The sequence below is a fragment of the Bradyrhizobium sp. CCBAU 45321 genome, from assembly GCF_028128975.1.
GTDB classification, from domain to species: Bacteria; Pseudomonadota; Alphaproteobacteria; order Rhizobiales; family Xanthobacteraceae; genus Bradyrhizobium; species Bradyrhizobium yuanmingense.
Genome location: NZ_LFKZ01000015.1, coordinates 57,378 through 170,354, shown reverse-complemented (window position 1 = coordinate 170,354; position 112,977 = coordinate 57,378). Strand labels below are relative to the sequence as shown.

At 64.2% G+C, this 112,977-nt stretch carries 106 protein-coding genes, 4 tRNA genes and 1 pseudogene (2 of these 111 running past the window's edge); 71 read left to right on the top strand and 40 right to left on the bottom strand.

Annotated elements, in window-relative coordinates; genetic code table 11:
- Positions 1-375, bottom strand: the 5' portion of a protein-coding gene (gene hemB, locus ACM43_RS03620) for a porphobilinogen synthase (protein WP_271538085.1). It extends 687 nt beyond the left edge of the window; the window shows 375 of its 1,062 coding nt (coding positions 1-375); it begins with the start codon at positions 373-375; the stop codon falls past the left edge of the window.
- A gap of 138 nt (positions 376-513) precedes the next feature.
- On the opposite strand from hemB, the gene ACM43_RS03615 reads away from it, so the two are divergent.
- The 16 genes from ACM43_RS03615 to ACM43_RS03540 all read left to right on the top strand — a co-directional run bounded on the left by ACM43_RS03615 (position 514) and on the right by ACM43_RS03540 (position 16,521).
- On the top strand, positions 514-1,017 hold the full coding sequence (locus tag ACM43_RS03615; protein ID WP_271538084.1) for a DUF6163 family protein: 504 nt from the start codon (positions 514-516) through the stop codon (positions 1,015-1,017).
- Between the two features lie 504 nt (positions 1,018-1,521).
- On the top strand, positions 1,522-2,040 hold the full coding sequence (ldtR, locus tag ACM43_RS03610; RefSeq protein ID WP_025036696.1) for a transcriptional regulator LdtR: 519 nt from the start codon (positions 1,522-1,524) through the stop codon (positions 2,038-2,040).
- 202 nt (positions 2,041-2,242) lie between these two features.
- Positions 2,243-2,479, top strand: a complete 237-nt coding sequence (locus tag ACM43_RS03605) for a hypothetical protein (RefSeq protein WP_157283491.1) — start codon at positions 2,243-2,245, stop codon at positions 2,477-2,479.
- Between the two features lie 37 nt (positions 2,480-2,516).
- Entirely contained in the window at positions 2,517-2,738 is a 222-nt protein-coding gene (locus ACM43_RS03600; protein ID WP_128265268.1) for a hypothetical protein, read from the top strand.
- 239 nt (positions 2,739-2,977) lie between these two features.
- Complete coding sequence (glyA, locus tag ACM43_RS03595) at positions 2,978-4,276, top strand: serine hydroxymethyltransferase (protein WP_036010474.1); 1,299 nt, start codon at positions 2,978-2,980, stop codon at positions 4,274-4,276.
- A gap of 70 nt (positions 4,277-4,346) precedes the next feature.
- Positions 4,347-4,829 carry a transcriptional regulator NrdR gene (nrdR, locus tag ACM43_RS03590; protein ID WP_011087793.1) on the top strand — a complete coding sequence of 161 codons (483 nt, stop codon included), beginning with the start codon at positions 4,347-4,349 and terminating at the stop codon, positions 4,827-4,829.
- Positions 4,826-5,974, top strand: coding sequence for a bifunctional diaminohydroxyphosphoribosylaminopyrimidine deaminase/5-amino-6-(5-phosphoribosylamino)uracil reductase RibD (gene ribD / locus ACM43_RS03585; RefSeq protein ID WP_271538083.1), 1,149 nt, complete (start codon positions 4,826-4,828; stop codon positions 5,972-5,974). Before nrdR ends, ribD begins: the two co-directional genes overlap by 4 nt.
- Positions 5,974-6,603: a riboflavin synthase gene (locus ACM43_RS03580; RefSeq protein WP_271538082.1), complete on the top strand. Its 630-nt coding sequence runs from the start codon at positions 5,974-5,976 to the stop codon at positions 6,601-6,603. The genes ribD and ACM43_RS03580 overlap by 1 nt, the downstream gene beginning before the upstream one ends.
- Before the next feature lie 62 nt (positions 6,604-6,665).
- Positions 6,666-7,157 (top strand): 6,7-dimethyl-8-ribityllumazine synthase, encoded by a 492-nt coding sequence (ribH, locus tag ACM43_RS03575; RefSeq protein ID WP_271538081.1) that lies wholly within the window; start codon positions 6,666-6,668, stop codon positions 7,155-7,157.
- A gap of 4 nt (positions 7,158-7,161) precedes the next feature.
- Positions 7,162-7,659, top strand: a complete 498-nt coding sequence (nusB, locus tag ACM43_RS03570) for a transcription antitermination factor NusB (RefSeq protein ID WP_036010453.1) — start codon at positions 7,162-7,164, stop codon at positions 7,657-7,659.
- A 175-nt stretch (positions 7,660-7,834) separates the two neighbouring features.
- Complete coding sequence (gene thiL / locus ACM43_RS03565) at positions 7,835-8,833, top strand: thiamine-phosphate kinase (protein ID WP_271538080.1); 999 nt, start codon at positions 7,835-7,837, stop codon at positions 8,831-8,833.
- 236 nt (positions 8,834-9,069) lie between these two features.
- On the top strand, positions 9,070-11,190 hold the full coding sequence (locus ACM43_RS03560; protein WP_271538079.1) for a sodium-translocating pyrophosphatase: 2,121 nt from the start codon (positions 9,070-9,072) through the stop codon (positions 11,188-11,190).
- A 306-nt stretch (positions 11,191-11,496) separates the two neighbouring features.
- Complete coding sequence (locus tag ACM43_RS03555; protein WP_271538078.1) at positions 11,497-12,384, top strand: AraC family transcriptional regulator; 888 nt, start codon at positions 11,497-11,499, stop codon at positions 12,382-12,384.
- 134 nt (positions 12,385-12,518) lie between these two features.
- Positions 12,519-14,168: a flavin-containing monooxygenase gene (locus ACM43_RS03550; protein ID WP_271538077.1), complete on the top strand. Its 1,650-nt coding sequence runs from the start codon at positions 12,519-12,521 to the stop codon at positions 14,166-14,168.
- Between the two features lie 26 nt (positions 14,169-14,194).
- Entirely contained in the window at positions 14,195-15,247 is a 1,053-nt protein-coding gene (locus ACM43_RS03545; protein ID WP_271538076.1) for an alpha/beta fold hydrolase, read from the top strand.
- A gap of 68 nt (positions 15,248-15,315) precedes the next feature.
- Positions 15,316-16,521, top strand: a complete 1,206-nt coding sequence (locus tag ACM43_RS03540) for an FIST signal transduction protein (RefSeq protein ID WP_271538250.1) — start codon at positions 15,316-15,318, stop codon at positions 16,519-16,521.
- Between the two features lie 305 nt (positions 16,522-16,826).
- On the opposite strand, the gene ACM43_RS03535 is transcribed toward ACM43_RS03540, so the two are convergent.
- Entirely contained in the window at positions 16,827-17,828 is a 1,002-nt protein-coding gene (locus ACM43_RS03535; RefSeq protein ID WP_271538075.1) for a Bug family tripartite tricarboxylate transporter substrate binding protein, read from the bottom strand.
- Between the two features lie 215 nt (positions 17,829-18,043).
- Positions 18,044-18,529 carry an outer membrane protein assembly factor BamE gene (locus tag ACM43_RS03530; protein ID WP_271538074.1) on the bottom strand — a complete coding sequence of 162 codons (486 nt, stop codon included), beginning with the start codon at positions 18,527-18,529 and terminating at the stop codon, positions 18,044-18,046.
- A gap of 98 nt (positions 18,530-18,627) precedes the next feature.
- On the opposite strand from ACM43_RS03530, the gene ACM43_RS03525 reads away from it, so the two are divergent.
- The 10 genes from ACM43_RS03525 to ACM43_RS03480 all read left to right on the top strand — a co-directional run bounded on the left by ACM43_RS03525 (position 18,628) and on the right by ACM43_RS03480 (position 26,285).
- Entirely contained in the window at positions 18,628-19,179 is a 552-nt protein-coding gene (locus tag ACM43_RS03525; protein ID WP_036025467.1) for a ubiquinol-cytochrome C chaperone family protein, read from the top strand.
- Positions 19,176-19,739 carry a YceD family protein gene (locus ACM43_RS03520; protein ID WP_271538073.1) on the top strand — a complete coding sequence of 188 codons (564 nt, stop codon included), beginning with the start codon at positions 19,176-19,178 and terminating at the stop codon, positions 19,737-19,739. Before ACM43_RS03525 ends, ACM43_RS03520 begins: the two co-directional genes overlap by 4 nt.
- A 299-nt stretch (positions 19,740-20,038) precedes the next feature.
- Positions 20,039-21,100 (top strand): phosphate acyltransferase PlsX, encoded by a 1,062-nt coding sequence (plsX, locus tag ACM43_RS03515; protein WP_271538072.1) that lies wholly within the window; start codon positions 20,039-20,041, stop codon positions 21,098-21,100.
- A complete protein-coding gene (locus tag ACM43_RS03510) occupies positions 21,097-22,077 on the top strand; it encodes a beta-ketoacyl-ACP synthase III (RefSeq protein ID WP_036025462.1) in 981 nt (326 codons plus the stop codon). Before plsX ends, ACM43_RS03510 begins: the two co-directional genes overlap by 4 nt.
- A 132-nt stretch (positions 22,078-22,209) precedes the next feature.
- Complete coding sequence (locus ACM43_RS03505) at positions 22,210-22,551, top strand: integration host factor subunit alpha (RefSeq protein ID WP_036010431.1); 342 nt, start codon at positions 22,210-22,212, stop codon at positions 22,549-22,551.
- A 24-nt stretch (positions 22,552-22,575) separates the two neighbouring features.
- A complete protein-coding gene (locus ACM43_RS03500) occupies positions 22,576-23,151 on the top strand; it encodes a MerR family transcriptional regulator (protein ID WP_271538071.1) in 576 nt (191 codons plus the stop codon).
- Between the two features lie 110 nt (positions 23,152-23,261).
- Positions 23,262-23,339: transfer RNA gene (locus tag ACM43_RS03495), tRNA-Pro, on the top strand.
- Positions 23,340-23,669: 330 nt separating this feature from the next.
- Positions 23,670-24,161 carry a DUF421 domain-containing protein gene (locus ACM43_RS03490; protein WP_157283499.1) on the top strand — a complete coding sequence of 164 codons (492 nt, stop codon included), beginning with the start codon at positions 23,670-23,672 and terminating at the stop codon, positions 24,159-24,161.
- Between the two features lie 571 nt (positions 24,162-24,732).
- A complete protein-coding gene (locus tag ACM43_RS03485) occupies positions 24,733-25,986 on the top strand; it encodes an OpgC domain-containing protein (protein ID WP_271538070.1) in 1,254 nt (417 codons plus the stop codon).
- A gap of 146 nt (positions 25,987-26,132) precedes the next feature.
- Positions 26,133-26,285 carry a hypothetical protein gene (locus tag ACM43_RS03480; RefSeq protein WP_271538069.1) on the top strand — a complete coding sequence of 51 codons (153 nt, stop codon included), beginning with the start codon at positions 26,133-26,135 and terminating at the stop codon, positions 26,283-26,285.
- An 87-nt stretch (positions 26,286-26,372) separates the two neighbouring features.
- On the opposite strand, the gene ACM43_RS03475 is transcribed toward ACM43_RS03480, so the two are convergent.
- A complete protein-coding gene (locus ACM43_RS03475) occupies positions 26,373-26,879 on the bottom strand; it encodes a septal ring lytic transglycosylase RlpA family protein (protein WP_271538068.1) in 507 nt (168 codons plus the stop codon).
- A gap of 366 nt (positions 26,880-27,245) precedes the next feature.
- Complete coding sequence (locus tag ACM43_RS03470; RefSeq protein ID WP_271538067.1) at positions 27,246-27,866, bottom strand: TetR/AcrR family transcriptional regulator; 621 nt, start codon at positions 27,864-27,866, stop codon at positions 27,246-27,248.
- 121 nt (positions 27,867-27,987) lie between these two features.
- On the opposite strand from ACM43_RS03470, the gene ACM43_RS03465 reads away from it, so the two are divergent.
- The gene (locus ACM43_RS03465) at positions 27,988-28,962 is read left to right on the top strand and encodes an alpha/beta hydrolase fold domain-containing protein (RefSeq protein WP_271538066.1); all 975 of its coding nucleotides are present in this window, start codon (positions 27,988-27,990) and stop codon (positions 28,960-28,962) included.
- A 147-nt stretch (positions 28,963-29,109) separates the two neighbouring features.
- On the opposite strand, the gene ACM43_RS03460 is transcribed toward ACM43_RS03465, so the two are convergent.
- Positions 29,110-29,349 (bottom strand): hypothetical protein, encoded by a 240-nt coding sequence (locus tag ACM43_RS03460; RefSeq protein WP_025036674.1) that lies wholly within the window; start codon positions 29,347-29,349, stop codon positions 29,110-29,112.
- Between the two features lie 410 nt (positions 29,350-29,759).
- Between ACM43_RS03460 and ACM43_RS03455 the strand changes: the two genes are divergently transcribed.
- Entirely contained in the window at positions 29,760-30,731 is a 972-nt protein-coding gene (locus tag ACM43_RS03455; RefSeq protein ID WP_271538065.1) for an SDR family NAD(P)-dependent oxidoreductase, read from the top strand.
- A 374-nt stretch (positions 30,732-31,105) separates the two neighbouring features.
- Positions 31,106-32,218 (top strand): alpha/beta hydrolase family protein, encoded by a 1,113-nt coding sequence (locus ACM43_RS03450; RefSeq protein ID WP_271538064.1) that lies wholly within the window; start codon positions 31,106-31,108, stop codon positions 32,216-32,218.
- 15 nt (positions 32,219-32,233) lie between these two features.
- Here ACM43_RS03450 and ACM43_RS03445 read toward each other — a convergent pair whose 3' ends face one another.
- On the bottom strand, positions 32,234-32,740 hold the full coding sequence (locus tag ACM43_RS03445; protein WP_271538063.1) for a MarR family winged helix-turn-helix transcriptional regulator: 507 nt from the start codon (positions 32,738-32,740) through the stop codon (positions 32,234-32,236).
- Positions 32,741-33,148: 408 nt separating this feature from the next.
- Between ACM43_RS03445 and ACM43_RS03440 the strand changes: the two genes are divergently transcribed.
- Positions 33,149-34,636, top strand: coding sequence for a porin (locus tag ACM43_RS03440; RefSeq protein ID WP_271538062.1), 1,488 nt, complete (start codon positions 33,149-33,151; stop codon positions 34,634-34,636).
- Between the two features lie 271 nt (positions 34,637-34,907).
- Here ACM43_RS03440 and ACM43_RS03435 read toward each other — a convergent pair whose 3' ends face one another.
- From ACM43_RS03435 to ACM43_RS03425, 3 genes are all read right to left on the bottom strand, one after another.
- Positions 34,908-35,387 carry a GcrA family cell cycle regulator gene (locus ACM43_RS03435; RefSeq protein WP_271538061.1) on the bottom strand — a complete coding sequence of 160 codons (480 nt, stop codon included), beginning with the start codon at positions 35,385-35,387 and terminating at the stop codon, positions 34,908-34,910.
- A 75-nt stretch (positions 35,388-35,462) separates the two neighbouring features.
- On the bottom strand, positions 35,463-35,660 hold the full coding sequence (locus ACM43_RS03430) for a hypothetical protein (protein ID WP_024341172.1): 198 nt from the start codon (positions 35,658-35,660) through the stop codon (positions 35,463-35,465).
- A gap of 200 nt (positions 35,661-35,860) precedes the next feature.
- Positions 35,861-36,802, bottom strand: a complete 942-nt coding sequence (locus tag ACM43_RS03425) for an acetamidase/formamidase family protein (protein ID WP_271538060.1) — start codon at positions 36,800-36,802, stop codon at positions 35,861-35,863.
- 168 nt (positions 36,803-36,970) lie between these two features.
- On the opposite strand from ACM43_RS03425, the gene ACM43_RS03420 reads away from it, so the two are divergent.
- The 3 genes from ACM43_RS03420 to ACM43_RS03410 are packed head-to-tail and all read left to right on the top strand — an operon-like array spanning position 36,971 to position 39,764.
- Entirely contained in the window at positions 36,971-37,738 is a 768-nt protein-coding gene (locus ACM43_RS03420) for a YdcF family protein (RefSeq protein ID WP_036010382.1), read from the top strand.
- A gap of 55 nt (positions 37,739-37,793) precedes the next feature.
- Entirely contained in the window at positions 37,794-38,576 is a 783-nt protein-coding gene (locus ACM43_RS03415; RefSeq protein ID WP_271538059.1) for a DUF169 domain-containing protein, read from the top strand.
- A 9-nt stretch (positions 38,577-38,585) separates the two neighbouring features.
- The gene (locus ACM43_RS03410; protein ID WP_271538058.1) at positions 38,586-39,764 is read left to right on the top strand and encodes a saccharopine dehydrogenase family protein; all 1,179 of its coding nucleotides are present in this window, start codon (positions 38,586-38,588) and stop codon (positions 39,762-39,764) included.
- 99 nt (positions 39,765-39,863) lie between these two features.
- On the opposite strand, the gene ACM43_RS03405 is transcribed toward ACM43_RS03410, so the two are convergent.
- Positions 39,864-41,060 (bottom strand): FAD-dependent monooxygenase, encoded by a 1,197-nt coding sequence (locus ACM43_RS03405; RefSeq protein ID WP_271538057.1) that lies wholly within the window; start codon positions 41,058-41,060, stop codon positions 39,864-39,866.
- A 147-nt stretch (positions 41,061-41,207) separates the two neighbouring features.
- Between ACM43_RS03405 and ACM43_RS03400 the strand changes: the two genes are divergently transcribed.
- On the top strand, positions 41,208-41,684 hold the full coding sequence (locus tag ACM43_RS03400; protein ID WP_271538246.1) for a MarR family winged helix-turn-helix transcriptional regulator: 477 nt from the start codon (positions 41,208-41,210) through the stop codon (positions 41,682-41,684).
- Here ACM43_RS03400 and ACM43_RS03395 read toward each other — a convergent pair.
- The 3 genes from ACM43_RS03395 to ACM43_RS03385 form a co-directional block, all read right to left on the bottom strand.
- Complete coding sequence (locus tag ACM43_RS03395; protein WP_271538056.1) at positions 41,653-42,909, bottom strand: O-antigen ligase family protein; 1,257 nt, start codon at positions 42,907-42,909, stop codon at positions 41,653-41,655. The two genes, ACM43_RS03400 and ACM43_RS03395, sit on opposite strands and share 32 nt — an antisense overlap.
- Positions 42,910-42,986: 77 nt before the next feature.
- Positions 42,987-44,537 (bottom strand): undecaprenyl-phosphate glucose phosphotransferase, encoded by a 1,551-nt coding sequence (locus ACM43_RS03390; RefSeq protein WP_271538055.1) that lies wholly within the window; start codon positions 44,535-44,537, stop codon positions 42,987-42,989.
- Between the two features lie 114 nt (positions 44,538-44,651).
- On the bottom strand, positions 44,652-45,785 hold the full coding sequence (locus tag ACM43_RS03385) for a glycosyltransferase family 4 protein (RefSeq protein ID WP_271538054.1): 1,134 nt from the start codon (positions 45,783-45,785) through the stop codon (positions 44,652-44,654).
- A 202-nt stretch (positions 45,786-45,987) separates the two neighbouring features.
- On the opposite strand from ACM43_RS03385, the gene ACM43_RS03380 reads away from it, so the two are divergent.
- On the top strand, positions 45,988-48,333 hold the full coding sequence (locus tag ACM43_RS03380; RefSeq protein WP_271538053.1) for a GumC family protein: 2,346 nt from the start codon (positions 45,988-45,990) through the stop codon (positions 48,331-48,333).
- Positions 48,334-48,582: 249 nt separating this feature from the next.
- Here the strand turns inward: ACM43_RS03380 and ACM43_RS03375 are convergent, their stop codons facing one another.
- Entirely contained in the window at positions 48,583-49,764 is a 1,182-nt protein-coding gene (locus tag ACM43_RS03375) for a GNAT family N-acetyltransferase (RefSeq protein ID WP_271538052.1), read from the bottom strand.
- 128 nt (positions 49,765-49,892) lie between these two features.
- On the opposite strand from ACM43_RS03375, the gene ACM43_RS03370 reads away from it, so the two are divergent.
- Positions 49,893-50,939: a polysaccharide deacetylase family protein gene (locus tag ACM43_RS03370; RefSeq protein WP_271538051.1), complete on the top strand. Its 1,047-nt coding sequence runs from the start codon at positions 49,893-49,895 to the stop codon at positions 50,937-50,939.
- Here ACM43_RS03370 and ACM43_RS03365 read toward each other — a convergent pair.
- Positions 50,923-51,144 (bottom strand): DUF2842 domain-containing protein, encoded by a 222-nt coding sequence (locus tag ACM43_RS03365; RefSeq protein WP_036010340.1) that lies wholly within the window; start codon positions 51,142-51,144, stop codon positions 50,923-50,925. The genes ACM43_RS03370 and ACM43_RS03365 overlap by 17 nt on opposite strands.
- A 110-nt stretch (positions 51,145-51,254) precedes the next feature.
- Between ACM43_RS03365 and ACM43_RS03360 the strand changes: the two genes are divergently transcribed.
- Positions 51,255-52,337, top strand: coding sequence for a COX15/CtaA family protein (locus ACM43_RS03360; RefSeq protein ID WP_271538050.1), 1,083 nt, complete (start codon positions 51,255-51,257; stop codon positions 52,335-52,337).
- A gap of 19 nt (positions 52,338-52,356) precedes the next feature.
- Here ACM43_RS03360 and ACM43_RS03355 read toward each other — a convergent pair whose 3' ends face one another.
- The 4 genes from ACM43_RS03355 to ACM43_RS03340 form a co-directional block, all read right to left on the bottom strand.
- Entirely contained in the window at positions 52,357-52,701 is a 345-nt protein-coding gene (locus ACM43_RS03355; RefSeq protein ID WP_271538049.1) for a hypothetical protein, read from the bottom strand.
- Between the two features lie 107 nt (positions 52,702-52,808).
- Entirely contained in the window at positions 52,809-54,089 is a 1,281-nt protein-coding gene (locus ACM43_RS03350) for an O-acetylhomoserine aminocarboxypropyltransferase (RefSeq protein WP_157283522.1), read from the bottom strand.
- 150 nt (positions 54,090-54,239) lie between these two features.
- Positions 54,240-54,824, bottom strand: a complete 585-nt coding sequence (locus ACM43_RS03345) for a CoA-binding protein (RefSeq protein ID WP_157283523.1) — start codon at positions 54,822-54,824, stop codon at positions 54,240-54,242.
- 26 nt (positions 54,825-54,850) lie between these two features.
- A complete protein-coding gene (locus ACM43_RS03340) occupies positions 54,851-55,675 on the bottom strand; it encodes an enoyl-CoA hydratase (RefSeq protein WP_271538048.1) in 825 nt (274 codons plus the stop codon).
- Between the two features lie 85 nt (positions 55,676-55,760).
- Between ACM43_RS03340 and ACM43_RS03335 the strand changes: the two genes are divergently transcribed.
- The 6 genes from ACM43_RS03335 to ACM43_RS03310 all read left to right on the top strand — a co-directional run bounded on the left by ACM43_RS03335 (position 55,761) and on the right by ACM43_RS03310 (position 59,437).
- Positions 55,761-56,189 carry a PaaI family thioesterase gene (locus ACM43_RS03335; RefSeq protein ID WP_024341189.1) on the top strand — a complete coding sequence of 143 codons (429 nt, stop codon included), beginning with the start codon at positions 55,761-55,763 and terminating at the stop codon, positions 56,187-56,189.
- A gap of 158 nt (positions 56,190-56,347) precedes the next feature.
- On the top strand, positions 56,348-56,812 hold the full coding sequence (gene rplM, locus ACM43_RS03330; protein ID WP_018642440.1) for a 50S ribosomal protein L13: 465 nt from the start codon (positions 56,348-56,350) through the stop codon (positions 56,810-56,812).
- Position 56,813: 1 nt separating this feature from the next.
- Entirely contained in the window at positions 56,814-57,293 is a 480-nt protein-coding gene (gene rpsI, locus ACM43_RS03325) for a 30S ribosomal protein S9 (RefSeq protein ID WP_018642439.1), read from the top strand.
- Between the two features lie 229 nt (positions 57,294-57,522).
- A complete protein-coding gene (locus tag ACM43_RS03320) occupies positions 57,523-58,743 on the top strand; it encodes a GGDEF domain-containing protein (RefSeq protein WP_271538047.1) in 1,221 nt (406 codons plus the stop codon).
- Positions 58,744-58,803: 60 nt separating this feature from the next.
- Entirely contained in the window at positions 58,804-59,040 is a 237-nt protein-coding gene (locus ACM43_RS03315) for a hypothetical protein (RefSeq protein ID WP_271538046.1), read from the top strand.
- Between the two features lie 100 nt (positions 59,041-59,140).
- On the top strand, positions 59,141-59,437 hold the full coding sequence (locus tag ACM43_RS03310; protein WP_025036647.1) for an antibiotic biosynthesis monooxygenase family protein: 297 nt from the start codon (positions 59,141-59,143) through the stop codon (positions 59,435-59,437).
- 82 nt (positions 59,438-59,519) lie between these two features.
- Here ACM43_RS03310 and ACM43_RS03305 read toward each other — a convergent pair whose 3' ends face one another.
- Positions 59,520-60,671 carry an AI-2E family transporter gene (locus tag ACM43_RS03305; RefSeq protein ID WP_271538045.1) on the bottom strand — a complete coding sequence of 384 codons (1,152 nt, stop codon included), beginning with the start codon at positions 60,669-60,671 and terminating at the stop codon, positions 59,520-59,522.
- Between the two features lie 137 nt (positions 60,672-60,808).
- Between ACM43_RS03305 and ACM43_RS03300 the strand changes: the two genes are divergently transcribed.
- The 5 genes from ACM43_RS03300 to ACM43_RS03280 all read left to right on the top strand — a co-directional run bounded on the left by ACM43_RS03300 (position 60,809) and on the right by ACM43_RS03280 (position 65,454).
- The gene (locus ACM43_RS03300) at positions 60,809-61,513 is read left to right on the top strand and encodes a hypothetical protein (RefSeq protein WP_271538044.1); all 705 of its coding nucleotides are present in this window, start codon (positions 60,809-60,811) and stop codon (positions 61,511-61,513) included.
- A gap of 90 nt (positions 61,514-61,603) precedes the next feature.
- On the top strand, positions 61,604-62,377 hold the full coding sequence (locus ACM43_RS03295; RefSeq protein WP_271538043.1) for a gamma-glutamyl-gamma-aminobutyrate hydrolase family protein: 774 nt from the start codon (positions 61,604-61,606) through the stop codon (positions 62,375-62,377).
- A 152-nt stretch (positions 62,378-62,529) separates the two neighbouring features.
- Positions 62,530-62,766 (top strand): hypothetical protein, encoded by a 237-nt coding sequence (locus tag ACM43_RS03290; protein WP_271538042.1) that lies wholly within the window; start codon positions 62,530-62,532, stop codon positions 62,764-62,766.
- Positions 62,767-63,313: 547 nt separating this feature from the next.
- Positions 63,314-64,696, top strand: a complete 1,383-nt coding sequence (locus tag ACM43_RS03285) for an NfeD family protein (RefSeq protein ID WP_271538041.1) — start codon at positions 63,314-63,316, stop codon at positions 64,694-64,696.
- Positions 64,693-65,454, top strand: coding sequence for a slipin family protein (locus ACM43_RS03280; RefSeq protein ID WP_036025384.1), 762 nt, complete (start codon positions 64,693-64,695; stop codon positions 65,452-65,454). Before ACM43_RS03285 ends, ACM43_RS03280 begins: the two co-directional genes overlap by 4 nt.
- A 140-nt stretch (positions 65,455-65,594) precedes the next feature.
- Here the strand turns inward: ACM43_RS03280 and glnA are convergent, their stop codons facing one another.
- Together glnA and ACM43_RS03270 are read right to left on the bottom strand one after the other, a co-directional pair.
- The gene (glnA, locus tag ACM43_RS03275) at positions 65,595-67,004 is read right to left on the bottom strand and encodes a type I glutamate--ammonia ligase (protein ID WP_036010292.1); all 1,410 of its coding nucleotides are present in this window, start codon (positions 67,002-67,004) and stop codon (positions 65,595-65,597) included.
- 153 nt (positions 67,005-67,157) lie between these two features.
- Positions 67,158-67,496: a P-II family nitrogen regulator gene (locus ACM43_RS03270; RefSeq protein WP_007603495.1), complete on the bottom strand. Its 339-nt coding sequence runs from the start codon at positions 67,494-67,496 to the stop codon at positions 67,158-67,160.
- Positions 67,497-67,877: 381 nt separating this feature from the next.
- Between ACM43_RS03270 and ACM43_RS03265 the strand changes: the two are divergent.
- Positions 67,878-69,370, top strand: a pseudogene (locus ACM43_RS03265) (NAD(P)H-hydrate dehydratase).
- A gap of 4 nt (positions 69,371-69,374) precedes the next feature.
- Here the strand turns inward: ACM43_RS03265 and ACM43_RS03260 are convergent.
- Positions 69,375-70,676, bottom strand: a complete 1,302-nt coding sequence (locus ACM43_RS03260; protein ID WP_271538040.1) for a multicopper oxidase family protein — start codon at positions 70,674-70,676, stop codon at positions 69,375-69,377.
- Between the two features lie 154 nt (positions 70,677-70,830).
- Between ACM43_RS03260 and ACM43_RS03255 the strand changes: the two genes are divergently transcribed.
- The 3 genes from ACM43_RS03255 to ACM43_RS03245 all read left to right on the top strand — a co-directional run bounded on the left by ACM43_RS03255 (position 70,831) and on the right by ACM43_RS03245 (position 73,369).
- Positions 70,831-70,915: transfer RNA gene (locus tag ACM43_RS03255), tRNA-Leu, on the top strand.
- A 174-nt stretch (positions 70,916-71,089) separates the two neighbouring features.
- On the top strand, positions 71,090-72,451 hold the full coding sequence (tig, locus tag ACM43_RS03250) for a trigger factor (protein ID WP_271538039.1): 1,362 nt from the start codon (positions 71,090-71,092) through the stop codon (positions 72,449-72,451).
- Between the two features lie 282 nt (positions 72,452-72,733).
- The gene (locus ACM43_RS03245; RefSeq protein WP_025036638.1) at positions 72,734-73,369 is read left to right on the top strand and encodes an ATP-dependent Clp protease proteolytic subunit; all 636 of its coding nucleotides are present in this window, start codon (positions 72,734-72,736) and stop codon (positions 73,367-73,369) included.
- A gap of 62 nt (positions 73,370-73,431) precedes the next feature.
- On the opposite strand, the gene ACM43_RS03240 is transcribed toward ACM43_RS03245, so the two are convergent.
- Entirely contained in the window at positions 73,432-73,638 is a 207-nt protein-coding gene (locus tag ACM43_RS03240) for a hypothetical protein (protein ID WP_225150083.1), read from the bottom strand.
- A 182-nt stretch (positions 73,639-73,820) separates the two neighbouring features.
- Here ACM43_RS03240 and clpX point away from each other — a divergent pair, with 182 nt between their 5' ends.
- From clpX to ACM43_RS03225, 3 genes are all read left to right on the top strand, one after another.
- A complete protein-coding gene (clpX, locus tag ACM43_RS03235; RefSeq protein WP_157283535.1) occupies positions 73,821-75,092 on the top strand; it encodes an ATP-dependent Clp protease ATP-binding subunit ClpX in 1,272 nt (423 codons plus the stop codon).
- 320 nt (positions 75,093-75,412) lie between these two features.
- The gene (gene lon / locus ACM43_RS03230) at positions 75,413-77,836 is read left to right on the top strand and encodes an endopeptidase La (protein WP_036010279.1); all 2,424 of its coding nucleotides are present in this window, start codon (positions 75,413-75,415) and stop codon (positions 77,834-77,836) included.
- Between the two features lie 72 nt (positions 77,837-77,908).
- Positions 77,909-78,313 carry a GFA family protein gene (locus ACM43_RS03225; protein ID WP_271538038.1) on the top strand — a complete coding sequence of 135 codons (405 nt, stop codon included), beginning with the start codon at positions 77,909-77,911 and terminating at the stop codon, positions 78,311-78,313.
- A gap of 142 nt (positions 78,314-78,455) precedes the next feature.
- On the opposite strand, the gene ACM43_RS03220 is transcribed toward ACM43_RS03225, so the two are convergent.
- The 3 genes from ACM43_RS03220 to ACM43_RS03210 all read right to left on the bottom strand — a co-directional run bounded on the left by ACM43_RS03220 (position 78,456) and on the right by ACM43_RS03210 (position 80,857).
- Positions 78,456-78,532: transfer RNA gene (locus ACM43_RS03220), tRNA-Val, on the bottom strand.
- Between the two features lie 216 nt (positions 78,533-78,748).
- Entirely contained in the window at positions 78,749-79,111 is a 363-nt protein-coding gene (locus tag ACM43_RS03215) for a hypothetical protein (RefSeq protein WP_271538037.1), read from the bottom strand.
- Between the two features lie 231 nt (positions 79,112-79,342).
- Positions 79,343-80,857: an outer membrane protein gene (locus ACM43_RS03210; protein ID WP_271538036.1), complete on the bottom strand. Its 1,515-nt coding sequence runs from the start codon at positions 80,855-80,857 to the stop codon at positions 79,343-79,345.
- 481 nt (positions 80,858-81,338) lie between these two features.
- Between ACM43_RS03210 and ACM43_RS03205 the strand changes: the two genes are divergently transcribed.
- A complete protein-coding gene (locus ACM43_RS03205) occupies positions 81,339-83,294 on the top strand; it encodes an acyltransferase family protein (RefSeq protein WP_271538035.1) in 1,956 nt (651 codons plus the stop codon).
- A 111-nt stretch (positions 83,295-83,405) separates the two neighbouring features.
- Complete coding sequence (locus ACM43_RS03200; protein WP_271538034.1) at positions 83,406-84,266, top strand: class I SAM-dependent methyltransferase; 861 nt, start codon at positions 83,406-83,408, stop codon at positions 84,264-84,266.
- 147 nt (positions 84,267-84,413) lie between these two features.
- Here ACM43_RS03200 and ACM43_RS03195 read toward each other — a convergent pair whose 3' ends face one another.
- The 6 genes from ACM43_RS03195 to ACM43_RS03170 form a co-directional block, all read right to left on the bottom strand.
- A complete protein-coding gene (locus ACM43_RS03195; RefSeq protein WP_157283541.1) occupies positions 84,414-85,394 on the bottom strand; it encodes a cation diffusion facilitator family transporter in 981 nt (326 codons plus the stop codon).
- 2 nt (positions 85,395-85,396) lie between these two features.
- Positions 85,397-88,615: an efflux RND transporter permease subunit gene (locus ACM43_RS03190; RefSeq protein ID WP_271538033.1), complete on the bottom strand. Its 3,219-nt coding sequence runs from the start codon at positions 88,613-88,615 to the stop codon at positions 85,397-85,399.
- Positions 88,608-89,594 (bottom strand): divalent metal ion exporter adaptor subunit IhpB, encoded by a 987-nt coding sequence (gene ihpB / locus ACM43_RS03185; protein ID WP_271538032.1) that lies wholly within the window; start codon positions 89,592-89,594, stop codon positions 88,608-88,610. Before ihpB ends, ACM43_RS03190 begins: the two co-directional genes overlap by 8 nt.
- The gene (ihpA, locus tag ACM43_RS03180; RefSeq protein WP_271538031.1) at positions 89,591-90,865 is read right to left on the bottom strand and encodes a divalent metal ion exporter subunit IhpA; all 1,275 of its coding nucleotides are present in this window, start codon (positions 90,863-90,865) and stop codon (positions 89,591-89,593) included. Before ihpA ends, ihpB begins: the two co-directional genes overlap by 4 nt.
- Positions 90,866-90,920: 55 nt before the next feature.
- Positions 90,921-91,283 (bottom strand): hypothetical protein, encoded by a 363-nt coding sequence (locus ACM43_RS03175; RefSeq protein ID WP_271538030.1) that lies wholly within the window; start codon positions 91,281-91,283, stop codon positions 90,921-90,923.
- Between the two features lie 120 nt (positions 91,284-91,403).
- Positions 91,404-91,634 carry a hypothetical protein gene (locus tag ACM43_RS03170; protein ID WP_271538029.1) on the bottom strand — a complete coding sequence of 77 codons (231 nt, stop codon included), beginning with the start codon at positions 91,632-91,634 and terminating at the stop codon, positions 91,404-91,406.
- Between the two features lie 361 nt (positions 91,635-91,995).
- Here ACM43_RS03170 and ACM43_RS03165 point away from each other — a divergent pair, with 361 nt between their 5' ends.
- A complete protein-coding gene (locus ACM43_RS03165) occupies positions 91,996-92,886 on the top strand; it encodes a hypothetical protein (protein ID WP_271538028.1) in 891 nt (296 codons plus the stop codon).
- An 18-nt stretch (positions 92,887-92,904) separates the two neighbouring features.
- Here ACM43_RS03165 and ACM43_RS03160 read toward each other — a convergent pair whose 3' ends face one another.
- The 3 genes from ACM43_RS03160 to ACM43_RS03150 all read right to left on the bottom strand — a co-directional run bounded on the left by ACM43_RS03160 (position 92,905) and on the right by ACM43_RS03150 (position 95,448).
- Positions 92,905-93,762: an alpha/beta fold hydrolase gene (locus ACM43_RS03160; RefSeq protein ID WP_271538027.1), complete on the bottom strand. Its 858-nt coding sequence runs from the start codon at positions 93,760-93,762 to the stop codon at positions 92,905-92,907.
- On the bottom strand, positions 93,759-95,009 hold the full coding sequence (gene pepT / locus ACM43_RS03155) for a peptidase T (protein WP_271538026.1): 1,251 nt from the start codon (positions 95,007-95,009) through the stop codon (positions 93,759-93,761). The genes ACM43_RS03160 and pepT overlap by 4 nt, the downstream gene beginning before the upstream one ends.
- 97 nt (positions 95,010-95,106) lie before the next feature.
- Positions 95,107-95,448, bottom strand: coding sequence for an HU family DNA-binding protein (locus ACM43_RS03150; RefSeq protein WP_271538025.1), 342 nt, complete (start codon positions 95,446-95,448; stop codon positions 95,107-95,109).
- 233 nt (positions 95,449-95,681) lie between these two features.
- Between ACM43_RS03150 and ACM43_RS03145 the strand changes: the two genes are divergently transcribed.
- A tRNA-Asp gene (locus tag ACM43_RS03145) sits at positions 95,682-95,758 on the top strand.
- Between the two features lie 98 nt (positions 95,759-95,856).
- On the opposite strand, the gene ACM43_RS03140 is transcribed toward ACM43_RS03145, so the two are convergent.
- Positions 95,857-97,356 (bottom strand): caspase family protein, encoded by a 1,500-nt coding sequence (locus ACM43_RS03140; RefSeq protein WP_271538024.1) that lies wholly within the window; start codon positions 97,354-97,356, stop codon positions 95,857-95,859.
- 16 nt (positions 97,357-97,372) lie between these two features.
- The gene (locus ACM43_RS03135) at positions 97,373-99,568 is read right to left on the bottom strand and encodes a caspase family protein (RefSeq protein WP_271538023.1); all 2,196 of its coding nucleotides are present in this window, start codon (positions 99,566-99,568) and stop codon (positions 97,373-97,375) included.
- Between the two features lie 238 nt (positions 99,569-99,806).
- Here ACM43_RS03135 and ACM43_RS03130 point away from each other — a divergent pair, with 238 nt between their 5' ends.
- Positions 99,807-100,058, top strand: coding sequence for a hypothetical protein (locus ACM43_RS03130; protein ID WP_271538022.1), 252 nt, complete (start codon positions 99,807-99,809; stop codon positions 100,056-100,058).
- 206 nt (positions 100,059-100,264) lie between these two features.
- The gene (locus ACM43_RS03125; protein ID WP_271538021.1) at positions 100,265-101,371 is read left to right on the top strand and encodes a hypothetical protein; all 1,107 of its coding nucleotides are present in this window, start codon (positions 100,265-100,267) and stop codon (positions 101,369-101,371) included.
- Positions 101,372-101,537: 166 nt separating this feature from the next.
- On the opposite strand, the gene ACM43_RS03120 is transcribed toward ACM43_RS03125, so the two are convergent.
- A complete protein-coding gene (locus tag ACM43_RS03120; RefSeq protein ID WP_036010204.1) occupies positions 101,538-101,741 on the bottom strand; it encodes a hypothetical protein in 204 nt (67 codons plus the stop codon).
- Positions 101,742-102,103: 362 nt separating this feature from the next.
- Here ACM43_RS03120 and ACM43_RS03115 point away from each other — a divergent pair, with 362 nt between their 5' ends.
- The 10 genes from ACM43_RS03115 to nuoG all read left to right on the top strand — a co-directional run.
- Entirely contained in the window at positions 102,104-104,359 is a 2,256-nt protein-coding gene (locus tag ACM43_RS03115) for a TonB-dependent siderophore receptor (RefSeq protein WP_271538020.1), read from the top strand.
- A gap of 679 nt (positions 104,360-105,038) precedes the next feature.
- A complete protein-coding gene (locus tag ACM43_RS03110) occupies positions 105,039-105,404 on the top strand; it encodes an NADH-quinone oxidoreductase subunit A (RefSeq protein ID WP_008136158.1) in 366 nt (121 codons plus the stop codon).
- On the top strand, positions 105,401-105,985 hold the full coding sequence (locus tag ACM43_RS03105) for a NuoB/complex I 20 kDa subunit family protein (RefSeq protein ID WP_193760674.1): 585 nt from the start codon (positions 105,401-105,403) through the stop codon (positions 105,983-105,985). The genes ACM43_RS03110 and ACM43_RS03105 overlap by 4 nt, the downstream gene beginning before the upstream one ends.
- 11 nt (positions 105,986-105,996) lie before the next feature.
- Positions 105,997-106,611, top strand: a complete 615-nt coding sequence (locus ACM43_RS03100; RefSeq protein WP_036010195.1) for an NADH-quinone oxidoreductase subunit C — start codon at positions 105,997-105,999, stop codon at positions 106,609-106,611.
- A gap of 2 nt (positions 106,612-106,613) precedes the next feature.
- Positions 106,614-107,810 carry an NADH-quinone oxidoreductase subunit D gene (locus ACM43_RS03095; protein ID WP_036010192.1) on the top strand — a complete coding sequence of 399 codons (1,197 nt, stop codon included), beginning with the start codon at positions 106,614-106,616 and terminating at the stop codon, positions 107,808-107,810.
- Positions 107,810-108,817 (top strand): FkbM family methyltransferase, encoded by a 1,008-nt coding sequence (locus ACM43_RS03090; protein ID WP_271538243.1) that lies wholly within the window; start codon positions 107,810-107,812, stop codon positions 108,815-108,817. The genes ACM43_RS03095 and ACM43_RS03090 overlap by 1 nt, the downstream gene beginning before the upstream one ends.
- Before the next feature lie 12 nt (positions 108,818-108,829).
- Complete coding sequence (gene nuoE, locus ACM43_RS03085) at positions 108,830-109,441, top strand: NADH-quinone oxidoreductase subunit NuoE (protein ID WP_271538019.1); 612 nt, start codon at positions 108,830-108,832, stop codon at positions 109,439-109,441.
- A complete protein-coding gene (locus ACM43_RS03080; protein WP_157283554.1) occupies positions 109,441-109,641 on the top strand; it encodes a hypothetical protein in 201 nt (66 codons plus the stop codon). The genes nuoE and ACM43_RS03080 overlap by 1 nt, the downstream gene beginning before the upstream one ends.
- Before the next feature lie 15 nt (positions 109,642-109,656).
- A complete protein-coding gene (gene nuoF / locus ACM43_RS03075; RefSeq protein WP_036025343.1) occupies positions 109,657-110,982 on the top strand; it encodes an NADH-quinone oxidoreductase subunit NuoF in 1,326 nt (441 codons plus the stop codon).
- 5 nt (positions 110,983-110,987) lie between these two features.
- Positions 110,988-112,977: the 5' portion of an NADH-quinone oxidoreductase subunit NuoG gene (nuoG, locus tag ACM43_RS03070; RefSeq protein ID WP_271538018.1), read on the top strand. The gene runs 86 nt beyond the window's last position; 1,990 of the gene's 2,076 nt are visible here — the first part of the coding sequence; its start codon is at positions 110,988-110,990; the stop codon falls past the right edge of the window.

Below are 112,977 nucleotides of genomic sequence, written 5' to 3'. Positions count from 1 at the left end.
GACCAGGTTGTTCGGGTTGGTGGCTTCCGAACCTTCCTCGTCGCGCAAAGAGGGATCGGTATAGGGAAACAGCGCGATGCAGGGGATGGTCAGCTTCATCGCGCGCTCGGCCTCGCGCAGGGCCTGGTCGACGCTGAGGCGGTCGACGCCCGGCATCGAGGCGACCTGCTCGCGCTTGTTGGTGCCGTCGATCAGGAACAGCGGCCAGATCAGATCGTCGGTGGTGAGGACGTTCTCGCGCACCATGCGCCTAGCCCACTCGGCCTTGCGGTTGCGGCGCGGACGAACGGTCAGATCGAGGGCATGCGGCACCGCGGTGCTGTCCCGGCGCGAAACGTCGCGCAATTCGATCGGACGTCCGTATTTGATCGCCATTACTCTTCCTCCGGCTGGAATTATTCTTATACCAGCTCGCATGGTTCCCGTCACCGCGGCTTGACCTGCCGCAAGGCAGATCTGAACCTGACTTGGGCAGCCGATTGATTTTGCGGGCCGAAGCAGCCAGAAGGGGCCATGTCCGAGATATCCACCCGCGATGCGGCCCAGGGCGGCGCCAATGCCAGGGACGCTGCCCGTGACACTGCCCGAGAGAGCGCGCTCTCGGTGGCGGCGATCTCCTCGGAGCGCCCGGAGTCCGACGACAATGTCTGGACCCGCCGGCTGGTGCTGTTCCTGCGGGTGATGGCGCTGCTCTCGATCCTGAAAGGCCTCTATCACTGGGCGCAGGTCACGGGCTTCGTCGGCGGCGAGGACGAGGCGTTCGAGAACCAGTCGATGGCCTGGCAGGCCGCGACCGTGTACTTCGCGGTGATCGAGCTCGTCGCCGCGGTCGGCCTCTGGCTGGCGACGCCCTGGGGCGCGGTGGTGTGGCTGACGACCGTGGTGTCGATGGCCGTGATCGAGCTGATGTTCCCGGGAATCTACGGCGGCAGCCTGGTCGTGGTCGGCGTCGAGGTCTTCATGCTTGCCGCTTATCTCGCGCTCGCCTGGATGGCCGCGCGCGAGCGGCCGCCGTAGGCGCAAACGTGCCCCGGACGCAATGCAGCGCGCCGCACTTGCGGCGTGATGCGTTGCAGAGCCGGGGCCCATCTCTCCGCGATCTCGTTTCCGGCTATCTGGGTCCCGGCTCGGCGATGCATCGCTGCGCGCTGCATGTTGTCCGGGACATGAGAGTGTGCGCGTTTGGTTGACCGCTGGTTGCCTAAAATTCGCGGCAAGTTTTCATTGACCAGCCGGTTCCGCCACAGCTCTTACGCGTGCGTTTCGAAACGGAGCGGGGCTGTTCTGGAATGCGACAACAGGGGCGGACGGAGGGTGAACAGGACCTTGCGAAGGTCAACAGAGGCTTTCAAAAAGTACTTGTGGCACAGGCTTAATGCGCAATTCACTGTCTTAAATTCATGATCTCTTTATTCTCTTATTTAAGCCGATCTTCAAACGCCCCTCTTAAGTTGCACCTATCAGACGGGACAAAAGTTTCGTCGAATAAGTGTCGATAAAAACGACAACAGGGGAAGTGTCATGATGAAAGCCGTCGCAACTGCGGCAGATACCGCAGAGCGCGTCTCCGGCCAGCAGGGTTCGGTGCAGTCGCTCTATCTGGAAGCTTTGACTCTGGTGGAGCGGCTGCATCGCCGGCTCCTCGACGTGATCAAGGACGAATTCGATCGCCGCGGCCGCGCGGACATCAACTCGGTCCAGGCGCTCTTGCTCTACAACATCGGCGACAAGGAGCTGACCGCGGGCGAATTGCGCACGCGCGGTTACTATCTCGGCTCCAACGTCTCCTACAATCTGAAGAAGCTCGTCGAGCTCGGCTTCCTCGATCATCAGCGCTCGCGGGTCGATCGCCGCTCGGTGCGCATCCGCCTGACCCCGCAGGGCCAGGAAGTCCGCCGCATCGTCGATGCGCTCTACCAGAAGCACGTCAAGACGGTGGAGCAGGTCGGCGGCATCTCCGGCGACGAGTTCGCGACCCTCAACAAGTCGCTGCACCGCCTGGAGCGGTTCTGGACCGACCAGATCCTCTATCGCCTTTGAGTTCTAAAGGGATCTGGGCGAAGCCGGCCCGCAACAAGACCGGCAGCCCTCCCGAACGTGCCTGACTTCCCCAAGCGCGCTGGTCCGGAGTTGCCCCGGGCCGGTGCGTTGATATCTTTTTTGCACCTGCGAAAAAATCCCCCGGCAGCCAGGAACCAGTTCCGGGCTCGGCGCTTATCTTCTTCGGATCGGAGAAACGGCGATGCTGGTCGAGCGCGGGCTTCGGGTGATGAACGTGGAACTCGTCAGCGAGGCCTACGCCATCGCCGCGAACTACCTTCGCCGCTCCGGCGCAATCCCGGACACTCTGGTTACCGACGACCGCCTGCTTCACCTGATCGTCAAACTGCTCCAGCAGGGTGAATTCAACAAGATCAGGCTGGCCAACAAGGCGATCGGCCGGTTCCAGGCGCGGACCGAGGCCAAAGCGGTTGCCTGATCGAAACTCCCACAATCCCCCCGAACCAGAGGATGCCATGGAAGCCGCCATCGACCGCATCATGCAGACCTACGACCTGCTCGCCAACCGCACCGCGGCGGCCAGCGCCGAGGCGCGTGAAAAGGTTACGAATTACCTCAACATCCTGATGGAAGCCGGCGAGACCGACAGTCACAGGTTGACCGTCTGCGGCCTGACCTATCTGCGCCAGCTCGACGGCAGCGTCGACCCAGTGAAGGCGGGGTACACGGGGCTTTAGCACGACCTTCAGGAATGAGGCCCAAGGCGGCCCCAGCCCGGATCTTGACAGGGAGCGGTCTCGCAACCGCTCCCGGGCTGAAAACCTACAATCCCACCATATCTTGCATAAATATCAGGCCCGACCCGCAAATGCTTGGCCGCGGTCGGCCGATGTGGTAGATCGCGCGTGCTTCCGACCGCCACACCAGACCCGCCCGTAGCCCGCCAAAAGGCTGCGGCGGTGGAGATATTCGCAAGATGACCGCACCCAAGTCCGCCTCCGCGCCCGATTCGTTTTTCACCGCCTCGCTCGAGCAAGCCGATCCGGAAATCGCCGCCGCCATCAAGGGCGAGCTCGGCCGGCAGCGCCACGAGGTCGAGTTGATCGCCTCCGAGAACATCGTCAGCCGGGCCGTGCTGGAAGCGCAGGGTTCGGTCATGACCAACAAATACGCGGAAGGTTATCCGGGCGCGCGCTATTACGGCGGTTGTGAGTGGGTCGACGTCGCCGAGAACCTTGCGATTGATCGCGCCAAGAAGCTGTTCGGTGCCAGCTTTGCGAACGTGCAGCCGAACTCCGGCAGCCAGATGAACCAAGCGGTGTTCCTGGCGCTGCTGCAGCCCGGCGACACCTTCATGGGTCTCGATCTCGCCGCCGGTGGCCATCTCACCCATGGCTCGCCCGTGAACATGAGCGGCAAGTGGTTCAAGGCGGCGCACTACACCGTGCGCCGCGAGGACCAGATCATTGACATGGATGCGGTGGCCAAGCAGGCCGAAGAGGTCAAGCCGAAGCTGATCATCGCCGGCGGCTCGGCCTATTCGCGCGCCTGGGACTTCAAGCGTTTCCGCGAGATCGCCGACAGCGTCGGCGCTTACCTGCTGGTGGACATGGCGCATTTCGCCGGCCTCGTCGCCGGCGGCGTGCATGCCTCGCCGGTGCCGTATGCGCACGTCACCACCACCACGACGCACAAGTCGCTGCGCGGTCCGCGCGGCGGCCTGATGCTGTGGAATGACGAGACGCTGACCAAGAAGCTCAACTCGGCGATCTTCCCGGGCCTGCAGGGCGGTCCCTTGATGCACGTGATTGCAGCCAAGGCGGTCGCCTTCGGCGAGGCGCTGCGTCCGGACTTCAAGGTCTACGCCAAGAACATCGTCGAGAACGCCAAGGCGTTGGCCGAGACCCTGAAGGGCCATGGTCTCGATATCGTCTCCGGTGGCACCGACAATCATCTGATGCTGGTCGATCTCCGGCCGAAGGGCCTGAAGGGCAACGTCTCGGAGAAGGCGCTGGTCCGCGCCGCCATCACCTGCAACAAGAACGGCATTCCGTTCGACCCGGAATCGCCCTTTGTGACCTCGGGCATTCGGCTCGGCACGCCGGCTGCGACCAGCCGCGGGTTCGGCGTGGCCGAATTCCAGCAGGTCGGCGGCATGATCGCAGAGGTCCTCAACGCGATCGCGCAATCCTCCGACGGCAAGGCGCCGCTGGTGGAGGCTGCGATCAAGGAACGGGTCAAGGCGCTCACCGACCGGTTCCCGATCTACCAGTAAGGCGCCGCATGATCCGGAAAAGTGGGTACCGGTTTTCCGAAAAGATCATGCGAAAATAAAGGTCACACGGATGCGCTGCCCGAACTGCAACAGTCTCGATACGCAGGTAAAGGACTCGCGTCCGACCGAGGACTCGTCCGTGATCCGCAGGCGGCGCGTGTGCGTCGCCTGCAATTTCCGCTTCACCACCTTCGAGCGCGTGCAGCTGCGCGAGCTCACGGTGATCAAGCGCAACGGCCGCCGCGTGCCGTTCGACCGCGACAAGCTGATGCGCTCGGTGCAGATCTCACTTCGCAAGCGGCAGGTCGAGCCGGAGCGCGTGGAGAAGATGGTCTCCACCATCGTGCGCGAGCTCGAGACCGGTGGCGAGGCCGAGATCTCCTCGGAGGTGATCGGCGAGACCGTGATGGAGCATCTGCGCACGCTCGACGATGTCGCCTATGTGCGCTTTGCCTCGGTCTACCGCAATTTCCGCGAGGCCAAGGATTTCGCCGACGTGCTCGGCGAGCTCTCCGGCGAGGAGGAAGCGCGGCTCGCCGCGATCCGCAAATGATCTTCCGCATCCTGGAAGACCAGTTCGCGCAGAAGGCCCGCGAGGCCAAGGATGCTGATCGCCGTTTCATGGAGCTGGCGCTTGCGCTCGGTCGGCGCGGGCAGGGGCGTACCTGGCCCAATCCGGCCGTGGGCGCCGTCATCGTCAAGGACGGCGTCATCGTCGCCCGCGGCTGGACACAAGCAGGCGGACGTCCGCACGGTGAGCCCGAGGCGTTGCGGCGGGCGGGCGAAGCGGCGCGGGGGGCCACGCTCTACGTCACGCTGGAGCCATGCTCGCATTTCGGCAAGTCGCCGCCTTGCGCCGATGCGCTGATCGCGGCCGGCATCAAGCGCGTGGTGGCGGCGATCGAGGACCCCAATCCGGAAGTTGCGGGCCAGGGCCATGCGCGCCTGCGCGCAGCCGGCATCAATGTGGACGTCGGTCTGTGCGCGGCGGAGGCCGCGTTCGATCATGCCGGACATTTCCGCCGCATCCGGGACCAGCGTCCTCATGTGATCCTGAAGCTCGCGGTCTCGCCCGACGCCAAGATCGGCGCGGCCGGCGGCAAGCCGCTTGCGATCACGGGGGAGGCGGCACGCAATCGCGTGCATCTGCTCCGCGCGCAAAGCGATGCCATCCTGGTCGGCATCGGCACGGTGCTGGCGGATGATCCGCAGCTCAACTGCCGCCTGCCGGGCATGACGGCGCGCTCGCCGGTGCGTGTGGTGCTCGACCGGAGCCTGCGCATACCCGCATCGAGCCAGCTGGTTCGATCCGCGCGCGAGACGCCGCTTTGGGTGATCGCTTCCGAGCTTGCGGAAGCGGCCGCCGCGACGCGCCTTGGCGCGGCCGGTGCGCAAATCATGCGCATGCCTCCAGGGAGTGCATCCGGGCTCGATCTTTCGGCCGTGCTGCATGCGCTGGCGGAGAAGGGCATCACGCGGCTGATGGTCGAGGGCGGCAGCCGCGTTGCGGCATCGTTCGTCGCGGCCGATCTCGTCGACGAGGTCTGGCTGTTCCGCGGAGCGGAAGCAGTCGGCGAAGGCGGCGTCGATGCGCTCGATGCATTGCCCCTGTCGAAAATCACGCAGTCGCCGGCCTACAAGGTTCATGCTAGCGAGACCTGCGGCAAGGATACTCTCACCATCTACGAGCGCGCGTAATGTTCACCGGCATTGTCACCGATATCGGCGAGATCGTCAGCTTCACGCCGACGGCGCAGGGGCAGCTGCACCGGCTCCGGATCGCCTGCCGCTACGATCAGAGCACGATTGCGGACGGCGCCTCGATCGCCTGCAACGGCGTCTGCCTGACCGTGGTTGGCTCGGGCGTTGCGGATGGCATGGACTCCAAGCCAAGGACCTGGTTCGACGTCGACACCGCGGCCGAGACGCTGGCGCTGACGACGGCCAAGCGCTGGAAGGTCGGCACCAGGCTCAACCTCGAGCGCGCGCTGAAGATCGGCGACGAGCTCGGCGGCCATATCGTCGCCGGCCACGCCGATGGCATTGCAACCATCGTCAGCCGGGAGGACTTGCCGGATATGGCGCGGTTCGTGCTCTCGACGACGCGGGAGCTGGCACGGTTCATCGCCACTAAGGGCTCAATCACGCTCGACGGCGTCTCGCTGACGATCAATACGGTTGCAGACGTGACCTTTTCGGTGCTGATCATTCCGCACACGCTGGATGTCACGACAATCGGCAGCTGGAAGGCGGGGGATGAGGTTAATATCGAGGTCGACCTGATGGCCCGCTACGCGGCGCGGCTGACGGAAATGACGGTCTCTTAGAACTTGGCTTACATGCTTCCGGCTACTACATAGCGCCGACCCCTTTCGAAACGGATTGAACGATGGCAGACGCGCGGCGCGCACCCCTGAAGGACCAGACCGACATTTCCGGCGCGCGCGCGCTGATTGTCGAGGCGCGGTTCTATGACGATCTCCAGGATGCGCTGCTGGACGGCGCGGTTGCGGAGCTGAAGGTGGCCGGCCTGACCCACGACGTCATCACGGTTCCCGGTGCGCTGGAGATCCCCGCGGCAGTCGCCATCGCGGTCGATGCCGCGGCGGCGAACGGCAGGCCCTATGATGCGGTGATCGCGCTCGGCTGCGTGATCCGCGGCGACACCATTCATTTCGAGATCGTCTCGCAGGAATCCTCGCGCGCGCTGATGGACCTCGCCGTGGCGCGAAAGCTGCCGCTCGGCAACGGCATCCTCACCGTCAACACCGAGGCGCAGGCCTGGGCGCGGGCGCGTGCCAGCGAGCTCAACAAGGGCGGCGATGCCGCGCGCGCCGCGCTTGCGATGCTGCGCATAAAACGCCGCCTGGCGCAGGCCTGAAGCCATGGCCGATAACACCAAGAAGCCGACAGGCGTTGTCGAGAAGAAGGCGAACCGGCGCGGTGCGGCACGGCTCGCAGCCGTGCAGGCGCTGTACCAGATGGACATCGCCGGTGCGGGCATCAACGACATCTTTGCCGAGTTCGAAAGCCATTGGCTCGGCAACGAGGTCGAGGGCGAGACGTATCTGCCGGCGGAAGCCGCCTTTTTCCGCGACGTCGTTTCCGGCGTCGTCCGCGACCAGAAGAAGCTCGATCCCCTGATCGACGAGGCGCTGTCGAAGGGCTGGCCGCTCAAGCGGATCGAGGCGATCCTGCGGGCAGTGCTGCGGGCAGGAGCCTATGAGCTCCAGCATCGCAAGGACGTGCCGGGCCGGGTGGTGGTCTCCGAATATGTCGACGTCGCCAATGCCTTCGTCGACCGTGAGGAGACTGGCATGGTCAATGCCGTGCTCGACCAGATCGGCCGCCAGTTTCGCGGCGACGAGTTCGGGCGGGGGTAGTTTCCCGCGAGGGCGGTGAAGTGATGCGAGACGACTGCCCCATTCTCCGTCGTCATCACCCGCGAAGGCGGGTGATCCAGTACGCCGCGGCCTATCGGGCTAACACGACTGTCTCTCGAATACTGGATCGCCCGGTCAAGCCGGGCGATGACGGCGGAGGGTGGAGTTGGCGCCGATGACGAACGCACAGGACCCCTCCGGCGAAGACTCCCTCATCGCGCGCTATTTCAAGCCGCTGGCGACCGATCCGGGCGCGTTCGGGTTGGTCGACGACGCTGCGGTGCTGTCCTCGTCCGGCGAGGACATCGTCGTCACCACCGACGCCGTGGTGGAGGGCGTGCATTATCTTGCCGGCGATCCGCCCGACACCATCGCGCGCAAGGCGCTGCGGGTGAACCTGTCCGATCTCGCGGCGAAAGGAGCGACGCCGGCCGGCTTCGTGCTGACGCTGGCGCTGCGCAGCAAGGAGGATGCCTGGCTGCGTCCCTTTGCGGACGCGCTGGGCGAGGATGCGAAGACCTTCGCTTGTCCTCTGCTCGGTGGCGACACGGTGTCGACGCCGGGCCCGCAGATGATCTCGATCACCGCCTTCGGCCGCGTGCCTCGGGGGCGGATGATCGGCCGCACCGGGGCAAGGCCGGGCGACCGCGTCCTGGTGACGGGCACGATCGGCGATGCCGCGCTCGGCCTCGACGTGCTCAAAGGCGGCGCTGCCGCCAGCGCGCTGACATCCGATCCCGCGGCACGGGATTTTCTGGTCTCGCGCTATCGGGTGCCGCAGCCGCGCAACGTGCTGGCGCCGGCCGTGCGCGATCATGCCACCGCGGCGATGGACGTCTCCGACGGCCTCGCCGGCGATCTGACCAAGCTCTGCGCCGCCTCCGGGGTCTCGGCTTCGGTCGACGTGACGAGCCTGCCACTCTCGGCCGCGGCGGCCGGCCTTCGCGCCCGCAACGTCGCGTCTGTCGAGGCGCTGCTTGCGGGCGGCGATGACTACGAGGTGCTCTGCACCGTTCCGCCGGCGCAATGCGAGACGCTGATTGCCGCGGGGCGGTCCCTGGGCGTTGCCGTGACCGCAATCGGTGCGATCACCGAGGGGCAGAAGCCGCTGCGCTTCCTGGACGGGCAGGGGCAGGACCTGCTTTTGACGCGGCTGTCCTACAGCCATTTCTAGCAATTGCTCCAAACCGGCATCCTGGTTCTCAGCGCTTGGTCCTAAATACCTGCCGAGATCGGCCTTTTCGGCCTCATCCGGCGTTGCACCGTCAATTTGATTTTGGCAAGCTCGCGGCCGACTGAAGCCGCCCCTTAAGGGCAAGGGGGCGGCTTTGTTCAAAATCAAGGCGCTGCACCGCACGACGGACAACAAAAGGCGCCGGGGGTACATCAAGGATCTGAGGCAAACATCACATGACAGCATTATGGTTGATAGTGCTCTGCGGAGCGCTTTCCGTCGCCTACGCGATTTGGGCGACGTCTTCGGTCTTGGGCGCGGATGCGGGGTCGCCGCGCATGCAGGAGATCGCAGCGGCGGTGCGCGAAGGCGCACAAGCCTATCTCCGGCGCCAATACACCACCATCGGTATCGTCGGCATCGTCATCTTCGTGTTGCTTGCCTATTTCCTCGGGCTCTACGTCGCCATCGGTTTCGCCATCGGTGCGATCCTGTCCGGCGCCGCAGGCTTCATCGGCATGAACGTCTCGGTCCGCGCCAATGTGCGCACCGCCCAGGCCGCGACGACGTCGCTGGCCGGCGGCCTCGAGCTCGCCTTCAAGGCGGGCGCCATCACTGGCCTTCTGGTGGCCGGTCTCGCGCTGCTGGGCGTGACCCTCTATTTCGCCTTCCTGGTCCATTCGCTGAAGCTGGCGCCTGACAGCCGCGTCGTTGTCGACGCCCTGGTGGCGCTCGGCTTCGGCGCCTCGCTGATCTCGATCTTCGCCCGTCTCGGCGGCGGCATCTTCACCAAGGGTGCGGACGTCGGCGGCGACCTCGTCGGCAAGGTCGAGGCCGGCATTCCCGAGGACGATCCGCGCAATCCCGCGACCATCGCCGACAACGTCGGCGACAACGTCGGCGACTGCGCCGGCATGGCGGCCGACCTGTTCGAGACCTATGCGGTGACCGCGGTCGCCACCATGGTCCTGGCGGCGATCTTCTTCGCCAAGACGCCGATCCTCGCCAACATGATGACGCTGCCGCTCGCGATCGGCGGCATCTGCATCATCACCTCGATCATCGGCACCTTCTTCGTCAAGCTCGGGCCGAGCCAGTCGATCATGGGCGCGCTCTACAAGGGCCTGATCGCGACCGGCATCCTGTCGCTGATCGGCATCGCCCTGGTGATCTACTACCTGATCGGCTTCGGCAAGCTCGAGGGCGTCAACTACACCGGCATGGCGCTGTTCGAATGCGGCGTGGTCGGCCTCGTCGTCACCGCGCTGATCATCTGGATCACCGAATACTACACCGGCACCGACTATCGTCCGGTGAAGTCGATCGCCCAGGCCTCGGTCACCGGCCACGGCACCAACGTGATCCAGGGCCTCGCCATCTCGATGGAAGCGACCGCGTTGCCTGCGATCGTCATCATCGCCGGCATCCTGGTCACCTACAGCCTCGCCGGCCTGTTCGGCATCGCGATCGCGACCGCCACCATGCTGGCGCTGGCCGGCATGATCGTCGCCCTCGACGCCTTCGGCCCCGTCACCGACAATGCCGGCGGCATTGCCGAAATGGCGGGACTGCCGAAGGAGGTGCGTAAGTCGACCGACGCCCTCGACGCGGTCGGCAACACCACCAAGGCGGTCACCAAAGGCTACGCGATCGGCTCGGCCGGTCTGGGTGCCTTGGTGCTGTTCGCGGCCTACAACGAGGACCTCAAGTTCTTCGTGGCCGGCTCCGCGCAGTATCCCTACTTCGCCGGCGTCAATCCGGACTTCTCGCTGAACAATCCCTACGTCGTGGTGGGCCTGCTGTTCGGCGGTCTGTTGCCGTATCTGTTCGGCGCGATGGGCATGACCGCGGTCGGCCGTGCGGCAGGCGCGATCGTCGAGGAGGTGCGGCGGCAATTCCGCGAGAAGCCGGGCATCATGCAGGGCACCGACAAGCCTGACTACGGCAAGGCGGTCGACCTGCTCACGCGCGCGGCGATCAAGGAGATGATCATCCCCTCGCTGCTACCGGTGCTCTCGCCGATCGTCGTCTACTTCCTGATCTATGCGATCGCGGGCGGCGGCGCGGCCGGCAAGTCGGCGGCGTTCTCGGCCGTAGGCGCCATGCTGCTCGGCGTGATCGTGACGGGCCTGTTCGTCGCGATCTCCATGACCTCGGGCGGCGGCGCCTGGGACAACGCCAAGAAGTACATCGAGGACGGCCATTTCGGCGGCAAGGGCTCTGATGCCCACAAATCCGCGGTGACCGGCGACACCGTCGGCGATCCCTACAAGGACACGGCGGGACCCGCGGTGAACCCAATGATCAAGATCACCAACATCGTGGCGCTGCTGCTGCTGGCGATCCTGGCGCACTGAACTGCAAACGACGAAAGGCAAAACCCCGCGGCGTGAGCCGCGGGGTTTTTGTTTTGCATTGTCATTCCGGGATGGCCCGAAGGACCAGACCCGGGATATCGAGATTCTCAGGTGCGCAATTTGCGCACCGGAGTTCGGTTCTTCGAGCCGCCCCGGAATGACGCTGCGCGTCACCGCATGTCCATCTGTAGGGCTTGGTTCTGGCGGGCGCACGCCGCGCAATTCAGGCTCAGCTTGACACGTACAAACCTGCTGTTGACAATAGTTCGCACAGGTGCCGTCAGTCCGCGACGTTGGAAAAATCCCATGGCACTGCTCATTCGACCGGATGAACTGCCGCGCTTTGTACCGGGCGAGTTGCTGCGCTGCAGTGCCGGTCAAGGCTGGAGGGGCGTTGAGCTGCGGACCTATCGCTATCGTGGTCTCGACGTCCCAGTGCCCGCGATGGCCGACTTCATGATCGTCTCCTACAAGCGCGGCAGCACCATGATGGAGCGGCGTTTCGAGGGGCGCTGGACCCGGACCGAGTGTCATCCGGGCGATATTTCGCTATTGACCCGCTCGCAGGCATCGCACTGGCACTGGACCGAGCAGATCGACGTCTCGCATGTCTATCTCTCGGACACTGTGGTCTCCCGCGTGGCTGCCGACGTCCTTGAGCGGCCGATCGCAGCGGTGCGGCTGCACGACATATTGCGCACGCAAAGTCCGATCGTGACCGAAGCCGTCGAGGTCATATCTCGCGAAGCCGGCGGCAACGGCATCGGAGGTGCGTTATACGTCGACGCGCTGAGTACGCAGCTCGTCGTCAATCTGCTTCGCAACTTTGCATCCGTTCAGTTTGTCGACAAGTCCGGAAGGGGCGAACTGCCCCCGGCAATACGCAAACGCATTGTCGACTACATCGAAGCCCGGATCGATCAGGCGCTCTCGCTCGAAGAGCTCGCCGAAGTCGCCTCGATGGGCGTATGGACTTTCGGGAAGCGCTTTCGTGCCTCGTTTCAGACCAGCCCCCACCAGTATGTCCTCGACCGTCGGCTCGAAAAAGCTCAGCAAATGCTGGCTCTTGGCCGCCTGCCGGTGAAGGCGATCGCGTCGGAATGCGGCTTCGCGGATCAGGCCCATTTAACGCGCGTCATGCGCGCACGGCTGGGCCGGACACCGGCCGCCCTCAGGGACGATAGTCCTCGCTAGCGCTTCTTCACCCGATCCTTCAACAAGCTCACTGGTTCCTTCAAGACGACACTGCACGTCGCTTCTAACGTCCTTCCCACAGCCGAATGGCCATTCGGTCGCTCAAGCGGCCGGTACAAAAGAGGGGAAACGTTATGGGCACCTTGTTGGAGTCGACACATGCGTCGCGTGCGGATGCACCGACGACGCACTTGGACGCACTGGTCATCGGCGCCGGGATCGCCGGCCTCTATCAGTTGTATCGCCTGCGAGAGATGGGACTGAGCGTCCGCGCTTACGATACGGCATCGGGGGTGGGTGGCACCTGGTACTGGAACCGCTATCCGGGTGCGCGCTTCGACTCCCAAGTCGAGGTCTACCAGTATTGGTTCTCCGAGGAGCTGTACAAGGCCTGGAAGCCGAGCGAGCGATTTCCCGCGCAGCCGGAGACTGAGCGCTGGCTGAACTTCGTTGCGGACCACCTCGACCTGAAGAAGGACATTCAATTCAACAGCCGCATCGTCTCGGCCCACTATCGCGAGAAGGACGGCCGCTGGACGGTCACGACGGAGGCTGGCGAGACGATCGACACTCAATATGTCCTTGCTTGTTGCGGCATGCTGTCGGCTCCGCTCGTGGACCACTTTCCCGGCCAGTCGACGTTCCGCGGCGAGATCCACCATACCGGACGATGGCCGAAACAGGGCGTCGATCTCAAAGGCAAACGGGTCGCGGTGATCGGCACCGGCGCGACCGGAATCCAGGTCATCCAGACCATCGCCCCTGACGTGGCCGAAATGAAGATCTTCGTGCGGACCCCGCAATACGTGGTGCCGATGAAAAATCCGCAGTACAGCCAGGCCGAATGGGACCTTTGGGCCAGTCAATTCCACGATCTGAAGAAGCGCGTTCGTTCGACCTTCGCCGGCTTCCATTACGACTTCGAGAACCGTCCCTGGGCGGAGCTGACGCCCGGAGAGCGCACGGAAGTACTGGAAAAGTTCTGGAAAGAGGGCTCGCTGTCGATGTGGCTGGCGACCTTCCCGGAAATGTTCTTCGACGAATCGGTCAGCGCCGTCGTGTCCGATTTCGTACGGGGCAAGATGCGTGAGCGCCTGCGCAACGATCCAAAACTGTGCAGCCTCCTGATCCCGTCCGATTATGGCTTCGGCACGCACCGCGTGCCGCTCGAGAACAGCTATCTCGAGGTCTATCTGCAGAACAACGTCGAAGCAATCGACTGCCGGTCCACGCCGATCGAGCGCATCGTGCCCGAGGGTATCCAAACCTCTGACGGCAAGGTTCACGAGGTCGACGTCATCATCCTCGCTGTCGGCTTCGACGCCGGGTCCGGCGCGCTGAGCCGGATCGACTTCCGCGGCCGCGACGGTCGTTCGCTGAAAGAACAGTGGAAGCAGGAGATCCGTACCGCCATGGGCCTTCAGGTCCATGGCTATCCGAATCTGTTCACGACCGGCGCGCCGCTCGCACCTTCGGCTGCTCTCTGCAACATGACCACCTGTCTGCAGCAGCAAGTCGACTGGATCGCCGACTGCATCGACTACGCGCGGATGCAAGGCAAGCAAACGATCGAGGCCACCCGCGAGTTCGAAGACAATTGGGTGAAGCACCATGACGACACCGCTGCGGCGACGCTCGTGGTCAAAACCGACTCTTGGTACATGGGCTCTAACGTCGACGGCAAGCCGCGCCGGCTGTTGTCCTATATCGGCGGCGTCGGCAACTACAATCGACAATGCGACGAGCTCGCCGCCAGCGGCTATCCCGGTCTCGCGATGACCTGACCCTACGGCTCCAAAGGAAAAGCCAAATGAGCAACAATCCCTATTACGGGCCTGAAGGTCACGGCCCCTACGAGATGATCAACATCGGCGACCTTCTGCTCGAGGATGGCGGGGCCATTCCCGACTGCAAGCTCGCCGTCGCCACCCACGGCACGCTCAACGCTGCGAAGGACAACGCCATTCTCGTCCCCACCTGGTACTCGGGCACGAGCAAGATCATGGAGCAGGTTTATATCGGCGCGGGCCGGGCACTCGATCCCACGAAATACTTCATCATCGTGGTCAACCAAATCGGCAGTGGATTGTCGACATCGCCGCACAACGCCAGCGGAGCGATGGTCGGACCAAATTTCCCAAAGGTCCGCATCGGGGACGACGTTCGCGCCCAGCACCGGCTGTTGACCGAATACTTCGGGCTAACGAGCCTTGCTCTCGTGGTCGGGGGCTCGATGGGCGCGCAGCAAACCTACGAATGGGCTGTGCGCTATCCGGATTTCGTCAAACGCGCGGCGCCGATCGCCGGTACGGCGAAAAACACCGAGCACGACTTCCTCTTCGCGGAGACGCTGAATGAGGCCATCACGACCGATCCGGGCTTCAGCGGGGGACACTACGGCTCGCCGGCCGATGTCGCTGCGGGCCTCAAGCGACAGGCGAAGCTCTGGACCGTGATGGGTTGGAGCACCGACTTCTTCCGTGCCAACCGACACAAGGCGCTAGGTTTCGAAACCATGCAGGGCTTTGTCGACACCTTCATGACCGGATACTTCGCGCCGATGGACCCGAACAATCTGCTATCCATGGCGTGGAAGTGGCAGCGCGGCGACGTCAGCCGCAACGCCGACGGCGACCTTGCTGCCGCTCTCGGGCGGATCAAGAAGACATTCGTGATGCCGATCAGTCACGACATGTTCTTCCCGCCGGCCGACTGCGAGGCCGAGCAACGGCTCATTCCGGGGAGCGAGTTGCGCCCGCTGGCCAGCATCGACGGGCACCTGGGCTTGTTCGGCACCGATCCGCAGATGCTCGCGCAGCTCGACGCCAACCTGTCCGAGTTGCTCGCCACGCGTGTAAACTGAACGAGCTAAAGCGCGATGATGATTCAATCGGAATTCGTCGCGCTTCAGCGATCAGGTTCTTGACGCGGATGCTCGATCGATGCTCATTCGGCGTTGTAGCCGTCGAGAGCAAGGCGTCTACCCCCGCCGGTGCGGCAGCGGAGCTGGCAAGCGTTCTCCCGGCCAGCGGTGTTGCGGCGGTGCTCGTCTTTGTTTCACCGCGTTACGATCCGCAACGGTTTGCGGCCGAAATGAGGACCCGCTTTGTGGGCATCCCCGTCTTCGGCTGCACGACCGCCGGCGAGATTGCGCTCAATGGATGGGATGAAAACAGCATCGTCGCGCTCGCCTTCAGCGCTGCCGACTTCGACGTGACCGCTCACCCCATCCTGGGGCTCTCAAATTTTCGCATCGAAGACCATCGCGCGATTGGCGCAGATCTTCGACATAGCTTCTTCCGAAAGGGCCGCAATGCCGACGGTGAGCGCTGCTTCGGGCTCTTGCTCATCGATGGCATGTGCCAGCGAGAAGAAGTCGTCTTGGCGGCGATTCATGCCTCGCTTGGTCATATTCCGCTGGTCGGCGGCTCGGCCGCAGATGGTCTGCGATTTGACCGCAGCTGGGTCTATTTCGGGGGCCGCGCCCATACGGATGCGGCGGTGCTCCTTGTGTTTAAGACATCGTTGCCGTTCCTTATCTTTTCTTGCGACACTTGCGAGCCTTGCGCAGAAAAGATGGTGGTGACGGAGGCTGATCCGGATCGACGTACTGTTAGCGAGTTGAATGCCGAGCCAGCAGCAGCCGAATATTCGCGCATGGCGGGCATCACCGACAGTGTACTCGATCTCGCTGCGTTTGCATCCCATCCTGTGCTCGTACGGATCGGCGATGCGTATTTTGCACGTGCGATACGACGGGTCGATGCGGACGGCACGCTGCATTTTGCCTCCGCCATCGACAAAGGCCTCGTGTTCACTGTGGCCACTCTGCGTGACCCGGTCGACCCAACCGGCAACCTTTTCGCGCAAATCCAGCAAGAAATCGGGGAGGTCTCGCTCTATATCGGATTCGAGTCCGTTCAGAGGCGTATGGGCGTCGAGCATCAATGCGCCCGCGACATGTCACGACTGTACCGAACCCATCGCGTGTTTGGGTGCAATACCTATGGTGAGCTGTATGGTCCGATGCACATGAACGGAACGCTCACCGGTGTGGCGATCGGCACCCCCGGGCGAAGTAGGTGCGCCGATACGAAGATCTCCGAGTTTGCCCGACGCGTCCCACGGGATTCGTAAAATGCCAAATGCGCGCTGGCCGTGAGCTGCGATTCCGGAGCTATTCCTGCGCCTTGACCAATCGGCGTTGCGCGTCGATGTTTCGCGACGGACAACACGAGCTGCGTTTGCTGCGTTCCATGCTCCCTTGCCGCTGATTTGCTCGACACGGCAATAGCTTGATCGAGCGGACATCGTGCCGTCCTGCGACAGCGCCTCTACTGTGCATGGGGTTGTTTTTCACTTTTTTGCCGGAAGGGGGCGGCGTGGCCCGGCAGGGAGGGGAGGGAGCACTATCGGCTCCCCTCGCAATGACGGGGAGGGACCTACTGCACGTCCATCTGCAGGCCTTCCTTCTGGATGATGCCGGCGAACTTCTTCGTCTCGGCGTCCACGAAGGCGGCGAACTGCTCGGGCGTGCCGTAGTCGGCGCGGGCGCCCATGGCGGCGATCTGCTTCTTGACGTCCTCGCGCTCCAGCATCGCCTTGACCTGGAGATTGAGCGCGCCCAGCACCTCGGGTGAGGCGCCCTTCGGCAGGAAGACCGCGAACCAGGAGGACACGTCGAAATTCGCCAGCTCCGGCGCACTCTCACGCATGGTCGGCAGGTCTTTGGCGAGGTCGCTGCGCTCGGGCGTGGTGACGCAGAGACCGTTGAGCGTGCCGCTCTGCACCTGAGGCAGGGTCGGATAGAGATTGTCGAACAGGATCTGGATGTCGCCGGCAAGGGCGGCTTGGAGCGCGGGGCCGGCGCCGCGGAACGGGATGTGCGTCATCTTCAAGCCGGTGAGCTGGAGAAACCAGGCGCCGGTGAGGTGAGGGCTCTGGCCGACGCCGGAGGAGGCGTAGCTGAGCTTGTCCGGATTGGCCTTCAGATACGCGATCAGCTCGGGAATCGTTTTGATGCCGGTCTTCGGATGCGCCGAGACGATGTTCGGAATCCGGATCATGTTCGAGACCGGCTGAAGCTGGTCCGGCTTGTAGCTGAGGTTCTTGAAGATGCTGTAGGCGATCGCGTTCGGGCCGGGGTTGCCGACCAGGATGGTGTGACCATCCGGCTTGGCGCGCACGGCCTCGGCGGTGCCGATCGTGCCGCCGCCGCCGGAGCGGTTTTCCACGACGGCCGACTGACCCCAGGCGGTTTGCAGATGCGCGGCCAGGAGGCGGCCCATCACGTCGGTCGAGCCGCCGGCCGCGGCCGGCACGATGAGACGAACGTTTTCAGTGGGCTTCCAGTCGGCAAGGCTCGATCGCGGCAGAATCGCTGCGGCCGAAAGGCCGGCAGCACCGGCGAGCACACGACGGCGGGACAACAAAGGTTTAGGCACGAATCCACTCCTGCTTTTTGCGTTGCGGGAACCGTAGGGAACGGCACGTGCGACCGCAAGTCGCGCGCGAAGACAAGTGCCGCGCAGAGAGCGGCACGACGACGCAGGCGTAAGCCCATATACCTTGCGATGGAATTAAGCGGCTTCAGGAGTCTCGTTCGACGCGCATTTTCGACGCGAAGCGACAAGCGCTTCGATCGAATTCTTCGACGGCCTCAGTTGAAGCTGAGCAGCTTGAACAGCGGGGTGAGGTAGCTCATCTCCTGACCCGACGTCGGCGTGGTGCGGCTGATGAAGTCGAAGATCTTGCCGTCCTGGAGACCGTAATTCGCAAGCCGGCGCACGCGCCGGGTCTTGTCGAAATAGACTGCGATGACACGCTGATCGACCACCTTCTGGTTCATGAAGGCGACCGGGCGCTCCGAGCGCTGCGAGATGTAGTAGAACACTTCACCGTCGAGGGTCGCGACCGTCGAAGGCGTGCCCATCACGATCAGCACCTGATCCTGGCTCGCGCCGATCGGAATCTGCTCGAGCGCGCCGGGCGGCAGGATGTAACCCTTCTGGAACTGCTCGCCGGTGCAGGCTGCAAGGGCCACGCCGATCACGGCGGTGGCCGCGAGCATGCGCAGGCCGCGCCAGCAGGCATGAAGGCCGCGCCGCATGTCCGCGCGCAGGCTGAACTGGTTCGTTGTCGTCATAGCGGAACTGATTCCGTCCCCTTGCGTCGCGCGAGGCGCTGAAGTACCGGGCTGGGCGTCTGAATGCAACTCGCGCGCGCCCGCTTGCGGAAACCACAATGCTTTGGCCGTTCAATCACTTCAGGAAACCCCGGCGAACCCCGCCCGGCACCATTGAGGCCATCTATGGCATGATCGTGACGCAGGCGCGAGAACCCTTGTTTTACCGGGTCTTGGGTGTGCCCGATACGGTTAACGGGCGTTTCGACCTGTTGCTGCTGCATCTCTGGCTGCTGCTGCGCCGTCTGCGCGCGGTTCAGGGCGCCGCGGAGCTGTCGCAGGCGCTGTTCGACCGCTTCTGCGAGGACATGGACGACAATCTGCGCGAGATGGGGGTGGGCGACCAGACCGTGCCGAAGCGGATGCGGGCCTTCGGAGAGGCTTTCTACGGCCGCGTCCAGGCCTACGACCAGGCGATGGAAGCCGGCGGCGAGGCGCTGGCAGCGGCGATCTGCAAGAATATCTTGAATGGGACCGGCTTCGACCAGGCGGAGCGGCTCGCGGCCTATGCGAGGGCCAGCGAGGCCGATCTTGGTCGGACCGACGAGGCCGCGCTGCTGCGCGCGTCCTTCAAGTTTCCCCGGGCGCTGTCAGAGGATGTCACGCCATGAGCCGACCAGATACCGAGCGCGATCCCTGGCGGGCGCCCGTCATCGTTGCGCAAATCCCGGACGGCGGGCTGCACCGCGAGCTCGAGGCTTCGGCGGCCGAGCGGCAGGCGATGGCGGAGGTCGCGGGCTTGCGCGAGATCCTGTCCGCCGATGCCAGCTTCGATGTCGTGCCGAAAAGCGGGGGGCGGGTCCAGGTCACGGGCCTGGTTCGTGGCCGGATCGGCCAGACCTGCGTCGTCACGCTGGATCCGATCGAGAGCGAGATCGAGGAGGAGGTGGACCTGATGTTCGCCCCCGAGGCCGAGGCGCGCCGCCTGGCCGATCTGATCGAGGAGGGGCAGGACGACGAGGCGCCGCCCGAGGTTGCCGACCCGCCCGAGCCGATCACGGGCGGCATCATCGACCTCGGCCGGCTCGCCACCGACGTCCTGTTCCTGGCGATCGATCCCTATCCGCGCAAGGAGGGGGCCGTGTTCGAGGCGGAGGTCATCGCTCCCGACCCCGAAGACCATCCCTTCGCCGTGCTGAAGGCATTGCAGGACAAGAAGAAGGGCCAATGAGGGGCATTTTCGCTCGCGGCTGCCTTGCCGGGGGACGCGAGCCATTTGCCTTGATGGTTTGAGACAGCTGTTTATCTGTCTGATTTCAATGTATTTCTCGCGAAATCCGCGGACGGCGGCCGGATCGCCCCGAATGCAAAAGGCTGGGGGCAAGAGGTTGTTTCGGGGGTACAAAACGCTATTGTCGCGCCCCGGTCCGGGTGCGACGTGGCGCTTGGCCGGCCGCCGTCCCGGTGGCGAACCCATTTTGCGGCCCCGCTGATCCCAAGACCGCACCAGACCAGGTTTCCAGGACTTACATGCCAAGCAAGGTTCGCATCGCGCTGGACGCCATGGGGGGCGATGTCGGCCCCGCCGTGGTCATTCCGGGCGCCGCCATCTCGCTTGGCCGGCATCGCGACACCGAGTTCCTGCTGGTCGGCGACCGCGCCAGGATCGAGCCCGAGCTCGACCAGCACCCGAAGCTGAAGGCCGCCTCCAAGATCGTCCATACCGACGTCGCCGTCAGCATGAAGGACAAGCCGAGCCAGGCGCTGCGGCGCGGCCGCAAGACCTCCTCGATGTGGCTCGCGATCGACGCGGTCAAGAAGGGCGAGGCGGACGTCGCGATCTCCGCCGGCAATACCGGCGCGCTGATGGCGATGGCGCGCTTCCATCTGCGCACACTGCCGGGCATCGATCGGCCGGCGATCTCGGCGATCTGGCCGACCCTGCGCGGGGAGTCCGTCGTGCTCGACCTCGGCGCCACCCTCGGCGGCGATGCCCACCATCTGGTGTCGATGGCGGTGATGGGCGCGGCCAAGGCGAGCGTGCTGTTCAACAAGACCCGGCCCACGGTCGGGCTGCTCAATATCGGCGCCGAGGAGATCAAGGGGCACGAGGAGATCCGCGAGGCCAGCGAGATCCTGCGGGCGCGGAACCTGCCGGAGCTCGAATATATCGGCTTCGTCGAGGGCGACGGCATCGGCAAGGGGCTCGCCGACGTGATCGTCACTGAAGGCTTCAGCGGCAACATCGCGCTGAAGGCGGCCGAGGGAACCGCACGGCAGATGGCGGAATTGCTTCGTCACGAGATGCAGCGGAGCTGGATGTCCAAGCTCGGCTATCTCTTCGCGCGCAGCGCCTTCCAGGCCCTGCGCGACAAAATGGACCCCAACAAGTCCAATGGTGGCGTGCTGCTGGGACTGAACGGGGTGGTGGTCAAGAGCCACGGCGGAACCAACGCCGAAGGCTTTGCCTATGCGATCGATGTTGGCTATGAGATGGCTCACTACGATCTCCTGAACAAGATCAATCAGATGCTCAACCGCGAGGGTGGTGCACTCAAATTCGTGCAGCCCGCGCCGGAGGATGTTTCGTGACTCAGATTCGTTCGGTCGTGCTCGGCTGCGGCTCTTATCTGCCGGAGCAGGTGGTGACCAACGCCCAATTGGCGGCGCGCATCGATACCTCCGACGAGTGGATCGTGCAGCGCACCGGCATTCGCGAGCGGCATATCGCGGCCGAGGGCGAGTTTACCTCGCACCTCGCCATCAAGGCGGCACAGGCGGCGCTCCGCGATGCCGGCGTTGACGCGCAATCGATCGAGCTGATCGTGCTGGCGACCTCGACGCCCGACAACACCTTCCCCGCGACCGCCGTCGCCGTGCAGCACGGCCTCGGCATCAATCATGGCGCGGCGTTCGATCTGCAGGCGGTGTGCTCGGGCTTCGTGTTCGCGCTCGCCACCGCCGACAATTTCCTGCGCACCGGGGCCTACAAGCGGGCGCTGGTGATCGGCGCGGAGACCTTCTCGCGCATCCTCGACTGGAACGATCGCGGCACCTGCGTGCTGTTCGGCGACGGCGCCGGCGCCGTGGTGCTGGAGGCGCAGGAGCAGCCCGGCAATGCCGCGACCGACCGCGGCATCGTGACCACGCATCTGCGCTCCGACGGCCGCCACAAGGCAAAGCTGTTCGTGGACGGCGGGCCGTCCTCGACCCAGACCGTCGGCCATCTGCGCATGGAGGGCCGCGAGGTCTTCAAGCATGCGGTCGGCATGATCACCGACGTCATCGTCGATGCCTTTGCGGCGACAGGGCTCAATGCCGACGGCATCGACTGGTTTGTGCCGCACCAGGCCAACAAGCGAATCATCGATGCTTCCGCGCACAAGCTGCACATCGCGCCGGAGAAGGTGGTGCTGACGGTGGACCGCCACGGCAACACCTCGGCGGCCTCGATCCCGCTGGCGCTCTCGGTGGCGCGCAAGGACGGCCGCATCAAGAAGGGCGACATGGTCCTGCTGGAGGCCATGGGTGGCGGCTTTACCTGGGGCTCGGCGCTGGTGCGCTGGTAAGCCACACCGATAAAATTTTGCCGGAATCACCGCCGATTATCGCTACGTCTGCATTGATGTGCGGTGTTGACCGCCGTATCGTAAGCTCATAATTTCAGACAAGAATTGTTCGCCGTGAGGTGGGGCAGGGCGATGAGCGAGACCAGCAAAACCGTAACGCGTGTCGATCTGTGCGAAGCCGTCTACCAGAAGGTGGGCCTGTCGCGCACGGAATCGTCTGCCTTCGTGGAACTCGTGCTAAAGGAGATCACCGACTGCCTGGAGAAGGGCGAGACGGTGAAATTGTCCTCGTTCGGCTCCTTCATGGTGCGCAAGAAGGGCCAGCGCATCGGCCGCAACCCGAAGACCGGCACCGAGGTGCCGATCTCGCCGCGCCGCGTCATGGTGTTCAAGCCATCGGCGATCCTGAAGCAGCGGATCAACGCCCAGCACCGCACCAACGGCGACGCCACCCAGGCTCAAGAAGAGGCGTAACCGCCTTTCGGAAAGGACTGGCCTTTGGACAAGGCGCCGGATGCGTTCCGAACCATCAGCGAAGTAGCGCAGGAACTCGACATTCCGCAGCACGTGCTGCGGTTCTGGGAGACCCGCTTCTCCCAGATCAAGCCGATGAAGCGCAGCGGCGGCCGCCGCTATTACCGCCCCGACGACGTCGACCTGCTCAAGGGCATCCGCCGGCTGCTCTACGGCGAGGGCTACACCATCCGCGGGGTGCAGCGCATCCTGAAAGAGCACGGCGTCAAATCGGTGCAGGGCCTCGCCGACAGCGCGGCCGCGGTCTCGTTCGGCGCGATCGAGGACGCGATCGGCGCGAGCCTGATGGAGCCGGAGGACGAGGCCCCCATCAAGGGCGTCACCGACACCGACGATGACGACTATCAGGGCGATGAGGAGGAAGGCATCGACTTCCGCTTCACCGAGATCGACGACGAGGAGATCCTCACCACCTTCCGCAAAGGCGGCGCCGCCGCGCCCGCCGGCCCCAGCGCGCTCGACCGGGAGCGGCTGGAGCGGGTCCTCGGCGACCTCGTCGCCTGCCGGGAGATGCTGGATCAGGCCCTGAAGGAGGGCTAGGGCGGTCCCGCGGGCTTTCCGGGGCAGTTCCGGAAGCTTTGGACGGATCCAGCAAAATGCTGCGGCCTCGCCTTGCGCAAAGCGGCGATCCTAGCTAATGGAACGGCATTCGGAGCGTGGCGCAGCCCGGTTAGCGCACTAGTCTGGGAGACTAGGGGTCGGAGGTTCAAATCCTCTCGCTCCGACCATTTTCTCAACATCTGTCGGGTTGACCGTCGGCGCGAAGCCTGCTCCGGGCCGCGAGGGATGCCTGTGACCAGAAGCGGGGCCTGCGGCGGGCGGTACATCAAGACGCCGAAAACAACCCCATGCACAGTAGCGATGTCATTGGGACATAAGGTTTTTCTGAAACGATGTGACTCGTCGGACCGGGGTAAGGAGCGGATCGTCGGACAATGACGACCGAGCTGTCGGCGAGAGGCTCAATCTTGACCATTCTCCTCGCAATCCGAAACCGTTCGTGTCGATAAGAGTTTCGATACGCGGCATCAGGACGCTTCCATTTAGGCGAGGGCAACATGTTTCAGCTATCGTGGAGCGAGATCTTCGTCCCGACGCATTCCGTCACGGAAATAATCGTGCGGGGCACCATCATGTATCTCGGCATCTTCACGCTGATGCGCTTCATTTTGAAGCGGCAAACCGGCGGGCTCAGCATCCCTGATGTGCTTCTCGTCGTCCTGCTGGCGGACGCGGCGCAGAATGGCATGGCGGGCGAATACCGCTCGATCACAGAAGGTATCGTGCTCGTTGCCACCATCATTTTCTGGAATCTCGCCATCGACTGGGTCGGGTATCACGTGCCTTTCGTGGAGCGGCTTGCTCGCCCGGCGCCGCTCCTGCTCATCAAAAACGGGCAGGTCCTTCGCCGCCACATGCGGCAGGAACTGGTGACGATGGACGAGTTGATGAGCAAGCTGCGCGAGGAGGGCATAGCGAGCCCCTCGGACGTGGTAGAAGCATATATCGAGGGCGATGGAAATATTAGCGTGAAAAAGAAGGAAGCCTGACGGCCTTCCTCTGCCCGCCGAAATGATCGGCGTTGCGGAGCATCGACGATAGACTAATTGTTATCCTGCGAGGAGCTTCCGCCGGCTTCCATAAAGGCACACGCGCCGAGGACTGACGCCACCACCTCGAATACCCCATCGCGATCCGCGTGGTCCACCAGCGTGCGCACCATCTCCCACGACCAACCGAGGAAACGCCCATCAGGTCAGGCCCGATGACACAGCGCGCGCGTTTTGCTCGGAACCAAGATTCCCTGCCAGCTATCCGTGGGAAAATCCGAACGCCGGTTAGCCTCCGCGCGTTCGAGGTCATGCATGTACAGTACTGGGGCACTCGGCGGGTCGCTTGACTCAGGTCAATATCCGGCTGACCTCAGTGCGCCAACATTGTTCTATTGACCGCATCAAACTTCACTCGCTCTCGGCGAGACCGACGTGGTGCAATTGCCTTTGGGCGAAGTCGCTCCTCAAATGAGGCTCTCAGCCCGGCATCTAGCGTGAGCGATCTCGGCAGCTTCTCGGTGCTGGGTCGCGTACATCGATCGCGAATCGTTGCACGACGGAAAGCAGAATGAAGCTCGGGCTTGCGCTGCCGCCACCTCAACGTGATTTGCGTCTCGACCTGTTTCGCGGCCTCGCCAACTGGGCGATGTTTCTCGGCCATGTCCCCGGCACGGTGCTGGTGTGGTGTTCGTTCCGAAATTATGGATTCAGCGACGGGGCCGACCTGTTCGTATTCATCTCCGGCTACACCTCAGCGCTCGTATATACGCGAAAGATGGAGCGAGGCTTTGTGTTCGGAACCAGCAGGCTATTCAGGCGCGTATGGCAAATCTACACGGCGCATATCCTGCTATTCCTGATCTACCTGGCTTTTGTCCATTTCCTGTCGGAAAGGTTCAACGCCCCTGATCTGGTCAATCTGTTCAACGCCGGACCGGTCACCAGCGCGCCGGTAGAGATGATGACGCAGGGGCTTTTGCTGAGATACAAGCCTCTGAATTTGGACGTGCTGCCGCTCTACGTCGTTTTGATGGGGCTGTTTCCTCCCATCCTCTGGTTGATGTTGAGATTTCCCGACGCCGTCATGATCGGGTCGGTGCTGTTGTATCTGGCTGCGCGGCAATTCCATTGGAATCTGCCTTCCTACCCGTCGGGAAGCTGGTACTTCAATCCGCTGGCGTGGCAGCTTCTGTTTGTGACGGGCGCATGGCTCGCGTTGACCGGTGCGGGGCGCCTGCATTTCCTGCTACGGTCCAGGTTCGTGCTGGTCGTTGCGATTGCCTATTTGATTTTTGGGGCGCTCATGACGTTAGCTGCTCACCAGCCTCAGCTCCGGGCCTTGTTTGGGCCCGCCTTGTTCGAGCTTTTCAATCCCAACGACAAGACCAATCTGGCGCCCTACCGCTATCTTCATTTGATGGTGCTGATTATCCTGGGTGCCCGGTTCATACCGATCGATGCGCGCGGGCTACAAGCCACCATCTGGCGACCGCTGATAAAGTGCGGCCAGCAGTCCCTCGAAGTGTTTTGTGTGGGCATTCTGCTGGCCTTCATCGGGTACTTCATCCTGCAGTTGGCAGGGAACGGCATCCTCGCTCAACTGCTCGTCGGAGCGGCAGGAATCGCGATCATGACGGCGGTTGCCTACTACAGAGCCTGGTCAAAGCGAGTGGAGAAATCTTCACATGAGAGTCCGGTAGATGGAAAGAGAGCGCCGGAAAGCACCGGCTCCGTCGAGCATCTTGTCCTGCGCGGCGGCGGAAGGGTGCCGCAGGTCGCTCGCGGGACGGATTCGCGGCAGCCGCCCTTAACCGAGGTTTGACAACCGCCGCCGGCGCTGACGAAGAGTGCCTCGACAAGGTCGCCCCCGGTACGCTGTTCAATACCTCCTGTTCGTAGGCAGAGCCGGCGGCCTTTGTCGCCCAGATAAGCGGGAGGCGAAGCCTTTACTGCGAGGTCCACGCGTTGGTGCGCACCTATCTCGAAAGCCGCCGCAACGAGATGCGCAAGATCGACCTCGATCCGGCGACCTTCATCCGCGTCAGCACGATCGAGTCGGTGGCGCACAACGTGGCCATCGCGCCAGTGCGGTATTTTGCGCGACCGGCTCAATCGCGCTGATGCCGATGAAGGCGGCGAGCCACTCGAGCGGGCAGATCCACAAGCGCGTCCGGTTATTCAATGTCACGGCGCTTCAAGAGTCATCTGCTACAGCACCTCGGCACGAACCTGGGCTACGCCGCGACTCGTAATCCCCAAGCTGCGCGCGGCAGCGAGCGAGAGATCGAGGACGCGGCCACGAATGAACGGGCCTCTGTCGTTGATGGTGACGATGACGCTGCTTCCTCCATGGGTCACGCGGACCTTGGTGCCGAACGGTAGGGTGCGATGCGCCGCCGTGAGGTGATTCCGATTGAATGTCGAACCGCTCGCTGTCTTGCCTTTGGAATATGAATAATAGGAGGCCTTTCCAGTAAAGACTCGATTGAAAGATCGCATGCCCGAGCGATCAGCCGATGGCTCTTGTGCGGTTGGAGGTGGCGCCTCAATCTGATCCTTCTTCGGCTGTTCGGGTCCAGCAGGCGCCGGCTCTGCCTGAGCCTTCGGAATGATGGACCACCGGTCATGGAAATCCTGTGCTTGAGCGCCGTTCGCGTTCAACCCGATCCAAGCAGGGACTGTCGCAATCGCCGCCATTCTGACGAGAAGATGCATTGTCGACCTCATGAACGATTGAAGATCAAGCCGACAATGCAAGCTCAGAGGTCGCGTTCCTTAAGACGCGCAAAAACGGTGATGACATACCGACATCGCGGAGCAAGAGCGTGCTTGACCACGCTCCGGCTCTCCCCGGCCTCAAATAATAATGATTTAATTTGTCAAAATTAAATATATTTAAATATTTAAATTGGCGAGGCGAGTTACCGCGCGACGACTGACGCGGTCGCGTCCCGGCGGAGGATGAGTCGCGCAAATACGATCAGCTTTGGACGCAGGCAGTGCGATCGTCATCAGGCCAGATGCGAAGCTCAAGAAGGATCGTGCGGAGCTAGATCGCAAGTGCCCTGGCTTGTCGCCCACCTACCTCAAATACCCCACCACCATCCGCGTCGTCTCGTCCACCAGCACCTTCACCATCTTCTCCGACAGCATCTCGCCGTTCAGCACCGTGTTGTGCGCGATGGCTTCGATCGCGCTCACGCACATGAACGCTGCGAGCGCGGGGTCGAGCTTGCGCATCTCCTTGCGGTGACGTTCGAGATAGGCGCGCACGAGGGCGTTGACTTCGTGGCTGTAGGCTTCGACCTCGGCGAGGTGGCCGGAGCGGGGGATCTGCTCGGCGAGGACGCGATGCAGGTTCGGGTCGATTTGATGGGCCTCGATCGCGACGGTGACGAGGCGGCGCACAGCCTTCTCGATCGGCAGATCGGCGACCTCCGCGAAGGCGGCGCGGACGACATTCATGATCGCCTCGTTGTGGCGGTCGATCACGGCGGCGACGAGCGCCTCCTTGCTGGGAAAATATTGGTAGAGCGAGCCGACGCTGACGCCGGCGATCTCGGCGATGCGGTTGGTACTGGTCTTCTCGAAGCCTTCCTTGACCAGAATGCGAGCAGTTGCCTCGACCAGCGCGTCGACGGTGGCACGGGATCGCTTCTGCGAGGCATTTTTCCGGGGTGTTGTGGACGGTTTGCGGGCCACGGACTTGTGATCTGAATGCGAGTAGGAAAAGCGAGTGAATGCTCGCATTATATCGTCCAATGGCGGCGGGTCGGCAACCCTCTTCGTCGCCGGGTCGAAACAGCCGGATGGGGATGTGGCGATGAGCGTTGCGAGACTTGTGTCGGCCTTTCAATTCTGTCCGGGCGGCTGCGTATTCGGCGCGCGGACGTCGCGCGATCCTGCACCAAGCCTGCAAAGCCGGGCGTTCAACCTGCTGCTGCGCCAGCTTCCGTACAAGGCGCAGCTCGCATCCGCCGAAGCGGTGCAGGCGCGTGTGCAGAAGCTGGCGCTGGCCCCGGCCTCTCACGAGCCGATCGGGGTCGGCGGCGGCGTCGAGGTGACGCTGACCAAGATGGGCGGCTGGCCGGTCTACTACACTGCTCCGGCGTCGGGCTACGAGGGCTGCAACTACGTCATGTTCCTGCATGGCGGCGGCTACATCAACGAGATCGCGCCGGCGCATTGGCGCTTCATCGGTGAGATGACGCGCAAGGCGCGCGTCTGCTGTGTCGTGCCGATCTACCCGCTGGCGCCGCGGGCGACCGCCAAGGACGTCGTGCCGGCGACGGCCGAGCTGCTGCGCATGCTGCTGGAAGACGCGGCCGATGCAAAGGTTACAGTCGTCGGCAATTCGGCCGGCGCTGGCCTTGCGCTCGCCGCCTGCCAATGGCTGCGCGATCGCGGGCATCGGCAGCCGAGCCGGATGCTGCTGATCTCGCCCGCGGCCGATGCCTCGGTCAGCCGTCCGGAGCAGGTTGCGATCGCCGCGCGCGATCCGATCCAGGATATTCCGGGCATCGTTGAGGCCGCGCGGCTCTATGCCGGCGAGCTCGAGGTCGGCCATCCCTTCGTCAGCCCGCTCAACGGCGGTTTCCGCGGGCTCGCGCCGATGACGATCTTTTCGGGCACGCGCGATCTTCTCTATCCCGACAGCGTCGACCTTGCCGCAAGGGCGAGGGCGGTGGGCGTGCCGATCGAGCTGCATCTATTGCGCGAGCAGCCGCACAACTTCGCGCTGATGCCGACGCCGGAAGGACGGCGGGCACGCGCGATCATCTTGCGTGAAGTGGCTTAGAGGGAGGGCGTGATCATGGTCACAGAGCGCCTGCCGTGATCGGTCTGGCGCCGTGTCCGCGCGGAGGGATAAGCGGCCCCCGGGCGTTTCCTCTTGGATTGATCGTTCTGGTATCCGTGGTCTCGATACCAGTGGTTTTGCGGGGCCTTAGGCGTGGCCCTTGATCTCATAGTGACCCGGCACGCATTTGTAGCGCTCGAGGCGCCAGTTCGCGTGATAAATCGGATGCTCACCCATCCACTTCGCGAGAGGCGCTTGTGCGCCGATCGCGCACTGCATCAGCGAAATCTCGGGTGTCATGTTGCTGTCGGTCACGATTTCCTCGACACAACTGCCTGAGCTGGCTGCGCCAAGCCGGCAAAGCACGGCAACGACGGTCACGAACATTCCTATCACCTCGTTGGTTGTTTCTGACCACGAAGAGGATGCAAGCGGAGTGCCAGAGCCTGTGACACGCAAACAACACGCTGGCCTGGCCGACTCAAATCCAGCAACCACCCCCCATTTGGCGATTCGGATTGTAAAAAAATTGCCATTAACCCGAAGCCGGACAAATACGGGGAACCCGCTGGAAAACACCTGGGAATGATCGATTGTCCGGGCCGTGTCGCCTATGAGCCACTTCACAAGGCCCGCGCGCGGCATCGCGCGTAGTCCGCCCGCCGAAATTACCGAAGGCGAAGAGGGCAACGCGCGGCTTTTACCCGCGGATGTCGCGCTGCTACAGTTTTGCGCGCGCCGCGGTCAGCGGCGCCGTGACCAAGAAACACACCGACAAGGGGAGGGACCGAAGTCCCATGAAGGATTTTGCTGGAAAGATCGCGGTCATCACCGGCGGCGGCACGGGAATGGGGCGTGAGCTCGCGCGGCAGCTCGTCGCCGAAGGCTGCAACGTCGCGATGTGCGACGTCTCGGAAGCGGCGATGGCCGAGACCAAACGGCTCTGCGAAGTCGAGAAGCTGCCGCAGGGCCTGCGCGTCACGACGCACGTCGCCGACGTGGCGATCGAGGATCATCTGAAGCGGTTTCACGATGAGGTCGCCGAGCAGCAGAAGACCGAAAAGGTTCATCTCTTGTTCAACAATGCCGGCATCGGCGGCGGCGGCAGCCTGTTCACCAACACCCGCGAGCAATGGGAGCGCACCTTCAACATCTGTTGGGGCGGGGTCTATCTCGGCGTGCGCACCTTCCTGCCGATGCTGGTCGCGGCGGACGAGGCCCACATCGTCAACACCGCGAGCGTCAACGGCTTCTGGGCTTCGATCGGCATGGGGCAGGCGCACACCGCCTATAGCTCCGCGAAGTTCGCGGTGAAGGGATTTACCGAAGCGCTGATCAACGATCTTCGCCTGCACGCCCCACACGTCAAATGCTCGGTGGTGATGCCCGGCCATATCGGCACGTCGATCGTCTCCAATTCGCGCAAGGTGCAGAGCGGCGACGGCTCGGAGCGGCTCAACGCCGACGAGGTGGCACTGACCCGCAAGCGCATGGCCGCCGCCGGCGTGCCGGATGCAGACAAGATGTCGGACGAGGACATCCAGGCCGCGTTCGCCGAGCGCGCCCGCAGCTTCCTGGAGGACGCGCCGACCACGGCCGCCCAGGCGGCGAAGATCATTCTGGACGGCGTCAAGGCGGAGCGGTGGCGCATCCTCGTCGGCGAGGATGCCGAGCGCCTCGACGAGCGTGTGCGCGCCACGCCGGAGCAGGCTTACGACCGTGCCTTCTACGAAAGTTTTACGCAGGAGGTCGGCTGGCGGCTTGGTTGAGGCCGCCGGCGGGGCGCCCACCCATCGCACCCGAAAGCCCGAGGAGGCGCGTCAGCGCCGTCTCGAAGGAGAGGCGTGCGCGCACGCCGCCGCTAGGGGTCATATTCGTTAGCGCGCCAACGAGGCGCGCTAATATGGCTATGATGGTCGTCATGGCAAGAGACGCTCGGACAATTCTATGTGTCAGCTGCTGCCAATGTTCGTCGCGCACCATGAGCTGTTGGAATGTCATCCATCCGTCATGACGATGTTCAAGCGATGTTGATCTCAAATGCCTGTAATGCCGCGCGAGGCGGCTTGGTCGGCGATCTGAAATGGTTTAGTCAATCGCGTAACGCGACGATTAGAGCGTAGCTTTTAGAGCGTAGCTTTCGATGATGCCCGCATGCCTCTCCGACGACTGGACCTTTTGCCCGGAGCGAGAGGACATTTCAGCTGAGTTCACGCGGCTGCTCACGGCGGCCCAGGAGGGCGGCGCCACGATCGCGGAATGCCTGATGATCGCGCGGCAGCTGAAGCCAGACGACGACCGCTCTTGGCACCGCGAGTGGAAGAAGCTGGCGCAGACCAATCGGCAGCGCGCGGAGGCCGCGTTCGCGGAGGGCCACCGCGCCAGTGCGCAGCGCAATTGGCTGCGCGCCATGAACTATTATGGGGCCGCAGCGATGCCGCTCGACGCCGCCGACGAGCGCCGCTGGGTGGCGGTGCTGGCCACGCAGGAATGCGCGCGCAGCTACCTCACCGCGCGCAGGCCGGCCGGCGAGGTGGTGACGATACCCTGGCTCGACGGGCATTCGCTGCAGGGCTATTTCCTTCCTGCGTCGTCGGGGACGGAGCCGGCGCCGACTGTGATCTGCATCGGCGAGCCCGGCCACCGCAAGGAAGAATTTGTGTTCAAGCTCGAGCCGCACGCGCGCGAGCGCGGCTTCTCGATGCTGGCGCTCGACCTGTTCGGCGACCAGCGCGACGATTTTCTCGATACGCTCTTGCGGCGCAGGGATCTCGAGAGCGCGATCCCCGGCGTCATGGACTATCTGGAGACGCGGCAGGACGTCGATTTCGCGCGCGTCGCAATCGTCGCCGATGGCTGGGGCTCGTCCTTCGTGGCGCGCGCGGTATTGCAGGAGCCGCGGCTTGCCGCCGCCGTCTGCGACGGCGGCCTGTGGGACCTGCACGAGCGAGCCTTCTTCGCCAGCCGATTCGCGATGAGCGACGTCAGCATCGTGCCGGTGCCGCATGCGCCGCTGATGGCCTCCAGCGCCGACTGCCCGGTGCTGATCACCCTCGGCGAGGACGGCTGGCTCAAGGCCGACCGGGCGCGTCAGTTGGTCCAGAACTCCCGGCTCGGCAGCTCGGACGTCATGCTCAAAGTGTTCACTGCGGCGGAGACCGGCGCGGCACAGGCCCATGCCGACAATCCGAGCCTTGCCAACGAGTACATCTTCGACTGGCTCGAATCGCGCCTTCGCGCGCCCAGGCGGGTCTAGCCGCCGGCTTCCGCCTCAGAAGTCGAGACTCAGGCGGACGCAGGCCTTTTCCAGCCGGGTCTTCAGCGTCGCGAGCTTGGTGGTGAATTCGGCGAGCTCGGCCTCGTCGAACTCCCGGAAGACGAATTCCTTGATGGTCTTGTACTGCTCGTTGAGGCTCGCCAGGTGCTTCTGCGTCTTCTCGGTCAGGGACAGCCGGACTACGCGCGCGTCTGTCGGCGAGGGGCGGCGGCGCAACAGACCCTTCTTTTCCAGCAGCTTGGACTGGGTGGTGACGAAGGACGGATCGACGTGGAGGAGCTTGGACACGACGTTGACCGGAATGCCGTCGTCCTTGTCGAGGTCGGAGATCGCCATCAGGATCAGCCATTGCGGCCCGCTGATGCCGAGCGTCCTCGCCCAGAACTGACGCAGCTCCTCGAGATACATGTTGATCGACGATATCTCCCAGGTGAATCGCCTGATGATATCCAGGTTGCCGATGGTGCGCAGGCGCGCCCCTTCTTTCCTCGTCGCGGACACAGCGTCACTCCCGCAAGCTGATTCTCTTTTCGATCGTTCGTTTGTGGGCATAGTCCACGCAACTCTGCTCTGACGCAAGTGCAGAGCAGGCTAATTGTGTCACGAAAACTACAAATATGACCCGATCAACCTTCTCGGCCCACCCCCGGTGTTGCGCCGCGGACACACGGTTAGTGAAACTACAAAGCTGATCTAATAAACTATTTTGATTAACGGAGCTGCGCGGGCATATTGATCCGTGACGGTGGGGGGTTCTCGATCGTCCCGTTGCAGGTGGTTCGCTCACGTCCCTCGCGAATGCGGGTACGTCCGAAAACGCGAAGCGGCCGAGCGGATTTGATGAAGAGACGGGGATCTGGGGGGCCTCATGGTCCGGTCTCCGTTAAATGAGCAACTTGGAGGTTTTAAATGAAAGTGGTGAAGAGCCTTTTGCTCGGCACTGCGGCGGGATTGATCGCCGTTGGTGGAGCTCAGGCAGCTGATCTTCCGGTCAAGGCCAAGGCGGTCGAGTACGTGAAGATCTGCTCGCTCTACGGCGCAGGTTTCTACTACATGCCGGGCACCGATACCTGCATCAAGCTCGGTGGTTACGTCCGCGCCGACATGCTTCTCGGCGGCGGCGGCGACTATGGCTTCAGGAACAGCTCGAGCAGTGTGAACGGCGGGTCCAACAACCGTCTGACCAACTACTATTACACCCGCGCTCGTCTGGACTTCAACATCGATACCCGCACGGCGACCGAATACGGCGTCGTTCGTACCTACGCCGACCTCGTCGTCAGCTATGACTCCACGAACGTCACTGGCAGCAATCCCTCGGCGTTCTCGACCAGTTCGGCTTCGCTCGGTCTCTACCATGCGTTCATCCAGTTCGCCGGCTTCACCTTCGGCCGCACGGTCTCGATCTTCGACGCTCCTTGGCAGAGCTATCCGGCGGGCGGCCCCGATACCATTCCGGGCGGCTCCAACCACGTCAACGGCGTGAACCAGGTTGCCTACACGGCCGACTTCGGCCAGGGCATCACTGCTTCGTTCGCGCTGCAGGACGAGACGTCGGCGAACAATGGTCAGTCGAACCTCTGGAACGTGTCGTCGGGTACGGCGGCGCAGTTCGTGACCGGCGTCTATGGCGCCAGCGCTTGGGGCGGCACGCGCATGCCCGAGGTGATCGGTCAGGTTCGTGTCGACCAGGCCTGGGGTCTGGCGCAGATCTCGGTCGCGGCCCATGAGCTGCATTCAGCCTATTACGGCGCGACTGAAGTCTCCGGTCATCCCTCCGACAAGTGGGGCTGGGCCGTGCAGGGCGCCTTGTCGATCAAGAACATCCCGACCGGCGCGGGTGACGTCATCAACCTGCAGGCCGTCTACACGGACGGTGCGACCCGCTACAACTTCCAGAGCCTGTTCCCGCAGAGCTTCTTCATGTTCAGCGGCAGCGGCAACGGCGCCTATCAGAGCACCGGGTTCGCCGGTGTCGCCGACGGCGTGTTCGGAACCGGTACCGGTATCGACACCGTCAAGACCTGGGGCTTTCGTGGTGGCTATACCCACAACTGGAGCCCGAACTGGGCCAGCGCCATCTACGGTGGCTATGCTCAGCTGAGGTACGGCACGACGGGCAAAGGCCTGATCTGCACCAACTTCGCCGCGATCGCCGTGGCCGGTTCGACCTGTAATCCGGACTTCAACTTCGCGGTGGTCGGTGTGAACACCGTGTGGACCCCGGTCAAGGGCCTGGCGTTCACGGCCGACCTCAGCTGGTCGCGTCTGGACCAGAAGTACTCTGGCGCCATCAACAGCCCGGGCATTCCCTCGGCTGCGAAGCCGGCGGCCGTGTACGAGCTGAAGGACCAGGATTCGGTGAGCATGCTGCTGCGCGCTCAGCGCAACTTCTGATCATCGATCGCGCAAATCGATCGGAGAACCCCGGCGGTAAACCGCCGGGGTTTTTTCATGGGCATCGTTTCGGAAAATCAAATTGCTGATGCGGAACACGAAGGCGAGCCATGCGATTCGAATGCATCAAACTTATTTACTTACCTGAGTTACTAAGCTATATAGCTCTCAGCCAAATACGAAAGTTGCGGCTCTTAGCTTCATGCTAAGCCTCCAGAAACCTCCGGCGATGCCCCGCCGGAGGTTTTTTGTTGTCCAGCTGCGCGCAACGTCAGCCGCGTATCACGCGGGTGCGCGCCGGCGGCCGGTAGGCGAGGCGGCTGTGGCCGGCGCAATAGGGCTGGCCGTCCGGCGCCGTGTTGCCGCAGAAGCAGAAATCGTCTGCGCCCGGCGTCGAGATCGGCCAGCGGCAACGATTCTCCGACAGCTCCAGCAGCGAGCAGCGGTTGGCCTCGTCGATCGGGCCGGCAACCACCGGCGCATCGGTCTCGCCATAGAGCGTGGCGAGCATCTCGTATTGCAGCCGCGGCACGGCCTTGCGCATCCGCGCCGGCGCCAGGCCTCTGTCCTGGACCTTGCGGTCGTCGACCGTCCGGCCGCGCGTCAGATTGAGCCGCGACAATTTGCCGATCACCGCGTTGCGGCTGACGCCGATGTCGGCGGCGATCTCGCGACAGGAGAGGCCGGCCTCGAAGTGCTGCTTCAGGAGTTCGATTCGTTCGTCGGTCCAGGTCGGTGAGAGAACAGGCATTTGTCGGCGATCCCAGGTTGCAGATGTCGGCCATCCGCGGTCTCGAGATCCGTCCGCCTCACGTACCGAGCGCGCTCACGTCCTGCCATTGTCGCGGATCGACAGAAGACCGTCCTTGATGGCGAGACGGATGCCTTCCTCGATCAATGTCCGTGCGACGCCGGGAACGCTGGTGCCGTGGGTGCCCTGTCTCACCAGCTTCTCCAGATACGCGATGGTCGAGAGCGCCAAGGTTACGGGAATGCGGTCAGTCTCGGCTTTTTCGGTGGCCATGGCCCGAACGCTAGCCTCTTACTCGGATACATAAAAGTAACGATTAAGACTCTATTTAGGTTCGGGGGCGGAAGTCAAATGCAGGCTGTGCGTGACGCTCAGCATGTTGGAATCGCACGGGAAATTACCCACGACTCAGCGCGCCGCGCGGTAGACCGGGCGGCGGGGGTCGTCAATCGGTCGGGAAGGGGCGGCCCGGCTCAGCCGTGCACGATCGCCTTTTCGATCATGCAATGGATGCCTTTGGCGCCGTTGACGGTCTGGGTCACCCGGAGATCGGCGGCGAGGCTGCACAGCGTGTAGGCGTCCTCGCGCGACAGATTTCGCGTCTCGCCGAGCAGCGCGATCATGTCGCGCAGCGCGCGCACCACGCACTGGTCGAGATCGGGGTCCATCGCCATGGTCATGTAATGCGTCGGCGTCTCGGCGCGGGGGTAGTCGAGCTTCAGGTCCTTGCGCAGCGTCAGGCGGAAGCGGCCCTGCAGCGCGGTCTCGATTGCGGTGACGCAGACCTCGCCGTCGCCCTGCACGCCATGGCCGTCGCCGCAGGAGAACATTGCCCCTCGCACGAATACCGGCAGATATAGCGTCGCACCTGCGCCGAGCTCCTTGTTGTCGAGATTGCCGCCCATCGCGCGCGGAATCAGCGAGGAGATGCGGCCCCAGGCTGGCGGCGGCGATACGCCCATCACGCCGAAGAACGGCTTCAGCGGCAGGTCGAGGCCCCACGGCATGCGGCCGACCATCCTGGTACGGTCGAGCGGAATGTTCAGGATCCGCGTCTCGTGGAAATCGTCGGGCAGGGTGCCGGACAGCGGCTTGATCATGTTCCAGCCCCAATCCTGCCGGAGCTGCACGTCGAGGATCTCGACCGCGAGCACGTCGCCGGGCTCGGCCCCTTCGACCGCGATCGGACCGGTGAGGATGTGGCCCGGCAGCATGCGCTCGTTTCTGGCATGAACCTGGTGCATCTCGGGCGGAATGTGAAACCTGTCGCGATCAGGCAGCATGTCGGGACCGCCGCTGATGGTGTCGACCGTGACCTCGTCGCCGCTGGCCACGGTGAGGACGGGCTTGAGTGCGGCTTCGAAGAAGCCCCAATGGCAGGTTTCAGGGCTGGAATGCAGGTGATGATGGGTCATTTGCCGCGTCCGGTTGGTTTGATCGGTCCGGGCTTGACCCGGCGATCGATCCTCTTTCAAGAAGGATTTCCGAACAAGGCCGGGCCGGCCAAGCCCGCGCATGGCAGGCACGATCATTCCAGCGAGGCTCCTCTGTTTTTCGCTCTCTCAAAGACCATCGGCGTCGCGCTGCTGCCGATCAATCTTCTGGTCGAGCTCGGAATTGTGTCTGTCGTGCTGATGGCGACGCGCTTTGCCGCGTTTGGCCGCCGGCTTGCCGTGACCACGCTGGTGCTGCTGGCGCTCGCGGCGTTCTCGCCGCTCGGCAATCTCCTGATCTACCCGCTGGAGTCGCGCTTCCCGGCGTGGGACGCCTCGCGCGGCGCGCCCGACGGCATCATCGTGCTCGGCGGCTCGGTCGACACCGATCTGTCGGCGGCGCATCGCACGCCGGTCGTCGCGCACGCGGCCGATCGTCTGTTTGCGCCGGCCGAGCTTGCGCGCCGCTACCCCAATGCGCGCATCGTCTTCACCGGAGGCTCCGCGAACCTGGTGTCGAGCGAGGCCAGGGAGGCCGACTATTCCGCGCCGATCCTGGAGAATCTCGGCATCGCGAAGGACCGCCTGATCCTCGAGCGTAACTCCCGCAACACCTGGGAGAATGCGATCTTCACCAAGCAATTGGTATCACCAAAGCCCGGCGAGCGCTGGCTCCTGGTGACGTCGGCGTTCCATATGCCGCGCTCGATGGGAATCTTCCGCAAGGCCGGATTTGACGTCGAGGCCTATCCGGTGGACTGGCGGATGGGGGGACGTGAGGATCTATTCTCCTTCACCAATATGGGCGCGGACGGCTTGAGACGAACCGAAGTTGCGGTGCGCGAGTGGATCGGTCTTACCGCTTACCGTCTGATGGGCAGGATCTCCGAGTTGCTTCCGGGACCGGGCAGGGACTAGAACAAAGCCGCAAAACAAGAATACGCGGCGCACCATCGCCGGCGCGGAGGAAGCCATGCAACAGCAGAGTACGGACAGGATCGACCTTGCCGGCCTCGTCGCCGATCTCAACAGCCTGCTGCGGCTGAAGACGAATGTGATCGGCATGAAGCTGTTCGCGAGCATCGCAGCGATGGAGGCGATCCCGAAGATCCGCCGCCCGAACGCAATTCACACCACCGACCAGATCGTCAGCATGGCCGCGCGCCTGGGCTGGACCGTCGGCATCACCGCCGACGATCTCGTGGGTAGCCAATGCCGCGCGGTGATCGGTCTTGCGCCGCAGGACGAGAAATGGCTCGCCGGCGAGAACTATGTAGGGGTGTGGCATGGCACGGCGGACGACGCGCGCAAGCGCCAGGAGGCGCTGGACGTGGTTCCGTTCGGACACTATCAGGCGCTCGCCGTCAGCCCGCTCGCCAGCGGCCGGCTCGATCCGCCCGACATCTGCCTCGTCTATGCGACGCCGGGGCAGATGATCATCCTGATCAACGGGCTGCAATATACCGGCTACAAGAAGTTCGAATGGGGCGTGGTCGGCGAGACCGCCTGCGCGGATTCCTGGGGGCGGGCGCTCAAGACCGGGGAGCCCAGCCTGTCCTTGCCATGCTATGCCGAACGGCGCTATGGCGGCGTGCCGGACGAGGAGATGCTGATGGCCTTGAAGCCCTCGCATCTCGCCAGGGCGATCGAGGGCATGAAGGCGCTGGCCAAGAACGGCCTGCGCTATCCGATCCCGCCCTATGGCATTCAAAGCGACGTCCGTGCCGGCATGGGCGTGAGCTACGCGAAGAAGTAAAGGCCGATCATGAGCTCTGCGAAATTCGACATCGTCGTCTACGGCGCGACCGGCTTCACCGGCCAGCTCGTCGCCGAATATCTGGCGGCGCATTACAAGGACGACAAGGCGCTCAAATGGGCGATGGCGGGCCGCAGCCTCGACAAGCTGACATCGGTGCGTGACGCCATCGGCGCGCCGGCCGACACGCGGCTGATCGTGGCGGATGCGTCGGATGCGGCGTCGCTGAAGGCGATGGTGGCGCAGACCAAATCGGTGATCACGACCGTCGGTCCCTACCAGTTCTACGGCGAGGATCTGCTCGCTGCCTGCGTCGCTGCGGGCGTCGATTATTTCGATCTTTGCGGCGAGCCGGTGTGGATGCGGCAGATGATCGACAAGTACGAGGCGGCGGCCAAGGCGAGCGGCGCGCGCATCGTGTTCTCCTGCGGCTATGATTCCGTGCCGTTCGAGCTCGGCACCTTCTTCGTGCAGGAGGAGGCAAAGCGCGTGTTCGGCGCGCCGGCACCACGTGTGAAGGGCCGCGTGCGCGACATGCGCGGCACGTTGTCAGGCGGCACCGCGGCGAGCGCGAAGGCGACCTTCGATGCCGTCGCCAAGGACCTCAGCCTCGTCGCCATCCTCAACGACCACTTCGCGCTGACACCTGATTTCACCGGTCCGAAACAGCCCAAGGGCAACAGGGCGGTCTTCGAAGAGGACCTGCAATCCTGGGCCGCGCCGTTCATGATGGCTCTGATCAACACCCGCAACGTCCACCGCTCCAACATGCTGATGGGCTTTCCCTACGGGAAGGACTTCGTCTACGACGAGATGGTGCTGACCGGTCCCGGCGAGAAGGGCGAGGCCAACGCCAAGCGCGTGATGGCAGCCAATGCCGAGAAGACCGGGCCGAACGCGCCGAAGCCGGGCGAGGGCCCGTCGAAAGAGGAGCGGGAGAACGGCCTGTTCAACCTGCTCTATGTCGCGATCGCCCCCGACGGCCGCATGGTCCGCGCCGGCGTCACCGGCGACCGCGATCCCGGCTACGGCTCGACCTCGAAGATGATCTCCGAATGCGCGATCTGCCTGCTGCGCGATGCGAGCGACGTTCCCGCCGGCTTCTGGACGCCAGGCGCGGCGATGCAGCACAAGCTGATCAAACGGCTGCAGGACAATGCCGGGCTGACGTTTGGGGTGGAGAGCTAGGTCGGCTCTCGTAGGATGGGCAAAGGCGCAACGCTCCGTGCCCACCATCTCTCAGTGGTGGGCACGCTGCGCTTTGCCCACCCTACGGCACCGTCTCTGTCACGCCGCCCTGGCATCATACGCGTACATGAAGTCCATGCCCTTGGCGCCCAGCGGCAGCAGCCATTTCAGCATCTGATTGCGCATCCAGGCGCCGGTGGCGCTGAACTCGCGCTTGCTGTTGCCGTTGCGGCGGGCGATCGCGACGATCTTCTCGGTGCGCGGGCGGCGCTCGGCCTCGAAGGCCTGGAAGGTGGCGCCGAGCTCCTGGCCCTCCTGCATCAGCCGAGCAAATCGCATCGCGTCCTCCAGCGCCAGGGAGGCGCCCTGGCCGGCATGGGGGCTGGTCGCGTGCGCGGCATCGCCGATCAAGAGCGAACGCTTGCGCGACCAGGCCGGCAGGGTCGCGACGTCGAGCGTGTCGGTGACCACGATGTTCTCGGCCGCTTCGATGATGGCGGGGATCGGATCATGCCAGCCGCGATGGACGCCGCGCAGATGCTGCTTCAGCGTCGCATGGTCGAGCGCGCGGAACGTCGCCGCGTCCATGCCGTGCGCCGGCTGCGTGCTCCACCACATCACGCCGTCTTTCGGATCGGAGCTGCAATAGCCATAGCCGAAGAAGCCGCTCTGGCCGAAGGTCGTTTCGACGTGCTGGCCGATGGATCTGCCGTCGAGCACGGCATGCGGCACGAAGCCGCCGAAGCCGATCAGGCCGGTGTCGAACGGCTGCGGGCCGTCAGGCACGACCTGGCGGCGCACGACCGAGTGCACGCCGTCGGCGCCGATCAGGAAGTCGCCTTCGGCGGTGGTGCCGTCGGCGAAGTAGGCGATGATCGGCTGGTCGCCGCGATCCTCGATCTTGATCAGGCGCTTCTCGAAATAGAGCGAGACAGAGGCGCACCATGCCTTGTCGATCAGGATCTCGTTCAGCGTGGCGCGCGCGATGTTGACGGCCGGCTGGCCGAAGCGCCGCGCCAGGTCGCGGTTGATCGAGCCGAGCTTCTCGCCGCCCTGCGAATAGAAGTCGAAGGCTTCCGCGACCGAGCCGCGGTCGATCAGCTGCTTCGCCAGCCCGATCTCGTCCAGGACATGCATGCCGTTCGGTGCGATCTGCAGGCCGCCGCCGATGCCCTTCGAATAGGGCCAGGCCTCGTAGATCGCGGATTCGATGCCGGCGCGGCGCAGCAGGATCGCGGCGACGGGGCCGGCGATGCCGGCGCCGATGATCAGCGCCTTGCGGGGACGGTGGGCCATGGCTTGCTCCCGACGTTTCCGTGGTGCTAGGAGAAATTACGGTCACTAATTATCTTAGTAACTAAGATATATATTGCCTAAGAGATGAGGTGGGCCTTGTCAAGGACGAAGGCGCGGGCTGCGCTGCTGCAGGAGCTCGAGGATGCCATGCGCAGGTCCTCCGCGCAGGGCGTGCTCTACGGACAGACCGTTGCCAACGTTGCCGGAATTGCCAATTCCGACCTCGAATGCATGGACATCCTGTATCTCGAGGGGCGCGTCACCGCAGGGAGGCTCGCCGAGGTTACGGGCCTGACGACCGGTGCGATCACCGGCGTCGTCGACCGGCTCGAGAAGGCTGGCCTCGTGCGCCGCGAGCGCGACGAGAAGGACCGTCGCAAGGTGTTCATCGCGGTCGTGCCCGAGGCGATCGCAATGCTCGGCCAATTCTACGTGCCGATGCAGCAGGCGATGGAGAAGGTCTTCGGTGTCTATTCCGACGAGGAACTGCGCTTGCTGCTGCGCTTTGCCAATGAGGCTTACAAGGGTGTGCTGGCAGCAACCGAGGCGCTGAAGGGGTTGCTCGATACGCCTCCGGAGAAGCGGCCCGAGCTCAAGCTGAAGAAGCGTCCTCACCAATCCTAGCCTTGTAGACCTGCGCGGCCGCGATCATGCCCCACACAGCACCCAGCATCATCCAGAAGTGCCGCCAGTGGTCGGTGTCGATCACGAAGCTTTCGCCGACGGTGCCGAGGAAGGCGGAAAAGACCGCGAGGTAGGCGCGCTGCCACGGCACACGGATGAAGACGTGGCGGAAACCCATGATGACGGTGGTGAAGACCAGCGCGGGATAGCACACGCCGGAGAGCCAGCCGCCCGACATGAAGGCGTTGAGGTAGGAGTTGTGGGTGTCTTCGGGGAAGTAGCGGTTGAATTGCAGTGGACCGATGCCGAACGGCAGATCGAGCGCCATCTCCGCACCCAGGATGTGCCGGCCGAACCGGCCGAAGCGGCCTTCGTCATAGCTCTGGCCGAAGCTCGCGCGCTGCTTGAACATCTCCGCCGTGGAGTCGAGCGACAGCAGCACGGCGATCAGCGCGAGGCCGAGCACCGCGGCGACGATCGCCATGATGACGATGCGCGAACGTTGCGCATTGGTGCGGCTGGTCAGCACCATCAGCGCCAGCATGAAGGCGGAGGTCAGCACCAGGCCGCCCCAGGCCGCACGCGAGAAGGCGAGCAGGATCGCCAGCGACATGATGCCGAAGGCGATGACGTTGCGGAATGCCTTGGCCAATTTATCGGAGACCACGCTCTGAAGCGCGAACAGCGCCGGCAAAATCAGGTAGGCGCCGAGCACGTTCGGGTCCTTGAAGGTGCCGCGCGCGCGGCCGTAGAGCGTCAAGAGGTCGTTGCCGCCGGGAACCAGGTGGAAGTAGCCGGCGATCGCCAGCAGCGCGGCAATCATCGCGCCGACCACGAGGCCGCGGCGCAGCATGTCGAGCCGGGCCTCGGTGTCCTCGGAGATGACCATGGCGAAGAACACCACGGTCACCGCCATGTACCAGGAGGTCGCGATCCAGCTCACCACCTCCGTCCGCTCGTACAGCGGAATCGCGCTGATGGTGTAGCCGACATTGAGCAGGATCAGCATCAACAGCAGCGGCATCAGCACGAGACGCAGGCGCAGGCCGGTGGCGAAAAAGGTGACGGTCGCGAGCAGCGTCGCGATCTCGTAAGGGCTCGGCTCGATGAAGACGATGGCGCCAGAGGCGCCGACCAGCCACACCAGCGCGCGCTGCAACGCCAGCACGCCGGGCGCGGCCGTTGCGGCTGCGTTCACTCCACCGGCTGTCGCCGCATACGCCATCACACGCTCACGCTACTCGCACGCCGCACAACGCCGTCATCGCCCAGCCTTCGCGGGCCATGACAGAAAAACTCAACTCAATACGCGTTCTCGTTCTTGGTCAGCAGCGAGATCGGCGTCTTCAGGAGAATGACGAGGTCGAACAGCACCGACCAGTTCTCGATGTAATAGAGGTCGAACTCGACGCGCTTCTGGATCTTCTCTTCGTTGTCGATCTCGCCGCGCCAGCCGTTGATCTGGGCCCAACCGGTGATGCCCGGCTTGACGCGGTGGCGGGCGAAATAGCCGTCCACGGCTTCGTCGAACAGCCGGCTCTGCAGCTTGCCCTGCACCGCATGCGGGCGCGGGCCGACCAGCGACAGATTGCCTGAAAACACCACGTTGAAGAGCTGCGGCAGCTCATCCAGGCTGGTCTTGCGGATGAAGCGGCCGACGCGGGTGACGCGCGGATCGTTCTTGGTCACCACCTTCGAGGCGGTCGGGTCGGCCTGATGGTGGTACATCGAGCGGAACTTGTAGACGTCGATGCGCTCGTTGTTGAAGCCGAACCGCTTCTGTCGGAACAGCACCGGGCCGGGGCTCTCGAGCTTCACGGCGAGCGCAACCAACGCCATCACCGGCAGGGCTGCGAGCAGCGCAAGGCTGCCGACAATACGGTCGAACAGCCATTTCATCACCAGGTCCCAATCGGTGATCGGCGCCTCGAACACGTCGAGCGTCGGCACCTCGCCGAGATAGGAATAGGAGCGGGGCCGGAAGCGCAGCTTGTTGGTGTGCGCGGAGAGGCGGATATCGACCGGCAGCACCCAGAGCTTCTTCAGCATCTCCAGGATGCGCGTCTCCGCCGAGATCGGCAGCGCGAACAGCACGAGGTCGACGCGGGTGCGGCGGGCGAACTCGACGATGTCGTCGACCTTGCCGAGCTTGCGCGCGCCGGCGCAGGTGTCGAGCGCGCGGCTGTCGTTGCGGTCGTCGAACACGCCGAGCACGTGGATGTCGGAATCCTCCTGCGCCTTCAGCGCCTCGACCAGTTCCTCGCCGTTGCTGTCGGATCCGACGATGATGGTGCGGCGGTCGAGCCGGCCCTGGCGCGCCCAGGCGCGGACCAGCGCGCGCAGCACCAGGCGCTCGGCAATCAACGCGGCGAGTCCGAGGAAGTAGAAGGCGGCGAGCCACAGCCGCGAGATTTCGCTGCCGAACTTGGCGAAGAAGGAGATGCCGATGAAGAGCAGGAAGACGAACGACCAGGACGAGATCATCCGCGTCATCTGCCGGAGCTGACCACGGAACAGCTGCACCTGGTAGATGTCGGCGGCCTGGAAGCAGACCACGGCGGCGATGGCGACGGCGATGACCTCGGACGGATAGATCCAGCTGAACGCCCCCGCGAGCGGCATGACGTAGCCGAGATAGATTGCGATGCCGACGAGGCTCAGCAGCGCGAAATCGGCAAGGCGCACGAAGCCGGCGATCACGATCGGCGAATAGGCGCGGGCGACCTTCTGGTTGACGACTTCGAGCGCGGCAGGCGAGAGCCGGCGACGGCGCTCCACGAAGGGCTGGTCAGCAGGCTTTGCCGCAGCGTTGGCCGCGGCATCGAGCATCGAGCGTGCGTTGAGCGGTTCCACGGGCGTTCACGTCCATTCCAGACCCGCGGCACAGCCTTGCGCCCGGGCAAGCATCCCCTGGCGCTTCGATTATCGAACAAATCGGAAGATTTTCTAAAGCTGGCTTAAGGATGGTTAATGATTGGCAAATGCGTCGCGATAGCCGGCGAGCACGCCCTCGACCATCGCGGCTTGCGAGAAGTGCGCCGAGATACGCTCGCGCAAGGAGAGTGCGCGTTGCTCGGTCGTTTGCGGATCGTCCAGCGCTGCGGCGATCGCCTCCGCCATGGCCTCGGGATCGCTGGGCGCGAACAGCGCGGGGCTGTCGACGCCCAGGATCTCGGGAATGCCGCCGATCTTGGATGCGATCATCGGAATGCCCGCGGCGCCGGCCTCGATCACGACGTAAGGCATGGAATCGCCGCGCGAGGGGACGACGAGCAGCCGCCCCTTGGAGAAGCCGTAGCGCGCCTTGACGTGACCGATGAAGCGGATCGCGTTCGCCAGGCCGAGCTGCTCGACCTGCGCCTTCAGCGCGGCCGTCTCCTCGCCGTCGCCGCCGAGCGTGAGCGTGACCTTCTTGCCGCCCTCGTGCAGGCGCGCCACGGCATCGACCAGCAGGTCGGCGCCCTTGATGTGCCTGAACTCGCCGACATAGCAGAGGTCGGTCGCATCCTCGGCGGTGATGACCGGCTCGAATTCCTCCGGCGTCACGCCATTGAAAACGCAGTGCACCACGCCCTTCGGCGTGCCGACGATGCGTTGATAGGTGTCGCGGGCAAAGGCGCTCTCGAACAGGAACAGGTCCGTCGAGTCCATCAGCGCGCGTTCGAGCCGCGCGTAGAATTCGCCTTTGAAGGTGTTGAGCGGATAATGCAGCGAGCCGCCATGCGGGGTGTAGATCCGGATCGTGTCGTCCGAGCGGCGCCGCATGCGGATGAAGGCACCGGCCTTGGCGCCGTGGCCGTGCAGCACGTCGGGCTTGAGCGTGGCGATGAGCCGCCGCATGCGGAGCCATACCAGGACGTCGTCGGGCGACGGCTCGCGGCGGATCGCCATGCGGTGGACGCCGAGCTTCAGGCGCGGCGCAAGCTCGGTCAGCGCCTTGTCGGCGCGCTCGCCGCCGGTGAGGCTGTCGGCGAGGATGCCGACATGATGGCCGCGGTCGACCTGGCCGTTGGCGACGTCGAGGATGTGGCGGAAGATCCCGCCGACCGGAGCGCGCACGGCGTGAAGGATGCGAAGCGGCCGGTCGGGAGAGGGGGGCATGATCAAAACCAGCTCGACGGCGACTTGCCGAACAATTCTCACGAAATAATCGAGATGGATTAAGGGGCCTCGTGGTTAACAAACGGTGACGGCTCGGCGCGCGCAAGGCGCGTGTCGTGGCGATTAACCCAGCGGCAACCTTAATGGAGTGTAATCGCCCCGGTTGAGGTAGAGTCGCAGCGTTGCCCTGCGGGAGTGTTCGATGCGTTTAGCGTTCTGGCGTGCCGGCAAGGACAAGGCTGTGATCGCGCGGGCCGTCGCGAAGTCCAAAGGCGAAGCTGCGCCCAAGAGCGAAACGAAGGCTGAAAAGCGCGAAGCGAAGGCCGAGAAGATCGAAGCCAAGGTTGAGGCCAAGATCGAAGCGAAGCCCGCAGCGAAGTCCGCTCCCGTCATCGCCAAGCCTGGGCAGGTCGAATCCGGCGACATCGACCTGCACGCGCTCGGTGCGGCCCTGGCGCGCAAGCGCGGCTGGGTCATCGTGCCGACGGTGCTGGCGCTCGTTGCCTCGCTCGCCATCGTCAATCTCGTCACGCCGCGCTACAAATCTGAAACCCGGATTCTGATCGACGGCCGCGAGAACGTGTTCCTGCGTCCGAACAGCGACCGCACCGAGGAGCGGCAGGCGCTCGATGCCGAGGCCGTCACCAGCCAGGTGCAGCTGGTGCTGTCGCGCGATCTGGCGCGCGAGATCATCAAGAAGAACAAGCTCGCCGAGCGCCCCGAATTCGACCCCGTCCTGCAGGGCATCTCGCCGCTCAAGTCGCTTGCCGCGCTCGTCGGCATCGTCCGCGATCCGTTCGCGATGACGCCGGAAGAGCGCGTGCTCGATTCCTATTACGAACGCCTTCAGGCCTACGCCGTCGACAAGTCGCGCGTGATCGTGGTCGAATTCCAGTCCGCCGATCCCGAGCTTGCCGCGCGCGTCGCCAACTCGATCGCAGACGGCTATCTCGTGCTGCAGCAGGGGGCGCGCCAGGAGCAGGCGAAGAACGCCAGTCAATGGCTGGCCGGCGAGATCGAGAGTTTGCGCAAGAAGGTCTCGGACGCCGAAGCCAAGGTCGAGGACTTCCGTTCAAAGTCCAGCCTGTTCATCGGTACCAACAACACCACGCTGTCGAACCAGCAGATGGGCGAGGTCAACACCCAGCTCAACAATGCGCGCTCGATGAAGGCGGATGCGGAATCCAAGGCACGGCTGATCAAGGAGATGCTCCAGAGCGGCAAGCCGATCGAGGCATCCGAGGTCGTAAACTCCGAATTGATGCGCCGGCTGTCGGAGCAGAGGGTCACGCTGCGCGCCCAGCTCGCCGAGCAATCGTCGACGCTGCTCGGCAATCATCCCCGGATCAAGGAGCTGAAGGCGCAGCTCGGCGACCTCGACAATCAGATCCGCGATGAAGCCGCCAAGATCTCGCGCTCGCTCGAGAACGACGCCCGCATCGCCAGCGGCCGGGTCGATGGCCTCACCGTGAGTCTCGAGCAGCTCAAGAAGCAGGCGGCCTCCACCAACGGCCAGGACGTCCAGCTCCGCGCGCTGGAGCGGGAAGCCAAGGCGCAGCGCGATCTGCTCGAGACCTATCTCGCCAAGTACCGCGAGGCCAACACCCGCGAGACCATCGACACCGCGCCGACCGACGGCCGCATCATCTCGCGCGCCATCGTCTCGAACACGCCGGCCTATCCGAAGAAGCTGCCGATCGTGCTGATCGCGACGATCGCAACGCTGCTGCTCTCGTCCGGCGTCGTCGTCACCGGCGAGCTGCTGCGACAGACCGCGCCGGGCGCGGCGATGAGCTCTGCGCCGGCGCCGGTGCGCGAGGAGCCGCTGGTCGTTCAGCGGGCCATCGAGCCCGTGGTCGACAGGGGCGGCGAACCAATGTTGGATCCGATGTTGGCGGAGCCCGCGCCGCTGCAGCCGGAGATAACGGCCGATTTGGATACGAGCGAATTCGCCGAGATCGAACGTCTGGCCGACGAACTGCGTGCCGCAGGCACTGCGGCCAAGAAGGTCACGGTGCTCGGCACGGCGCCCGGCGAGGCCATCACGCTGTCGACGCTGACGCTGGCGCGGAACCTGGCGCGCGATGCCCGCGTCGTCGTGGTCGATCTCGCCGCCTCCTCGCCGACCATTGCCGCAGTCTCCGCCGATGCGCAGGCTCCCGGCCTTGCCGAGCTGATGCAGGGCGAGGCCTCGTTCGCGCAAGTCATCACCCGGGACAAGCTGTCGCGGCTGCATCTGGTGATGGCCGGCCGTCCCGGCTTCGACCGCAGCCTGCTGCAATCGCCGCGCGTCGCACTCGCGATCGACGCGCTGCTGCGGGCTTACGACCACGTGCTGATCGATGCCGGCAGCGCCTCCGACCTTCCGGCCGAGCTGTTGACGGCGCATGCCCGCGCCGTCGTGGTGCCCGACGCCGCGATGGCACCGGATGCGCGCGCGCAGATGTGCGAGCAGCTGAGAGCCGTCGGCTTCAGCGCGGTGGCGATGCTGAGCAAGCCGGTGCAGCCGTCCGATGCCGCCGAGACGCCGCGCGTGGTCGCGGCGTAGGTGAGGGACGCCGCTGCCGGGCGTTCGAGAGACTGAGTGAAATTGGTGCTGCTCTTACCCTCCCCTGGAGGGGGAGGGTCGATCGCGCGCAGCGCGAGCGGGGTGGGGTGATCTCTCCACTCGGGCACTGTTGGATGTGGAGGGACCGTCACCCCACCCCGTTACGCATTTCGCTTCGCTGCATGCGTAACGACCCTCCCCCTCCAGGGCCCTCCAGGGGAGGGTGCAAGGCTCGCTGGTGGAGAGGTCTTACCCGAACGCCTGCCGCAGCCGGCGGGCCATGTCGAACAGCATCTGGTTCTGCTTCACCAGCCGCTTGCCGTGGCTGAGCGAGGACATCGCCATCGCCGCGAGCCTGCCGCGCGAGGTCAGGGGCACGAAGCTGTCGAAGATCTCCTCGTCGTCCTTGCAGAACATCCGCTTGTAATCGTCCGAGCCGATGCCGAGGTCGAGCGAGCGGTAGCCGCGCTCGCCGTAGCGGTCGATGATGTAGCGCATCAGGATCAGGCCGGGGCTGTAGCGGGCGTGCTCGGACATCGTGTAGGTGTTGAACATCATCGAGAAGCGCTCGCCGTCGGCGACGCCGGCGAAGATCGCGATCACCTCCTCGTCGCATTCGAGCGCATGGATGTCGATCACGTGACCTTCGCCGCGCGGCGCGAGGCAGGCGCTGCGGACGAATTGCTCGACGCCGGGTTCGGAGAAGACGTTCGGCAGCTTCTGCTCCGCCATCCGCGCCGGCTTGACACGGAAGAACCAATCCAGCAGGCGAATGACGTCTGCGTCCGACGTCGCCAGGTGATAGCGGTAGCCGGCGAGGGACTGAAGCTTCTTCTCCTTGCTCTTGAGGCGGCGGCGGAGGGAATTGCTGATCCGCGATGCCGGCGGGCCGTCCGGCTCCATCACCAGTCGCGGACAGCCGTTGATCGGGCGCTGCCGCGGCAGGGCTGCAAACGGGTTTTGCTGGTCGTGCCAGCGCTCGGGCTGCTGTGTCAGTGCGAGCACGTCGGCGTGCTCGCCGAGCGGCGCAAGCAGTGCATCGAGATCGGCGCTGGCGGCCTCGGCTGCGAACTCGGCGTTCCAAAGGCCCATGTTGAAGGTGGTGTGCTTGCCGCCCATGAAGCCGGCGGTGCGCACGCCGTGGCCCTGCCGCAGCGAGAGCGGCAGCAGCAGGAGCGGGCGGCGATCGGCGTCGCGGGCGATCACGATGAACGGCCGGGCACCTTCACGGGCGCCGACCAGCCGCTGCCACGGATCGAGCAGATCGAAGCGCTGGTAGGGCGTGAAAAGATGGCCACTGGCCTCGAAGCCGCGCCAGACCGCCTCGGCCTCAGCGAGATCGGTGACGATGTCGACCTGTGCGATACGGCTCGCTCTCGACCGCGCTGGCGCTTCTGCCGTCCGGCTTTGCATCGCCGCAGCCATGGTCATTCGCGAAACCTGTCGAGAAATCGAAAATACGTACTTCGGCCCGTGGCCGACCTTTGCAAACAAAGGTCAACAAAGGGTAATGACTTGGGCGAGGGAACTGACCGCCGGCGCGCGCGAAGGGTGGGATTTTGGCTTCCGACGACAGATGGCTGGAACGGCTGCGCCTCGAGCTGGCCTGGTTCACCGGCCAGGCCGCGCTGCGTAGTCGCGGTGCCGGCGCCATCCTGCGCTTCCGCTACGTGCGGCCGCGGCGGCGCGGATTTCAGCCGCTGCGCGAGCACGAGATCACGGCACAATTCCTCGACCGCGCCATCCGCGCGCTGAAGCGGTGGAACTACGATTTCCTCGGCATGGACGAGGTCTGCCGGCGTGCGGTGACGCTGCCGGAGAAGCGGCGCTTCGTGGCGCTGACCTTCGATGGCGCCGGCAAGGATCTCATCAGCTTCGCCTATCCGGTGCTGGCGCGTCACGCCGTGCCATTCACGATCTATGTGCCGACCGCTTTTCCCGACGGGGTCGGCGAGGCCTGGTGGCTCGGGCTGGAGCAGGTGATTGCGCGCGAGAGCCGCATCGACCTGATGATGGGCGAGAAGGAGCAGCGCTTCACGGTGGCCGACAAGGCCGGAAAGCAGGCGCTGTTCTCGCATCTGGAGAGCTGGCTGCGCTCGCTGCCGCCGGCGGATGTGTCGGCAGCGATCGCCGATCTCTGTACGCGCTATCGGATCGACCTCGCTGCGCTCTCGCGCGAGGCGTCGATGGATTGGGAGGACCTCGCCAGGCTCGCCGGCGATCCGCTCGTGACGATCGGCAGCGCAACGGTGAACTATCCGATGCTGGCCAACATGAAGGACGCGGCCGCACTGCGCGAGATGACGATGGGCAAGGCCGTGGCGGAATCGGCCTTCCAGCGCGAGATCAGGCATTTCGCCTATCCGTTCGGCGACCGCGCTTCGTTCCGGCGCAGCCACGTCGTGATGGCAGAGCAGGCGGGCTTCGCCAGCGCGGCCTCGACGATCCCGGGCATCGTGGAGGCGGAGGGACGCACGAACTTGCGCGCGCTGCCGCGGATCTCCTGGGACGGGCGCGTGCGCTCGCTGCGGATGCTGCGCGTGCTGGTGTCGGGCGCCGCCTTTGCGCCGGTGCGGCCGACCGGGAGCGCTACGAGCCAGACCTGAGGCGATCGGGCCGCTGCATCCAGCTCACGATCGGCATCGCCGGCAGCACCCAGCCCATGCCGACCACGACGTAGTAGATCGCCTGCCGCCAGCCGGATTCGGCGATCCACGGCATCTGCGCCGCCGCCATGCCGAGCAGGGCCCAAACGGTGGCCAGCACCAGCAGCAGGATGGCGCCGAGGAACTTGCGGGTGCGGATCGTCATGGCGGGAACTTTAAGGCTTTCGCGTTACTTGCGCTGCGGGAGCGGGGGACTATAAGGGGCACGCAATCCGGTTCAAGTCTCTTCGCCACGGGCTTGGTTTTGTCCTTGAAATGACGACGAATTCCGCCCCATCCGAGCCGCATCGCGCCGTGCGCTGGTGGCTTATCTGTGTGGCCGCGCTGATCGCGTTGATGGTGCTGGTCGGCGGCGCGACACGGCTGACGGAATCGGGCCTGTCGATCGTCGAATGGAAACCGGTCACGGGCAGTGTTCCGCCGCTGTCGGAAGCGGCATGGGCCGAGGCGTTCGAGGCCTACAAGAAGATCCCGCAATATCGCGAGCTCAATTCAGGCATGAGCCTGTCCGAGTTCAAGACGATCTTCTGGTGGGAGTGGAGCCACCGGCTGCTCGGCCGTTTCATCGGCGTCGCCTATCTGCTGCCGTTCCTGTTCTTCCTCTGGCGCGGCGGATTGTCGATTGAGCTGAAGCGCAGGCTGTGGCTGCTGTTCGCGCTCGGCGGCCTCCAGGGCGCGGTCGGCTGGTGGATGGTGGCTTCGGGCCTGACGGAACGCACCGAGGTGTCGCAATATCGGCTGGCGACGCATCTTTCGCTCGCGCTCCTGATCTTCGCCGGTATCGTCTGGACGGTGCGGCGGCTCGAGCAGCGACCTCAGATCGCGGCGTCCGCGCGGCTACGGTTCACGAGCGCGGTGCTGCTCGTGGTGACCTTCGTGCAGATCTATTTCGGTGCGCTGGTCGCGGGCCTGCGGGCCGGGCGGGCCTACAACACCTGGCCTGAGATTGATGGGGCGCTCATCCCCTCGGCGGAACGGTTGTGGTTCGAGACGCCGTGGTGGCGCAACATGTTCGACAATGTGCTGACGGTGCAGTTCGAGCATCGCATGACCGCCTACGTGTTGATCGTGCTGGCGCTGCTGCATGCGATCGACGCGGTGCGCTCGCGTGCAGGTGCGGCAGCGAGCGGCGCGTTGTGGCTGTTCGCGGCGGTGAGCGTGCAGGCGGTGCTCGGCATCCTCACGCTGCTCAACCAGGTGCCGATCGATCTCGCGCTGACCCATCAGGCGGTTGCGATCGTGGTGTTGACGCTGGCAGTGGTGCAGGTGGAGCGGCTGGCGTCACGGCAGTCGGCGCAGGCGCAGCCGCGCGCGGTCCCCGTGGGTCAGCCCGGCTGATCACCATCAGCCCGGCTGATCAGCAATAGCCGTAGACGCCGCACGCATAGGGCAGGCGCCAGAAATAATCGACCTGTTTCCCGCCGTAATAGGCGCCCTGATAATCGTAGCTCCAGGGGCGGCCGTAATAGCCGGGCAAGGTGTGGGAGCCCGGCAGCAGCGGCGTGCCCGGCAGGTTGCGGATGTAGCTGCCGATGCCGTAGGCCGGCGAGATCAGCGCATCCGGATCGGTTTCGACATAGACCTGAGGTGGTTCCTGCGGCGGCCCGGCCGCGCGCCGCTTCGGCGTCGCCGGCAGATCGGCGGCAATGGCCGCCGAGGCCGTCAGCATCACAGCCAGGGCGGGCACCATCCAGCGCAGCATCGTCGGCTCCGAATCAAAAGGGGCGATCCAAGCACGACGTATGGGGCAGATATGGTTAATGAGGGTTAACCGGCGGCGGCCAAAACGGCCGCCGTCGTTCCCAGGCGCTACGCCCCCAGCGCCTGTTCCAGATCCGCGATCAGGTCCTCCTTGTCCTCGATGCCGACCGAGATCCGGACCACGTCCGGGCCGGCGCCGGACTTGATCTTGGCGGCATCGTCGAGCTGGCTGTGCGTGGTCGAGGCCGGATGGATCACCAGCGAGCGGGTGTCGCCGACATTGGCGAGGTGCGAGAACAGCTGCAGCTTCGAGACCAGGCTGACGCCGGCGTCGTAGCCGCCCTTCAGGCTGAAGGTGAACACCGCGCCGGCGCCCCGCGGCGCGTATTTGCGCGCGAGCTGATTGTACTTGTCGCTCGGCAGCCCGGCATAGCTCACCGAGGCCACCGCCGGATGTCCCGCGAGGTATTCGGCAACGGCCTTGGCATTGTCGCAGTGCTTCTGCATGCGCAGGGGCAGCGTCTCGATGCCGGTCAGGATCATGAAGGCGTTGAACGGCGACAGCGCCGGGCCGAGGTCGCGCAGGCCGAGCACGCGGCAGGCGATTGCGAAGGCGAAATTGCCAAACGTCTCCTGGAGGCGGATGCCGTGATATTCCGGGCGCGGCTCCGAGAGCATGGGGTACTTGCCGCCCGTGGACCAGTCGAAGGTGCCGGCATCGACGATGATGCCGCCGAGGGAATTGCCGTGGCCGCCCAGGAATTTCGTCAGCGAGTGCACGACGATGTCAGCGCCATGATCGATCGGGCGGATCAGATAGGGCGAGGCTAGCGTGTTGTCGACGATCAGCGGCACGCCCGCCTTGCGCGCCACGGTCGAGATCGCCTCGATGTCGGTGATGCTGCCGGCGGGGTTGGCGATGGACTCGATGAAGATCGCTTTCGTGCGCGGCGTCACCGCACGCTCGAAGCTCGCGATATCGTCGGGATCGGCCCACACCACGTTCCAGCCAAAGCTCTTGAAGGCGTGCGTGAACTGGTTGATCGAGCCGCCATAGAGCTTTCGCGCGGCGATGAATTCGTCGCCGGGTTGAAGCAGCTGCTGCAGCACCACGACCTGCGCGGCATGGCCGGAAGCGACCGCGAGCGCGGCCGTGCCGCCTTCGAGCGCGGCGACGCGTTCTTCCAGCACCGCATTGGTGGGATTGCCGATGCGGGTATAGATGTTGCCGAACGCCTGCAGGCCGAACAGCGAGGCGGCGTGGTCGGCATCGTTGAAGACGAAAGAGGTCGTTTGATATATCGGAGTCGCGCGCGCGCCGGTGGTGGGGTCGGGCTGTGCACCGGCATGCACGGCGAGCGTTGAAAATCCCGGAAGGCGATCGCTCATTTGGGCGTCCTGTTCTTGTGGCCTGAAATTCGCGCGGCATGCTGATCGGCGCCGTGCCCGCCGTCAAGGCGCGGCGTCACATCGGAATCATTTTGGGAACGATCGTGCTGCGCATTGTCGCGTTTGCGAAACGAAGCCTTCGCAATCGCGTCAGCTTTGCTCGCTCTTGTTCTTCGCGGCGCGGTCCGATGCGGCGGTGTCGCCACCGCCGACACTCATCCGATTGAGGGACAGCCGCATGCCCTGCGTCGGCACCGGCGCGCGCTTGGAACTGAGCGTGCGCGAATTCACGCCCATCCAGGAGATTTCTGACGACAGGCGGCCATATTCGATCTTGGGACAGCGGTTCATGACCACCTTGATCCCGACTGATTCCGCTTTCGCCGCTGCCGCGTCGTCGCGCGCGCCGAGCTGCATCCAGATCACCTTCGGCAGCGGGTCGAGCGTGAGCGCCTCCTCGACGACGGGCATGATGTGGCTGGAGTTGCGGAAGATGTCGATCATGTCGACGGGACGGCCGATGTCCGACAGTGACGCGACGAACGGCTTGCCGAGCAGCTCCTTGCCGACATGGCCGGGATTGACCGGGATCATGTCGTAGCCGCGCTGCATCAGGTATTTGAACGCGAAATAGCTCGGCCGCACGTTAACCGGCGAGGCCCCGACCATCGCGATCGATTTCACGCTGTTGAGGATGCCGCGGATGTAATTGTCGGGATAGGCGTCGTGGTTCATCACTTATCTTTTCTTGTTGGCGGGGGTCATTCATCCCGCCATGTCGGCGCGCGCTTCTCGATGAAGGCGCCGATGCCTTCCTCGGCGTCGCGCGCCATCATGTTCTCGGTCATCACCTCTGCGGCATAGCGATAGGCGTCTGCAAGGCTCATCTCGGCCTGGCGGTAGAAGGCCTCCTTGCCGAGCTTGATCGTGTAGGCGGATTTCAACGCGACCTGTTGCGCGAGCTCGATCGCGGCGCCGAGTTCGGTGCCGGCGGGAACGACACGGTTGACGAGCCCGATCTCGCGGGCGCGTTCGGCCGTGACAGGCTCGCCCGTCAGCAGCATCTCCATGGCCTGCTTGCGCGGGACGTTGCGCGACAGCGCCACCATCGGGGTCGAGCAGAACAGGCCGATATCGACGCCGGGTGTGGCGAACTTCGCCTCGTGCGATGCGATCGCAAGATCGCAGCTGGCGACGAGCTGGCAGCCGGCAGCGGTCGCGATGCCCTGGACGGCCGCGACCACGGGCTTCGGCAGATGCACGACCGCCTGCATCATCGCGCTGCAGGCCGTCATGATCTGCGCAAAATAAGCCCGGCCCCGATCCGGATCGGTGCGGCGCGCGGTCAGTTCCTTTATGTCGTGGCCCGCGGAAAAAGCGGGGCCGTTGGCCGCGATGACGGCCGCGCGGATGTGCTTGTCTTCCGCGATCGCGTTGAGGCTCGCATGCAGCTGTCCGATCATCGCCTCGGAAAGGCTGTTGCGCGCGGCTGGTCGGTTCAGCGTGAGCACGGCGACGCTGCCGACGATCTCGCGCAGCAGGATCGGCGGTTGCGGGGTGGGGGCGCGGGCGGCCTGAACGGACATTGACGCGATTTCCGCTAAATGATTGCAATTGGATGACACCGATAACTTAATGTAACAGGGCAGGCGAAGCGAGGGTGGGGACGGCATGGCGTTAGCGAAAATGAGCGTGGCGGAGCTCGAGCGGTTCCTCCGTGACGAATTTCCTCAGGCCTTCAGCGGTGACGACATCACGATCGAGAGCGCGGACGGCCAGACCAGCCTCTTGCGCCAGCGCTACAGCGAGCGGATGTTGCGGCCCGGCGGAACCGTGTCCGGGCCAACGCTGATGGCGCTCGCGGATTTCGCGATGTACGTGGTGCTGCTGTCCGCGATCGGGCCGATCGGGCTCGCCGTCACCACCAATCTCAACATCAACTTCCTGCGCAAGGGCCAGCCCGGGCAGGACGTGCTGGCTGAGGCCCGGCTGCTCAAGCTCGGCAAGCGCCTTGCGGTCGGGGAGGTGAACCTCTTGTCCGGGACCTCACCCGATCCGATCGCCCATGTCACCTCGACCTATTCCATTCCAAACGTTTGAGCTTTTTGCAGGTAATATCGCACCATATTTTTAAATTATTGATTTTGCTTATCTATTTTCAGCTCTGGGGCATTGACCGTTGCGCCGCTCTTCTCTAGAACCGCGCGCAGTCTGGCGCGGTGTTCGCGCCGATATCTCCCGTCCACGGAAACTCCGACATGAAAACCTTTTCGGCAAAGCCGGCTGAGGTGACGAAGAAGTGGGTGCTGATCGACGCCAAGGGTCTGGTCGTCGGCCGCCTCGCTACCATCGTCGCCATGCGCCTGCGCGGCAAGCACCTCCCGACCTACACCCCGCACGTCGATTGCGGCGACAACGTCATCATCATCAACGCGCAGCATGCGGTCCTCACCGGTCGCAAGCGCGAGCAGAAGACCTACTACAAGCACACCGGCTATGTCGGTCACGTCAAGGAGCGCACCGCGCGCCAAATCCTCGAAGGCCGTCATCCCGAGCGCGTGCTCGAGAAGGCCGTCGAGCGCATGATCCCGCGTGGTCCGCTCGGCCGCGTGCAGATGGGTAACCTCCGTGTCTACGGCGGCGCCGATCATCCGCACGAGGCGCAGCAGCCCGAGAAGATCGACATCGCCAAGTTGAACCGCAAGAACACGAGGGCCGCATAACATGGCCGAATCCATTCAGTCGCTCGACCAGCTCTCGCAGCTCAAGACGGCGGCCGCGCCCGAGGCGCCCAAGCACGAGAAGAAGGTCGACAAGTTCAACCGCGCTTACGCCACCGGCAAGCGCAAGGACGCGGTCGCCCGCGTCTGGATCAAGCCGGGCGCCGGCAAGGTCACCGTCAACTCGCGCGAGGTCGAGGTCTATTTCGCCCGTCCCGTGCTGCGCATGATGATCGAGCAGCCGTTCTCCGTGGCTCAGCGTTCGGGCCAGTACGACGTGATCTGCACCGTCGCCGGCGGCGGCCTGTCCGGCCAGGCCGGCGCGGTCCGTCACGGCATCTCTAAGGCGCTCACCTATTTCGAGCCGGAGCTGCGCTCCGTGCTCAAAAAGGGTGGCTTCCTCACCCGCGACTCGCGCGTGGTCGAGCGCAAGAAGTACGGCAAGGCCAAGGCCCGCCGCTCCTTCCAGTTCTCGAAGCGTTAATCGCTTCTGTCGCATTCGCCGCGAAAGCGGCTTCAATGAGATGCAAAAGGGCGCTGATTTCAGCGCCCTTTTTGTTGTTCGTTTGTATGCAAATTGATGGCGTGTTTCCCGAAAACTTAGGGATCGGCGAAAACCTGAATGGAACCCGCGAGTCCTAGCGTCGCCTTCGGAAGGGCGCGCAAATCGGCTGGGCCGATCGCGTAACTGCTATGTTCTAGAGGGGGCCGACATGATGTCGCTCGATAGCATCACGCTCTATTTGGTCGCCACAATGGTTGCCGCACTGCTCGGCGCCATGATGGTGTTTTTCGGCAAGCAGGAGAACAGCCCGGCGCTGAAATGGTGGGGCACCGCCTATCTGCTCGGTGCCGCCTCCGTCGCACTATGGACCGCGGCGGGCGACAGGCTGGGGCCGCACATTTACCTTGCACTGAACGCCGTCGGTTTCGTCGCCTGCGGCATGGTCTGGAACGCGGCGCGCGTCTTCCACGGCCGCAACCCGAACTGGCCGGGGCTCGTGCTCGGCGCGCTCGCCTGGGTCGCTGCTGCGACGCTGCTCGATCCCGCGGCATCGATGCTGCGCATGCTCGTCGGTGCCGGCATCGTCTCGGTGTACGCGGCGCTGACTGCGAGCGAGCTCTGGACCGAACGGCGCAAGAGCGTGCAACGGCGCTGGCCCGCCTTCGTGATGCCGGTGATGCACGGCTGCGTGTTGATGCTGCCGATCCTGATCGGCAGCTTCCTGCGCCCGCATGATGCCGGCTTCTCCTCGAGCATCTGGGTCACCGTGTTCGCGGTCGAGCTCATACTCTATGCCGTCGGTACCGTGTTCGTGATCTTCATGCTGGTGTCGGAACGCACCGTCACCGCGCACCGGACGGCGGCATCGACCGATCCCTTGACCGGCATGCTCAACCGGCGCGGCTTCTCGGAGGCTTGTGCGCGCGTGATCGAGCGCGAGGCCAAGGCCGGGCGGCCGGTGACCGTGATGATCTTCGACATCGACCATTTCAAGTCGATCAACGACCGCTTCGGCCATCCCGCCGGCGACGAGATGCTGAAGCTGTTCTCGACGGTCGTGGTTAGCAATTTGCGCATCTCCGACCTGTCGGGCCGCATCGGCGGCGAGGAGTTCGCCGCGCTGTTGCCGTGCTCGCTGGAGGAGGGCGTGCTGGTCGCCGAGCGCGTGCGCGAGGCGTTCGAGACCTCCGGCGTCGTCGTCGATGAAGGCCCGGTCGATACCACCGTCAGCATCGGTGTCGCCGGCGGTCCGGCCGGCACCGAGCTCGAGGTGTTGCTGGCCTCGGCCGATACGGCGCTCTATCAGGCCAAGCGCGGCGGCCGCAACCGCGTCGAGGCGGCCGAAGAGCTGCCGCTGTCGCTGGAGAACTGGCGCCGCCAGAGCGCCGCGCGGACCGGCGCACCGCAGGCGCGCCCGGTCACCGCGTGAGAATGCGGGGCAGGCTTGCGGTAAATCTCTGTTTACCATTCGATCCCTACCATCGTGGTCATGGAATCGATCCGTCGACAAAATCCGCAAGCCGCCCTGATGTCGCTCGAAGCCGAAGCTGCCTCGGCCCGCGGCGGTTTCGCCTGTCTGTTCTCCACCGCGGACGAATACGAGAGCGCGCTGATCACCGAGCGCCGCGCGCAAGGACGCTACACGCAGCAACGCAGCTACTGGCCGTTCGTGTTGTTCACGGGTTGTGCGCTGATTGTGACGGGCACCGTCCTGCTGTTCGCCTGACGCACCCGCAATTTGGCCGGGCAGGGCGCCGTTTCGGCGCCTTTTTCTTTGGCGCCGGCTACGCTAGACACGGGCATCGAACAAACAGGGTGGAAAGCCGATGATCACCGAGATCGCGCAAATCGACGTCAAGCCGGGCAGCGAGAAGGATTTTGAGGCCGCCGTTGCCAAGGCCAAGGCCGCTTTCGGCCGTTCCAAGGGCTTTCACGGCTTCGAGCTGCACAAGTCGATCGAGAAGCCGCAGCGTTACCGGCTGATGGTGAAATGGGCGACGCTGGAGAACCACACGGTGGACTTCCGCGGCTCGGAGAATTTCACCGAATGGCGCGGCCTGGTCGGCCAGTATTTTGCCGCGCCTCCCGAGGTCGAGCACACCGAGACCGTGCTGACGACCTGAGGCTTTATGTCGGGAGCATGATCTTATCGGAGAACCGCTCCACACTTTGCGCTAACGCGGCCCTCGGGGTCTGGATCATGCTCTAGGCCGCCTCCGCGAGAGGCGACGCCTCGTAGGTCTTGACGTGGTCGATCATGACCTTGGCGATCGCGACCAGCGGGAGCGCCAGCGCCAGGCCCCAGATGCCGAACACGACTCCGAGCAGAATCTGGAACGCGAACAGCGTGGCCGGCGGGATGTCGAGTGCCTGGCGCTGCAGGATCGGCGTCAGCACGTAGCTTTCCATGGCGTGCACGCCCATGAACAGCAGAAATGCCGACAAAGCGGGGATCCAGCCCGAGGCGAGGCTCGCCAGCACCACGATGACGCCGGCGATGATGGCTCCCACCGTGGGGATGAAGGCGAGCAGGCCCGCCTGGATTCCTAGGATGAACGCGCCGGGGATGCCGATAACGGCAAGTCCGATCCAGGTTACGGCACCGACCGCGATCATGACGATGATCTGGGCGATCAGCCAGCGCTCGAGCGTTTCAGCGATACGATCGATGACCAGGGCGACACGGGTACGGTGCCGCGCCGGTGCCAGGAACAGCAGGCCGTCATGATAAGCGCTGGGCTGGGCGGCGAAGGCCAGGCCCAGGAACAGTACGATGAAGATGTTGCCGACGCCGTGGATGGTGCCGAGCAGCAGCTTGAATGTCTGGCTCACAATCGCCCCGCCGCTGGAGGCGAGCGTGCCGGCACTGGGCAGCGGAGCGCGCGAGGGAGTTGCCGGCGCGGGCGTTGCCTCCGAGGAGGTGTTGGCGGCGGGGTCCGATGCAGCGTTGCCGAGATCGAAGAAGCTGGTGTCGATACCGTGGTTCTCGAGCAAGGACCTGACATTGGAGATCTGCGACTTGATGGTCTTACTCAGCAGCGAGGCCTGTTCGGCAATGGTGGCGCCGCCGAGATAGGCGACGCCCGCGAGCAGCAAAGCGAGCGCGACGCAGACGATTGCAAGCCGGATCGTGTGAGGCAGGTGGACCCGGCGGCCGAGGGCATTGACCAGAGCGTTGAGACCGAGACCGAGCAGCATGCCGGTGAAGATCAGCAGCAGGGTGGCGGCAAAATACCAGGTGAAGGCGAGCAGCGCGGTGAACAGCACGACGCCGATGCCTCCGACCGCGATCGCCCAGGCCTGATCCCGCGCGAGGTCGGCACGGGAGCGGGATCGTTCATCTGCGGGAAAGGTCACATCGTATCCTGTCTTTTGGTGGCTGCAATGGGGGCACTCTTTCGACAAACACGCTTCCGATCAAGAGCGGCAACGCGCCGGTTTGACGCTGCCGCGCGAACGGTGCAGAGCGGTGGCGAAAAGGAAGTGAGGGGCGCTTGGGCGTTATCAGCAAGTGGGCCGGTCTGCTCGGGCTGTTGGCTTTGCTCGTCGGCGGCGACCAGATCCGGATCAACCGGCCGGACCACAAATACCGCCTGACCGTCGAGGTGACGACGCCCGCCGGGATCAAGACCGGGTCGGCCATTCTCGCTGTCGTGCCCGATCGCAACTATAACCGCAGCGGCCGCACCACGACGCGCGGGGAGGCCGTGTTCGTCGATCTCGGCCAAGGCAAGAACATCGTGGTGTTGCTGGCGCATCAGCAGGGCGCCAAGCTCGACCTCGACGACATCAACTATGTGGCGCTCCGCGCCTATGGCGCCGCGCGCGGCAGCCGGGTGTCGTTCAAGGACATGAGCCGGCAGACCGGCATTGTCCCGGTGCAAGGAGAGCTCATCCCGGTGCTCGTGAGCTTTGCCGATCTCAGGGATCCCAAGACCGCGCGCCGTGTCGGCAGCGACAAGGCAGAGGCAATCCTGGGCGAGGGCTATGCGATCCGCGGCTTCTCCGCCGAGGTGGTGCCCAACGGGTTCTGGCCGATCGACTTCGGAGGCGCGCTCGGGGAGCCCGTGACGCGCGGACTCGAGGCCAAGCTTCCCTGGCTGGCCGCGCCGGGCGAGACAGCGGCAACTGCGCTGAGGGCCGCGGGTCTGCCCGTGGAGGGCGGGTTGGACGCCCGGGAGGCATTTGCGCGAAAATAGCATTGCCGTCCCGCGATCCCCTCTGTTGAATTTGTTCCATCGGAGGGGCATGTTTGGGGAATCTTCTTATCGGGAGGCGCGGAACGACAGATGAGAAAGCCGGTCGTCGGCGTGATCGGGAATTCCTATCGCGTCGAGAATCGATTTCAGGTCCAGATGGTTGGCGAGCGAAACCTGCGCGCCGTGGCCGAAGTCTCCGGCGGCTTGCCGTTGATGTTCGCTGGAGCCCCCGACATCACGGATATCCCGGCGCTGCTCGATACCGTCGACGGCATCATCCTGACCGGGGCCCGGGCCAACGTTCACCCAACCCGCTTCAACGTCGATCCCTGCGAGAAGCACGAACCCTACGACATCCACCGCGACGAGGTCGCGCTGGCCCTCTCGGTCGCCTGCGTCGCCCGCGGCATTCCGCTGTTCGGCATTTGCCGCGGCCTGCAGGAGATGAACGTCGCCTTCGGCGGCTCGCTGCATCCCGAGATCCGCGAGATCCCCGGCCGCATGAACCACCGCATGCCCCGGCTCGAGAACGGCGAGATCCATCCCGATCCGACCGTGGTGTTCGCCGACCGCCACGACGTCGAGCTGACGCCCGGCGGCGCCTTTGCCAAGATTCTCGGCTGCGAGAAGATCCGGGTCAATTCGCTGCACGGACAGGGCATCCTCGATCCCGGCAAGCGCGTGCTGATCGAAGGCATCGCCGAGGACGGCACCATCGAGGCGATTCGCATCGCGGAAGCCCCGAGCTTTGCCCTCGGCGTGCAATGGCACGCGGAGTACGACCCGCAGCACAATCCGATCAACCGCAAGCTGTTCGAGGCCTTTGGCGAGGCGCTGGTGACAAGGCAGAAGGCGGAGGCGTAGCCGCGGTCGTGTCCCGGACCAGCTGCAACGCGGAGCGTTGCGGCGCAGAGCCGGGAATCCAGCTTCTGCCACGTTGCGCACTCGGCTTGGACTGAGTAGGGCGGATTAGCCGAAGGCGTAATCCGCCATCTTTAGTTCATGGGGCAGCTGCAATGCCGAACTACCGCCGTGCATTTGTTCCAGGTGGCTGCTGGTTCTTCACGGTCAATCTTCATGATCGTAGGCAGCGGCTGCTCGTCGAGCACATCGCAGCGCTGCGCGCGGCCGTTGCAGCGACCCGTCGGGACTATTCGTTCACTATCGATGCGTTTGTCGTGCTCCGGACCACCTTCATGCGGTCTGGACGCTTCCCCGCGGCGATGCCGACTTTTCGATGCGGTGGAGATTGATCAAAATGCGCTTCGCGAAGTCCCTGCCGAAGACAGAGCCTTTAACCGCTGTACAGATCGCAAAGACGGGAGCGTGGCGTTTAACTTTGGCGAACGTGCGTGAGCGTCGCACGCAGTAGGCGGATTACGCCTTCGGCTAATCCGCCCTACGAGGACTGTTTATCCAAGGTGCATCCCGAATTTCCGACGGAGTAAACCAATCAGTAGGAATTGCTCCGTCCTGGTTTTTGCGGCTCTGATTTGTTCTTCGAGAACGAATTGGAGTCAGATGCAGAACGAAAGCTGATGGCCTCTCCGTGGCGCGGGGTTTCTCTACCGTGTTGAATCGTAGATGCGCACAGGCTGTGCCCAGCGAGTGATGAAGGATTGCGGCGGCTCGTGCGTGAGTCCTGGAATTTTCGGTTCAACGTACGCTCGCCGAGGCCGAGCGCGTCGGCAATCCTGCATGGGCATTCCCATTGCGTTGCACAATCGCAATGTTGATCTCCACGCGCAGCATTGAGGTTCATGAGAAGAATACCATATGCTCTGCAAGGGAGCCCGTGCCGTGCAGACCATGAAGGCGGCCCTCGTTGCGGCGATCACCGCCGTGGCTTTGAGCTGCTGCCTCCTTCCCAGCTCAGCGGAGGAGAGCAAGCGCGTAGCCCTTGTTGTTTCGATCGACGGGGCGATTGGCCCGGCGTCAGCCAGCTACGTGCGGGAGGCTTTGGCCATGGCGAGCGAGCGGCGCGCCGAGGTCGTGCTTCTGAGGATGAACACGCCCGGCGGGCTCAATTCCAGCATGCGCGAGATCATCGCGGATGTGCTCGCCTCGCCCGTCCCTGTCATTGGCTACGTCGCTCCCTCCGGCGCCCACGCGGCGAGTGCGGGGACCTATATCCTTTACGCGACCCACATCGCGGCGATGGCACCAGGTACCAACATCGGTGCGGCGACGCCGGTCCAGATTGGCGGGCCGCTGCCGGGCCTGCCGAGCGGCACACCCGACAAGGATGGCAAAGACAAGAAGGATGAGCCGAAGGACGCGATGACGGCGAAGGCCACGAACGATGCCGTCGCCTTCATCCGAAGCCTCGCCGAGCTGCGCAACCGCAATGCGGAGTGGGCGGAGAGGGCGGTCCGCGAGGCCGCAACACTCTCTGCCAACGGCGCGCTGGAGGCACATGCCATCGATCTCGTCGCGCGCGATCAGGCTGAATTGCTGCGGCAGGTTGATGGCCGTGTGGTGGAGCTCGCAGGCGGCAAGACGCAACGCCTCGCAACAAAGGATGCTGTGGTCGAAGCCATCGAGCCCGGACGGATATCCCGGTTCCTGGCGGTCATCACCAACCCGAACGTGGCGTTCATTCTCCTGATGGTCGGTATCTACGGCCTGATCTTCGAGTTCATGTCTCCCGGAGCCGTCGCCCCGGGAGTGGTCGGCGCGATCTGCCTGCTGATCGGCCTCTATGCGCTCAATTTGCTGCCGATCAACTATGCCGGCCTCGCCCTGATGCTGGTGGGACTCGTGCTTCTCACCGTCGAAGCCTTCAACCCGACCGTGGTGGTCGGCTTCGGCGGCATCATCGCTTTCGTGCTGGGAGCAATGATGCTCTTCAGGAGCGAGGCGCCTGGATACCAACTGTCCTGGTGGGTGATCGGCACCACCGCGGTCGTGTTCAGCGGCTTTGCTCTGGTCGTGCTTGGCTCGCTTCGGCGCGTCCGCAAAGCTCCTGCGCTGGTCGGCGCACAGGCCATGCGCGGCTTGCCCGCCGAGGTTCTCGACTGGAACGGGAACGAAGGTCATGTCTTCGCCCATGGTGAGCGCTGGCATGCGCGCGGCGCCGAAACCTTCAAGCCCGGAGAGACGGTGGAGGTCGCCAATGTCGTCGACCTGACGCTGCTGATACGCCGCACACCCGCCCGGACAGGCGAGGGAGGTACATCATGACGCTGGAATATCTGACGTATGCGGCGCTTGCGCTGCTTGTCATCGTGTTTCTATCCCAGGCTATTCGAATCCTGCGCGAATACGAGCGCGGCGTCGTCTTCACGCTCGGCCGCTTTACCGGTGTGAAGGGCCCGGGCCTGATACTCCTCATCCCGATCGTGCAGCAACTCGTCAAGGTCGATCTGCGGGTGATGGTGCAGGTGGTGCCGCCGCAGGACGTGATTTCGCGGGACAACGTCTCCGTCAAGGTCAACGCCGTCCTGTACTTCCGCATCGTCGACCCCGAGCGCGCCATCATCAAGGTCGGCGACTACATGGCGGCGACCAGCCAGCTCGCCCAGACCACGTTGCGTTCGGTGCTCGGCAAGCATGAGCTCGACGAGATGCTTGCCGAGCGCGACAGGTTAAACGCCGATATCCAGGAGATCCTCGACAAGCAGACTGACGTCTGGGGCATCAAGGTCACCGGCATAGAGATCAAGGACGTCGATATCAACGAAACCATGGTTCGCGCGATTGCCAAACAGGCTGAGGCGGAGCGCTTGCGGCGAGCCAAGGTGATCAATGCGATGGGCGAGCAGCAGGCCGCCGAAAAGCTCGTCGAAGCCGGCCGGATCCTGGCGCAGGAGCCTCAGGCAATGCAGCTGCGTTACTTCGCGGCTCTGCACGACATCGCCGGTGAGCGCTCGTCGACCGTGGTGTTTCCGCTCCCCACCGGCCTGCTCGACCATTTGATGCCGCGACCTAACAACCCGTAACAGAAAGCGGCGAGGTGCTGATCGCGAGCGGGCGTCACGGCTCCGACCGAGCTGCAGCGGCGATGTGGTCGAGACTCCTCAAACGAAAAGGCGCCTCCTTCCGGAAGCGCCTTTTGCTTGTCGCGGATGGTTCAGGCCGATCAGCCCGAATAGTACATGTCGAACTCGACCGGATGCGGGGTCATCTCGAAGCGCTCGACCTCGGTCATCTTCAGCTCGATATAGGCGTCGATGAAGTCGTCGTCGAACACGCCGCCGGCCTTGAGGAAGGCGCGGTCCTTGTCGAGGTTTTCGAGCGCCTCGCGAAGCGAGCCGCACACGGTCGGGATCTGCTTCAGCTCTTCCTTCGGCAAATCGTAGAGGTCCTTGTCCATCGCCGGACCCGGATCCATCTTGTTCTTGATGCCGTCGAGGCCGGCCATCAGCATCGCGGCGAAGCCGAGATAGGGATTGGCGAGCGGATCGGGGAAGCGCACCTCGACGCGCTTGGCCTTCGGCGAAGCGGTGTAGGGGATGCGGCACGACGCCGAGCGGTTGCGCGCGGAATAGGCGAGCAGCACGGGGGCCTCATAGCCCGGGACCAGACGCTTGTAGGAGTTGGTCGACGGGTTGGTGAAGGCGTTGATCGCCTTGGCGTGCTTGATGATGCCGCCGATATAGTGGAGGCAGGTCTCCGACAGGTCGGCGTACTTGTTGCCGGCGAACACCGGCTTGCCGTCCTTCCAGATCGACTGGTGCACGTGCATGCCCGAGCCGTTGTCGCCGTAGACCGGCTTCGGCATGAAGGTGGCGGTCTTGCCGTAGATGTGCGCGACCTGGTGGATGCAGTACTTGTAGATCTGGATGTGGTCGGCCATCAGCGTCAGCGTGTCGAACTTCATGCCGAGCTCGTGCTGGGCGGAAGCGACCTCGTGGTGATGCTTCTCGACCTTGACGCCCATCTTGGCCATGGCGCCGAGCATTTCCGAGCGCATGTCCTGCACCGAGTCCTGCGGCGGAACCGGGAAATAGCCGCCCTTGGTGCGGACGCGGTGGCCGAGATTGCCGCCTTCATATTCGGTGTCGGAGTTGGTCGGCAGCTCCGAGGAGTCGAGGCGGAAACCGGTGTTGTAGGGGGTGGAGGAGAAGCGCACGTCGTCGAACACGAAGAACTCTGCCTCGGGGCCGACGAACACGGCGTCGCCCACGCCCATCGACTTCACCATCGCCTCGGCCTTCTTGGCGATGCCGCGGGGGTCGCGGTTATAGGGCTCGCCGGTGGTCGGCTCGAGCACGTCGCAGGTGATGACCATGGTGGTCTCGGCGAAGAACGGGTCGATCGTCGCGGTCACCGGATCGGGCATCAGGCACATGTCGGACTCGTTGATCGCCTTCCAGCCGGCGATCGAGGAGCCGTCGAACATCGTCCCTTCGGCGAAGATGTCTTCATCGATCATGCTGACGTCGAACGTGACGTGCTGCCACTTGCCGCGCGGATCGGTGAAGCGCAGGTCGACGTACTTCACGTCGTTGTCCTTGATCGATTTCAGGACGTCTTTGGCGGTCTTCATGCATACCCCTTATGGCTCTGCGGGTCGGTTTCCAGGTGAGCAAGATTGTTCTCGCTTTTGGCGAGTTCGCGCGCGACCGCACAAACGAAATCAGGCCGCCGAAGCAGCCTTATTTCTTGTCAGAGTGTCGCAAAATGCGGGATAGCACCCGGCTCAGATAGCGTCCAGCCCGGATTCGCCGGTTCGGATGCGGATCGCCTCTTCGATGTTGGAGACGAAAATCTTGCCGTCGCCGATGCGGCCGGTCTGCGCGGCGCGGCGGATCGCGTCGATGGCGCGCTCGACCAGATCGTCGCCGATCACGATCTCGATTTTGACCTTCGGCAGGAAGTCGACGATGTATTCTGCGCCGCGGTAAAGTTCGGCGTGACCCTTCTGCCGGCCAAAGCCCTTGGCCTCGGTGACGGTGATGCCCTGCAGACCGACTTCTTGAAGCGCTTCCTTCACCTCGTCGAGCTTGAATGGCTTGATGATGGCTTCGATTTTCTTCACTGCGCGACTCCCGGCCTTTCGATCCAATAGCAACGTCTTCGTCAGGACGCGCATTTCTCAACGCACGATCTTGTCTTCTCTGTGCCGGGATCCCTGACCCGTCCGGCAACAACGGCCGGCCACGCCCTTCAAGATGTCAGTGAGCACGACGAACCGAAGCGGCTTCCTCGAAAGCAGGGTCTATGCCAAGTTGCAAATGCCCTGATTATCGGAGCGTTATCAGCCTTTTAACGAGCATCTCTGAGTGATGGTGCCGACCTGCACAAAATACCGAAGACCGCAAAATAGGCAAACGGTTCAATATATGTGCAGTTCGACGTTCCCGCCGCCGGATCGGCGCCAAATATGCCTGTTCAAGAGGCGTTTGTACTAGGAAGTGGCATGGAAGTTCTGACCAACGCCGAAATGCAGCGCGCCGACCAGCTCGCCATCGCGGCCGGCACGCCCGGTTTCAAGCTGATGCTCAGCGCCGGCCAGGCGGTCGCCGAGGCCGCCCATGCGCTGGTGGAGGAGGGGCCGATCCTGATCGTGGCCGGCCCCGGCAACAATGGCGGGGACGGTTTCGTGGCCGCGGCCGAGCTCGCCGCGCAGGGGCGCGAGGTCTCGGTGATCCTGATGTGCGAGCGGGACCAGCTCCAGGGCGATGCCGCCTCGGCCGCGCGCGGCTGGAAGCACCCGGTGTTGCCGTTCAACCCGCAGGCGATCGGCAGGCCTGCGCTGATCATCGATGCGCTGTTCGGTGCCGGCCTCAGCCGCACCGTGGATGGCGAAGCGCGCGCCATGATCGAGGCGATCAACGCCAACGGTGCCCCGGTGCTGGCGGTCGACCTGCCGAGCGGCATCAACGGCACCAGCGCGGCCGTGCTCGGCGTGGCGGTGAACGCCACCGAGACCGTCACCTTCTTCCGCAAGAAGCCGGCGCATCTGCTGTTGCCCGGGCGCATGCATTGCGGCCGCGTGCGCGTTGCCGACATCGGCATCGATGGGCAGGTGCTGGAGGAGATCGCGCCGCAGACCTTCGAGAACGATCCGGATCTCTGGCGCGCGGCCTTTCCGGTGCCCCGCATCGACGGCCACAAATACGCGCGCGGGCACGTGCTCGCGGTCTCGGGCGACGCAGCCGCGACCGGCGCGGCACGGCTCGCCGCGCGCAGCGCGCTTCGCGCCGGCGCGGGCCTCGTGACGCTGGCGAGCCCGCGCGATGCACTCGCGATCAATGCTGCCGCGCTGACCGCGGTGATGGTGCGCCCCGTCGATACCGCGGTCGAGTTCGGCGAGCTGCTCGGCGACAAGCGCTACAACACCTGCATCATCGGCCCCGGTGCTGGCATCGGTGAGCGCACCTGCGATCTCGTCCACACCGCGCTTACCGCGCACCGGCATCCCCCCCCCCCCCCCTGACGAGCTTTGCCGCAACGCCCGAGCGCCTGTTTGAATCGATCAAGTCCTCGCAGGACAATGCGGTGGTGCTGACCCCGCACGAAGGCGAGTTTCCGCGCCTGTTCTCCGACCTCAGCAACAAGCATCCCGGCCGCTCCAAGCTCGAGCGCGTCCGCGCCGCCGCCGAGCGCTGCGGCGCCGTCGTGCTGCTGAAGGGCCCGGACACCACCGTCGCCGCCCCCGACGGCCGCGCCACCATCGCCGCCAATGCGCCGCCCTGGCTCGCCACGGCCGGCGCCGGCGACGTGCTGTCCGGGATCATCGCCGGGCTCCTGGCGCAAGGCGTGCCGGCGTTCGAGGCCGCCAGCATCGGTGTCTGGATGCACGGCGAGGCGGCGAGCGAAGCCGGTCCTGGCCTGATCGCGGAGGACCTGACCGAGACGCTGCCGGCCGTGCACCGGCGGATCTATGACGCGCTGGGCATCGAATACTGAACGTTCACTCCACCCCGTACCACCGCACCAGGCGCGGCGCGGCCCAGTCGGTCGCGACGGATTCGATCAGCCAGCGTCCGGGCGTGGTCGCGGCGAAGGCGATGCGCTGGGTCTGGCCGGGCTCGATCGCGAGTGTGTCGAGCCAGTAGGGCTTCCAGCCGTCGTCGAGCTTGTCGAGCAGGCGGAAATGGTGGCCGTGCAGGTGAAACACGGTGGTGACCGGAGCGGGGTTCTGCAGCGCCAGCACCACGATGCGGCCGGTCTTGGCGCGGAAGGCGGGGGCGGAGGCGGTGGAGAAGGTCGCGGGCCGTGCCCAGCCGGCATCGGTTGTACCGAGCGCGACATCGAACCGCAGGGCGCCTCTCAGATCGAGCTTCTCGGGCAGATCATTCGGCGGGAGCGGTTGGGGCGGCGGCAGCGGGGCGCGCTCCAGCTTCCTGGAGACGGTCAGGTTTCCGAGCCGACGCGCCTCCTTGCCATCATGCAGCAGAAATGGGGCCGAGGTGGCCGCATCCACGAAGGCGTCGGCCCGTGCACCCGGGGCCAGCACCAACGCGCCGTTGCGCGCGGGGAACGGCTCGGCCGGCTGGCTGTCCAGAGCCATCACGCGGACTTCGTGGTTTTCCAATTTGATTGCGAGAACAGAGCGTTGCGAGCCGTTGATGAAGCGTAGCCGCAGCCGCTCGCCCGCCGAAGCTGAGAGTTCGAATGAAGTCTCGCCGTTGATTGTGTAAAGCGGCGTCGTGTCCTTCGGGTCCTGGCCTGGCGGGACCGCGGTGCCATCCGACCGCAGGCGCCATTCCTGGATCAGCAGGAGCTCGTCACGATCGACGGCGACCGGACCGGTTTCGGCCACGATGATTGGAAGCGCGCGTGCGGGCTGCTGCAGGCGGTGCTCGAAGAGGCGGAAGTCGGCCAGCAGGGTGCCTGCATTAGGCACTGAAATAATTGATGTTTCCGTCGCATCCGGCGCTGCCGGGGCGCGGCCGCGGAGCGGGTCGGCGGCCATCGGCGCGTGGAGGCCGTACCAGACTGGCGCAATCGGCACAGGGAGGTTGTTGCTGAAGACCAGTTGGCAGCGGTCGAAACGCTTGAGACGCACGTCTCTGAGGTGGCTTACGGCGGCCAGCTCCCAGACTGGTGTAGCCGGCTGACCCGGTCTCAAAGCCAGCGTTGCCGGCCTCGCCTGCAGCGCGAGCTGGGCCGTGACGGAGGGGCCTGCGCCGCCCACGATCATCCCGGCTGCCGAGGCCCCTAAGCCGGCCAAAACCTCGCGCCGATGGGGAGCATGGATCCGCGTTGTCATGACACGATCCGGACCACGCCGTGCTGGATAAGTCCAGCCGCAGTGCCTACTTGAAGCTTGCCTCCATCAGGCCATTTTTTTGCTGCGAACAGTCAGGCACATGCTATAAGCCCGGCCGCCCGCGGCATCGCGGCCGGTCTTGATGCGAATTCACGCGGGCGTGGCGGAACTGGTAGACGCGCTGGATTTAGGTTCCAGTGACGAAAGTTGTGGGGGTTCGAGTCCCTCCGCCCGCACCAAGCGCTTATCGCGTTTGCACGGATTACGAGGCCTGCTTTCGCGCGGATGATCATCCGCCTGGAGCGGGTCCGATGAACCACCGGCGTGGAGGCGATCGCCTCGCGCCGGATCGATTAACGACAGCGTCCCGACGCGCGACGTGCCGGGGCCGAACGAAAAGAAGATTGGACGCCATGCAGGTCACAGAAACCCTCTCGGAAGGTTTGAAGCACGAGTTCAAGATCAGCGTTCCCGCGTCTGATCTCGACGCCAAGGCCGGCGCCAAGCTCGTCGACCTCAAGGACAAGGTCCGCATCAACGGCTTCCGTCCGGGCAAGGTGCCGGTCTCGCACCTGAAGAAGGTTTATGGCCGCTCGGTGATGGCCGAGACCATCGACCAGACCATCCGCGACACCAACACGCAGCTGTTCTCCGAGCGCGGCTTCCGCCTCGCGACCGAGCCGAAGATCACCATGCCGACAGAGCAGAAGGACGTCGAGGAGCTGCTGAGCGGCAAGACGGATCTGACCTACACGGTGGCCATCGAAGTGGTGCCGGCGATCGCGCTCGCCGACTTCAAGAGCTTCCAGGTCGAGAAGCCCGTTGCCGAGGTCACCGACGCCGACGTCGACGAGGCGATCAAGCGCATCGCCGATTCCAATCGCACCTACGCCGACAAGGGCGAGGGCGCCAAGGCAGAGCAGGGCGACCGCGTCACCATCAACTTCACGGGCCGCATCAACGGCGAAGTCTTCGAAGGCGGCACCGGCGAGGGCATCCAGGTCCTGATCGGCTCCAATACCTTCATTCCGGGCTTCGAGGAGCAGCTCATCGGCATCGGCGCGGGTGAGACGCGCACGCTGAAGGTGTCGTTCCCGAAGAACTACATGAACGACAAGCTCGCCGGGCAGCCGGCCGAGTTCGAGACCACCGCGACCCTGGTCGAGGCGCCGCAGGACCTTGCGATCGACGACGAATTCGCCAAGTCGCTCGGCCTGGAATCGCTGGACAAGCTCAAGGAAGCCGCGCGCGAGCGCCTGACCGCCGAGTTCGCCACCGCCACGCGCCAACGCGTCAAGCGCGCGTTGCTCGACCGCCTCGACGAGGCGCATCGCTTCGAGGCGCCGCCCTCGCTGGTGGACGAGGAGTTCAGCCTGATGTGGAACTCGGTCAAGGCTGAGATGGACTCCGCCGGTAAGACCTTTGCCGACGAGGACACCACCGAGGACAAGGCGAAGGAGGAATATCGCAAGATCGCCGATCGCCGCGTGCGCCTTGGCCTGGTGCTCTCCGAGATCGGCGAGAAGAACAAGATCACGGTGACCGACGACGAGGTCGGCCGCGCCGTGATCGAGCGCGCGCGCTCGATGCCCGGCCGCGAAAAGGAGGTCTGGGACTTCTACCGCAACAACGCCCAGGCGTTGGCCCAGCTTCGTGCACCGATCTACGAGGACAAGGTGGTCGACTTCATCCTCGAGCTCGCCAACGTGACCGAGAAGAAGGTTTCGCGCGAGGACCTCTACAAGGACGACGACGCGGAAAAGACCGCGGCCTGAAGGGTTTGAGATAGTCCGCTATTAAGGATGATGAGCGAAGAGGCCCAGCTAGCCAGGTGGCCGGCTGGGGCTCTTTGTGCGAATCAGCTTCAACTGCCGCCACGGATTAAGCCTTAATGCGCTGCGCACTTGTCAGAAGCGAAATGGGCTATATCTGTCGCTACGCCTTTCTACTTCTTACCCAAGTTCCTGCATCACAGGACGTCCATTCGCCTTCCGGCAAATCCAGCCAAGCTGGCAAGCCTGCCCGGCGATGTCCGTCTCCGAAACCCTAGGTGACTCATGCGCGATCCGGTTGAAACCTACATGAACCTCGTGCCCATGGTGGTCGAGCAGACCAACCGTGGCGAGCGCGCCTACGACATTTTCTCGCGCCTCTTGAAGGAGCGCATCATCTTCGTGACCGGCCCGGTCGAGGACGGCATGTCGACGCTGATCGTCGCGCAGCTCTTGTTCCTCGAGGCGGAAAATCCGAAGAAGGAAATCTCGATGTACATCAACTCGCCGGGCGGCGTGGTGACGTCGGGCCTTGCGATCTACGACACCATGCAGTTCATCCGCCCGCCGGTCTCGACCCTGTGCACCGGTCAGGCGGCTTCGATGGGCTCGCTGCTGCTTTGCGCCGGCGAGAAGGACATGCGCTTCTCGCTGCCGAACGCGCGCATCATGGTGCACCAGCCCTCCGGCGGCTTCCAGGGCCAGGCGACCGATATCATGCTGCACGCCCAGGAGATCCTGAACCTGAAGAAGCGGCTCAACGAGATCTACGTCAAGCACACCGGCCAGACCTACAAGTCGATCGAGGATGCGTTGGAGCGCGACAAGTTCCTGACCGCGAACGACGCCAAGGAGTTTGGCCTGGTCGACAAGGTGATCGACAAGCGCGCCGAGGAGCCGGCGCCGGCGAAGGCCCCGTAGCACTACTGGGGCGTCACGACGAGCCCTCGGTTTGCCGTGGACCCGTCAGGGCGGCGTTCACGTTAGGTGCGCGTGCGCACGGCGCAAAACGCGGTTTTGCGCCCTGCGACAAGCAGAAAGTTCCGCTTTCGTGCTTGTTTTTCGTGGCAATCCAGCAACGCCGGGGTGTTTTCGATCACTTCGCCCGTGCCAAGACCGGAAATCACGGTATTGTCACGGGTAGCCGGCGACCCCCGATTAGCGAATTCTTGATAGTCGGGTGACAGCATGGTTGGCTACGATTGATCGGCTATGATCGCGGGAGAATCGAGCCACCGTGATTCGCACGGAATGTAGTAAAGCGTAGGGTCTTTTTTGGTACGGAATTTGCTCTACTTAAGCTTCATGCCGACCATCGTGTCGGAATGGAGCGATCGAGCGGAACGGGATCGAACCGCGGACGGAGACATGAATGAGTAAGGTCGGCACGAGCGACTCCAAGAACACGCTATATTGCTCGTTCTGCGGCAAGAGCCAGCACGAAGTCCGCAAACTGATCGCGGGTCCCACGGTCTTCATCTGCGACGAGTGCGTCGAGCTCTGCATGGACATCATCCGCGAGGAGAACAAGTCCTCGCTGGTCAAGTCGCGCGACGGTATTCCGACGCCGAAGGAAATCTGCAAGGTGCTGGACGATTACGTCATCGGCCAGAGCCATGCGAAGAAGGTCCTCTCGGTCGCGGTGCACAATCACTACAAGCGCCTCAACCATCAGACCAAGCACAACGACGTCGAACTCGCGAAGTCGAACATCCTGCTGATCGGTCCGACCGGCTCGGGCAAGACGCTGCTCGCTCAGACGCTCGCCCGCATCCTGGACGTGCCATTCACGATGGCCGACGCCACGACGCTGACGGAGGCCGGCTATGTCGGCGAGGACGTCGAGAACATCATCCTGAAGCTGCTCCAGGCCGCCGACTACAACGTCGAGCGCGCCCAGCGCGGCATCGTCTACATCGACGAAATCGATAAGATCAGCCGCAAGTCCGACAACCCCTCGATCACGCGCGATGTGTCGGGTGAGGGCGTGCAGCAGGCGCTGCTCAAGATCATGGAAGGCACGGTGGCTTCGGTCCCGCCGCAGGGCGGCCGCAAGCATCCGCAGCAGGAGTTCCTGCAGGTGGATACCACCAACATCCTGTTCATCTGCGGCGGCGCCTTCGCCGGCCTGGAGAAGATCATCTCGGCCCGCGGTCGGTCGACCTCGATCGGCTTCGGCGCCCACGTGCTCGCGCCGGAGGATCGCCGGACCGGTGAGATCTTCCGTCACGTCGAGCCTGAGGACCTCCTGAAGTACGGCCTCATCCCCGAATTCGTCGGCCGTCTGCCGGTTGTGGCGACGCTCGAGGACCTCGACGAGACCTCGCTGAAGAAGATCCTGACCGAGCCGAAGAACGCGCTGGTGAAACAGTACCAGCGGCTGTTCGAAATGGAGAACATCGAGCTGACCTTCGCCGACGAAGCGCTTGGCGCGGTCGCCCGCAAGGCGATCGAGCGCAAGACCGGCGCGCGAGGCCTGCGTTCGATCCTCGAGGCGATCCTGCTCGAGACCATGTTCGACCTGCCGGGCCTGGAGGGTGTGGAAGAAGTCGTGATTTCCCGCGAAGTCGTGGAAGGCACGGCGCGTCCGCTCTACATCTACGCCGATCGGTCCGATCGCGCGGTCGAGAACGCCAGCGCCTGATCTGACGGCGCTGGAACGCTCCAATCGTCTCCTCGAGTTGGCTGCGGAGCCGTGGTTCCGCAGCCGGTATTGCGTCGCTTACCGCGTTGCGTAAGCGCCTGATGGCGCGCGTTTTTCAATGACTTGACACCCCCCGGGTCGATAGCCACCTAATGTCGGCGGCGAGCGAAAATTCTCTTCAAGATTCGCCTCAGTTCCGTTCCGGCGAGCCGGTCCAACTTGTAGAGGACCGACCGGTTCTGCGGATCACCTCGGCACCTTGTGGCGGTTGCGCATGATCGCGGGCTGCGTGCAAGGGGGCAAAGCAAAAGGAAAAGGCCATGACCAATCCAAAACCCCGGCCAACCATCGTTCATGGCGAAGCGCACGCCTATCCCGTGCTGCCGCTGCGCGACATCGTCGTCTTTCCGCACATGATCGTTCCGCTCTTCGTCGGTCGCGAGAAGTCGATCCGCGCACTCGAAGAGGTGATGAAGAACGACGCGCTGATCATGCTCGCGACGCAGAAGAACGCGTCCGACGATGATCCGGCGCCCGATGCCATTTACGAGACCGGGACGCTTGCCAGCGTGCTGCAGCTCCTGAAGCTTCCCGACGGCACCGTGAAGGTGCTGGTCGAGGGCCTCGAGCGTGCGCGCGTGGCGAAGTACACCGACCGCGCCGACTATTATGAGGCGACCGCCGTCGCGCTCGCCGACACCGATGCGAAATCGGTCGAGGCGGAAGCGCTGGCGCGCTCGGTCGTGTCCGACTTCGAGAGCTATGTGAAGCTCAACAAGAAGATCTCGGCCGAGGTCGTCGGCGTCGTGCAGGCGATCACCGATTTCGCCAAGCTGGCCGATACGGTCGCCTCGCATCTCGCCGTCAAGATCGCCGATCGGCAAGGAATCCTGGAGACGCTGTCCGTCACCACGCGCCTGGAGAAGGTGCTGGGCCTGATGGAGAGCGAGATCTCGGTTCTGCAGGTCGAGAAGCGCATCCGTTCTCGCGTCAAACGACAAATGGAGAAGACCCAGCGCGAGTATTATCTCAACGAGCAGATGAAGGCGATCCAGAAGGAACTCGGCGACGACGACGGTCGCGACGAGCTCGCCGATCTCGAAGAGAAGATCTCCAAGACCAAGCTCTCCAAGGAAGCGCGCGAGAAGGCGCAGCATGAATTGAAGAAGCTGCGCCAGATGTCGCCGATGTCCGCGGAGGCGACCGTCGTGCGCAACTATCTGGATTGGCTGCTGTCGATCCCGTGGAACAAGAAGTCCAAGGTGAAGAAGGACCTGGAGCAGGCGCAAGCCATCCTGGACTCCGATCACTACGGTCTTGAGAAGGTCAAGGAGCGTATCGTCGAGTACCTCGCGGTGCAGTCGCGCGCCAACAAGCTGACGGGGCCGATCCTGTGCCTGGTCGGGCCTCCCGGCGTCGGCAAGACCTCGCTCGGCAAGTCGATCGCGAAGGCGACGGGGCGCGAGTTCGTGCGCGTCTCGCTCGGCGGCGTGCGCGACGAGGCCGAGATCCGCGGTCACCGCCGCACCTATATCGGCTCGATGCCCGGCAAGATCATCCAGTCGATGCGCAAGGCGAAGTCGTCCAATCCGCTGTTCCTCTTGGACGAGATCGACAAGATGGGCGCCGATTTCCGCGGCGATCCGTCCTCGGCGCTGCTCGAGGTTCTCGACCCCGAGCAGAACGGGACCTTCAACGACCACTATCTCGAGGTCGACTACGATCTGTCCAACGTGATGTTCATCACCACCGCGAATACGCTCAATATCCCGGGGCCCCTGATGGACCGCATGGAGATCATCCGGATCGCGGGCTACACCGAGAACGAGAAGGTCGAGATCTCGCGCAAGCACCTGATCCCGAACGCGGTGTCCAAGCATGGCCTCGACTCCAAGGAGTTCTCGATCGACGACGAGGCGCTGCTGCTGCTGATCCGCCGCTACACCCGCGAAGCGGGCGTGCGCAACCTGGAGCGTGAGCTCTCTACACTGGCCCGCAAGGCGGTGAAGGAGCTGATGATCTCCAAGAAGAAGTCGGTCAAGGTCACCGAGAAGACTCTGGAAGAGTTGCTCGGCGTGCCGAAGTACCGCTTCGGCGAGATCGAGAGCGAGCCGCAGGTCGGTATCGTCACCGGCCTTGCCTGGACCGATGTCGGCGGCGAGCTGCTGACGATCGAAGGCGTCATGATGCCCGGCAAGGGCAAGATGACGGTCACGGGCAATCTGCGCGACGTCATGAAGGAGTCGATCTCCGCGGCGGCGTCCTACGTCCGCTCGCGAGCGATCAACTACGGCGTCGAGCCGCCGCTGTTCGACAAGCGCGACATCCACGTGCACGTGCCGGAGGGCGCGACGCCGAAGGATGGTCCGTCCGCAGGCGTTGCGATGGCCACCGCGATCATCTCGGTCATGACCGGCATCCCGGTTCGCCATGATGTCGCGATGACCGGCGAAATCACGCTGCGCGGCCGCGTGCTGCCGATCGGCGGCCTCAAGGAGAAGCTGCTGGCTGCGGCCCGCGGCGGCATCAAGACGGTGCTGATCCCCGAGGACAACGCCAAGGATCTCACGGAGATTTCCGATGCGATCAAGGGCGGAATGGAGATCATCCCGGTCTCGCGCCTCGATGACGTCGTCGCCAAGGCCCTGGTGAAGAAGCCTACGCCGATCGTCTGGGAAGAGGACACCAAGGTGACGGTGAAGCCGGACGGCGATGAAGCCGCCGGCGGCCTGACCGCTCACTGAGATCGCAGCTCGAAAATGATGATAAAACGGCGCCTTCGGGCGCCGTTTTTGTTTGGGGAAGGGGAGGAGGCAATGCACGTCGATGGGCAATGCCATTGCGGGAAGATCGCGTTCGAGGCAGAGATCGACCCCGAGGCTGTCTCGGTCTGTCACTGCACCGATTGCCAGACGCTGACCGGCTCGCCGTTCCGGGTGACGGCCATCTGCACCAAGGCCGATGTCCGCCTGACCCGCGGCTCGCCCAAAATCTACGGCAAGCGCGGCGACAACGGCCGCATGCGCTTCCAGCATTTCTGTGCCGATTGCGGTTCCCCGCTGTTCACCAGCGGCGAGGGCGATCAGGCCGACGATTGGGGCATCCGCTGGGGCAGCATCCGGCAACGGAACGCGCTACGGCCGGTGCGGCAGATCTGGTGCCGGTCGGCGGCGGTGTGGATCGATGCCGTGCCGCTGCTGCCGGGGCGGCCGCAGGATTGAGGGCTGAGATTGCCGGGCTGAATTTCGCCGCGATAAGACCGCCTTCGCCCGTTGGGCTTCGGCGCGGCAGCCTTCGCTCGCTTCGCGCCCATGACCTGCTGTGCTGGCCTGCCGAGCCGTAGCTCGCGAAGCGAGCGAAGGCTGGTGGGCGGTCACGGATTCGAACCGCGGACCCTCTCGGTGTAAACGAGATGCTCTAACCAGCTGAGCTAACCGCCCAATTGCGCCTCTTTAGCGCCCCGGCGGGTGCCGAAGCAAGAGGCGAGCGCGTCCGACCCGGCTCCAGGCTCGTGAGAGCATTTGCGCCGGACATGAGCAGCCCTGCAGCGGGCCCGCTGCAGGGCAAAGCTCTTTCGTGCTGCGGATCGCGTCTTTCGGCCGAGGAGACGACGATCATACTCGGCCGCCATGCACGGCCTCGAAGCTCGCCTGATGTCAGGACGTCTTGGTGAACATCGTCAGCACGCCGTCGACGATGTTGATCGCGACCACCTGTGCCGAACTCAAGCCCTTGGCCTTGAGCACGGAGGCAGCCTGCGGTGTGGCGTCGATGGACTGCCGAAGCGACTGGATGTCTTTTTCGTTGGTATGCGCCACGAGTTCATCGACCTTCGCGCGCACGGCCGGCTGCAATTCCTTGACGTCCATCACCTGTATGCTCCGGATCGCCGTGCTGGACTGCGTGGATTGCTGTTCCGCGCCGGGTTGCGACGATGCGCCCTGTGCCTGCGCAAGAGCGGGTGTTCCCAGCGAGAGAGCTGTAACGATGACGGATGCCGTGAAGGTGCGCATGGTCATGCCTTTCCTATTTGAGAAGCCCGCGAACCTAGCGAGGAAATCTGGTTGGCGTCTGATTCCGATGTGGCCGTTCGGTGAAACCAATGCGGCCGCGATGCGCGGATGGGGCGCTCGTGTCGGGTCTGGAGCCCAGAGCGCAACTCTGTTCCCGACTTCCACACGATCGAATGCAGAAAGCGAAAGCCCCGGAGGAACCGGGGCTTTGCGTTAGCGAGAGATCAGCATGGAAGATCAGTATTTCGCCACAACCGGGCCTCCGCCCCAGTTGAAGCGATAGACCAGTTGGCTGCGAACGGCATGAACCCATTTCTCGGAATCGATTGACGCTCCGACCGACAGACCCGTTGCAGTGTCGCGGATGGCGTTCGTCCCGGTGTTGAATTCAGAGAATCGATATTCAGTCTTCCAGAACAGGCCAGGCACGATCTTCAGCGCGTGTTCTTGGCCGGCGCCGATGAACCAGCCACGGTAGGTACGCTTGTCCATGAACTCGCCGCTTGGTCTTCCGAATGGCGCAGCGTTGAGGGTGAAATCAGTACGGTCAAAGTTGGCTTCGGTATAGCCGACTGAGAAATAGGTCAGAAGGCTCGGGGCGGCCAGCCAGCCGAGCCGGCCGCCACCCGCCCAGGCCGAGCTCATCTTTTCCTCGCCGACGATCCCGAAGCGCGGCGGGCTGAGCTGGCCCTTCAGGCTGCTGAGATCGTAATCGCCGAATGCGCCGACGACAAAGGCGGCGCCCGCTGCCGCAAACTGGTAGTCGCAGCCGCCCTGCACCGTGCCGAAGAAGCCGCGGCCTCCGGTCGTTGCCGTATCGCTGAAGCGGGTCCTTGGCGGTCCGTCGAGATAGGTCGTGTTGTCCTGATTCCACAGCCCGTAGCCGCCGCCACCACCGACGTAGCAGCCAGTCCAATTCGTAACCGGCATCGGAGTCGGAGGCGCCTTCAGGTAGGCAGGGGAAGTTACATCGGCGGCCGATCCGCTCGAATTGAAGCGGTAAACCAACTCGCTGCGGACCGTGTGGACGTACTTCTTCGAATCTTCGGAAAAGCCGATCGGCAAGCCGCTCGCCGTGTCCCGGATCGGATTTGTCCCGACATCGAAGTCGGAGAACCGGTATTCCGTTTTCCAGAAGAGACCCGGCAGGAAGCCCAGCGCATATTCGGCGCCGGAGCCGATGAACCAACCATTGTAGGTCCGCTTGTCCTGATAAAGTCCGGCCGAAACGCCGAACGGCGGGAAGTTCAGATTGAAGTTCGTGCGGTCGAAGGTTGCTTCGGTGTAACCCGCCGAGACATAGGTCAGCAGGCTGGGAGTCGCCAGCCAGCCGAGACGGCCGCCGACAGCCCAGGCCGAGCTCATCTTCTCGTCACCAACCATGGAGAAGCCGGAGGGAGTGAGCCGTCCGGTCAGGCTGGAGAAATCATAATCACCGAAAGCTCCGATCACGAAGCGCTCGCCGGCCGCGGCAAACTGATAGTCGCATCCCGCCTGTACCGTGCCGAAGTATCCGCGGCCGCCCGTGGTGGTGGTATCGGCATTCTGAAAGCGGGCCGGACCGTCGACAAAAGTCGAATTTTCCTGATTCCACATGCCGTAGCCGCCGCCGCCCGCGACGTAGCAGCCGGTCCAGTTGGCGACTGCTGCGGCGACAGCCGGTGGCCTGGAGGATTTGCGCGGAAGGTCGGCTGCCAATGCTGATCCGGAAAATGTCACCAATGCCACGAGGGCGGGCGCAACCTGCTTCATTCCAACATCCCCATTCCACCAAGCCGTGGCTCAGCGACCGCTCGCCCGCCAAAGTCGACTCCTCGGGGACAACATACGAAGTTTGGTTCAGAATGCTGTTGCAGGAAGGCTACAATCGCGGAAAGTGTGCTGCTCGCCTGTGCATTTCCAACCGCGAGCCGGGCTTTTTGCGACATTCCGTTTCTGGTGTCGGTCTCGCGGACGCAGAGGCTACGGCGCTTGGTCCTTCGAAGGGACCGGGTGGCGTTCGGAAGAATGTCTTTGCTACCAGAGGGCCAAGTGTGCGGCCCGTCGAGACATCTCCGAGCGTCAGTCTGCGATCCGACGCGGCTCGGACGGGCCGGATGGAACGGGCCGACTGCCGTCGGTTCCGGCCGCATCTTGTGCTTGCGGCCTGTCTTCGCCTCGGGCATATCGGCCCGAACCGGGACGCGTAGAGCGGCTGCCCTCCCAAGCACCATCTGGATCCGACGCCGGCCATATGCCGACCAAGCTGCCCTACCGACCGGAGATCGACGGCCTGCGAGCAATCGCGGTCCTGCCCGTCATTCTCTATCATGCCGGAATTCCCGGATTCTCGGGCGGCTTCGTCGGTGTCGACGTCTTCTTCGTGATCAGCGGCTATCTGATCACATCGATCATCCTGGACGAATATGAGAACGGCGGCTTCAGCTTTGTCCGCTTCTACGAGCGGCGCGCCCGGCGCATTCTGCCGCCCCTGTTCCTGGTCTGCCTCGTGTGCATTCCGTTCGCGATCTACTCGCTGAGCCCGCACGATCTCGAGGAGTTCGCCAAGAGCCTGCTCTCGGTTTGCGGTTTCGTTTCGAACTTCTTCTTCTGGTCGCAAAGCGGCTATTTCGACGGGCCAACCCAGCTCAAGCCGCTCATCCATACCTGGAGTCTGGCGGTCGAAGAGCAATTTTACCTGGTGTTTCCGATCGCGCTGTTCTGGTTTCTCAAGCTCGGTCGGCGTCACGCCATCGCGTTGTTTGTCGCAACCGCGATACTGAGCTTCGCCCTCGCTGTGTGGGGATCGCATCACGCGACGGCAGCGACCTTCTACCTCTTGCCGGCAAGGTTCTGGGAGCTTGCAATCGGTGCACTGCTGCCGTTGTGCCGTATCGAGGCCGGAGCACGGCGCTTGCCGCGTCTGGTCGCGGAGCCGCTAGCGCTGCTCGGCCTTGCGTTGATCGTGATCCCCATTTTCACCTATCACAACATTCCCTATCCCGGCGTCTACACGCTGCCGCCGACACTCGGCACGGCGCTGGCGATCGTGTTCCTGCGACCTGGCACGCTATCGGGCCGTATCGTTGCGACGCGCGGATTGGTTGGCATCGGCCTGATCAGCTACAGCGCCTATCTCTGGCATCAGCCTGTGTTCGCGTTCGCGCGGCTCGGCGCAATCTATGATGCCAACATCCCGGTCTTCATCGGCCTTTCGGCAATTACATTGCTCCTGGCCTACCTGACCTACGTGCTGGTCGAACGCCCGGTGCGCGATCGCAAGCGCTTCACCCGGAACGAGGTGTTCGCCTATTGCGGCGCTGCATCCGCTGGACTTGCTTGCCTCGGCCTCGTCGGCATCTTCACGGGCGGGCTCGAGAACAACTATCTCGCCCGCAACGACATGGCGACCCAGCGGGCCTATGCGCTCATCAAGCAATACGGCTTGCGCGACATCAAGGCCCGACTTATCGACAGCGGCTGCCGGTTCTGGTCTCCCCGTCCGGACGAGGCGTTCGAGGCGCGGTTTCGATCCTGTGCCGAGAAGCATGGCGCGGCGACCATGGTCGTCGGCGACTCGCATGGCGAGAACGTCTACAACGCGGTTGCGAAAGCCAAGCCCGGCGAGTTCGTCGTTGGCCTCGTCAACGAAGGCTGCCGAGCGTGGAACGACAGCGATGCTTGCCCGTATTCCAGGCTCGCAGGCTTCCTGGAGCGCAACGGCGCTTCGGTGCGCGGCATTGTCTTCAACGTGTCGGGAGCTCACCTTCTGACGGACTTGCAGGGTAACTCGGAGAACCACCATCTGTTCGAGTGGAAGACTGGTTTTCTCATCAACTACGAGAAGGTGCGCTTCACCATCAATTATCTCCGGACCATCGCGCCGCTGGCGAAGGTGGTATGGCTCGGTCCTTTTGTTGAAGCACGGGTCAATTTCCGCGATCCGCCCTCAATCGCCAGGGATGGCTTCAGGATGAACCCCGTCTCGCTCCATCATTTCAAGGCGCTTGACAGCGAGATTGCCAAGGAGGTCGCCGAGGGGCCGCAGACCTTCAAGTACCTGTCATTCTATGACGTGTTCAAGGTTGATCAGTATTTCCTGGTGACCGGCGATTGCCTGACGTTCAGCGATCCCGATCATCTGAGCGCTTGCGGCGAGGAATTGCTTGGCGAGAAGCTCAAGGCGCATCTGCCCTGGGCGAATTCGTAGGCGAGCTGCGGAAGCATCCGAGGCCTGTGCGCCGATCCTTCAATTTGATGCGCCGGGACTTGACTTCGTGATATGGCGCTGAACAGGGCAAGGGTACGTGATGAGGTTCCGATGCAACAGCCGAGCGGACACGAGCAAAACGCCGACCAGATCGCCTATTGGAACGGCCCGAGCGGGCAACGCTGGGCCGATCGCCACGCGGTGCAGGAGAAGCTGCTCGGGCCGATCGCCGATGTGCTGATCGATCGCGCCGGACCAAGGCCGGGCGAGCGCGTGATCGACGTCGGTTGCGGCTCTGGTGCAACAACATTTGCATTTGCAAAGGCGGTGGCGCCCGATGGTCTTGCGCTCGGGCTTGACGTCTCCGGGCCGATGCTGTCGCAGGCGCGCGCGCTTGCGCCGAAAGGCCTGCCGCTCGATTTCATCCTGGCAGATGCGACGGTGCATCCGTTCGAGCCGGCGAGCTTCGATCTGCTCGCCTCTCGTTTCGGTGTGATGTTCTTCGCCGACCCGATTGCGTCCTTCACCAATCTTCGCCGCGCGCTGAAGCCGACGGGACGGCTCGCCTTTGCTTGCTGGCGAGAGCCGAAGGAGAATCCGTGGGCGATGGCGCCGCTGATGGCGGTCTACAAGCACGTGCCCAAGATGCCGCCGGTCGGCCCCGAAGAGCCGGGCCCGTTCGCCTTTGCCTCGGAAGAGCGCGTGATGCGCATCCTGAGAGGCGCAGGCTTCGTCGACGCGGCGATGGAGCCGCATGATCTTCCGATGGATATCGCGATCGGCGGCGGTCTCGATGCGGCCGTGGAGGGCTCGCTGCAGATCGGCCCGGCCAGCCGCGCGCTCCAGGGCCAACCCCCTGAGACGTATGAGGCAGCCAAGGCGTCGATCCGCGAAGCGCTCGCGCCGTTTTTGAAGGGGCAGAGCGTGACGCTGCAGGGCGCGATCTGGATCGTGACGGCGAAGGCTGCGTAGGCGCTGCTCCTCCGCCGTCATTGCGAGGAGCCCGCGACAAATTCCGAAGCAATTTTGCGCCGGCGACGACGCAATCCAGACTATCTCTGCGGAGGACGTCTGGATTGCTTCGCTGCGCTCGCAATGACGCGGATAGTCCGGGGACTCCTACACCACATCATCCGGCGCGAGCGCGCAGCCGTTGTCGGGATGCGTCTCGACCTGGAGCGTGGTGTGGCCGATGCGGAAGGATGTCTTGAGGAGCTGCGTCGTCTGCATCAGGAATGCGTCGTCGCTGCCTGCGGGCATGACGAGATGGCAGGTCAGCGCCGTCTCGGTGGTCGAGATTGGCCAGACGTGGAGATCGTGGATCGCCGAGACGCCCGGTCGCGCCAGCAGGAACGCCCTGATTGCGGCGAGGTCGGTACCCTTGGGCGCGGCCGCCATCGACATGTCGATGGAGCCGCGCAAGAGGCTGGTCGTGCTCCAGAGGATGGTGGCGCAGATGATGAGGCTGGTGATGGGATCGAGCCAGAGCCAGCCGGTCCAGATGATCAGCGCGGCCGAGACCACGACGCCGAGCGAGACCGCGGCGTCGGCGGCCATGTGCAGATACGCGCCTTCGATGTTGATGTCGTCCTTGCGTCCGCCAGCGAACAGCAGGGCGGTAAAACCGTTGATGAGGATGCCGATGCCGGCGACCACCATCACGGTGACGCCTGCGACCGGCTCCGGCTCACGCAGGCGCAGGATCGCCTCCCAGCCGATCGCGCCGGTCGCGACCAGCAGGAACACCGCATTGGCCAGCGCCGCCAGGATGGTGGAGGCGCGAAAGCCGTAGGTGAAGCGCCCTTTGGGCGCGCGGCGGGCTGCGATCGAGGCGCCCCAGGCAATGATGAGGCCGAGCACGTCCGACAGGTTATGGCCGGCATCGGCGAGCAGGGCGGTGGAGTTGCCGACATAGCCGTAAACCGCCTCGGCGACGACGAGCGCGATGTTGAGAGTAATGCCGAGCGCGAACGCCTTGCCGAAATTGGCGGGTGCATGGACATGGCCGTGTCCATGACCATGATCGTGCGTATGGCCATGCGCATGCGAGTGGCCCGCATGATCATGGTCGTGATGACCGTGGTGGTCGTGGCTGCCCAAATCTAGCGCTCCGCAGACGCCGCCAAATCAGGGGCCATTGTATGCGTTTCCTTTGCCACGTCACGGCGGAACAGCACGTAGAGCGCCGGCAGCACCAGCAGCGTCAGCACGGTCGAGGAGAGAATGCCGCCGATCACCACGGTTGCGAGCGGCCGCTGCACCTCGGCGCCGGCGCCGGTGGCGAGCGCCATTGGCACGAAGCCGAGCGAGGCGACGAGCGCGGTCATCAGCACCGGGCGCAGCCGCGTCAGCGCGCCTTCGCGCACGGCCTCCGCGACCGAGCGTCCCTCGCTGCGCAGACGCTCGATGAAGGCGATGATGACGAGGCCATTGAGCACGGCAACGCCGGACAGCGCGATGAAGCCGACGCCGGCACTGATGGATAGCGGAATGCCGCGCAGCAGCAGCGCGGCAACGCCACCGGTAAGCGCCAGTGGCACGCCGGAGAACACCAGCGCGGCATCCGCCGCCGATCCCATGCCCATGAACAGCAGCAGGAACACCAAGAGCAGCGCAACCGGCACCACGATCGTCAGCCGCTTGGTGGCCGAGACCAGCTGCTCGAACTGGCCGCCCCAGCCGATCCAGTAACCCGGCGGCAGCTTGACCTTCTCGGCAACGGCCGCCTCGGCCTCCGCGACGAAAGAGCCGAGGTCGCGCGCGCGGACATTGGCCGTGACGACGATGCGCCGCTTGCCGTTCTCGCGGCTGATCTGGTTCGGCCCCGGCGTCGCATCGACGGTGGCGACCGATGACAGCGGCACATAGCGCATCTGGGTGAGGGGGGAGCTGACCAGCGACGTTCGAACGGCGCTGCCGATTGCTGCGTCCTCGGCGGGCGGCAGCGGAATCGGAATCGCCCTGATCGCCTCGAGATTGCCGCGCAGGTGCTCCGGCAGGCGCACGACGATGTCGAAACGGCGATCGCCTTCGAACAGCTTGCCGGTCGACTTGCCGCCGACCGCGATCTCGACGATGCCCTGCACCTCGGCGACGCTGAGCCCATAGCGGGCGAGCGCCTGACGGTCGAGGCGGACGGTGAGGATCGGCAAGCCCGAGACCTGCTCGATCTTGACGTCGCTGGCGCCGCGGATGCCGCGGATCGCGGCCTCCACCTGTTTTGCGGCGCCTTGCAGGATGTCGAGATCGTCGCCGAAGATCTTGACGCCGACATCGGTGCGGACGCCCGAGATCAGCTCGTTGACGCGGAACTGGATCGGCTGGGAGATTTCGTAGGCGCTGCCGGGAATCTCGTCTGCAGCATGCTCGATGGCCTCGACCACCTCCGATTTCGACTTGGCGGGGTCGGGCCATTCGGCACGCGGTTTCAGCATGACGTAGCCATCGGTCTGTGCCGGCGACATCGGGTCGGTGGCGATCTCGGCGGTGCCGATGCGGGTGAAGAACTCCTTCACTTCAGGGATTTGCATGACGCGCTTCTCCAGCGCCTTCTGCAGGTCCAGCGATTGCGTGAGGCTGGTGCCGGGAATCCGGATCGAGGCCAGCGCGACGTCGCCTTCGTCCAGGCTCGGGATGAACTCGCCGCCCATGCGCGAAGCGGCGATGCCGCTCGCGACCACGATGATCACGGCCATGACGGCGACGGCGGCGCGATTGTCGATGGCAAAGCGGAGCAGGGGCAGGTAGGCGCGCTTCGCCGCACGCATGAACAGGTTCTCATGTTCGGACACCTTGCCGGTGACGAAAATGGCAACAGCCGCCGGCACGAAGGTGATGGAGAACAGCACAGCAGCGCCGAGCGCCATCAGCACGGTCAGTGCCATCGGCGTGAACATCTTGCCCTCGACGCCGGTCAGCGTCAGCACCGGCAGGTAGACCACCGCGATGATCAGCGTGCCGAACAGGCTCGGCTTGATGACCTCACTCGACCCGCGCAGGATCGCGCGCAGCCGTTCGGGCGTCGTCAGCAGCCCGCCTTTCTCGCGCTGAGCCACCGCCAGCATGCGCAGGCAGTTCTCGACGATGATCACGGCGCCGTCGACGATGATGCCGAAGTCGATCGCCCCCAAGCTCATCAGGTTGGCGCTGACCTTGGTCTCGACCATGCCGGTGATCGTCAACGCCATGGACAGTGGAATGACGCAGGCCGTGACCAGCGCGGCGCGGAAGTTGCCGAGGATCAGGAACAGCACGGCGACCACCAGCGCCGCGCCTTCCAGCAGGTTGTTCCGGACGGTGCGGATGGTGGCTTCGACCAGGTCGGTGCGGTCGTAGACGGTCCGCGTCACGACGCCCTCGGGCAGCGACTTGGCGATGTCCTCCAGACGGGCTGCGACGCGGCGGGCCACGGTCCGGCTGTTCTCGCCGATCAGCAGCATGGCGGTGCCGAGCACGGTTTCCTCGCCGTTCCAGGTCGCAGCGCCCGTGCGCAAATCGCGCCCCTCGCTGACAGCAGCGACGTCCCTGATCCTGACGGGATTGGCGCCGCGCGAGCCGATGACGATGTCCTGGATTTCGCTGACGTTGCCGACCTGGCCCGGCGAGCGAACCAGATATTGCTCGCCGTTGCGCTCGATATAGCCGGCCCCGACATTGGCGTTGTTGGCGGCGAGCGCGGTCATCACGTCGCGGAAGCCGAGCCGGTAGGCCATCAGCTTGCCGGGATCCGGCAGCACGTGGAATTGCCGCTCGAAGCCGCCGATCGTGTTGACCTCGATCACGCCCGGCACGTTGCGAAGCTGCGGTCGAATGATCCAGTCTTGCACGGTGCGCAAATCGGTCAGCGAATAGTCGCGGTCACCCTGCGTCTTCGCGCCCGCCTTGGCCTCGACGGTGTACATGAAGATTTCGCCGAGGCCGGTCGAGATCGGACTCATCGCGACCTCGACACCCGCCGGCAGCTGGTCTTTCACCTGCTGGATGCGCTCGCCGACGAGCTGCCGGGCGAAGTAGATGTCGGTGCCGTCCTTGAAGACGATTGTCACCTGGCTGAGGCCGTAGCGCGACAGCGAGCGGGTGTAGTCGAGCTTGGGCAGGCCGCCCATCGCAGTCTCGACCGGGAAGGTGATGCGTTGCTCGGTCTCGAGCGGCGAATAGCCGGGGGCGCGGGTGTTGATCTGGACCTGGACGTTGGTGATATCAGGGACGGCGTCGATCGGCAGGCGCTGGAAATTCCAGGCGCCAAAGGCGACGGCGCCGAGCGCGAGGACGAGGACCAGCCAGCGCTGCTGCAGCGAGACGGCGATGAGACGCTCAATCATGCTCGGCCTCGCCCTTGCCCATCTCCGCCTTCACGACGAAGCTGTTCTCCGCGACGTAATGCTCGCCGGCCGAAAGGCCGGCCTTGATCTCGACATGGCGCGGATCGGAATCGCCTGGTTCGACCGGGCGCGCCTCGATCTTGTCGCCGTCCTCGCGCACGAACACGATGGTCTTGTTCTCCAGCGTCTGGATCGCGCTGCGGCGCACGGCAACCGCGACATTGCGCGCCGCGAGGATCAGCCGCGCCGTGACGAACAGGCCGGGCCGCAGCCGTCCGTCCGGATTTGGCAGCACCACGCGCGCCAGCGCGGTCTGGGTCTCGCTTGAGCCGATCGGTGCCATGTAGGAGATCGTGCCCTTGATCTCGCCGCGGCCGTCGTCGGGATCGATCAGGACCTCGTCGTTGAGGCGGACGCGGCGGAGGTCCTGTCGGTAGATCGACAGGTCGACCCAGATGGTGGAGAGGTCGGCGACCACGAAGGCCGGCTTCTGCTCGGAGGCGTATTCGCCGAGCGAGATCTGCCGCTCGATGATGGTGCCGGCAATCGGCGCCTTCAGCTCGTAGACGGTGAGGCTCTGGTTACTCTCGATCGCGGCGAGCAAGTCGTCCTTGCCGACCTTGTCGCCGATCCGCTTCTGGATGGATTTGGCGAGGCCCGGAAAGCGCGGCGTCACTTGCACCACGGCTTCCTGGTTGGCGCGCAGGATGCCGTTGAAGGCGAGCGTGTCGGTCAGCGTCGCGGATGCGGCCTCGGCCAGCACCACGCCGGCTGCCGCCAGCTTGACGTCGGAGATGCGGATGCGGTCGGCGCCATGCTCGTCCTGCTCGACGCGATCGTTCGGCTTCTTGTGCTCGGAATGCTCGCCATGCTCGGCATGCTCGGTGTGCGCAACTTTGTCCGGCGCGAGCAGGGAATGGCCGTAAGCCCCGAGCGCGGCGGCAACGATGGCGACGAGAATGGTGGAGAAGGTCCTCATCGTGCGCTCTCCCGCGCCAGCGTGAACGGATTGCCGACAAGGCCTTCGATGATGGCCACGCCGGCGTGGAAATTCTGCAGCGCCTCCTGCTCGCGAAGCCGCGCCTGCGCGACGCTGGCTTGGGCATCCAGCACTTCGAGCAGGGTGAAGCGGCCCTGGCCGTAGCCTTGCGAGATCGCCTCGGAGGCCTCGACGGCCTTGGGGATCGCGGTCTCGCGTAGCACCGCGAGCTCGCGCAGCGAGCCTTGCAGCGAGTCATAGGCGCGGCCGGCGATCACGATCAGCGCGTTGCGGTTGGCCTCGCGCTCGGCTTTGGTCTTGGCGAGGCTTTCCTGGGCCGAGAGGATGTTGCCCTGGTTCTGGTCGAACACTGGGATCGGCACGGAGACGGTCAGCCGCGCCGCATCGTCGCCCGTTTCGTTGAAGTGGCGCCAGCCGGCCGCGATCCGCACGTCCGGATAGGGCCTGAGCCGCGCCAGTAGCAGCTCGGCATTGCGCTGGGCGTAGACTGCGGTCCAGCGCACCAGCTGCGGATTGGCGTCGATGGCGGCAACCACGGCCTGGAACGCCGGCGGCCGCCCGGTGGTGTCGAGCCGGCCGGACACCTCGCCGAATTTGGCGGCGGGATCGCCCATCAGCACCGCAAGCTCGCGCCGGGCGCTCGCCAGCGTCGCCTTGAAGCGCTCGCGGTCCGCCTTCACCAGGGCGGAGGCGACCTCGGCGCGGCCGGTCTCCGCCGGCGAGGAGGCACCGGCCTCGACACGGCGGCGCAGAAGCGGCGTCAGGCGGTCGATCGCGGCGATCTGCTCGTCGAGGATCTGGATGCGCCGCTGCGTGCCGAGCACACTGAGAAAGGCGACCGCGGTCTCCGACAGCACCTCCAGCCTGATCGCCTGGCGCTGGATCGCCGCGACCTCTACGCCGGCTGCGCCTGCGGCAATCCGCGCCTCGCGCTTGCCGAACAGCTCGAAGGCTTGGCTGATCTGGAGCGTGGTCTCCGCCGAGCGCGTTCCGCGATATCTGCCGGAGCCGAACGAATCGTCCTGTTCGTAGGACAGTTCCGGATTGAGCAGGGCGCCCGCCTGGATACGCTGGCCGGTGGCGATGCCGACGTCGCGCTCTGCCGCCGTCAGGCGCGGGCTCGCCGCCAGCGCGCGCGACAGCGCGCTCCGCATCGTCAAAGTCTGGGCGTGAGCCGGTGCAAGCGCCGATGCTGCAATCAGACACGCTGCCGCGCACGCCAGGCGCGCGGCCATTCCCCTGCAAAACATGAAATCGACCTGTGAAGGATGAACCTAATGGGCGCGCGGCGCCCGACCAATCCGTTCAGGCAATGGATCTGGGAGGGGGCGAGTCGGTATCGGGCACAATTCCGGCGAGGCGGGGGGCCTGTTGCGGGCTCGGGGCCGACACCAGCACGATCGCCGCGGTCGACGGCGTCGGCTGCGCCACGGTCAGCGAGAAGCAGCCGTGGCAATGATGTCCGCCGATGGCCTTGTGGTCGCCATGGCCTGTGGCGCCATCGAGGAACGCGGCGATCTCCGAACCGCCGCGGGGCGTGGTGACGTCGATGTCGTGCGCGCCGTGCAGCGCGCCCGCGAGCAGATAGACCGCCGCGATCAGGACGGACAGCAGCCCGCGCCAGGGGCGCGAGCGGCGGGATCCTGAGGGCTGGCGGTTTGCGAGCACGAGGTCACTCTGGTTGCGGTCTGTGCCCGGCCTAGCATGGGCGCGGGAACAGTGTCGACCCGCAACATTGTTACGTCCCTGGAACAATTGCCGCAGCAGCGCATACGCCGCCAGCGCCTCTCACTGGCGAACAAAGGCGCGCCGAAGTGGCGCCATGGCGTCGATCGTGGAGGCCGGAGCCTCGCTGCCATCGTCACCTTCCATGGTGATGACGGCCCGACAGCTCGCCTCCATCGCCCGTTCCAGCCATTTGATGGCCTCGTCGATCCATTGGTCGTGGTGCTCGGGATCGGCGAGGGCCTTCTCCCGGAATGCGTTCGCCTGATGCAGGCACGCCGTTCTGCGGTCCACGCGCCACTCCTGATCCGGAGGTTCCGCCCCTGATCGCATCATTGATGATCCCGGCCCCGGCGTCGTTAACATACGACAGAAGGAGACGCCCCGGCCGCAACGCGGAAAGGCCCCAGCCGGACGAGCCAGCTGAGGCCTCATGTGCTCACAATCTCTATCCCTAGGACTTGGACAGACAACCCGCATCCTCCAAGTTCGTTCCATACGATCTGTCCAATTTGGAACGTTCCTCATACCTCGCGATTAGCCAGCAGAAGAAACTGAGGAGGACGGACAATGGACGGACTGATTTATCTGATCGGCTTGATCGTCGTCATCATGGCGATCCTGTCGTTCTTCGGCCTGCGCTGAGAGCGCCGCGATGACGGTCGAAACTCTGATGCGGGAAGAGGTCATCGAAGGCGGCCTGGCAGCCGAGGCGCCTCGAACGATCCAGTGGAGTTCGGTGTTTGCGGGCGCTCTTGCTGCGAGCGCAATGTCGTTCATCCTGATCGGTTTTGGTGTCGCGGTCGGCCTCGGCGTCAGTTCGGCCTCGCCGACCTGGCGCGATGCGTCGGCGGCGCTGGCGCTGCTTTCCGGACTGTATCTGATCATCCAGGCGATCGTCAGTTTTGGCTTTGGCGGCTACGTGGCCGGCCGGACTACTCGGTCCGAGCCCGCGCTCGCGACGATCGAGGATGACGGCGAGCGGCGGGACGGACTCCACGGCCTGACGGCCTGGGCGCTGGCGGTCCTGGCCGGCGCGGCTCTGCTGGCGCTTCTCGGCGCCGCCGCGATCGACCGTTCGCCGATGCGCAGTTCGGCGAGCAACACCTCGGCCGCCGAGCCCCTGTTGAGCTATGAGCTCGACAAGCTGTTCCGCGCGCCGCGCCGCGCTCCGAACACCGACCTGAGGGAAGCGCGCGCCGAAGCGGGACGAATCCTGATGACATCGTCCAGCCACAGCGGCGTCAGCGCCGATGATCGGACCTACCTCGTGCAACTGGTCGCCGCCTCGACGGGACTGGCGGCCCCCGATGCCGAGCGGCGGGTCGATGCGCTGATCGCAGACTCGAAGACGGCCATCAACCGCGCGCGACGCAACTCGATCATCGTGGCGTTCTCGGTCGCAGCCGCGACCCTGATCGGCGCCGCGGTGGCCTGGGCTGCAGCCGTTGCCGGTGGCCGCCATCGTGATGGAGCACCGTTGCCGAACTGGATGGCGAGCGCCAACCGCTTCCACCGCAACCCGCGCGCGATGCCGGTGCCGTAGGCTAAATCGGGGGTGGACCTACCTGTCCGCCCCCGCATGTTGCTGAACGAACGCGGCAACGAGAGCTGTGATCTCCGCTGGGCACTCGAGGCTCGGAAGATGGGCCACATCACGAACCTCATGGCCTTCCGCGCCCGGAATTGCCGCGACGAGATGACGGCAGCGGTCCTGCACATAGGGGAAATCGAGGTCGCCCCATATGATGAGGGTCGGCACTGCGATCTCATGAAGCCGGTTGAAGAAGGGTCTAATATCGACGTCCGATCCGAACGGCGGCGAGCGGAGTGCGATGCCGTTCATATCAAGGAACAGATCGCGAGCCGGACCGCCAACGCGACCTTCGGCAGCCCGTGGTCCGTCCAGCCAGAGGCGCGCCTTCATCGCGTTCATCCGATCAAGATCGCCTGACGCTTCGATCTCCTTCCATCGCATCATCAGCGTCTCGATGTCGGCGGGATAGACCGGATCGGGTGCACCCGCGACATTGGGGGCGATCAGAACCAGGGCGCGAACGCGCGAGGGATGCCGGACGGCGGCATCAAGCGCGATGCGCCCGCCAAGTGAGCAGCCGACGAGGATTGCGGGCTCGCCGCCTGCGGTTGCTTCCAGCACTACGAGGAGATCAGCAAGCGCGGAAAAGTCTTCGGGCTCGGCGCGGGTTTCGCCGAACCCGCGTCGGTCATACCCGACCGCCCTGTGCGTGGCGCTCAATTCATCGCATTGAGCGCGCCACATGCGCCGGTCGCACACATTCGCATGAAGAAAGACGACGGCAGGACCGTCGCCTGCCACTTCTGTCGCAAGGCTGGCACGGCCGGACGCGACGTATTGCATCGAAGCGCGGTGATGATTCATTCCAGTCTCGTCGCGCTTCAAGCCTTCTCTTCCCAGATCATCGCCAGATGCACGATGGTCTGCACCGCCTTTTCCATGTCCTGTCGGCTGACCCATTCGAGCCGCGAATGGAACGCGTGCTCGCCGGCAAAGATGTTGGGGCAGGGCAGGCCCATGAAGGACAGGCGCGAGCCGTCGGTGCCGCCGCGGATCGCGGTGCGCATCGGGCGCAGGCCGGCGCGGCGGATCGCCTCGATCGCGTATTCCAGCACGTGCGGGTGACGGTCGATCACCTGCTTCATGTTGCGGTACTGCTCCTTGACCTCGAACGTGTAGGTCGAGCGCGGATAATCCTTCATCACGTCCTCGACGATGCCCTCGAGCAGCGCCTCCTTCTCCTTCAGCCCTTCCTCGGTGAAGTCGCGGACGATGAAGGAGAGCGTCGCCTGTTCGAGCGCGCCGTCGATGCCGATCGGATGCAGAAAACCCTGCTTGCCCGAGGTGGTCTCGGGCGAGCAGCCCTCCTTCGGCAGACGCTCGACGATGGCCGCGGCGATCTTGATAGCGTGCTCCATCTTGCCCTTAGCGTAGCCGGGATGGGCGCTGACGCCGTGGATGGTGATGGTGGCTCCGTCGGCCGAGAAGGTCTCGTCCTCGACGCAGCCCGCGCTCTCGCCGTCCATGGTGTAGCCGAAATCGGCGCCCAGCTTGTTCAGGTCGACATTGTCGACGCCGCGGCCGATTTCCTCGTCCGGCGTGAACAGGATCTTGATGGTGCCGTGCTTCACGTCGGGATTGTTGATGAAGAAATGCGCGGCATCCATGATCTCGGCAACGCCGGCCTTGTTGTCGGCGCCCAATAGCGTCGTGCCGTCGGTGGTGATGATGTCGTTGCCGATCTGGTTCTTCAGCGCGGGGTGCTCATTGAAGCGGATCACCTGGCTGGTGTCGCCGGGCAGGACGATGTCGCCGCCGCGATAGTTCTTCACGATTTGCGGCTTGACGTCCTTGCCGGTGACGTCGGGCGAGGTGTCCATGTGCGAGCAGAAGCAGATCACCGGCACCTTCTTGTCGGTGTTGGCCGGGATCGTTCCGTAGACGTAGCCGTAATCGTCGAGATGCGCGTCCACAACGCCCATGGCCTTCAGCTCGGCAGCGAGCACGCGGCCGAGATCCTTCTGTTTCTCGGTCGACGGTGAGCTGGGAGACGCCGGATCGGACTGGGTGTCGATGGTGACGTAGCGCAGGAAGCGCTCGGTCACGGTATGCGAAAAGGAGAGGGAGGACATTTCTGGTCAAACCGCCGAATGTTCGGGAAGCAGGCGGTATATCAGAAAAGCGGGCCGTGATGCGGCCGGAACGGGCTCGCGTTCAGGCTTTAGTGGCTCAGATCGCTTCCTTCAGTTCCTTCACCGGGCGGAACGCGACCTTCCTGGTGGCCTTGATGTGGATCGCTTCGCCGGTGGAAGGATTACGGCCGGTGCGGGCGGCGCGCTTGCGGACCTGGAGGATGCCGAGGCCGACGATGCGGACCCGGTCGCCCTTCTTGAGGTGCTTGGTGATCAGATCGACCATGTCGGTCAGGACGGCCTCGGCATGCTTTTTGGAGACATCCTGGCGCTCGGCAATGTCGGCGGCGAGGTGCTTGAGTGTGATCGTGGCGGGCGCGGCTGCCTTCTTCGCCGAATCCTTCTTAGCCGGATCCTTAGCCAAATCCTTCTTGGACATGTCTGGCCTCCTCGATCTTGCAGGTCGTCCAGAGGGAGACGGCCCCTGACCCGCAAGTTCCCGGAGGCGTAGACGATTCGGGACTGGACTGACTACGCCGCCGGCGTTGCGGAGGGCTGCGTTCGTGTGTGCCAGCAGGGGAATCCGCTGGTTTGAGCTGTGGATGCAACATCCTTGACTTCACCAGATCGGGCCTTTAAGTCCCCCCTCGTTCCGCAGACATTGCGTGTCACGCGGGAGTAGCTCAGTTGGTTAGAGCGCCGGCCTGTCACGCCGGAGGTCGCGGGTTCGAGCCCCGTCTCTCGCGCCATTTTTGGCAAATAGATCAAATAGTTGCTGTCTTTGCAGCCAAAAGCGCGGCTTGGACGGCCGTTTCATCCCGATCTCTTCCTCCCCGCCAGAATGCGTTTATTTCGGCTTGGACTCCTCGATATGCGCGAGGATGCGCCGTGCGTCGGTGCTGCCGGCCTGCGCCGCCTTGGCCAGGAGCCGCCTGGCCTCGGCAAGGTCCCGTCGGCCGCCGATTCCGTTGGCGTTGCACCGGGCGAGATTGACCAGGGCTTCGAGCCCGCCCATCGCGGCGCCCCTCTGGTACAGCGCCCGAGCCAATTTCAGGTCTCGCCTGGCTCCCAGTCCCTTCTCGGCAAGCTCCCCCATCCTGTTGATGGCCGTCGCATCGCCGAGCTCGGCGGCCCGCTGATACAACGCATAGGCCTTTGCGGGATCGCTGGCCGCGCCGATTCCACGCTCCTGCTGTAGGCCGAGGCTGACGAGTGCTGGCGCAATCTTTTTCTCGGCGGCCATTTCGTAGTAGAAGCGCGAGCGGGCCGGATCTTTCTCGACGCCGTTGCCGTTCTCATACATCAATCCGAGCTCGTAGAGCGCGCGTGCGTTGCCGAGCTCGGATGCCGCCTTGTAGCTCGCCACGGCTCCCGCGTAATCGCGCATGGCGAACAATGAACGCCCGAGCTGGTAGTGCAGGCGGTCCACCCCTGGCGACCGCTTGACCGCCTCCGCGCACGCCGCAACCGCGCCCGCCACCTTTGTATCGTCGCGCGTCTCGCCTTGGTCGGCGCCGGCTGCCCTCAAATCCGCGAGCCCGGCAACGGCGCTGTCGCAGTGCTGCATGACGGCGGTACCGTCCTGGACGACTTGCTTGACGGGATGGAGATAGATCTTGTCCTTGGAAAGCTGACCATACATGTAGGGCGTCTGCTTCCGGTGCGTTGCCTGCCGAACCTCGTCGCGAACGTTGCGAAACACGAAGTTGATCTCGAGGTCGGCCTGCCGGAGGTATTTCAGCAGCGCCGCAGCGAAAGGGCTGTTGCGGCCTTCGCCTTCTTCCGCGGTCCGCCCCGGCTCCGCTGGAAAGAACACGAGCGTGTTGCGGATCGGTGCGCTTCCGGCTGAGGTCAGGGAAGAGCTGCTGCTGCGGCCATTCGGTATCGCAGGGAACGGGTTCTCCCGCATGGCATCCGGGATCACCAGACCCAGCCTGCGCGCCCGCCCTGCGGCAGCGGTCACCGCAGCCAGGGGAACGGTCTCTGCGTTGGCCGACTCAGGTGTCGCAAGATGCGCATCCACGGGGATCAGGTAACTGCCGACACCGGCAGCTGCGCTGTATCCGGCAAAATAGAAGACCGCGATGTCCGCAGCGGCGGACTTCTCGGTGAAGGCGACGAGCCCCACGCGCAGATCGTCGATGGTCGTGTTCTTGCGCAGATCGACGTCGAAGCCGAGGCCGGCGAGAGCCGCGGCAATGTCCTCGGCATCGTTGACGGGAGAGCCGAGCGGCGGCGCGTTCGCGTAGCTCGCGTTTCCAATGACCAAGGCGACACGACGGTTGGAAGCTTCCGCTTCGCAGTCGAAGAGAAGCCCGATGGCAATGAACAGTGCCAGCCAGCGCAAGATGGAGTCGCGTCCCTTAGTCGATGCCCGAACGGAGCTGCCGCCTCATCCAGTCGCGGTCGGTGAGGAAATCGAGGCCGAGCAGACCATAGTCGACGCGCAGAAACCCGTCCACTCCAGACGACACCGCCGCGGGAGTCTGCAGCGCGACCTCCTGCGCCATCACGCCGACATAGAACCTCGCATCGCCCTTGTATCGATAGCGATAGAGGCGGAGGCCAGTATCGGTCCAGCCGAGTGCCGTGATGTCTTCCTTGAGGCGGATGTCCGATGGAATGGTGACGCGGCTCGCGGCATTCGAAGCGGCGGTGGAGGCCGCTCTGCTGGCCGCGCTCGATGCGGCGCTCGAGGCTGATCGGCTGGCAGCGCTCGACGCCGCGGATGATGCCGCCTGCGATGCCGCCCGGCTTGCTGCGCTCGACGCGGCATTGCTGACCGCAGTCGAAACGGCATTGCTGACTACGTTGCCGACGACGTTGCTGACGACGCCGCTGACCACATTGCCGACATTCTGGTTCACGCGTGCAACCACTCGCCGATATTCGCGATTGCGAACCTTTTCCTGTTCCGAGCGGGTGTAGGCGGAAACCAGGAGCCCGCGCCTGCGCGCCTCGGTCACCGCGTTGATCATGCATCCCTTGGGATTGCCCTTGGACCGGCAAAGCTGGAATTGAAGCTGGACGTAGTCGGGGTATTTTTTGATGGATCTGGCGCACGCCCCGGAATCGCCGTCGAAGCAGGCGTTCACGTCGCTATCGTGCGCTGATTGCAGCATCAGTTCGGTGGAATTGACCGGTCGCAGGGCAAGGTCGCTGCCCGGCGGCAGGCGGTTATGGCGCGAGCTCGGATAGCGCTCGGCAAACCTGCCAACCACGCTCTTGTCGCGTGATTCCTTGAGGACGTCCCATGCCTTCTCGACTGCCTCCGAATTGCCGGTGGTTGTCTCGGCCGAGGCGAGCTGATAGCTCGCCGGTGGCGGACCGGGCATGTCGATCTGCCCGGTGGCTTGGCCCGGCTTAGCCGACTTCTCGAGCGAAGCCAGCGCGACCCGGGCGCTCTCGACATGCTCGCCAAACGGATAGAGATCCAAATAGGCGCGGTAGGCCGCGAGCGACTTCTGTCGCTCGACGATCTTCCAGGCGTTCGTTTCAGCCGTCTGCAATTGCGCAATGCGCTGGTCGATTTCGGCCGTATGCGCGCTCGCCGGGAATTGCTGGGCGAAACGGCGCAACGTCGCGATCTCGTTGGTCGAGCGGACGAACTCCCAGGCGAGCTGCTCGGCATCTGCTCCACCATCGCCGCTTGCGATGGCGGCTTCGCCGTTGAGATAGATGTCGCCCTTCGGCAGCGTCCCGTAGATTGCCGGCTCTTGTGTCCCGGTCTCCTTCCAGACTTCGTCGTGCACGATCCGGAAGAGATAGTTGATCTCGAGTTGCGGCGTTTCGACATGGCGCAGGAGCGAGCCGGAGTAGGGGCTATTCCGCCCGGCCCCGTCGCTCGCCGTCGTGCCGGCAGCGGCCGCAAAGGCAACGAGCACGTTGTCGCTCACCTCGACAGGGGCAAGACCGCGCGTGTCGGCCGCGAAAGGCGTCGGGGAACGGGGTGTGCCGGACACTGGCGCGGCCACCTTCGATGGCCGCGACGACAGCGCGCGTCCCGCGGCGGCGACCTTCGTCGTTTCGAACGGGTCGTTGCGACAGGCGTCGAGAACCACGAGGCCGATGATCTTCGGCATCACGGAGATATCGATCAGGGTCTCGAGATTGATCGCCTCGGCATAGACATCGATCTCGGACTTGATTTCGGCATCGACCGGAATCAGCCAGTTCTTTCCGTCCATTTCGACGCCATGGCCTGCGAAGAAGATTACCGCCTTGTCGGCCGTCTTCGCCGCATTGCCGAATTCGATGAGGGCCTGCCGGAAATGATTGTAGTCGAGGTCGGCGAGGTGCCTGACGGAATATCCCAGACGACCCAGCGACGTCGCCATGTCGGCGGCGTCGTTGGCCGGGTTGATGAGTTTTGGGACCTTGCGATAGTTGCTGTTGCCGACAACGAGCGCGATCCTGTCTCCGGCGGCCGCCTGCAGTATTGTCGAAACGAGCAGCGACAACGCTACGCAGCCGAGAACGGCGATCCGGCGTGCCAGATCCTGCAACATGAAGACGGGACGCGAGCTCGCGAGAACGAAAATCCCGAAATGGGCAGGCATCGGCAGAAACTCAGAAAATGAAAAATCGCAGAGGTGGGCTAAGGCGGCTTGTTCGTCGATTTTACATCAGGGGATGCTGGATGACGACATCAAAGGCCTCGGTGTTCAGGATTTCGTGAACCGGGAGTGGCGATGCTTCGACCAAAAGGCTGCACATCGCGAGCGGTGAAACCAGTCGCGCTGCGCTGGTGTTGATGGCGCAGGCGGCCGAGGCCGGCGACATCTTCGGAGACTGCGGATGACCAGGACAGTCAAGTTCGCCCGTGCGCCGATTCTGGCCCTGCCGCTGCTCGTCGCTTTGTGCAGCGTGGCCCGCTGCAATGATCCGGCCGAATCGTCACGCGACTCGATCATTCAGAACGTTCGAGAGGACGTGCGGCGGCACATCCGGGCACGCGATGCAGGCAAGGCCACGAAACGTCCGGAAGAGAGCCAAGCGGCAACGCAGATTCGCGCCACGAAGAAGCGAAACCGCGCGAGGGCGGAGTAGACGGAGATCGGCGCGCACCCCCGTGGCCCGGGAAAGTGTTGCAAATGAGCATCAGGTGGGCGCGCTTGATGGACCCGCCCCCACAATTCAGCCAATCGGGTGAAGACGCGGCGGGTGCTGTGCCAATAAAACTCTGCGCCAGAAGCTTGCGGGATTTGTCTCCCGCCAAGGCTCGGGCTGAACCAGCAGGGGGCTGATCGAAGACCATGAGGGCAGGAGTTCTCCGCCGCGGCTTTGCCGTTGCCGTACCTTTTTTGCTTAGTCTGTTTGCGACGCGACCGGCCTCGGCACAGGAGGTCAATGTTCCGCAGCAAGTCATCAACAACACCGTCCAGAACATCATTCAGAACGTCCGCGACCAGGTCCAGCATCGCAGGGTCGTTGCTCCTCCTGGAATGCTGCGCTTCAGCGGCGAGGAGTCGGATTTCGACCGTCGTAATCCGTTCGCCGCAAGGGGTGTCAGCAATCCGTTCGGTGCCTTGGCCTACGCCAAGGCTCCGGCACTTGCAGCGCCGCCCCCGGCGGCTTGGCTTTACGGCGCGAACCTCGTCGGCAGTGGCGACAGTGCGCAATCGAGCGGGGTCCAGGTCAGCGTTGCGACGGTGACCGGCGCAGTCGATGTGACCAAGATCGGTATCTTCACTGCAACCGACGCGCTGACCTTCATCGGGACTGGCTCCCATTCGTGGGCGCACACCTTCACGAATGGCGGACTGACGACCGATGGATCAATTCCATCGACTTCCGGCACCCTGTCGTATCTCAACGGCGGATTCTCGACTGACTTCACCGCGCTTGCCAGCTGGACTCGCAGCACATCCAATCTGCCCCTTGCCGCGACCGCGGACGGCAGCGGCATCGCCTACACCTGGAACGGCCAATACCGGTTCGACTTCCCCTACACCGTGTGGTTCGAGCCGACGGTCGGCGTAACCTATTCGGAGAGCTATACCGCCAATTTCGGCAGCAAGACGGGCGATTCAACCGAATTTCACGGTGGCATGCGCGTAGGATTCGAGGCGGACTGGCTGGGCTTTAAGGTCCAGCCGTCGATCTCGGGTCAGTACTACAGGATCGTCGACGCGAGCGGCGCCGGCGCCGTTGGAGGTGCGGTCCCCGTTGCGGCCGGCATGATCGGTACCAATGGCCTTCGCGGTTCCGCAAAGGTCAACGTGCTCTGGACGCCGCAGCTGTCGTCCTACCTCGAGGTTCACGGCAGCAGCATCACCGTGCCGGACCCGCTTCTGCCCGGGGTTGGCGGACTCGGAACCTCGATCGCCGGTACTCAGGCCGGCCTTCGCTATACCTGGTAAGTGATCTCAAAGACAGATGCCCGCCGTGCCCGGCGGGCATCTTGTTGCGCTCCTCTCGCGTCTGGCGGAGGCAACATCCCCCACGGCGCCGTCGCATCGGCGAAACCAAACGAAAAGGCCGCCCGAAGGCGGCCGTTTGGTGTCAAACCGGACCTTTTCCGGTAGGTCAGCGAATCTCCGACGTCCCCGCGCTGGTCACGACCACCGGCTTGCCGGCCTTGATGACCTGGGTGGACTGGGCCGTTTGGCTGTAATCGGCATGGGTGCGGGCCGCGATCCCGAAGCCGGCAACCGCAATGCCGGCCACCAGCGCCACCACCACGATCTTCAGGTGGGTCGCACGATCAGCAGAATGAATTGAGTGGTTCATCTGAGCCTCCCGACGGGCTTTGCCGCCGTCTATGGGCTTATCTTCTACGGGCCATCTGTTTCCGGATGGTTTCGCGGGTTCCGCAAAATGGTTTCATCTCCTGCTTGGCGGGGCTCGCCCGGAGTGGGGGTTGGAGGCGGCGCCCTTTCCGAGGCCTGGCATGTCGATCCGGAGCGAGGGGGCCCCGGAGGCGCGGACGCCAAGCTCATCTGGAGTGCTTCTAAGAGTCTTTCTAAGAAGCTTTCAATTAGGGAAATCGCGCGCCCTCACATAAGCGTCACCACAAGCGCATGCCGTTGGGGAACAGGCGGCATGACGCATCGAACATGCAGCTTTGGGGTGGCGCGTTGAACAGTCTTGGAATGCTGCGGTCGGCCGTGTTGGCGACCGCTTCCGCTTGGGTCTTGATGCCTCAGGCATCGCTTGCACAATCTTCCGCGCAGAGTGGCGCTCAGAACATTCCGCCGGTGACGGTCACGGCGCCGGAAGCGCGCCGCCGCACCGCGGCGACGCCTCAGCGCCGCGCAACGCGGATCTCGGTGCAGACCCCCGCCACGAACCGGCCGCAGCCGCGGCGCGACGTCGGCTTCGTCGAGACGCCGCGCGGGCCGGTGAACGGCTACGTCGCCGGCCGCAGCTCGTCGGGCACCAAGACCAACACGCCGATCATGGAGACGCCGCAGGCGGTGTCCGTCATCGGTGCCGAGCAGATCCGTGACCAGAAGCCGAACAAGCTCGACGAGGTCCTGCGCTACACCGCCGGCGTGCGCGCAGGGACTTTCGGCACGGACACGCGCAACGATTGGTGGCTGATCCGCGGCTTCAAGTCAGAGGATATCGGTCTGTTCCTCGACGGCATGCAACTGTTCTATACGTCTTACGCAAGCTGGAAGCTGCAGACCCCCAACATGGAGCGGGTCGAAGTGTTGCGCGGTCCGTCGGCAGTGCTTTACGGCGGATCGAGCCCGAGCGGCATCGTCAACGTCATCAGCAAGATGCCGCCGGCGGAGCCGATCCGCTACATCGAGGCGGGCGTCAACAATTTCGGCAACGCCTATGTCAGCTTCGACATGGGCGGCCCGGTCGCGACCAGCCCTGACAACGGCAAGCTGTTCGCACGCGTGGTCGGCCAGGTCCAGAACGGCGGTACGCAGGTCAACTTCACGCCTGACAACAACTACTTCATCGCCCCGTCGGTGACGTGGAAGCCCGATGCCGACACGACCTTCACAGTGCTGGCCTCGGCCTCGAAGCAGGATACCCGCGGCATCAACTTCCTGCCGTATCAGGGCACAGTGACCAGCGCGCCGTTCGGCAAGATCCCGACCAGCTTCTTCGTCGGCGATCCCAGTGTCGACAAGTTCACGCGCGAGCAGGAGATGCTCGGCTATCAGTTCGAGCGCCATCTCACCGACGATGTGACGTTCCGGCAGAACGCTCGCTTCGCGCATGTCGACATCACCTATCGCGGCTATGTCGGCAACGGCTGGGACAACATCAACACGGCGACGATGGGCCGCTATAACTGGTATGCGAAAAACACCGCGAACCAGGCCAATCTCGACAACCAGCTGGAGTATCGTTTCAACACCGGCGCCGTCAGGCACACGATGCTGTTCGGTGTCGATCTGCGGGGCTATCAAATCGACGATTACCAGGCCTTCGGGTTCGGTGTGCCCTCGATCAACGTCTTCAATCCGGCCTATGGAGGAGCTGAGGTTCCGCTACCCGGCTCGCCGTTCCGCAACTTCCTCATCACGCAGAAACAGGCTGGCACTTACGTTCAGGACCAGATGAAGCTCGGCAATTTCACGCTGGTGCTGAGCGGCCGCAATGACTGGGTCGAGACGACGCAGGAGGCTCGGGACACCGGCGCCAACCTCGCCAGCCGCGACGACAGCAGGTTCAGTGGTCGCGCCGGGCTGATCTACAATTTCGACAACGGCATCGCGCCCTATATCTCCTATTCGACCAGCTACAATCCAATCATCGGCCTCAATGCGACGAACCAGCTGTTCCTGCCGGAGACCGGCAAGCAGGCCGAAATCGGCGTGAAGGTCGCGCCGGTCGGATTCGACGGCTATTTCACGGTCTCGGCGTTCGACCTTGTCCGTCAGAATGTCCCGACAACGGTGCCGGGCAGCGTTCCGCTCCTGCAAAATCAGACTGGCGAGGTGACGTCGCGCGGCATCGAGCTTGAGGCGGTGGCCAACGCCACGAAGGAGCTGAAATTCATTGGTGCCTTCACGGCCTATAATCTCTTTGTGAGCAAGGATCTCGATCCGACGCTCGTCGGCAAGACGCCGACCAACACGCCCGAACTCCTGGTGTCCGGCTGGGCCGACTACACCTTCAAGGATGGTCCGCTCGCAGGGTTCGGCTTCGGAGGTGGCGTGCGCTACATCGGCTCGTCCTGGGCCGATACCGCCAACACCCTCGAGGTTCCCGCGGTCGTGCTCGGCGATCTCGCGCTCCACTATGAATGGCAGAACTGGCGGACGGCCCTCAACGTCATCAACCTGACTGACAAGGTCTATGTCGCGAGCTGCGCGTCGGCCACGTCCTGCTTCTACGGCGACCGTCGGCGCGTCACCGCCAGCGTCTCCTACAAATGGTGAGGACAGACGAGGGCAGGGCGGGAAGGCTCTGCGACTTCGAGCAACCGATCGTGGTGGTCGCCTGCCTCCGTCTCGCCGTCCGCTGATCAGCCGTCACGATGAGCTCGCGGGCCATGCCCCCCGGTCCAAAGCTCATCCGAGCGCGGCGCGCGCGACCGGCAGGTCGCCGCCGCCGCGCTCGCGGCCGGCTGGGAGCCAATCGCGGGCACATTCGCCGGACGAGCCCCGGTCCCGTGATGACGCATGGCTCCTCTGATTACTCTGAGCTGTGGACAGGTCTTTCCTGCACCTGAGGCGGCGGCACCAGCATTGGTGTCGGGGCCGCGCCGATCGGCAAATCTGTCGCCGCGACAACGGGGGAAGTTGCCCCTACGGCGCTGCACTGCCGCACCGAAAACCCGAGCATTTGGTCGGTCAGCGCGCAGCGAGTAGCTGCCTCGGCCCGAGTGCCGCAATCTCAGAACGGCTGACCTGCGAGACCGTGGCAGCCCTTGCTGGGTGGGGCGATCTGCTCCATACCAGCCGCGGGGTGATTCCGGGATTTTCACCGTTCTGGGGGCGGCAAAGGGCCTGAAAAGAGCGTGTCTTGCGCCCATTGGTGCACTGCGCTAAGGCTCAGAATAATTCCAAATCGGACGAATCCGTGGCTGTCCCGAGGCTGCGGGAAAAGGGCTCGCCAATGAGCGGCATTCTGCAGAACTATCTTCCACTCGTCGTCTTTATAGGGGTAGCGGGCCTGATCGGCCTCGTGCTGCTGATCGCGCCGTTCATCGTGGCGTTCCAGCAGCCGGATCCCGAAAAGCTGTCGGCCTACGAGTGCGGCTTCAACGCCTTCGACGACGCCCGCATGAAGTTCGACGTCCGCTTCTATCTCGTCGCCATCCTCTTCATCATCTTCGATCTCGAGGTGGCGTTTCTGTTTCCCTGGGCGGTGGCGTTCGGCAAGCTTGGCGCGACCGGCTTCTGGTCCATGGTGGTGTTCCTCGCCGTACTGACGGTCGGGTTCGCCTATGAATGGAAGAAAGGGGCCCTCGAATGGGATTGAACCCGAATACGCAGTCCGCAGGTCCGGTGATCGCACCGGCCCCGAAGGGCATTCTGGATCCGTCGACCGGCAAGCCAGTCGGGGCCAATGATCCGTTCTTCCTCGAGGTCAATTCCGAGCTGTCCGACAAGGGCTTCTTCGTGGCGGCGACCGACGACCTCATCACCTGGGCGCGTACCGGCTCGTTGATGTGGATGACCTTCGGTCTTGCCTGCTGCGCGGTCGAGATGATGCAGGTCTCGATGCCGCGCTACGACGTCGAGCGCTTCGGCTTCGCCCCGCGTGCCTCGCCGCGTCAGTCCGACGTGATGATCGTTGCGGGAACGCTGACCAACAAGATGGCGCCGGCGCTGCGCAAGGTCTACGACCAGATGCCCGAGCCGCGCTACGTCATCTCGATGGGCTCCTGCGCCAATGGCGGCGGCTATTATCACTATTCCTACTCGGTCGTGCGCGGCTGCGACCGCATCGTGCCGATCGACATCTACGTGCCGGGCTGCCCGCCCACGGCGGAGGCGCTGCTCTACGGCGTGCTGCTGCTGCAGAAGAAGATCCGGCGCACCGGCACCATCGAACGCTAAGGTTTTACGTCATGGACGACGCCAAGCTCGACGCCCTGGGGCAGACGATCGTTAGCGCGCTTCCGGGCGCCGCGACCGGTCACTCGGTGGCCTTCAACCAGCTCACCGTGGACGTCGAGGCCGCCAGGATCGTCGAGGTGGTCAAGTACCTCCGCGATGACCCGAACTGCCGGTTCGTCAACATCACCGACATCACGGCGGTGGACTATCCGGATCGCGAGAAGCGCTTCGACGTGATCTATCACTTCCTGTCGCCGACGCTGAACGCGCGCATCCGGCTCAAGGCGCAAGCCGACGAGACCACGCAGGTGCCCTCGCTGATCGACGTCTTCCCGGGCGCCGACTGGTTCGAGCGCGAAGCCTACGACCTCTACGGCGTGTTCTTCGTCGGCCATCCCGACATGCGCCGCATCCTCACCGACTACGGCTTCGAGGGCCATCCGCTGCGCAAGGATTTCCCGCTCACCGGCTTCGTCGAGGTCCGCTACGACGACCAGGAGAAGCGGGTGGTGTACGAGCCGGTCCGGCTCAACCAGGAATTCCGCAAATTCGACTTTTTGTCTCCTTGGGAAGGAGCCGACTATCCGGTGCTTCCGGGCGATGAAAAAGCGGGGCCGAAGGTCTGATCATGAACGAGCAACCGCAGAACCTCCGCAACTTCACCATCAACTTCGGACCGCAACACCCGGCGGCGCACGGCGTGCTGCGCCTTGTGCTGGAGCTGGACGGCGAAGTCGTCGAGCGCGTTGATCCGCATATCGGCCTGCTTCACCGCGGCACCGAGAAGCTGATCGAGCAGAAGACGTACTTGCAGGCGATCCCTTATTTCGACCGCCTCGATTACGTCGCGCCGATGAACCAGGAGCACGCCTTTTGCCTCGCCGCAGAAAAGCTGCTCGGCATCGAGGTGCCGCGCCGCGGCCAGCTGATCCGCGTGCTCTATTGCGAGATCGGCCGCATCCTCTCGCATCTGCTCAACGTCACCACGCAGGCGATGGACGTCGGCGCGCTGACCCCGCCGCTGTGGGGCTTCGAAGAGCGCGAGAAGCTGATGGTGTTCTACGAGCGCGCCTCGGGCAGCCGCATGCATGCGGCTTATTTCCGTATCGGCGGCGTGCATCAGGACCTGCCGCAGAAGCTGGTCGACGACATCGAGGCCTGGTGCGATCCGTTCCTCAAGGTGGTCGACGATCTCGACCGTCTGCTCACCGCCAACCGCATCTTCAAGCAGCGCAACGTCGATATCGGCGTGGTGCCGCTGAAGGAAGCCTGGGAATGGGGTTTCTCGGGTGTGATGGTGCGCGGCTCGGGTGCGGCCTGGGACTTGCGCAAGTCGCAGCCCTATGAATGCTACGCCGAGATGGATTTCGACATCCCGATCGGCAAGAACGGTGACTGCTACGACCGCTATTTGATCCGCATGGAAGAGATGCGCCAGTCCGTGCGCATCATGAAGCAGTGCATCCAGAAGCTGAACGCGCCCGACGGCAAGGGCCCGGTCGTCGTCGAAGACAACAAGGTCGCGCCGCCGCGCCGCGGCGAGATGAAGCGCTCGATGGAAGCGCTGATCCACCACTTCAAGCTCTACACCGAAGGCGTCCACGTGCCGGCCGGCGAGGTCTACGCCGCGGTCGAGGCGCCCAAGGGCGAGTTCGGCGTCTATCTCGTCGCCGACGGCACCAACAAGCCCTACAAGTGCAAGATCCGCGCGCCGGGCTTTGCGCATCTGCAGGCCATGGACCACATCTGCCGCGGCCATCTGCTCGCCGACGTCTCGGCGATCCTCGGCTCGCTCGACATCGTGTTCGGAGAGGTCGATCGGTGATGGCGCAGGCGCCGATCCAGTTTGACCGTGCCTCGGGGGCCCTTGAAGGGGCCAACCTGTGGGAGCGGACGGCTGCCTTGGCGCTGGTGACGGGATCGAAGATCTCCTCGCACTTCTCGCACATGGGCTACATCGCCTGCGCGAATTTGCTGCGCAAGACGCTGCCCGAGCGCAACATCGCGATCAGGCTCAATCCCGACGCGGTGTTCGAATTCCCTTACGGCGACGGCTATTGGAGCAAGCTGCTCAACCGCTCCTACATTTACGAGGACGAGCTCGAGCTCTTGTTCGCCGATTCTATCGACGTCGACTACACGCTGCTCGATTGCGGCGCCAATTACGGTTATTGGTCGGTGCTGGTCTCGAGTAAGCCGTTCGGCGCGCACAAGGCGATTGCGATCGAGCCGTCGGGCCAGAACTATTCGAAGCTCGCCAACAATGCCCGCATCAACGCTGGCCGCTTCGAGACCATGAAATGCGCCATCGGCGCGGCGCGCGGCACCGCGCGCCTGTCGGGCACCAAGCACGAGGCCTTCAGCATCGCCGGCGATCAGTCGGTGGGCGGCGAGGAGGTCCCGGTGATCGCGCTCGACGATCTGATCGATGACGGCAAGATCGCTGCGAGCGGCAAGTACCTCATCAAGCTCGACGTCGAGGGCGTCGAGATCGAGGCGATCAAGGGCGGGGCGCGACTGCTGCAGGCCGACAGCGTCATCATGTGCGAGGAGCACGGCAGCGACCGTTCTCACGCCGTGTCGCGCTTCATCCTCGAACAGACCCCGCTGAAGCTGATCGTGTTCGATCCGCGCAGCAACCGCATGGAGACCGTGACCGAGCTGTCGATCCTCGACCGCATCAAGGTCTCGACCCACGTCGGCTACAACGTTTTCGGCACCGCAAGCGCATTCTGGCAGGACAGGATCGAGGCCATGAACGCCAAGAACCTGGATACCAAAAATCTGAATGCCAAGAATCTGAATGCCAAGTCCGCGCGCCGCATGCAGTGAGAGATTGAAGAGATGTCCGTTCGCCGATTAGCACCGAAGGAAGTCCAGCCCGCGAGCTTTGCGTTCACGGAGGAGAACCTCGCATTCGCCCGGCAGCAGATCGCGAAATATCCCGAAGGCCGTCAGGCCTCCGCCGTCATCGCCATCCTCTGGCGTGCGCAGGAGCAGAACGAGGGTTGGGTGTCGGAAGCCGCGATCCGCGTCATCGCCGACATGCTCGACATGCCCTATATCCGCGTGCTGGAAGTCGCGACCTTCTACACCATGTTCCAGCTCGCCCCCGTCGGCAAGAAGGCCCACGTCCAGGTCTGCGGCACCACGCCGTGCCGGCTACGCGGCGCCGAGGATCTGATCCACGTCTGCGAGCACCGCATCCATCACGAGCCCTTCCATCTCTCCAAGGACGGCAATTTCAGCTGGGAGGAGGTGGAGTGCCTGGGCGCCTGCGTGAACGCGCCGATGGTGCTGATCGGCAAGGACACCTATGAGGACCTGACCAAGGAAAGCTTTGGCAAGGTGCTCGATGGCTTCGCTTCGGGCAATCCGCCCAAGCCCGGTCCGCAGAACGGCCGCCAATTCTCGGCGCCGATATCAGGACCGACCACGCTCAAGGAGATCACCTGATGCGTGATCTCGCCATAACCGGAGGGACCGCGGCCGTGAAGAAATGGGGCTTTGTCGCCATGCACGCCGCGATCGCGGCTGCTTTCATGTTCCTGCTGCAGCGTTTCTTCATGAACGCCTCGCAGGAGACCAGTCTGCTCTGGGCGCTGTTCTTCGCCGTCTGCGCCGCCGGACTTGCCTACAAGCAGTCCATTCGTTGATCGGAAAGCACTGATATGCTCGAGGACAAGGACCGCATCTTCAAGAACCTCTACGGCCTCCATGATTGGGGGCTCGAGGGTGCGCGGCGTCGTGGCGCTTGGGATGGCACCAAGAACATCATCGACAAGGGCCGCGACTGGATCATCAACGAGATGAAGGCCTCGGGCCTGCGCGGCCGCGGCGGCGCCGGCTTCCCGACCGGTCTCAAGTGGTCCTTCATGCCGAAGGAATCGACCGACGGCCGTCCGAGCTATCTCGTCGTCAACGCCGACGAATCCGAGCCCGGCACCTGCAAGGACCGCGAGATCATGCGGCATGATCCGCATCTGTTGGTCGAGGGCTGCCTGATCGCGAGCTTCGCGATGAATGCGCATGCCTGCTACATCTATGTCCGCGGCGAGTTCATCCGCGAGCGCGAGCGCCTTCAAGCCGCGATCGACCAGGCCTACGAGGCCAAGCTGATCGGCAAGGACAATCTCAACGGCTGGCCGTTCGACCTCTACGTCGCCCACGGCGCCGGCGCCTATATCTGCGGCGAGGAGACCGCGCTGCTCGAAAGCCTCGAGGGCAAGAAGGGCCAGCCGCGGCTGAAGCCGCCGTTCCCGGCGAATGTCGGTCTGTTCGGCTGCCCGACCACCGTCAACAACGTCGAGTCCATCGCCGTTGCGCCCGATATCCTGCGCCGCGGCGCGGCGTGGTTCGCCGGCATCGGCCGCCCGAACAATGTCGGCACCAAGCTGTTCTGCATCTCCGGCCATGTCGAGCGGCCCTGCAACGTCGAAGAGGCCATGGGCATCCCGTTCCGTGAGCTGATCGAGAAGCATTGCGGCGGCATTCGCGGCGGCTGGGACAACCTCAAGGCCGTGATCCCCGGCGGCTCGTCGGTGCGCATGGTGCCGGCCGAGCAGATCATCGACACGCCGATGGATTTCGATAGCTTGAGCAAGCTGCGCTCGGGCCTCGGCACCGCCGCGGTGATCGTAATGGACAAGTCGACCGACCTGATCCGTGCGATCGCCCGCATCTCCTATTTCTACAAGCACGAGAGCTGCGGCCAGTGCACGCCGTGCCGCGAGGGCACGGGCTGGATGTGGCGCGTGCTGACCCGCATGGCCGAAGGCCGCGCCCACAAACGCGAGATCGACATGCTGCTCGAGGTCACCAAGCAGGTCGAAGGCCACACCATCTGCGCGCTCGGCGACGCCGCGGCCTGGCCGATCCAGGGCCTGATCACGCACTTCCGCCACGAGATCGAAGCGCGCATCGACCAATATTCGCACAAGGCCGATGTCGATGACATCGGCGTCCGCGATCCCGTGAACATGGTCGCGGCGGAGTAAGAGACATGACCAAGCTCATCATCGACGGCAAAGAGATCGATGTCCCCGCCGAGTACACGCTGCTTCAGGCGTGCGAGGCGGCCGGCGCCGAGATTCCGCGCTTCTGCTATCACGAGCGGCTGTCGATCGCCGGCAATTGCCGGATGTGTCTCGTCGAGGTGAAGGGCGGCCCGAAGCCGGTCGCGAGCTGCGCCTGGGGCGTGCGCGATTGCCGTCCGGGCCCCAAGGGCGAGCCGCCGGAGATTTCGACGCGTTCGCCGATGGTGAAGAAGGCACGCGAAGGCGTGATGGAATTCCTTCTGATCAACCATCCCTTGGACTGCCCGATCTGCGACCAGGGCGGCGAGTGCGACCTGCAGGACCAAGCGATGGGCTATGGTGTCGACACCAGCCGCTTCGCCGAGAACAAGCGCGCGGTCGAGGACAAATATCTCGGCGCGCTGGTCAAGACCTCGATGAACCGCTGCATCCAGTGCACGCGCTGCGTCCGCTTTTCGGCGGAAGTCGCCGGCGCGCCCGAGATGGGCGCCACGGGCCGCGGCGAGGACATGGAGATCACGACCTATCTCGAGCACGCGCTGACGTCCGAATTGCAGGGCAACCTCGTCGACATCTGCCCGGTCGGCGCGCTCACCTCGAAGCCCTATGCCTTCGCGGCGCGCCCGTGGGAGCTCGGCAAGACCCAGTCGATCGACGTCATGGACGGCGTCGGCTCTGCGATCCGCGTCGACACCCGCGGCCGCGAGGTGATGCGGATCCTGCCGCGCATCAACGAGGCCGTGAACGAGGAGTGGATCTCCGACAAGACCCGGCACGTGGTCGATGGCCTGCGCACCCAGCGTCTCGACCGGCCCTATATCCGCGAAGCCGGCAAGCTGCGCGCAGCGAGCTGGACCGAGGCCTTCGCTGCGATCGCCGCCAAGGCGGCGCGCACCGACGGCAAGCGCATCGGCGCGATCGCAGGCGATCTCGCCGGCGTCGAGGAGATGTTCGCGCTGAAGGACCTGCTCGGCAAATACGGCTCGAGCAATCTGGCGGTGCAAGGCGGCGATGCCTTCGATCCCGCGCTCGGCCGCGGCTCCTACATCTTCAATCCGACGCTCGCCGGCGTCGAGCAGGCCGACGCGCTGCTCATCATCGGCGCGAACCCGCGGAAAGAGGCGGCCGTGTTCAACGCCCGCATCCGCAAGCGCTGGCGCGCCGGCGGCTTCAAGGTCGGCGTGATCGGTGCCAAGGCCGACCTGACCTATGATTTCGACCATCTCGGTGCCGGTACCGAGACGCTGGCCGAGCTCGCGGCCGGCAAGCATTCCTTCATGGACGTGCTGAAGAACGCTGAGAAACCGATCATCCTGGTCGGTGCGGGCGCGGCCGCCCGTCACGACGGCGCCGCCATTCTCGCCGCCAGCGCCAAGCTCGCGCTCGATGTCGGCGCAGTCAAGGACGGCTGGAACGGTTTTGGCGTGCTGCACGAGACCGCCTCGCGCGTCGGCGCGCTCGACATCGGCTTTGCCGCAACCAGCGGCGGCCTCAATGCTGCGCAGATGACGACCTTCGGCACGCTCGACTTGCTGTTCCTGCTCGGCGCCGACGAGATCAAGGCGCCGGACGGCACTTTCGTCGTCTATATCGGCACCCATGGTGATCGCGGCGCACACCGCGCCGACGTCATCCTGCCGGCGGCCGCCTACACCGAGAAATCCGCGATCTACGTCAACACCGAAGGCCGCGTGCAGATGACGGGCCGCGCCGCGTTCCCGCCGGGCGAGGCCCGCGAGGACTGGGCGATCATCCGCGCGCTGTCGGAAGCGCTCGGCAAGAAGCTCGGCTACGACTCGCTTGCGCAGCTGCGCCAGGCGATGTTCAAGGCCGTGCCGCATCTCATCCGTCTCGACCAGATCGAGGCCGGCTCGGCCGACCAGATCAAGAAGCTGGCGGGGAAGGGCGGCTCGCCCGAGAAGGCGCCGTTCAAGCCTCTGGTCGAGGACTTCTATT

What these genes read in the sequence shown, in the direction of transcription:
- ACM43_RS03460 (WP_025036674.1), bottom strand. Translation starts at nt 29,349, where the DNA reads ATGTTCGTGACCGTCGTTGCCGTGCTTTGCCGGCTTGGCGCAGCCAGC.
- ACM43_RS03115 (WP_271538020.1), top strand. Translation starts at nt 102,104, where the DNA reads ATGCTGCGGTCGGCCGTGTTGGCGACCGCTTCCGCTTGGGTCTTGATG.
- ACM43_RS03465 (WP_271538066.1), top strand. Translation starts at nt 27,988, where the DNA reads ATGAGCGTTGCGAGACTTGTGTCGGCCTTTCAATTCTGTCCGGGCGGC.
- nrdR (WP_011087793.1), top strand. Translation starts at nt 4,347, where the DNA reads ATGCGCTGCCCGAACTGCAACAGTCTCGATACGCAGGTAAAGGACTCG.
- ACM43_RS03125 (WP_271538021.1), top strand. Translation starts at nt 100,265, where the DNA reads ATGAGGGCAGGAGTTCTCCGCCGCGGCTTTGCCGTTGCCGTACCTTTT.
- ACM43_RS03485 (WP_271538070.1), top strand. Translation starts at nt 24,733, where the DNA reads ATGAAGCTCGGGCTTGCGCTGCCGCCACCTCAACGTGATTTGCGTCTC.
- ACM43_RS03345 (WP_157283523.1), bottom strand. Translation starts at nt 54,824, where the DNA reads ATGAACCACGACGCCTATCCCGACAATTACATCCGCGGCATCCTCAAC.
- ACM43_RS03430 (WP_024341172.1), bottom strand. Translation starts at nt 35,660, where the DNA reads ATGGCCACCGAAAAAGCCGAGACTGACCGCATTCCCGTAACCTTGGCG.
- ACM43_RS03215 (WP_271538037.1), bottom strand. Translation starts at nt 79,111, where the DNA reads ATGACCATGCGCACCTTCACGGCATCCGTCATCGTTACAGCTCTCTCG.
- ACM43_RS03350 (WP_157283522.1), bottom strand. Translation starts at nt 54,089, where the DNA reads ATGAGCGATCGCCTTCCGGGATTTTCAACGCTCGCCGTGCATGCCGGT.
- ACM43_RS03475 (WP_271538068.1), bottom strand. Translation starts at nt 26,879, where the DNA reads ATGCATCTTCTCGTCAGAATGGCGGCGATTGCGACAGTCCCTGCTTGG.
- ihpA (WP_271538031.1), bottom strand. Translation starts at nt 90,865, where the DNA reads ATGTTTTGCAGGGGAATGGCCGCGCGCCTGGCGTGCGCGGCAGCGTGT.
- ACM43_RS03295 (WP_271538043.1), top strand. Translation starts at nt 61,604, where the DNA reads ATGAGAAAGCCGGTCGTCGGCGTGATCGGGAATTCCTATCGCGTCGAG.
- lon (WP_036010279.1), top strand. Translation starts at nt 75,413, where the DNA reads ATGACCAATCCAAAACCCCGGCCAACCATCGTTCATGGCGAAGCGCAC.
- ACM43_RS03375 (WP_271538052.1), bottom strand. Translation starts at nt 49,764, where the DNA reads ATGACCATGGCTGCGGCGATGCAAAGCCGGACGGCAGAAGCGCCAGCG.
- ACM43_RS03240 (WP_225150083.1), bottom strand. Translation starts at nt 73,638, where the DNA reads ATGCTGTCACCCGACTATCAAGAATTCGCTAATCGGGGGTCGCCGGCT.
- ACM43_RS03385 (WP_271538054.1), bottom strand. Translation starts at nt 45,785, where the DNA reads ATGCCCCCCTCTCCCGACCGGCCGCTTCGCATCCTTCACGCCGTGCGC.
- ACM43_RS03505 (WP_036010431.1), top strand. Translation starts at nt 22,210, where the DNA reads ATGAGCGAGACCAGCAAAACCGTAACGCGTGTCGATCTGTGCGAAGCC.
- ACM43_RS03405 (WP_271538057.1), bottom strand. Translation starts at nt 41,060, where the DNA reads ATGGCCCACCGTCCCCGCAAGGCGCTGATCATCGGCGCCGGCATCGCC.
- ACM43_RS03560 (WP_271538079.1), top strand. Translation starts at nt 9,070, where the DNA reads ATGACAGCATTATGGTTGATAGTGCTCTGCGGAGCGCTTTCCGTCGCC.
- ACM43_RS03210 (WP_271538036.1), bottom strand. Translation starts at nt 80,857, where the DNA reads ATGAAGCAGGTTGCGCCCGCCCTCGTGGCATTGGTGACATTTTCCGGA.
- ACM43_RS03365 (WP_036010340.1), bottom strand. Translation starts at nt 51,144, where the DNA reads ATGACGATCCGCACCCGCAAGTTCCTCGGCGCCATCCTGCTGCTGGTG.
- ACM43_RS03435 (WP_271538061.1), bottom strand. Translation starts at nt 35,387, where the DNA reads ATGCCTGTTCTCTCACCGACCTGGACCGACGAACGAATCGAACTCCTG.
- ACM43_RS03130 (WP_271538022.1), top strand. Translation starts at nt 99,807, where the DNA reads ATGACCAGGACAGTCAAGTTCGCCCGTGCGCCGATTCTGGCCCTGCCG.
- clpX (WP_157283535.1), top strand. Translation starts at nt 73,821, where the DNA reads ATGAGTAAGGTCGGCACGAGCGACTCCAAGAACACGCTATATTGCTCG.
- ACM43_RS03190 (WP_271538033.1), bottom strand. Translation starts at nt 88,615, where the DNA reads ATGATTGAGCGTCTCATCGCCGTCTCGCTGCAGCAGCGCTGGCTGGTC.
- ACM43_RS03135 (WP_271538023.1), bottom strand. Translation starts at nt 99,568, where the DNA reads ATGCCTGCCCATTTCGGGATTTTCGTTCTCGCGAGCTCGCGTCCCGTC.
- ACM43_RS03080 (WP_157283554.1), top strand. Translation starts at nt 109,441, where the DNA reads ATGCGTGATCTCGCCATAACCGGAGGGACCGCGGCCGTGAAGAAATGG.
- thiL (WP_271538080.1), top strand. Translation starts at nt 7,835, where the DNA reads ATGACGAACGCACAGGACCCCTCCGGCGAAGACTCCCTCATCGCGCGC.
- ribD (WP_271538083.1), top strand. Translation starts at nt 4,826, where the DNA reads ATGATCTTCCGCATCCTGGAAGACCAGTTCGCGCAGAAGGCCCGCGAG.
- nuoE (WP_271538019.1), top strand. Translation starts at nt 108,830, where the DNA reads ATGTCCGTTCGCCGATTAGCACCGAAGGAAGTCCAGCCCGCGAGCTTT.
- glyA (WP_036010474.1), top strand. Translation starts at nt 2,978, where the DNA reads ATGACCGCACCCAAGTCCGCCTCCGCGCCCGATTCGTTTTTCACCGCC.
- nuoF (WP_036025343.1), top strand. Translation starts at nt 109,657, where the DNA reads ATGCTCGAGGACAAGGACCGCATCTTCAAGAACCTCTACGGCCTCCAT.
- ACM43_RS03545 (WP_271538076.1), top strand. Translation starts at nt 14,195, where the DNA reads ATGAGCAACAATCCCTATTACGGGCCTGAAGGTCACGGCCCCTACGAG.
- ribH (WP_271538081.1), top strand. Translation starts at nt 6,666, where the DNA reads ATGGCAGACGCGCGGCGCGCACCCCTGAAGGACCAGACCGACATTTCC.
- ACM43_RS03440 (WP_271538062.1), top strand. Translation starts at nt 33,149, where the DNA reads ATGAAAGTGGTGAAGAGCCTTTTGCTCGGCACTGCGGCGGGATTGATC.
- rplM (WP_018642440.1), top strand. Translation starts at nt 56,348, where the DNA reads ATGAAAACCTTTTCGGCAAAGCCGGCTGAGGTGACGAAGAAGTGGGTG.
- ACM43_RS03525 (WP_036025467.1), top strand. Translation starts at nt 18,628, where the DNA reads ATGCTTTGGCCGTTCAATCACTTCAGGAAACCCCGGCGAACCCCGCCC.
- ACM43_RS03260 (WP_271538040.1), bottom strand. Translation starts at nt 70,676, where the DNA reads ATGACAACGCGGATCCATGCTCCCCATCGGCGCGAGGTTTTGGCCGGC.
- ACM43_RS03205 (WP_271538035.1), top strand. Translation starts at nt 81,339, where the DNA reads ATGCCGACCAAGCTGCCCTACCGACCGGAGATCGACGGCCTGCGAGCA.
- ACM43_RS03425 (WP_271538060.1), bottom strand. Translation starts at nt 36,802, where the DNA reads ATGACCCATCATCACCTGCATTCCAGCCCTGAAACCTGCCATTGGGGC.
- ACM43_RS03450 (WP_271538064.1), top strand. Translation starts at nt 31,106, where the DNA reads ATGATGCCCGCATGCCTCTCCGACGACTGGACCTTTTGCCCGGAGCGA.
- ldtR (WP_025036696.1), top strand. Translation starts at nt 1,522, where the DNA reads ATGATGAAAGCCGTCGCAACTGCGGCAGATACCGCAGAGCGCGTCTCC.
- ACM43_RS03340 (WP_271538048.1), bottom strand. Translation starts at nt 55,675, where the DNA reads ATGTCCGTTCAGGCCGCCCGCGCCCCCACCCCGCAACCGCCGATCCTG.
- ACM43_RS03615 (WP_271538084.1), top strand. Translation starts at nt 514, where the DNA reads ATGTCCGAGATATCCACCCGCGATGCGGCCCAGGGCGGCGCCAATGCC.
- glnA (WP_036010292.1), bottom strand. Translation starts at nt 67,004, where the DNA reads ATGAAGACCGCCAAAGACGTCCTGAAATCGATCAAGGACAACGACGTG.
- nusB (WP_036010453.1), top strand. Translation starts at nt 7,162, where the DNA reads ATGGCCGATAACACCAAGAAGCCGACAGGCGTTGTCGAGAAGAAGGCG.
- ACM43_RS03150 (WP_271538025.1), bottom strand. Translation starts at nt 95,448, where the DNA reads ATGTCCAAGAAGGATTTGGCTAAGGATCCGGCTAAGAAGGATTCGGCG.
- ACM43_RS03555 (WP_271538078.1), top strand. Translation starts at nt 11,497, where the DNA reads ATGGCACTGCTCATTCGACCGGATGAACTGCCGCGCTTTGTACCGGGC.
- ACM43_RS03605 (WP_157283491.1), top strand. Translation starts at nt 2,243, where the DNA reads ATGCTGGTCGAGCGCGGGCTTCGGGTGATGAACGTGGAACTCGTCAGC.
- ACM43_RS03550 (WP_271538077.1), top strand. Translation starts at nt 12,519, where the DNA reads ATGGGCACCTTGTTGGAGTCGACACATGCGTCGCGTGCGGATGCACCG.
- ACM43_RS03320 (WP_271538047.1), top strand. Translation starts at nt 57,523, where the DNA reads ATGATGTCGCTCGATAGCATCACGCTCTATTTGGTCGCCACAATGGTT.
- ACM43_RS03395 (WP_271538056.1), bottom strand. Translation starts at nt 42,909, where the DNA reads ATGGCGTATGCGGCGACAGCCGGTGGAGTGAACGCAGCCGCAACGGCC.
- ACM43_RS03315 (WP_271538046.1), top strand. Translation starts at nt 58,804, where the DNA reads ATGGAATCGATCCGTCGACAAAATCCGCAAGCCGCCCTGATGTCGCTC.
- ACM43_RS03530 (WP_271538074.1), bottom strand. Translation starts at nt 18,529, where the DNA reads ATGACGACAACGAACCAGTTCAGCCTGCGCGCGGACATGCGGCGCGGC.
- ACM43_RS03520 (WP_271538073.1), top strand. Translation starts at nt 19,176, where the DNA reads ATGAGCCGACCAGATACCGAGCGCGATCCCTGGCGGGCGCCCGTCATC.
- ACM43_RS03110 (WP_008136158.1), top strand. Translation starts at nt 105,039, where the DNA reads ATGAGCGGCATTCTGCAGAACTATCTTCCACTCGTCGTCTTTATAGGG.
- ACM43_RS03335 (WP_024341189.1), top strand. Translation starts at nt 55,761, where the DNA reads ATGGCGTTAGCGAAAATGAGCGTGGCGGAGCTCGAGCGGTTCCTCCGT.
- ACM43_RS03245 (WP_025036638.1), top strand. Translation starts at nt 72,734, where the DNA reads ATGCGCGATCCGGTTGAAACCTACATGAACCTCGTGCCCATGGTGGTC.
- ACM43_RS03290 (WP_271538042.1), top strand. Translation starts at nt 62,530, where the DNA reads ATGCCGAACTACCGCCGTGCATTTGTTCCAGGTGGCTGCTGGTTCTTC.
- ACM43_RS03490 (WP_157283499.1), top strand. Translation starts at nt 23,670, where the DNA reads ATGTTTCAGCTATCGTGGAGCGAGATCTTCGTCCCGACGCATTCCGTC.
- pepT (WP_271538026.1), bottom strand. Translation starts at nt 95,009, where the DNA reads ATGTCCTCCCTCTCCTTTTCGCATACCGTGACCGAGCGCTTCCTGCGC.
- tig (WP_271538039.1), top strand. Translation starts at nt 71,090, where the DNA reads ATGCAGGTCACAGAAACCCTCTCGGAAGGTTTGAAGCACGAGTTCAAG.
- ACM43_RS03165 (WP_271538028.1), top strand. Translation starts at nt 91,996, where the DNA reads ATGACGGTCGAAACTCTGATGCGGGAAGAGGTCATCGAAGGCGGCCTG.
- ACM43_RS03415 (WP_271538059.1), top strand. Translation starts at nt 37,794, where the DNA reads ATGCAACAGCAGAGTACGGACAGGATCGACCTTGCCGGCCTCGTCGCC.
- ACM43_RS03410 (WP_271538058.1), top strand. Translation starts at nt 38,586, where the DNA reads ATGAGCTCTGCGAAATTCGACATCGTCGTCTACGGCGCGACCGGCTTC.
- ACM43_RS03095 (WP_036010192.1), top strand. Translation starts at nt 106,614, where the DNA reads ATGAACGAGCAACCGCAGAACCTCCGCAACTTCACCATCAACTTCGGA.
- ACM43_RS03400 (WP_271538246.1), top strand. Translation starts at nt 41,208, where the DNA reads ATGCGCAGGTCCTCCGCGCAGGGCGTGCTCTACGGACAGACCGTTGCC.
- ACM43_RS03200 (WP_271538034.1), top strand. Translation starts at nt 83,406, where the DNA reads ATGCAACAGCCGAGCGGACACGAGCAAAACGCCGACCAGATCGCCTAT.
- ACM43_RS03225 (WP_271538038.1), top strand. Translation starts at nt 77,909, where the DNA reads ATGCACGTCGATGGGCAATGCCATTGCGGGAAGATCGCGTTCGAGGCA.
- ACM43_RS03280 (WP_036025384.1), top strand. Translation starts at nt 64,693, where the DNA reads ATGACGCTGGAATATCTGACGTATGCGGCGCTTGCGCTGCTTGTCATC.
- ACM43_RS03540 (WP_271538250.1), top strand. Translation starts at nt 15,316, where the DNA reads ATGCTCGATCGATGCTCATTCGGCGTTGTAGCCGTCGAGAGCAAGGCG.
- ACM43_RS03600 (WP_128265268.1), top strand. Translation starts at nt 2,517, where the DNA reads ATGGAAGCCGCCATCGACCGCATCATGCAGACCTACGACCTGCTCGCC.
- ACM43_RS03310 (WP_025036647.1), top strand. Translation starts at nt 59,141, where the DNA reads ATGATCACCGAGATCGCGCAAATCGACGTCAAGCCGGGCAGCGAGAAG.
- ACM43_RS03360 (WP_271538050.1), top strand. Translation starts at nt 51,255, where the DNA reads ATGACGACGAATTCCGCCCCATCCGAGCCGCATCGCGCCGTGCGCTGG.
- ACM43_RS03380 (WP_271538053.1), top strand. Translation starts at nt 45,988, where the DNA reads ATGCGTTTAGCGTTCTGGCGTGCCGGCAAGGACAAGGCTGTGATCGCG.
- ACM43_RS03120 (WP_036010204.1), bottom strand. Translation starts at nt 101,741, where the DNA reads ATGAACCACTCAATTCATTCTGCTGATCGTGCGACCCACCTGAAGATC.
- ACM43_RS03100 (WP_036010195.1), top strand. Translation starts at nt 105,997, where the DNA reads ATGGACGACGCCAAGCTCGACGCCCTGGGGCAGACGATCGTTAGCGCG.
- ACM43_RS03090 (WP_271538243.1), top strand. Translation starts at nt 107,810, where the DNA reads ATGGCGCAGGCGCCGATCCAGTTTGACCGTGCCTCGGGGGCCCTTGAA.
- ACM43_RS03455 (WP_271538065.1), top strand. Translation starts at nt 29,760, where the DNA reads ATGAAGGATTTTGCTGGAAAGATCGCGGTCATCACCGGCGGCGGCACG.
- ihpB (WP_271538032.1), bottom strand. Translation starts at nt 89,594, where the DNA reads ATGAGGACCTTCTCCACCATTCTCGTCGCCATCGTTGCCGCCGCGCTC.
- plsX (WP_271538072.1), top strand. Translation starts at nt 20,039, where the DNA reads ATGCCAAGCAAGGTTCGCATCGCGCTGGACGCCATGGGGGGCGATGTC.
- ACM43_RS03355 (WP_271538049.1), bottom strand. Translation starts at nt 52,701, where the DNA reads ATGCTGCGCTGGATGGTGCCCGCCCTGGCTGTGATGCTGACGGCCTCG.
- rpsI (WP_018642439.1), top strand. Translation starts at nt 56,814, where the DNA reads ATGGCCGAATCCATTCAGTCGCTCGACCAGCTCTCGCAGCTCAAGACG.
- ACM43_RS03580 (WP_271538082.1), top strand. Translation starts at nt 5,974, where the DNA reads ATGTTCACCGGCATTGTCACCGATATCGGCGAGATCGTCAGCTTCACG.